Below are 114,773 nucleotides of genomic sequence, written 5' to 3'. Positions count from 1 at the left end.
CGTCCGCAAGGATGGCACCCGCTTCTGGGCCCATGTCGTCATCGATCCGATTCTCAACCCGGCAACCGGCCGCGTGCTGGGTTACGCCAAGGTCACGCGCGATTTGACCGAGCGCAGGGAGGCGGATCAGGCGTTGCGGCGCAGCGAGGAGCGTTTCCGCCTGCTGGTCCAGGGCGTCACCGACTACGCGATCTACATGATCGATCGCGATGGCGTGGTCACGAACTGGAATGCCGGAGCGCAGCGGATCAAGGGCTATTGCCCTGATGAGATCGTCGGTCGGCATTTCTCGTTGTTCTATCGCCCGGAGGATCGGGCCAATGGCGAGCCCGAGCGCGCCTTGCAGACGGCGATCGACAAGGGCAGTTTCGAGAAGGAGGGCTGGCGCCTGCGCAAGAACGGCGAAGCGTTCTGGGCGCATGTCGTGATGGATCCGATTCGAGACGATGCCGGCGAGATCATCGGCTTTGCCAAGATCACCCGCGACCTGACCGACCGCCGCAAGGTCGAGGCCGAGCTCGATGCTGCGAGGGAGGCATTGTTCCAGGCGCAGAAGATCGAGGCGCTCGGCCAACTCACCGGCGGCGTGGCGCATGATTTCAACAATCTGCTCACCGCCGTCATGGGCAGCCTCGAGCTGGTCCGCCGCCAGATCGGCGATGAGCGCCAGCTCAATCTGATCGACAATGCGATCAAGGGGGCGAGCCGGGGCATCTCCCTGACGCAGCGCATGCTCTCCTTCGCCCGCAAGCAGGAGCTGGCGCTCCAGCCGGTCGCGGTCGAGGTGCTTGTCGCCGAGATGGGCGATCTCCTGCAGCGCTCGCTGGGGCCGTTGATCGGGATCGAGACGGATTTTCCCGCCGATCTCGCCATGGCCGCGGCCGATCCCAACCAGCTCGAAACCGCGGTGCTCAATCTCGCCGTCAATGCGCGCGACGCCATGCCGGAAGGCGGCGTGCTGCGGGTCGGGGCCAGGAACGAGACCGTCGCCCGAGGCCATCGGAGCGGCTTGCCGGATGGCGACTATATCCGGCTCTTGGTTGCCGACACCGGCAGCGGCATGGATGCAAAGACGCTCGCCCACGCGACCGAGCCCTTCTTCACCACCAAGGGCGTCGGCAAGGGCACGGGGCTCGGCCTCTCGATGGTGCACGGCATGGCCGAGCAGCTTGGCGGCCGTTTGCAGCTGCACAGCTGCCCGGGAGACGGGACGACTGTGGAGATCTGGCTGCCGGTCGCTGCCGCGTCCGCAACGGCCGAGTCTGTGCAATTGCCTGTCGAGGCGAAAACGGAGACCGTCATGGCGCCACGTCCGCTCACCGTGCTCGCGGTCGATGACGATGCGCTCGTACTGATGAATACGACGGCGCTGCTCGAGGATCTCGGCCACAAGGTGATCGAGGCCAGCTCGGCCCGCGAGGCGTTGACGATCCTGGCAGGTGGCGAAGAGATCGACCTGCTGATCACCGACCATGCCATGCCGCAGATGACCGGTGCGCAATTGATCGCCGAGGTCGGAGAGCGCTGGCCGGCCCTGCCGGTCATTCTCGCAACCGGCTATGCCGATCTGCCGGCGGGAGGTGGAGCCGGCGTGCTGCGGCTGAACAAGCCGTTCTGGCAGGCCGATCTGGAGAAGACGGTTGCGGCGGCGATGGCGCGGCGCGCAACGGCGGCCGCAGCAGCCTGAGGAGCTGCTACCGGGTCCGATCGGTTCGCTTGGGCGGCGCGGCTGCCGAGCCACGCTCGACCAGCCGGGTCGGCAGCACGAGATCGGGAGGGGCACCGCCGCCCGAGAGCTGTTCGATCAGCAGCTTCATCGCCGCCTGGCCGATCTCGCGGCGTGGCTGGTGGATGGTGGTGAGCTGCGGCTCGACCGCCTCGGCCAGCACGATGTCGTCGAAGCCAACGACAGAGACATCGTCTGGGACGTTGCGGCCGCGGGCGCGCAGCTCGCCCATCGCGCCGACCGCCATCTGGTCGCTGGCGGCGAAGATGGCGGTGTAATCGACGCCTCTTGCATCGAGCGTGCGGATCGCGGCGCGGCCGGCGGCGAGGCCGAAATCGCCCTCGACGACGAGGTCCGGGTCGGCCGGAATGCCGGCATCGGCGAGGCCGGCGAGATAGCCGTCGCGGCGGTCGAGGCTCATCGGATCCGGCATAGGTCCGGCGATATGGGCGATGCGGCGATGGCCGAGCCTGGCGAGATGGGCAACTGCGGCGCGTGCCGCAGCGTGGTTGTCGACCTTGACCGTTGGCAGATTGAGCCCAGGCAGCATCTCCAGCGCGACGACGATGGGCGGCAGGCGGCTGCGCTTGGCGAGGGCCTCGGGGAAGCGGCCGACCATCAGGATCAGCCCGTCGGCATGGCGCTCCCTGACCATGTCGACATAGCGCAGGATGCGCTCGTCATCGTCGCGGGCATCGCCCATCAGCACCTTGTAGCCGGCATCGATCGCCGCCTCTTCGACGCCCTTGTAGATCTCGAGATAGAACGGGTTGCTGATGTCGCGCACCAGCAGGATCACGGTGCGCGTTGCCTGGAGGCGGAGATTGCGCGCCTGTGCATTGGGAATGAAACCGATCGCCTTGACCGCGTCGAGCACGCGCTCGCGGGTCCGCGCCTTGACCTTATCCGGCTGGGCCAAAGCGCGCGACACCGTCGCGGTCGAGACGCCGGCGAGGCGGGCGACTTCGGCGATGGTCGGAGCGGCTGTGGGTACGTCTTGCAAGGCCAATGATCTGGAAAGTCGGCAGCGAATCGGCGGGACGCCCATCATGCCGCAATCACTGCCGGTAGGGCAGGGGTGGCGCCCGCATCACGCGGGCGCCCGAGGTTGTCGTTACTTTGCCGAGCTACTTGCCGCCCCAGCGGGCCGGATAGTTCGTCATCTGCTCGCAGCCGCAGAGCGCATAGTGCAGCGGCGGCATCTTGTCGTTGACGAACTTGTCGAGGTTCTCGGCCGTGATCGCCGGCTGTGGCAGCTTCCAGGTCGGGCCAACGACCGGCTCGCCCTTGAGGATGCGGATCGCCGCGATCACCGGTGTGCGCCACTGATAGGTCGGGTAGGTCGGCGCGATCGCAGTGAGCTTGTTCTTCTTCCACTTCTGTAGGAAGTCCTGCTGGTCCTCGCCATTGATCACCGGATAGGGCTTGCCGGCATCCTCGAAGGCCTCGAGCGCCGCGACCGCGGTCGCCCCGGCATCCATCCAGACGCCGTCGATCTTGCCGAAGCGATTGATGTAGTCCTCGACGATCGCCTTGGTCTTGGCGTTGTCGCCATTGGTGAATTCGGCGCCGACGACCTTGATGCCCTTCTCCTTGAAGATGCGCTCGGCCGCCGCCCAGCGGTTCTCCAGCACGTCGACGCCCGGCAGGATGCGCAAAGCCAGCACCGCGCCGCCGGCCGGGATCTTCTCGGCGATGAAGCTCGCGCCCTGGATGCCGAAGCCGTAGCCGCCGATCGGGTTGATGAAGGTGACCGGCGCCTTGCTGTCGACGCCGCGGTCGAAGACCACGACCGGCAGCTTCTTGGCGGCCGCCTCGACTGCGGGCGTCAGCGCCGCCGTGGTGTTCGGCGAGACGATCAGCGCGTCGCACTGGCCGCTGTTGACGAAGGCGTTGATGTCCGAGATCTGCTTGTCGTCCTTGCCCTCGGCATCGGCATGGGTGAACGAGGCGATGTCGGCCTTGTTGGCGTCGACCTCGGCCTGCATGTTGGTGAAGCCGACGACGCGCCAGGGATTGTTCACGCCGGCATTGGAGAAGCAGAGCTTGTAGGGGCCGGGCTTCTTGTACTTGGCGGTATCGACCTTCTCGCCGCCGAGATTCTGCTCCCAGGGCTTGCCGTCGGGACCTTGCGGGGCGACCGTGAGCAGGCCCTTCTGGCGCTCGAACTCGGCGGGATCGTTGAAGTTCTGGGCGATGGCGCCCGTCGACAGTGCCGCCAGCAGCGCCGCCAAACCGATCTGCGTCTTCATGTTCACCTCCCTCTGTCACGCCGCCTTGCCGGCGGCCTCTGGCGGAGCGCGTGGGATCACGCGCTTCCGAAAACTCTCAGTCTCAGGCGCGCCGCATACGCCAGGCGCTCGACGCCACCGCGGCGATCAGGATCAGGCCCTGCACGGTCTCGCGCAGTGGCTGCGGCAGGCCCATCAGGTTGAGCAGGGTGAACAGCGCGAACAGGCTGAGCGCGCCGGCGACCGCGCCGGTCACGCTGGCACGCCCGCCAAGCAATTGTGCGCCGCCGATGACGCAGGCGGCGATCGCCTGCAGTTCCAGCCCCTGCCCGACAGCGGTCGAGACGCCGGCGAAGCCACCGAGCAGGATGCCCGCAGTCACCGCCGACAGCGCCGAGATCACGAACACCAGCACCCGCGTCGCGCCGACCGGCACGCCCGAGAGCTCGGCGGCGCGCGGATTGTCGCCGACCGCCAGCACATGCCGGCCGAAGACGGTTGCGTGCAGCAGCCAGGCGGCGAGGGCGACGAAGACGATGAGGATGATCACCGAGAGCGGCATGATCCCGGTCAGCGGGACGTCGCGATAGACGAGGCGTCCGAGCGCCCGGAAGTTCTCCGGCAGATAGCCGCGCGGCGCTCCGCCAGACCACATCAGCGCCGCGCCGTTGAGCGAGAGCAGCATGCCGAGCGTCGTGATGATCGATGGCACCTTGAGCAGGGTGACGACGAGCCCGTTCACCAGCCCGACGCCGAGGCCGATCAGATAGAGCACGCCGATCGTCCACCAGGTATTGTCGGGATTGCCGCCTGCCAGCATCGAGCCGCCGAGCACGCTCAGCGTCACCAGCGAGCCCATCGACAGGTCGAAGCCGCCGCCGGCGATGACGAAGAGCTGGCCGCAGGCGAGGATGATCAGCGGCGCGGCCCGGCGCAGGAAATTGAGGAAGCCCTCGACCTCGAAATAGCTCGGCTGCAGCACCGCGATCGTGCCGTAGAGCGCGAGGAAGACGGCGACGCCGACATTGATGCCACGCGCGAAGCGCAGCGCGGTCGACGGTCCGGACTGGGCGGCTGCGGCGCTCATGCGACATGCCCCTTGCTGCGCACCGCATAGACGGCGACCGCAAGGATGACGATGGCGCCGCGCAGCACCTGCTTCGGAAAGGCGTCGATGCCGGTCATGTTGAAGACGGCATCGAGCGTGGCGAACAGGAAGACCCCGGCCAGCGTGCCCCAGACGCCGCCGCGTCCGCCGGCGAGCAAGGTGCCGCCGATCACCACGACGGCGATCGATTCAAGATCATAGACGCCGTCGCGGCCGACCCAGGGCGCTCCGGCGCGCAAACGGCTGGCGAGGTAGAGCCCGGTCAGACCGGCCATCAGCGAGCACAGCATATGCGCGCCGATCATCACGCGCTCGGTGCGAATGCCGGCGAGGCGGGCGCCGTCACGGTTGCCGCCGGTGGCATAGAGATGGGCGCCGAAGCGCGTGCGGCTCAGCAGCAGCCAGATTGCGAAGGCGAGCACGAACAGCAGCAGCACCGACCAGGGCAACGGCCCGATCCGGCCATAGGCGAAGGCCTGGAAGGCTGCCGGAACCGAGCCGGCGAAATTGCTGAAGCTGGCCGAGAGCAGGCCTTGCAGGATCAGCCCGACCCCGAGCGTCGCGATCAGCGGATTGACGTCGAGCCGCGCGATGATCAGCCCATTGATCAGGCCGACCGCAGCCGACAGCGCCAGCACCGCCAGCACAGCCGGGGCGATCATCGCCGGCTCGCCCTTCATGATGAAGGAGGCGAGCACGGCGGAGACGCTGATCAGGTTGGCGACCGAGAGGTCGATCGAGCCGACCAGGATGGTCAGCGTCTGCCCGAGCGCGACGATGCCGAGGCCGACCATGCGCTGAGTCAGGCCGACAAAACCCTCGCCGGTGAGATAGGCGTGCTGGCCAGTCGCGAGCGCCGTCGCGACATAGAGCGCCAGCGAGCTGGCAAAGAGCAGCGGCGCAATCGGCCATTCGCGCGCCGGGCGGGCAGCGGCGATGTCAGCGCTGGCGCTCATGCTGCGGCCTCTGCATGGCCGGTGCCGAGCGCAAGGTGCATGACGTCTTCTTCGCTCGCGCCGCGCTTCAGCTCGCCAGCGATGCGGCCCTCGTGCATGACGAGGATGCGATCGCTGACGCCGATGATCTCCGGCAGGTCGGAGGAGATCATCAGGATGGCGCGGCCACGATCGGCGAGGCCGCGCATGAGCTGATAGATCGCCGCCTTGGCGGCGACGTCGATGCCGCGGGTCGGCTCGAGGAAAATCAGCACCTTGGGATTGCGGGCCAGCCAGCGGCCGATCACGACCTTCTGCTGGTTACCGCCGGAAAGTTCGCGGATCTCCTGCGCGAAGCCGGCCGCCCTGACATCGACCTCGGTCAGTTGCCGGTCGGCGGCGGCGCGCGCCATCTCGCCGGATCCAGGCGGCAGCAGGCGGCGCGCAAAGGCGCGCAGGGTCATCAGGACATTGTCGCGCAGGGATTGCTGCGGCGCGATGCCTTCCTTCTTGCGGTCGTCGGAGAGGAAGCCGATCCAGGCGGTGATCGCGGCGCGCGGCGATGAGATCACCCCATCCCGCCCATCGATAGTCATGCGGCCGCGCGTAAAGGGCTCGTCACCGAAGATGGCCCGTCCGAGCGCACCCTTGCCCGAGCCCTCGAGCCCGGCGACACCGACGATCTCGCCGGCGCGCAGATCGAGCGCGATGTCGGAGAGGATGGCGTTGCCGGCGTCCTGTATCGACAGGACGACGGGGCCAAGCTTTGCCGGGTCACCCGGTGGCGGGAAGAAATCGGCGAGGTCGCGCCCGACCATCAGCCGAACGATCATCGCTGGCGTCAGCGCCGAGGCGGGGCGCGTCGCGACGAGCTTGCCGTCCTTCAGCACGGTGATGCGGTCGGCGATCGCCTTCAATTCGGCCATGCGGTGGGAGATGTAGAGGATCGCAGCGCCCTCGCGCTTGAGCGTCCCGACCAGTTCCAGAAGTCGGCCGGCATCGCGCTCGTCGAGTGCCGCGGTCGGCTCGTCCATGACGATGATCTGTGAATCGAGCGCCAGCGCCTTGGCGATTTCGACCAGTTGCTGCTCGGCGATCGAGAGCGATTTCACCGGAGCGCCCGGATGCAGCCTGGCACCGACACGCTCCAGCAGCTTGCGCGCGCCCTCCTGCATCGCGGCGCGGTCGAGCAGGCCGCTGCGGGTCGGCTCCAGGCCGAGGAAGATGTTGTCGGCGACGCTGCGCTCGGGCAGCAAGCTGAGTTCCTGATGGATGATGCTGATCCCGGCCCGGCGCGCCTCGACCGGGTGCCGGAACGCGACAGGCTGGCCGCCGAGCAGTATCTCGCCTTCATCGGGGCGATAGACGCCGCCCAGCACCTTCATCAACGTCGATTTGCCGGCACCGTTTTCGCCGCAGATGGCGTGGACCTCGCCGGCCTGGCAATCGAGGCTGACATCGTCGAGCGCTCGCACGCCGGTGAAGCTCTTGCCGATGCCGCGCATCGAAAGGACCGGCGTGCTCGCGCTCATGCCGCACCTGCCTGCGCCCAGCCGCGCCGGATGAAATCGTGACTCTCGGTGAGCAGCGTGTCGAGATCGGGGAAGAGGTCGCGCCAGACGCGCGTTGCCGCGGCGAGCGAGGGCAGCGCCCGGCCAAAGGCCTCGACCGTCAGCCAGCCATCATAGCCGGTGGCGCGGATTGCACGGAACGTCTCGCTCCAGGGCACATGGCCGCGCCCGACGATGCCGCGATCGTTCTCCGAGAGATGGATGTGGTTGATCTCGGGAGCGTAGCGCGCGTAGGCGCCGACCGGATCGCGTTCCTCGATGTTGGCGTGGAAGGTGTCGTACATGTAGCCGAAGTTCGGATGCGCGATCTTCGCCTTCAGCGCGCTCGCAGCCTCCATCGTGTTCAGCGCGTAGCATTCGAAGCGGTTGATCGCCTCCAGCGAAAGCGCGATCCCGGCCTCGCCGGCATCGTCCGCCATGGCGTGCAGTGCCTCGGCGAGATGAGCGAGCTCGTCCTCGCGCGGCCCTTCGCCGGTGAAGACGCCGACCGGCGAGTGATAGGGGCCGGCGATGACGCTGGCGCCGAGCGCCGCGGCGCAGTCGACTGCCCAGCGATGCCGTTCGCGAGCCTTCTGGCGGATGGCCGGATCGGGCGAGAGCGGGTTGCTGTCCTCGGCGACGATGGTGACGATGGTGCGCGCAAGGCCGATCGCATCGAGCCGGCGGCCGAGCCGTTCGTAATGGCCGACATCGCCCTCGAACACGGGAATCTCGACGCCATCATAGCCGATCTCGCGGATGCGCTCGCACAAGGGCAGATGCGCCTCGTCGATGAAGCCGCCGACCGTCAACAGGTTGAAGCCGATCTGGACCATGGCTGAGCTTACGCGTGCTGATCAGCGCAGCCGCAGCGCGGTCGCGCCGCCGGAGAATGCCGATGAATCGACGGTGCCGATGTGCATGATCGGTGCTCCTCCCAAGAATGGCTCATTCTGCGGAGCCGCTTCGAAAGTGATTATGTAATCGATTGCAAAACTGTCAATCGGCTGTTTGCGACGCTCCGTTCCTACCAAAGGTCGTGACCTGGCCGTAGCTCGACGCATTATCCTTGGGCGTTGCCGTTTCGGCGGCGCCGGCGGTTCGAAACCCATCGATCGACCCGACTGTCGCCAGGCCATGTCGGCTCGGGCATCGTCGAAGCGCGCGCCAGCGGGAGGTTGGATGGCGGAACGGAATTCTCCCATCCCGGCCATCGCTCGCAGGCGCTTCCGCCTCCGGTTGCCGGCATCTTTGAAAAGACATTTCATTGACCCTGCCAGTTTTCGCAGGAAGAATGCCAGTATCGAGCGCCGATAACCGCGCCCGGTCGCGGGATTTGCTGGAGCAGCTTGCGCCGCGTCAACAATGCTAAAAGCACCACGATGAAATCGTGGGCTCCGAATGCGGAGACGCGGTGATGAAATCACGTAATGCCTTGGATCCTGAGCGATCGGGCGGCCAGCCGCGATGTTCCTGATCCTTCGTTCTGCGGTCTGACCGCCGAGTTCGTCATTCCCTAGCAGCGTCCGCGTCCCGGTTCGCCCGGCCTGAGCGTCGTCTCCTGACGACGCGCGCCTCGCTGCGTCCTCCCGCCAGCCGAGGCCTGCATGACCGTCGTCTCGCTCGTCACTCCAGCATCCGCCTCCCGCTCGTTCGGCCGCGCCGCGTCGGCGCAAGCCGAGGCACCGAACTTCCGATCGGCGCTGCGCCATCTCGCCGGCGGCGTCAGCGTGATCACGGCCGGGCAGGGAGTCGATCGTACCGGCCTCACTGTCACCTCGCTGTCCTCGCTCTCGGCCGAGCCGCCGACGGTGATGTTCGGGCTCAATCTGAGCTCGTCGAGCTTTCCGGTGCTCGCCCGCCATCGCAGCTTCGGCGTCAACTTCCTCAACGCGACGCAGAAGCAGATCGCCGACCGCTTCGCCGGCCGTGCCGGCGAGAAGGGCGAGGCGCGTTATGCCGGGGCGAACTGGACGCAAGGCGTCACCGGTGCGCCGCTGCTCGAAGGCGCTTTGGCTGCGCTCGACTGCGAGGTCGAGGAGCTGATCGAGCGGCATTCGCACGCCATCGTCATCGGCCGGGTGCGCGAGGTCCGGCTCGGCGGCGACGATGCGGCACTCGTCTATTGGCGCGGCGATTACGAACGCCTCGGCTGGATGGCCGAGGAGGCGCGCACGGCCTGCGGCCTGCGCGGCATCTGACCCTGGCGAGAAACCTCATGGCCTATTCCCTCAGCCTGCTCGACAAGAGCCCGATCCTCGACGGCGAGAGCGCTGTCGATGCCCTGCAGCGCACGATCGCTCTGGCGCAGGCGGCCGAGCGACTGGGCTATCGCCGCTTCTGGCTCGCCGAGCATCACGGCTTTCCCGGCCTCGCCAGCTCGGCGCCTGAAATCGTGGTGGCGCATCTGGTCGCTCGCACCCGCCGCATCCGCATCGGTTCCGGCGGCGTGCTCTTGCAGCACTACAGCCCCTACAAGGTTGCCGAGACCTTCAACCTGCTCGCGGCGCTGGCGCCGGACCGGATCGATCTCGGCATCGGCAAGGCGCCGGGCGGCCTGCCGCTCTCGACCCGGGCGCTGCGGGTCCAGCACGATCCCAAGGGCGCCCGCTCCTTCGACGTGCTGCTGGCGGAGCTCGACGGCTTCCTTTCGGGTTCGCTCGATGCGGGTGATCCGCTTGCCGGCGCGCAGGCCCTGCCGAAGCCGCCTGCGCCAGTGGAGCGCTTCCTGCTCGGCGCCAGCCCGGACAGCGCCCGGCTCGCCGCCGAGCGCGGCTGGCGCTTCGTCTTCGCCGGCCAGCTCAACGGCGATCCGAAGGCGATCGAAGCCAGTCTCGATGCCCATTCAAAGGCCGGAGCCAAGCAGCCACCGCTGTTCGGCCTCGCTGCCCTCGCTGCCGCGACGGCCGAGGAGGCGAGGGCGCTGACCGACCCGCTGCGCGTCGTCAGGCTGACGCTCGACACCGGCCAGAGCGTCAATCTCGGCAGCGAGGAACAGGCCGCCGAATTCGCGCGCCAGGCCGGCGCTGCCTCCTACACCACCGAGATCCGCCGTCCGAGCATCCTCGCCGGAACCGCCGAAGACATTCGGCGCGAGCTCAATGCGCTCTCCGCCCGCTTCGGCATCACCGAATTTGTCATCGACACGCCGGCTGCGGCGACTGCCCAGCGCCTCGCCTCGATCACGCTGCTCGCTGGCGATGCGCCGGCGCTCGCTGCTTGAGCCGACAGGAGACTTCCATGAGCAAGACCCGTCTCACCTTCGGCCTGATGCTGCAGGGCCCCGGCAGCCACATGAATGCCTGGCGCCATCCGAGCAATCCGGCCGATGCCAGCGTCAATCTCGACTTCTTCATCCGCAACGCCCGCAAGGCCGAGGAAAACGGCATCGCCTTCGCCTTCGTCGCCGATGGGCTCTACATCAACGAGAAGTCGATCCCGCATTTCCTCAACCGCTTCGAGCCGCTGACCATCCTCTCGGCGCTGGCGACGGCGACGAATAAGCTTGGCCTCGTCGGCACGGTCTCGACCTCCTACAGCGACCCCTTCACCATCGCCCGCCCGAGATCAGGTCGAGCGAGGCGAATTGGCGGGCGGGCGGGCTGGAATGCGGTGACCTCGCCGCTGGAAGGCTCGGGCCGCAACTATGGCCGTCCGCATCCCGAGCACTCGCTGCGCTACGAGATCGCGCATGAATATCTCGACATCGCCAAGGGCCTCTGGGATTCCTGGGACGACGACGCCTTCGTCCGCGACCGCAAGGCCGGCCGCTTCTTCGATCGCGAGAAGCTGCACACGCTCGGCTACAAGGGCCGCTTCTTCCAGGTCGAGGGTCCGCTCAACATCCAGCGCTCGCCACAGGGCCAGCCGGTGCTGTTCCAGGCCGGGGCTTCCGATGCCGGCATCGGCCTCGCCGGCCGCCATGCCGATGCGGTCTTCGCCAACCACGTCTCGCTGGAGGAGGGCCAGGCCTTCTACCGCAGCATCAAGACCAGTGCGATCGCGCAGGGGCGGCTCGCCGACGACGTCAAGATCTTCCCGAGCGCCGGGCCGATCGTCGGGCGCACCCGCAAGGAGGCCGAGGACAAGTACCAGGCGATCCGCGATCTCGTCTCGATCGACGAGGCGCTCGCCTATCTCGGCCGCTATTTCGACCATCACGACTTCAGCGCCTATCCGCTCGATGCGCCCTTCCCGGAGCTCGGCGATATCGGCAAGAACAGCTTCCGCTCGACCACCGATCGGATCAAGCGCACCGCCGCCCTGAAGCGCCAGACCCTGCGCGAGGCGGCACTGGAGGCGGCGACACCGCGCGCTGACCTGATCGGCTCCACCAAGGAGATCGCCGATATCATGATCGAGCGCGTCGAGAAGCAGGCGGCGGACGGCTTCATCCTCGGCTTCCCGGTGATCGGCCAGGGCCTGGATGATTTCGTCGAGCTGGTCATCCCGGAGCTGGAGGCGCGCGGCGTCTACGACCGCAACCTGCCGGGGGAGACGCTGCGCGACCATCTCGGCCTGCCGCGCCGCGAGAGCCGCTATGCGCGTCCAGCTCCTTCATCCGTGCCGCGCAAGGCCGGCTGAAAGCTCCGCAGAACCCGTTTTCAGAACCCAGCGATCCGAGAGGCTGTCCCATGTCCGACCAGTTCCTCTACACCACCCCGCTCGATCCGCTCGCGCAGCCTTTGGTCGAGCAGCTCACCTGGGAGTACGCCACCCGCTACGGCAGCTATTTCGGCGAGCCGCCCGGCGCCGAGATGAGCCGTTATCCGGCTTCGCTGTTCGCGCCGCCCGAAGGCAATTTCGTCCTGCTGTTGCGTGATGGCCGCGCCATCGCCGGCGGTGCCTTCAAGCGCTATGACGCGCAGACCGCCGAGCTGAAGCGGATGTGGACCGACAGCGCCTTCCGTCGCCAGGGCCTGGCCCGCCGCGTCGTCGAGGAGCTGGAGGCGCAGGCTGCGCGCCAGGGCTATGGCAAGATCTTCCTGACCACGGGCTTTCGCCAGCCCGAGGCGAGGGACCTCTACCTCAGCACCGGCTACACGCCGCTTTTCGACCCCGCTGTCGATCCGGAGGTCTACAAGAAGCTCGCCTTCGAGAAGGATCTTGCTGTCGCGGCCTACACGCTGCGGCCGCCGGCCGAGCAATTGCCTGCCAGCGCGGCCTGATCGCGCCGCTTACCCCAGCAAACAGAAAACGAGTCCCAGCCATGAGCCTCGCCAGCGATTTCGCGGGCCTGCCGACGCGCGCCGATAGCACTCCGCCGACCCGCGATTTCAGCCGCTACCGTATCGTGCCGGCACGTTATCCGGCCCGCGCGATCGGCACAGCCTTCGCGGTCGTCGTCATCTTCGCGGTCGCGAATTCGGTCCTTTCCAACCCGCGCTGGGGCTGGGACGTCTTCGCCGAATGGTTCTTCTCCGAGCCGGTGCTGGCGGGCCTGGCGCGCACGCTGCTACTGACCCTGTTCGGCACGGTGCTGGGCTTCTTGCTGGGCACCGGCCTTGCCCTGGCGCGCGTCTCGGGTTCGCCACTGCTGGCCTCGCTGTCCTGGGCCTATGTCTGGCTGTTCCGCTCGATCCCGCTGATCGTGCTGCTGCTGATCCTCAACAATCTCGGCTATCTCTACTCGACGGTCTGGCTCGGCATTCCCTTCACCGAGATCACCTTCGCGAGCTGGTCGACGACGCAGCTGATCACGCCGTTCTTCGCGGCGGTGCTCGGGCTCACCCTGCATGCCGGCGCCTTCTCCTCGGAGATCGTGCGCGGCGGCATCCTCTCGGTCGACCAGGGCCAGCACGAGGCTGCGGCCGCGCTCGGCCTGCCGCGACGACGCCAGTTCTCGCGGATCGTGCTGCCGCAGGCGATGCGTACCATCCTGCCCAACGGCTTCAACGAGATCATCCTGCTGGCGAAGGGCACGTCCCAAGTCTACATCCTGGCGCTGCCGGAGCTGTTCTACACCATCCAGATCATCTACCGGCGCAATCTCGAGGTGATCCCGCTCCTGATGGTGGCGACGGTTTGGTACCTCGTCATCCTCAGCGTGCTGTCCTTCGTCCAGCACCATATCGAGCGCTATTACTCGCGTGGCGCGCTGCGCAATCCGCCGCCCTCGCTGATCGGGTTGGTGCTGGCACGCTTCAGCCGCTCACGTGACGCCGCCGCGGCGCGCCGTACCGAGGCCGCGCTGGCACAGACGGGTTCGTCCGCCGCAGTCGCTCCTTCGCTGGCGAGCTTGTCGCCTCGTGCCGGCGGCGAGATCCGCATCAGCAACATCTCGAAGAGCTTCGGTCCGCTCAAGGTGCTCGACGATGTCAGCCTGGCGCTGCGGCCGGGCAGCGTCACCGCGATCATAGGTCAATCCGGCTCGGGCAAGTCGACGCTGCTGCGCTCGATCAACCATCTCGAGCGCGTCGACGAGGGCTTCATCGCCATCGACGGCGAGCTGATCGGCTACCGCCAGGACGGCGACACGCTCTACGAGCTCAAGGAGCGCGAGATCCTGAAGCGCCGCGTCGATGTCGGCATGGTCTTCCAGAGCTTCAACCTGTTCCCGCATCTCACCGCGATCGAGAACGTCATCGAAGCCCCGCTTTCGGTGCGCGGTGTCAGCCGCGAGCAGGCTCTGGCCGAGGCGCGCGAGCTGCTCGCCCGCGTCGGCCTTGCCGACAAGGTCGACGCCTATCCGCGCCAGCTCTCCGGCGGCCAGCAGCAGCGCGTCGCCATCGCCCGGGCGCTCGCTTTGAAGCCCAAAGTGCTGCTCTTCGACGAACCGACCTCGGCGCTCGACCCCGAGCTCGTCAACGAGGTGCTCGACGTGATCAAGGAGCTCGCCCGCTCCGGCACGACGCTTGTGATCGTCACCCACGAGATCGGCTTTGCCCGCGAGGTCGCCGACGAGGTCGTCTTCATGGAAGCCGGCCGCATCCTCGAAGTCGGTCCGCCGGCCCGCGTCCTCGCCGAGCCCGACCATCCCCGCACCCGCGAATTCCTCGCCAAGGTCCTCTGAATCTCGTTTCCAAGGAGCCAAGTCATGATCACCAGACGCAATGCGCTCTCCCTTCTTGGCGCCGCCTCGGCTGGCGCGCTGCTCCCCTCGCTCGGCTTCGCCCAGCAGGCGATCGATCTTTCGCCCGAGCAGCCCGGCCGGCCGCGGGCGCAGCGCGACGCCGCCGCGATCAAGCTGATCGGCAAGGACGCCAAGTTCGTGAAGGAGGGCGTCTTCACTGTCGCCAACGCTACCGGCCGGTTGCCCTTCGCTGGTTATGCGAGCGACACCAAGAGCATCGTCGGCTCCGAGCCCGATATCGCTCAGCTCGTCGCCGATGCGCTCGGCCGCAAGCTCGAGATCGTCCCGGTCTCCTGGGCCGACTGGCCGCTCGGCGTCGCCTCCGGCAAATACGATGCGGCGATCTCCAACATCACGGTCACCGAGCAGCGCAAGGAGAAGTTCGACTTCTCGACCTACCGCAAGGACCTGCTCGGCTTCTATGTGAAGAAGGACAACGAGATCCAGATCCGCGAGCCGCGCGACATCGCCGGCCTCAAGATCATCGTCGGCTCCGGCACCAATCAGGAGCAGATCCTGCTGCGCTGGAACGAGCAGAACGTGAAGGACGGGCTGAAGCCGGCCGAGGTCCAGTACTATGACGACGATGTCGTGCTCTATCTCGCGCTAGAGACCGGCCGCGCCGACGCCTATCTCGGCCCGAATGCGCTGCTCAGCTTCAAGGCGGCCCAGGAGAACAAGACCCGCCTCGCCGGCAATTTCTCCGGCGGCTGGCCGCTGCTGGCCGAGATCGCGGTGACGACCCGCAAGGGCGCCGGCCTTGCCGAGGCGATCGCCCACGCCGTCAACGCCCAGATCGGCAACGGCAACTACGCCAAGGCGCTCGGGCGCTGGAACCTCGCCGCCGAGGCGATCGAGCAGTCGCGCACCAACCCGCCCGGCCTGCCGGCGAAGTGAAGGCGGCGGGCGTCGTTGCGGTCTAGTCCATTAGAGAAGACGGAAGACAATGATGTTGCGAGCGCGTGCCATGCTGGCACTTCTCCTCGGTGGCTGGGCTGTCTTTGGCCAAACGCAGGATCGGGCTTTGGCCCAGGCGCCGTTCGATCTCGGGCCGGAACAGCCCGGCAGAGTCCGGGCCGAGAAGCAGCCGGAGGCGATCGCCGCCATCCCGAAGGGCTTCAAATTCGTGACACCCGGTGTGCTCACCGTGGCGGTCAGCCCTGGTAGGCCGCCGCTCGCGACCTATGCCACCGATGCCAGGACCGTGGTCGGCGCCGACGCCGATTTCGCCCAGCTGGTCGCCGACAGTCTCGGGCTCAAGCTCGACCTGCAGCCGATCGCCTGGGCCGACTGGCCGCTCGGGCTGGCGTCCGGCAAGTACGATGCGGTCATTTCCAATGTCGGCGTGACCGAGCAGCGCAAGGAGAAGTTCGACTTCTCGACCTATCGCAAGGGCCTGCATGGCTTCTTCGTCCGGGCCGACAGCAGGGTCACGCAGATCAGCGAGCCGAAGGATGCCGCCGGCCTCAAGATCAGCGTCGGCGGCGGCACCAATCAGGAGCGCATTCTGGTCGAATGGAGCAAGCAGAATGTCGCTGCGGGCCTGAAGCCGATCGAGCTGCAGCTCTTCGACGACGAGGCTGGCCGCCTCGTCGCGCTGCGCTCGGGCCGTGTCGACGTCATCGTCCAGCCGCATGCCCAGCTCGTCTTCATCGCGGCACGTGACAAGGATATCAGGCGCGTCGGCACGCTCAGCGCCGGCTGGCCGCTGAAGTCGGATGTCGCGATCACCACCCGCAAGGGCAGCGGCCTGGTCGATGCGCTGACCGTCGCCACCAACGGGCTGATCGCCAACGGCAAGTTCCGGGCATCGCTGGTGCGCTGGGGCCTGGAGGAGGAGGCGCTCGACCGCTCCGAGACCAACCCGCCCGGCCTGCCGAAATACTGAAGAAGCGCCATGTCCAAGCTCGCCATCCGGCACATCACCTTCCTGACTCCAGGCAATTACGACGACGCCGATCCGCGCGCCGGGCTGGAAGAGACGCTCGCGCTCTTCGAGCATGGCGAGGCGCTCGGCTTCGACAGCGCCTGGGTGCGCCAGCGCCATCTCGAACCCGGCGTCTCCTCTGCCGCGACCTTCCTCGCGGCCGCATCCCAGCGCACCAACCGGATCGGGCTCGGCACCGCCGTGATCCAGATCGGCTACGAGAACCCATTCCGGCTGGCCGAGGACCTGTCGCTGGTCGACGTGCTTTCCGGCGGGCGGCTCAATGTCGGCCTGAGCGCCGGCCCGCCGCCTTTCGGCAAGCTCCTGGGCGAGCGCTTCTTCGATGCCGATCCGGGGCTTTACGATTTCTCGCATGCCCGCGTCGCCCGCCTCGCCAGGAATCTCGATGGCGACTGGCTCGGCGATGCCGACAGCCGCATCACCTCAGCTGCCGGCGAGCATCGCCCGCGCCTGCGCCCCCATGCGCCGGGGCTGAGGCAGCGGCTCTGGTATGGCGGCGGCTCGCTGCGCTCGGCTCGCTGGGCCGGCGAGAGCGGCTTCCAGCTGCTCGTCGGCAATCTCAACACCGGTGAGGAGACCGACGATTTCTTTGTGGCGCAGCGCCGTCATATCGAGACGTTCCGCGCTCATTGGCGTGGCGAGGACGAGCCTAAGGTCGCGGTCGGCCGCGTGATCGTGCCGCTCGACAGCGCCGACGCAGCGACGCGCCAACGCTATCGCGACTATGCGCAAAGCCGGCATGCGCGCACGCTCGCGCCGCAAGGCGAGCGCCGGACGTTGTTCACGCCCGATCTCGTCGGCACGGCGGCCGAGATCGTCGACTGGCTCGCCGCTGATCCGGTCCTGCCGCTGGTCGATACGCTGCGGCTGGAGCTGCCTTACAACTTCTCGATCGTGGATTACCGCCAGATCATCGCCGACTTCGTCACGCTGATCGCGCCGGCCCTCGGCTGGCGTGGTGCGGAGCCAGCTGAGCGCCGCAAGGCCGTCGGGAAATAAGCACGAAAGCGGCGGGCGAGCCCGCCACTTCCGGCAATGGCTCAGCCCTGCTGGCCGGCCATCACCCGCTGCATACCGCTGAGCACGGCTTTCAGCGAGGCCATGACGATGTTCGGGTCGATGCCGACACCGTGCACGGCCCGCCCCTTCTCGTCCTGGAGCTGGACATAGCAGGCGGCGGTGGCATTGGCGCCGCGGCCGACTGCGTGCTCGTGATAGTCGAGGAAGGAGAATTCGACGCCATAGGTCGTCTTCAGCGCGTCGACGAAAGCATCGATCGGCCCGTTGCCGACCCCCTCGATCGTGCGGATCGCGCCGTCCTGCTTCAACTCCGCCGTCAGCGTGCGCGAGCCCTGCGCGCCCGGGAAGGTCTTGTGGGCGAGCAGTTCCAGCGGGGCGTCGCTCAGGAGGTAGGTCTTGCTGAACAGCGACCAGAGCACCGCGCTGGTCAGCTCCTTGCCCTCCTCGTCCATCTGCTCCTGCGCGATCTTGGAGAACGCGATCTGCAGCGGGCGGGGCAGGTCGAGGCCATGATCGGCCTGCAGGATATAGGCGATGCCGCCCTTGCCGGATTGCGAGTTGATCCGGATCACCGCCTCGTAGTCGCGGCCGACGTCCTTGGGGTCGATCGGCAGATAGGGCACCTGGAAGATCGGGTCGTTGCGCTTCTCCTGCGCGTCGAAGCCCTTCTTGATCGCGTCCTGATGCGAGCCGGAGAAGGCGGTGTAGACGAGCTCGCCGACGTAAGGGTGGCGCTCATGCACCGGCAGCTGCGTGCAGTATTCGGCGATGCTGCGGATCTCGTTGACGTCGCGCAGGTCGAGCTCGGGATCGATCCCTTGCGTGAACAGGTTCAGCGCCATGGTGACGATGTCGACATTGCCGGTGCGCTCGCCATTGCCGAACAGCGTGCCCTCGACGCGGTCTGCGCCGGCCATCAGCGCAAGCTCGGCGGCAGCCACAGCAGTGCCACGGTCATTGTGCGGATGGATCGAGAGCAGCACGCTGTCGCGATCGGAGATGTTGCGGCCGAACCATTCGAACTGGTCGGCATGGACGTTCGGCGTCGCCATCTCGACGGTCGCCGGCAGGTTGAGAATCAGCTTCTTCTGCGGCGTCGGCTGGATCACCGCCTTGACCGCCTCGCAGATCTCCAGGGCGTAGTCGAGTTCGGTGCCGGTGAAGCTCTCGGGCGAATATTCGAAGGTGAAGTTGGTCTCGGGCGCCTTGGCCGCCAGCGCCTTGATCTGGGCGGCCGCATCGGTCGCGATCTTGACGATGCCTTTGCGGTCGGAGCGGAAGACCACGTCGCGCTGCAGCGTCGAGGTCGAGTTGTAGAAGTGCAGGATGACGTTCTTGGCACCCTTCACCGCTTCGAAAGTGCGCTCGATCAGCTCGGAGCGGCACTGCGTCAGCACCTGGATCGCGACATCGTCGGGGATCGCGCCGCTCTCGATGATCGAGCGGACGAAGTCGAAATCAGTCTGCGATGCCGCGGGGAAGGCGACCTCGATCTCCTTGAATCCCAGTTTGACCAGCAGGTTGAACATGCGGTCCTTGCGATCGACGCCCATCGGCTCGATCAGCGCCTGGTTGCCGTCGCGCAGGTCGACGGAGCACCAGATCGGCGCCTTGGTCAGCACCTGCGACGGCCATTTGCGATCGGGCAGGTTGACCGGCGCATAGGCGCGGTATTTGGAAATCGGCATCGTGGTCATGGGACAACCCTTGCGAAGGATGCGGCGTCAGGCCAACTCGGGACCTTGTTGCGCCGTCATGCGATGGACAGGCCTTTGAACCCCAGCGCGCTCACGGCGCCGGGCGGCTAAGTCGCAGGGTCAGGCCCCGGATGGCGGACCGAAATCGCATGACCGGACCTAACCATCATGGCGGAGGAAGATCAACCTCGACGCTGCCGCCGATGTCCGCGGCCTCCGCCTCGAAGGCGAACTGTCATTCGTTTGTCGCGTAAGCATCCGCACAAGCTCGCCTTCGATCAACGAGCCCTCGTCGATGCTGCGTTTCCTGATCCTTCGCTTCCTGCGCGCGCTGCTGACGGTCGCGATCTGCGTCTCGGCGGTGTTCCTGGCGCTGCGCCTGGCCGGAGATCCAGCCGACATCATGCTTTCGATCGAGACGCCGCCGGATGTGCGCGCCCACTACCGCGAGCTCTGGGGGCTCGATCGGCCGCTGGCGGAACAGTATCTGCGCTATCTCGCCAGCGTGGCCCGGGGTGATTTCGGCCTCTCCTTCGCCGATGACCGGCCGGCCTTCGCCGCCGTCGTCGACGCGCTGCCGAAGACCTTCCTGCTCGGGGCCTGCGCGCTGCTGCTGGCTCTGCTGATCGGCATGCCGCTCGGCGTCCTGGCGGCGCTGCGCCACAACACTGCGGTCGACCGCTTCGCCATGGCGGTCGCCGTGCTCGGCTATGCGATTCCGATCTTCTTCCTCGGCATCCTGCTGATCCTGCTCTTTGCATTGAAGCTGCGCGTCCTTCCCTCGGCGGGATCCGAGACGCTCTGGCACTTGATTCTGCCGGTGGTGACGCTGGCCTTGCCGCTCGCCGGGCGCCTCGCCCGCTTCGCGCGTACCGCCACGCTCGAAGTGCTTGGCAAGCCATTCATCCGCGCGGCGCGTGCCCGCGGGGTGATGCCGCTCTCGGTCATCCTGCGCCACGCGCTGCCCAATGCCGCTGTGCCGCTCTTGATGTTCATCGGCATCGAGATCGGCCATATCCTCGCCGGCAGCGCCGTGGTCGAGACGATCTTCGCCTGGCCGGGCATCGGCCGGCTATTGGTCGATTCCGTCTCGTCGCGCGATCTCGCCGTGGTCCAGGCAGTGATCCTGACGGTCACCGTCGTCATGGTCACCGCCAACCTCCTGGTCGACATCCTGCACATCCTGCTCGATCCGCGCCTCGGCGGCTTCTCGCGCAGCCTGGGCAAGCCGGCATGAGCGCGAGCCTCGATCTTGGCGCCGCTCCGGCCTCCCGTCCGCGCGGACGGCGCATGTCGCCGGTGGTGAAGCTCTCGGCCGGCTTCCTGATTCTGGTCGTGCTCGTCGCGATCCTGGCCGACTGGCTGGCGCCGCTCCACTACACCACCCAGAATCTGCTGGCCCGGCTGAAGCCGCCGCTGACGCAGAGCGGCGGCACGACCTACTGGCTTGGCACCGACCAGCTCGGCCGCGATATCCTCAGCCGCATGATCTATGCGGTGCGGACCTCGATCCTGATCGCGGTGATGGGCACACTGATCGGGGCGGTGTTCGGCACGCTGCTCGGCTTCATCGCGGCACGGATGCGCGGCATCGTCGACCAGGCGATCATGATGCTGGTCGATGCGCAGGCGGCGATTCCGGCGCTGTTCCTGGCGCTGACAATGCTCGCTTTCTTCGGCAATAACATCGTGCTGTTCATCATCCTCGTCAGCATCGACGGCTGGGACCGCTATACCCGCCTCGCCCGCGGCCTCGTCGCCTCCGAGCAGGAGAGCGATTACGTCAACGCGGTCGAGGCGCTGGGTGCCAGCACGCCGCGCGTGATCCTGCGCCATCTCCTGCCTAATATCATCGCGGCGCTGGTGGTGCAGGCGACGCTCAACTTCCCCGGCACGATCCTGCTCGAGACCTCGCTCTCCTTCCTTGGCCTCGGCGTGCAGCCGCCCGGCACCTCGCTCGGCCTGATGCTCGGTGAAGGCAGGCGCTATCTTCTCAACGCTTGGTGGATCGCCGTCTTCCCCGGCCTGGTGATCTTCCTGACGACGCTGTCGATGAGCCTGTTCGGCGACTGGTTGCGCGACCGTTTCGACCCGACCAGCGAGCGGCATTGAGACCATGAGCTTCGCTATTCGCAGCATCGCCGGCCCGCTGCCGCTCGCCATCGCCCATCGAGGCGGGGCCCTGCTCGCGTCTGAAAACAGTGCCGAGGCCTTCGACAAGGCCAGGGCCATTGGCGCCGAGATGGTCGAGACCGACGTGCGGCTGAGCGCTGATGGCGCGCTGGTCTGCCTGCACGACGCGGATCTCAAGCGCATCGCCGGCGATCGGCGCCTCGTCGCAGAGATCGAGCTCGCGGAATTGCGGGCGATCCTGCCCGATTTGCTGACGCTGGACGAGGCGATCGCTGCCTCCGCGCCGCTGGGCTTGCTGCTCGATGTGAAGCTGACAGGCCCGGCCGTGCTGCCGCGTATACTCGATGTCGTCGCGGCGGCAGGGGCCAGTGAGCGCGTTCTGCTCGGCCTGCGCTCGCTCGACCTGATCGCGGCGGCGCGGGCCCTGCAGGCGGAGATCGCGATCCTCGCGCTGGTTCCGGACCCGCAGTCCTGCGGGCAGTCGAAGGCCCTTGGCGCAGACTGGTTCCGCTTCTGGCAGGGCGAAGCGACGACCGAACGGATTGTGGCCGCGCGCGGCCTTGGCCTGCGGACCGTGGTTATGGTCGGGCAGCCGCGTTCGGTCGCCGAGCCCGGCTATCCGCCCTTTCCGGTCGGGCGGATCGATGCGGAGGGGATCGGCCGCGTTCTCGCGCTCGCGCCCGATGCGGTGATGCTCGACGATCCCCGGCAGCTGCTCTCTACCCGCTCCGTCACGGCCCTGTCGTCAAGCTGAGGCATGGCAGCGCGATTGCGCGGCGGGCCGGATCAATACCGCTGCCGACCTCAATGCGAGACATGCCATGATCACCCTTTCGCGCCGCCGCTTCCTTGAAGGCGCCTCCGCTGCTTCGGCGCTGCTCGCCGCCCCGCAGACCTTCGCTGCCGGCGAGACGCGCCCGAACTTCACCGTCGCGGTCGCCGACCTGCCGGCGACGCTGGAGCCGGCGCGCGAGCTCTCCAATGTCGGCACGCGCGTCACCTATTCGATCTTCGACACGCTGATCCGGCGCGACTTCCTCGGCGCGGCCGATGGCGGCGGCTCCGAGCTGAAGCCGCATCTGGCGATCAAGTGGGAGCGCGTCTCGCCGCAGGAATTGGTCGTCACGCTGCGCCAGGGCGTCAAGTTTCACAATGGCGACGAGCTGACCTCGGAGGACGTCGCCTACACCTTCCGCGACGGCCGTCTCTGGGGCGACAAGGCCCAGATCCCCGGCGGCAAGCCCTATTTCGGCATCCTCGCCAGCGTCGAGCCGATCGACCGCTATAGCGTCCGCTTCCGCACCAAGGTCGCCGACGTGCTGCTGGAGCAGCGGCTGGCCTCCTGGTGCGCCTGGATCGTCAACAAGCGCGCCTATGAGGCGATGGGCTTCGAGGCCTATTCGCGCAAGCCGGTGGCGACCGGCCCCTATCGCGTCGTCTCGCATTCCGCCGCTGAAGCCACGGTGCTGGAAGCCTTCGACGATTATTTCATGGGCAAGCCGACCGCGAAGCACGTCACCTTCCGGCGCGTGCCGGAGCTGGCGGCACGCGTCGCCGGCCTCGTTGCCGGCGACTACGACCTGATCACCAATATCCCGCCCGACCAGATGAGTGTGGTCGGCGCCTACAAGGACATCGACGTGCGCTCCGTCGTGCTCGCGAACGTCCATGTCCTCGCCTATAACGAGCAGGACAAGGTGCTGGCCGACAAGCGGGTGAGGCAGGCGCTGAACTGCGCCATCGACCGGCAGAAGCTGGTCGACGCGCTCTGGCAGGGCACTGCGCGGGTGCCGGCGAGCCACAACTTCCCCGAATACGGCCAGATGTTCGTCGAGGGCCGCAAGCTCCCCTACGATCCGGCCAAGGCCAAGGCGCTGCTGCAGCAGGCCGGCTACAAGGGCGAGCCGATCGTCTACCGCACCATGGCGAACTACTACACCAATGCGCTGGAAGCGGCGCAGATCCTGGTCGAGCAGTGGAAGGCCGTCGGCATCAACGCTTCGCTGCAGGTCGTCGAGAACTCGACCCAGATGCGCGGCGCCGGTGCGCAGATCTTCAACTGGTCGAACTCGACGCGCCTGCCCGACCCGCTCGGCGCGATCTGGGTCGCCTGGGGGCCGGCCGGCGAGCACCAGATCTCGAAGTTCTGGACCTCGGCGGATGGCTTCAACAAGGCCGGCACGGCGCTGGAGGCGGAGGTCGATCCGGTGAAGCGCAAGGCGCTGTTCGCTGAGATGCTCGACATCTGGGAGGACGAGGCGCCGGCGACGATCCTCTACCAGCCGAGCGAGGCCTATGCGATCAAGAAGGCAATCGGCTGGCGGCCGACAACCTTCTATTTCATGGATCTGCGCCCGGACAACCTGTCCTTCGCCCGCAGCTGAGCAGGCGCGAACGCACAATGAAAAAGGGGCGGCTCAGCCGCCCCTTTTTCATTCGTTTCCTCGGATCAGTGCCCGCCGAGGATGAAACGGCGGCCGTCCTGCTCGGCGAACTCGACGTACTGGCTGAAGGCGCCGTGCCCGGTCGAAACGCGGCGGATGCGCGCTTCCTCCTGGGCCGGGCGGGTAAGGTCGCGGCCGACCATGCTCGGCGCCTTGGCCAGACCGGAGAGGCCGAGCACGGTCGGGCCGATGTCGATGATCCCGGCCGGCTCCTGCGAGACGCTGCCGACCTCGCCAGTGCCCGTGCCGATGATCAGCACGGTGTTGAGTTCGTGCGGGTTGATGCCGCCATGCATGCCGCCACCGAGCGGGACATCGCCCGGCGTCATCGCGCCGAGGCCGGGCAGACCGTACTGGTCGGTCTCCAGCGACGATTTCAGGATGAACATCAGGTCGGGCTGGCGCGCGGCATGGCCGGCGCCGATCAGGTCGAGCGACAGGGTGCCGGGAATGTCGCCCTCCTCGCCGCTGCCGCGCGCGAAGACGTGGCCGATCGTCGGCTGCTCCATCAGCCAGGCGGCGATGCGCTCGAGCTGGCTGCGCTCGCCGTTGCGCAGGCGGATCTCGCCGCTGATGCCGCCGGTCGCGAGGAAGGCGGCACCGTCGACAGCCTTGGTGTTGCTGAGGTCGAAGCCGGCCTGGCGCGCCGCGTCGAACAGCGGCTCGACCGCGCCGGTCGAGATCTGGCCGTGGTCGGAGGCTGCGATCACCGCGATGCGCTCGCCATCGGGCTGCGCCTCGACCCAGTCGAGGATGGCGCCGAAGGCGCGGTCCGCCTGCTGCAGGCCGGCCTTGGCCTCCGGCGAGCCGAGCCCGCGATAATGGAAGGTGGTGTCGGGTTCGTTGAACCAGATCAGCGCGACATCGGGCTTCAGCACCGGCAGGACATGCTCGACCATCAGCCGGCCACCATAGGCAAGCTCATCGAGGCGCGGCAGCTGGCGCTCCGGCAGCGGGCCGAGCTTGGCGATCGCGTCCTCGACCGCCTCCGGCGTCTGTGTTGCCTCGGGGCCAAGCATCGTGAAGGTCCAGTGCCCGTTGGCGCGGGCGCGCGGGTTGATGAAATGCGCTGAGCCGGCTGAGCCGGTATGGACGACAGCGAGCCGCTTGCCCGCCCGCGCCAGCACATCACCGAAGGTGTCGACCGCGATCAGCCGGCCGCCATGATGCGCTTCCGCCCGACGCAGCATGCCGATGTCGCTGGTGTCGAAGATGCGCTCGGGGATGGCGTCGGCAAGGTAGAAGGCGTTGCCGACGATCCCATGCACGCCGGGAGGTGCGCCAGTGGCGATCGCGCTGGTCGCGACACGGGTCACCGAGGGGAAGACGCTGCGCGCCTGGCGGAACCAGGTGCCGCGCGCGGCCAGCCGTAGGATGTTGGGCGTCAGCTCGGGCGTGACCAGATCGGGCCGCAGGCCATCGAAGACCGCGACGATGACGCGTGTGGCTGGGGAGCGATCATCTTGGGCCATGTCGGTATCCGGTCGGTCGATAGGGTCAGGCGGCTGCCGCTCTGGCGTCGGCAGCCACGGGTACCAGATGGCAGGCGGCGAGTCGCCCGTCGCTGGTGGGACGGAGCGCCGGCGCTTCCTCGCGGCAGCGGGCGATGGCGCGCGGACAGCGCGGATGGAAGGCGCAACCCGCCGGCCGGTCGACCGGATTGGGCGGGTCGCCGCGCAGGGTGATGCGCTCGGCCGTGCCGCGCTGGAGCGTCGGCACGGCCGAGACCAGCGCCTCGGTGTAGGGATGGGCCGGGGCATGGAACAGCGCCTCCGGCGGGCCCTGCTCGACGATCCCACCGAGATACATCACCGCGACCTCGTCGGCGATCTGCCGGACGACCTTCAGATCGTGGCTAATGAAGAGATAGGCCATGCCGAAGCGCGCCTGCAGGTCCTGCAGCAGGTTGATAACCTGGGCCGCGACCGAGACGTCGAGCGCCGAGATCGGCTCGTCGCAGACCAGCAGCTCCGGACCAAGGATCAGCGCCCGGGCGAGCACGACGCGCTGGCGCTGGCCGCCGGAGAGCTCATGCGGATAGCGCTCGAACAGGTCCGCCCTCAGGCCGACCGCCTCGAACAGCTCGAGCGCCTTTTGCCGTCGGGCTTCGGCGCCGGCTTCGAGCCCGTGGATGGCGAGCGGCTCGACGATCTGCTCGCCGACGGGCAGGCGCCGATCGAGCGCCGCGAGCGGGTCCTGATGCACCAGTTGCATCCGCCGGCGCAGGGCCCGCCAATGGCGATCGCGCGTCGCGCTGACCTCCTCGCCGGCGAATGTGATCCGCCCGCGCGTCGCTGGCAGCAGGCCGAGCACGAGCCGCGCGGTGGTCGACTTGCCGCAGCCGGATTCGCCGACCAGGCCGAGCGTCCTGCCGGCGGCCAGGGTGAAGCTGACGCCGTCTACTGCGTGGAGCATGAGCTTCTGCCCGGTCGCCGTCGCGACCGGATAGTGGCGGGCGAGATCGTCGACGCGCAGGAGCGGGGTCATGCGAAGGCTCCGGCCGGAGCCGGCGCATGCGCGTCCGGCATCAGCGCCGTCTCGGCGAGGCGCAGGCAGGCGGCGCGCTGGTCCTGTGCCGCCAGTACCAGCGCAGGCGTCTGTGTCCGGCACTCGTCGATCGCCAGCGAACAGCGCGGCGCGAAGGCGCAGCCCGGCGGCATCCGGTCGGGCGCGGGAACTGTGCCCGCGATCGGCGTCAACTGGCGGCGCGGCCCATCGAGGCTCGGCAGGGCGGCGAGCAGGCCGCGCGTATAGGGATGGCGCGGCCGGCCGAGCAGGTCCTGCGTCGCTGCGGTCTCGACGACGCGGCCGGCATACATCACCGCGACACGGTCGCAGAGATCGGCGACGACGCCGATATCGTGCGAGATCAGCACCAGCCCCATGCCGCTCTCGCGGCGGATGTCGCGGATCAGGTCGAGAATCTGCGCCTGGATCGTCGCGTCGAGCGCGGTGGTCGGCTCGTCGGCGATCAGGACCTCGGGCTCGCCGGCGAGCGCCAGCGCGATCATCACGCGCTGGTTCATGCCGCCCGAGAACTCATGCGGGTATTGCCGCAACCGCCGCGGCGCATCGGCGATGCCGACGCGATCGAGCAGGCGCAGGGCCTCGCGGTGGGCAGCATCGCCGCGCAATCCGCGGTGCAGGCGCAGCACCTCCGTGAGCTGGGTGCCGATGCGCTGGACCGGATTGAGCGAGCTGGTCGGGTCCTGGAAGATCAGCCCGATGCGCCCGCCGCGTATCCTTGCGAGCGCGCGTTCCGGCAGGCGGGTGATGTCCTCCCCGCCGAGCCGGACCGCGCCGGAGGTTACGACGCCACGACCGAGCAGGCGCAGCGCCGCGAGCCAGGTCACGCTCTTGCCGCAGCCGGATTCCCCGACGATGCCGAGCGCCTCGCCGGGAGCAAGCGACAGGTCGATGCCTCGTACGACCGGGACGGGGCCGTAGGCTCCAGGGAAAGCGACGGAAAAGCTATCCAGCGCCAGCAGCGGGGTTGTGCGTGCCTGCATGCCGGGCAGCAGTGCAGCCATGCCGGAGCGATCGCCTGTGGTCGGGAGCGTCATCGCAGCGGGATAGACGCGCTTCGATGACCGTGATGTGACGCGGTGGGAGCGATGAAGCCGGATCGGCGTCCGGCGAGGTTGGGCGCTGTCTGCAACGAGCAGTGGTGTGAAATGCACGACCGAGGATTATCGATGTGCAAATGGTGCAGGCGATGAAATTCTCGGGAGAGTAGCTCGCTGAACCGCCCAGTTTAGAAGACCTGCAATCTGATGGCGAAGTCTTGAGGCGGGAGGCAATTGAACTATGCTGCGCCGGTGAACGCCATTCAGACCTTTTCCGATCCTGAATCCTTGGTGGGCTTGCCGCTGTTCTCGCGGCAGCTGTCGCTGTCGGCCGGGACATTTCCGATTCCCGAAGGCGAGCGCATCACCGGGCCGATGCGCCGGGGCCTCAAGATCGCGGTCATGCTCGATGGGCGGCAATCTCTGGAAATCGACGACCAGCCGGCCGTCATGGTCCGCGGGCCGGCGCTGCTGGTCACCGCCAATGTCGGCGACCACGTCCAGCAGCGCACCGGTCTCAGCGGCGGCATGGTCCGCTGCGTGCTGATGCAGTTCGACCTCGATTTCGTCGAACGGGAATTCGCCGCGCCGATGCAGCAATTGTTCACGCTGGCGGGGGCAGGGGATGCCGGCATCTGGGTGCGCCCGGCCGATGCCGAGCTCTGCGCGCTCGCCCTCCAGATCGCGGAGTCGCCGGTGGCGGCGCCGCTGCGGCGGCTCTACCTCGCCGGCAAGGCGCTGGAGCTGACGGCGATGGCGCTCGACCGGATCGTCGGCCAGCCCCCCTTGCGGCCGGCGCGACTGCCCGCCCGGACGCGCGAGCAGGTTCATGCGGCCCGGGACATGCTCGTCGTCGCGATGCAGGAGCCACCGAGCCTGGCCGAGCTTGCCCGTGCGACGGGTCTCAATCCGACCAAGCTGACCGCTGCCTTCCGCGCCGAGTTTGGTGACAGTGTCTTCGGCTATCTGCAGGAGCAGCGGCTGCAGCAGGCCCATGCGCTGATCGCTCAAGGTGAGGCGAGCATCGCGGAAGCTGCCTTCCGTGTCGGTTATACACCGGCGCATTTCTCCAGCCTGTTCCGCAAGCGCTTCGGCATGCCGCCGAGCGCGCTGCGTTGAGGGACGCCTCGCGTTTCAGAGCTGGAAAGCCTCGAAACTGCAGCGAAAGAAATACTGCCGCGATCGAAAGCCGACAGCGTTGCCGGCCAAGCATGCTTCCTGAAAGAACCCTGCCAATGGGTCGCCAGGATGGCGAAGGGGCAAGAGTATCGGCATGACCAGGGTTTTCATCACGGGCAACCGCGCTGCCTTGGCGACCGGCGTCGCCTTCGGCGCGCTCATCGCAGCCTGGCCGAGCGCCGTGCTCGCGCAGAGCAGTGAAGCGGTCAACCTGGACACGATCGAGGTTCAGGGCGAGCGCGCCGGTGGGCCGGTCAATGGCTATGTCGCCCGCAGGAGCGCGTCTGCGACCAAGACCGACACGCCACTGATCGAGACGCCGCAATCGGTCACCGTCGTCACCCGCGACCAGATGGACGACCAGGGCGCGCAGAGCGTCAGCCAGGCGCTGCGCTATTCGGCGAGCGTGCTCGGCGAGACCCGCTTGTCGATGGGGCGCTATGACAGCGTCTTCATCCGCGGCTTCGGCGGCGCCGGCACCGGCGCCGGCTTCGTCAACAATCTCGACGGCCTGCGCCTGCTGCGCGGCTACAATTTCCTCGTGCCGAGCGTCGATCCCTGGGGTCTCGAGCGCGTCGAGGTGATCCGCGGCCCGGCCTCGGTCGTCTTCGGCCAGGTCAAGCCCGGCGGCCTGATCAACATGATCAGCAAGCGGCCGCGGGACGAAGCGCATGGCGAGGTCCAGGTCCAGTTCGGCAGCTTCGAGCGCAAGCAGCTCGCCTTCGACATCGGCGGACCGGTGACAGCCGACAAGACCGTGCTCTACCGCATCGTCGGGCTCGGTCGCGCCGCCGACACGCAGGTCGACTTCACCAAGGAAGAGCGCCTCTATATCGCTCCCTCGCTGACCTTCCGGCCGAATGCGGCGACCAGCCTGACGCTGCTGACCTCGTTCCAGCGCGACCCGGAAACCGGCTTCTATGGTTTCATGCCCTCGGTCGGCACCGTGCTGCCGAACCGCAACGGCCGCATCCGCAGCAATGTCTTCCCGGGGGAGCCGAACTATGAGGGCTATAGCCGCAACCACCTGACCGCCGGCTATGCCTTCGAGCACCGCTTCAACGACGTCTTCAGCGTCCGCCAGAACGTCCGCTACAGCGATCTCGACTCGCGCTTCCGGACGGTGGCGGCAGCCTCGCTGGGAGCCGACCAGCGCACTGTCATGCGCCGCGTCACCGCTTCGAACGAGAAGGCCAAGACCTTCGGTATCGACAACCAGCTCCAGGCCGATTTCCGCACCGGCCCGCTGACCCACAAGGTACTCTTCGGTGTCGACGGCTACTGGTCGGACGCCACGGCCTTCACCGGCGCCGGCGGCACGGTACAGACGCTCGACTTGTTCAGGCCGGTTTATGGTCGCACCCCATTCGCGGTGCCGGCCGTCCCCGGAACGAAGTACGAGTCGCAGCAATACGGCATCTACCTGCAGGACGAGATCAAGATCGACCGGTTGTCGGTCGTGCTCGGCGGCCGTTTCGATCGCGCCATGTCGCGCGCCCGCAACCTCACCAATGCCGCCCTGACCAAGCAGGACGACAACGCCAATACCGGCCGCGTCGCGGTCATGTACAATTTCGACAATGGCTTTGCGCCTTATGCGAGCTACTCGACATCGTTCGACCCGCAGACAGGGGCGACCTTTGCCGGAGCGGCGTTCAAGCCGACCGAGGGCGAGCAATACGAGGCCGGCTTCAAGTACCAGCCGCCCGGTTCCAGCGCCTTCCTGCAGGCGGCTGTCTATCAGCTGACTCAGACCAACGTCCCGACAACCGACACCAACAATCCCGGCTTCCAGGTCCAGACCGGCGAAGTCAGGGCGCGCGGCGTCGAGGTCGAGGCCAGGGCGACCGTCTTCGACAATCTCGATCTCGTTGCGGCGTATACCTATACCGATGCCGAGGTGACCAAGAGCACCGGCATCGATCTCGGCAAGCGGCCGACGGTTGTGCCGCGCCACATGGCTTCGCTCTGGGCGCATTACACCTTCAAGACCGGCCTGTTCTCAGGGCTCGGCCTTGGGGCCGGCGTGCGCTATGTCGGCAAGGGCGCCGGCGACCCCGGCAACACCTTCTTCACCGACGACTACGCGCTTGTCGATGCCGCGATCAGCTATGACCTCGGTGCCGCCAATGCCGCGATGAAGGGCTGGAAGGTGCAGGTCAACGCCCAGAACCTGTTCGACAAGGAATATGTCTCCGGCTGCTATGGCGCTGTGCAGTGCTCCTTCGGTCTACGCCGCACCGTGCTGGCGACCCTGTCCTATCGCTGGTGAGGACAGGCGAGATGCTGCGCCCGGAGCCGGTTGCATTTGCGGGGCATGGCCTCCCGGCTTCCCGGCCGGTCGTGCTGCCGCAGACGCACAGCCTTGGCTTCATCGCGCCTGGAGGAGCCGAGTACCGGCTCCTGGTGGCGGTCCCGTCCGGGTCGGCGCCGGCTGCGGGCTTTCCGGTCCTGATTGTCGTCGATGGCGATGCGCTGTTCCCGACGGCGCTGTCCGCGGCGCGGTTGCAGGGCGGTCGCCCCGAGGTGACCGGCGTCGGTCCGGCTGTGATCCTCGGCATAGGCTATCCTGGCGCGGCGCCCTTCGATGCCGAGCGGCGCCGGCGTGACCTCCTACGGACGGATGGCGGCGCCGACCGCTTTCTCGACCTGATCGAAGGCGCAATCCTGGCGCAGGTCGAACGACTCGTGCCGATCGACCGGGCGCGGCTGTCGCTGGCCGGCCATTCCTTCGGTGGGCTCTTCGCCCTCTACGCGCTGTTCGCGCGGCCCGGCCTGTTTCGCAGCCATGTCGCCGGCAGCCCGTCGATCTGGTGGGAGGAGCGCGCCATCCTCAAGACGCGCGAACGCTTCCTGAACTCGCCTGCAGCGGCACCGCTGCCGCGCCTGCTGATCACCGTCGGCGGCGACGAGCAGAACGGCGACGAGCAGCGTGATCCGCAGCGGGCGGCGCGCCTGCGCATGGCGCGGATGCTCGACAACGCCGCCGAGATGGCACAGGCGCTGACAGCGTCCGGGCGGGTTGCTTGCGAGCATGTCGTCTTCGCGGGCGAGAACCACATTTCGGTCCTTCCGGCCATGCTGTCGCGCGCGGTCGCTTTCACGCTCGGCGAAGGCATCGCTCAGAAAGATCTGCCATGACCGCCTTGCCGCTACAGTCCCTGATGCGGTTGCTGCTCGCTGCCGCCGCCTTGCTTTGCGTGCTGGCGCTGCCGGTCGGTGCCGAGCCCATCACTGTGACCGACCTGCTCGGGCGCAACGTGACCTTGCCGGCTCCGGCGAAGCGGATCGTGCTGGCGCAGGGGCGCCAGCTCAATGCACTCGGTCTCCTCCATCCCGATCCGATCAGCCTGCTGGCCGGCTGGGGCGCCGACCATCGCCGCCAGAACCCCGACGCCTATGCGCGCTATCACGCCAAATTCCCGGCGATCGAGAGCGTGCCGACCGTCGGCGATGGCGGGATGCAGGACGGCTTCTCCTTCGAGAAGGCGGTGTCGCTCTCGCCCGACCTCGTCATCCTCAGCAGCTCGCTTGCCGGCACGCGGCGCGGGCCGGGCGATCTCGTCGAGCGCTTCGAGGCCGCCGGCATCAAGGTTGCCGTCGTCGACTTCTACCTGCAGCCGATGCGCGACACGCTGCCGAGCCTGCGCATCCTCGGCAAGCTGATCGGCCGGGAGGAGCAGGCGGAAGCCTATATCCGCTTCTACGAGGAGCGCCGGCGCCTGATCGAGGATCGGCTGCGCGGGGCGGAGCGCCCCTCGGTGTTCATGCATGCCCATGCGGGTGGCTTCGATTGCTGCCAGACGCCGGGCAAGGGCACCTTCGACGATTTCATCACTGCCGCAGGCGGGCGCAACATCGCCGCTGCGATCCTGCCCGGTGCGACCGGGCAGATCAGCCTGGAGCAGCTCCTTGCCGCTGATCCTGCGATCTATGTCGCGACCGGCGGAACGCATCTGGCAAAGCTGAATGGCCTCGTCCTCGGACTCGGCGTCTCCCGCGAGACCGCGGCGCCGAGCTTTGCCGCGCTGCTGGGCAAGCCCGGCATCGCCGCGCTGGCGGCGGTGCGCAATCGCCGGGCCTATGGGCTCTGGCACCTGTTCAACGACACCCCGCTCCATATCGTCGCGATCGAGCGTCTGGCGACCTGGTTCCACCCCGAGCGCTTCGCCGATGTCGACCCACTGGCGACGCTGGACGAGATCTCCCGCCGCTTCTCGGCGATCCCGCTCGACGGCGCGCTCTGGATCGACGGCGCCGGCCCGGCCAAGCCCTGAAGTCAGGGCAGCGACAGGATACCTCCCATGACCATGCTTCGTGCGCAAACGCGTATCGCCTTGCCTGATCCCACTGCGGTGCTACGGCCCCTCTGCGAGCACCTGCTCGAGCATGCGGCTGAAGTAAGCGAGGCCGGCGGCGTGACGGTGATCAGCTTCGGCGCGAGCCGGGCGGAGCTGACGGCCGAGCCGGGCGCCCTGTCCGTCGTGATCGAGGCCGCCGATCTCGCGGCGCTGCAAGGCAACAAGTTCGCCATTGCGAGCCATGTCGTCGAGTTCGCGCCGACCGACCCCGCGCCCACAATCCTCTGGCGCGGTGACGGCACGGAGCCGATGCTGCCACCGGATTTCCGCGTGCTGAGCGTGACGGCTATCGAGCAATTGACGCCGCATATGCGCCGCATCCGCTTCCGCGGCGAGGATCTTGCCCGTTACGACTCGCTGGAGGCGCTGCATGTGCGCCTGTTCATCCCGCCGGCGGGCCTCGCCGAGCCGGTCTGGCCGATGATCGGCGTGGACGGGCTGTTGCAGGCGCCGCCCGAGGGGCAGCGGCCGGCGATCCGCAAATACACGATCCGCGAGATCGACGCCGCCGCCGGCACGCTCGCCATCGATTTCGTGCTGCATGACGATGCCGGTCCGGGCTCGGCCTTCGCCGCGCGCGTGCAGGTCGGTGACCGCGTCGGCATGGCCGGGCCGGGCGGGCGCGGGCTGAAGCAGGCGCAGCGCTACCTCTTCCTCGCCGACGAGACCGGCCTGCCGGCGCTCGCCCGCATGCTGGAGCATCTGCCAGCGGGCGCTTCGGGGCTCGCACTGGTCGAGATCGCCGACGCGGCCGAGCGTCAGTCTCTCGCGGTGCCGGAGGGAATCAACCTGCGCTGGCTCCAGCGCGACGGCGCGACGCCGGGCTCGACGAGCCTGCTGACGGACGCGCTGGCGACGCTGGAATGGCCGGCGGGCGAGGGCAGCCTCTATCTCTGGGCCGCCTGCGAGCATGCCGCCTTCCGCCAGATCCGCGCCGCGGCACGCCAATATCTGCGGCCGGAGATCGATGCGCATCTCGTCGTCAGCTACTGGCGCGCCGGCGCCTCGGAGGAACAGCACGCGGCGGAGAAGCGCAAGGCGGCCTAAGCGAAGCGGGCGGCCGCGAAGGGGGCGGGATCGCAGAACGGCATCTGCCCGGTCATCATCTCGGCCAAAAGCCGCCCGGTCGCGGGGCCGAGCGTGAAGCCGTGATGGGCATGGCCGAAGGCGAGCCAGAGGTCGCTATGCCGGGGCGCCGGCCCGATGATCGGCAGCATGTCCGGCAGGCAGGGCCGCGCGCCGCGCCAGGGCTCGGCATCGAGGCGCTCGCCGAGCGGCATGATCCGGCGGGCGACGCGCTCGGCCTGGTCGAGTTGCCAGGAATCGGAGGGTGCGTCGCGTGCCGCGAGCTCGATGCCGGTGGTCAGGCGGATGCCGCGCGTCATCGGGGTCAGTACGAAGCCGGCCTCGACATCGCAGAGCGGATGCCGCGGGGCAGCACCGTCCGTGGCTGCGTAATGCATGTGATAGCCGCGCTTGAAGCCGAGCGGAAAGCGATAGCCGAGCCGTTCGTAGAGATCGTTCGACCAGGGGCCCAGCGCGACGACGGCTTCGGGAGCGCGCCAATCCTCGCCGCCGGCCGATAGGCGCCAGCCCGTGCCGCCCTGCTGCAGGCCGGTTGCGTCGGCGCGTCGTAGTTCGCCGCCACGCGCGGTGAAAAGGGTGGCATAGGCGCGTGTCACCGCCCCGGGATCGCTGACGGTCTCAGGATCGCGCCAATGCACGGCGCCGGCGACGATGCCCGGTAGCAGGCCCGGCTCGCGCGCCCGCAGCGCGGCCTCGTCGAGGACATCATAGGTGAGACGGTAGGCCGCAAGCTCCCCTGCCGCATTGACTGCCTCTTGCAGGCCGCGGCGGCTGCGATAGAGCTCCATCCAGCCCTCGCCGCGCATCAGCGCCTCGGTGCCGGCGGCCTTGGTCCAGTGGCGATGCTCGTCGAGGCAGCGCTCGATCAGCGGCAGGATGGCCTGCCCTAGGCTGTCGAGCCGGCCGGGCGCCGAATTCCACCAATAGCGTGCCAGCCAGGGCGCCATCCGCAGCAGCGTCGCAGGTCGGTAGCGCACCGCGATCGAGCGATTCGAGGCGAAGGCGGCGAGCGTCGCGAGGCCACGCGGGAAGGCATAGGGAATGACCGAGGCGCGTTCGATCAGCCCGGCATTGCCATGGCTGGTCTCGGCCCCGGGCTCGCCACGGTCGACCAGCAGGACGGTGCGGCCGCGCTCCTGCAGATGCACGGCGATGCTGACGCCGACGATGCCGGCCCCGAGCACGATCACATCCGCCTGTCGTCCTGCCGTCGTCATCGCCCGGCCGCGCCCGTCTCCAGAGGCCCGAAACGAGCACGCCGGCACCGAGCCTCAATTCGGCGTGGTTTGCAAGACGATGACCGTCCTGGCGTTGCCCTGCTCAGGCCAGGTGCTTCAGGATTAATGCAGCCTGGTTCGCGGCCGTCGCGGGATGGGCGGATTCGATGGTCGCGCCGGTCAGGGTGCGCAGGGCTTCCACCGTCTCGGGCGTGAAGACGATGGTGCCGTCCGGCTCGATGCGCGCGATGCCGTCCCAGGGCAGCGAGGCCTCATTGGTAGCGATCGCCTGCGCCTCGCTCCAATGGGCGGGCAGGTCGAGCCGGATCCGGCCGGCCTCGACGGCGACTGGATAGCCGCCGACCAGGCCGAGCACGCCCGGCAGATGCGTGCGCACCGGCGACGCGCTGAGCAAAGCGCGCATCCCGTCGATCGCCGCCGAGGCGGTGATGCGGTTGAAATGCAGGTCGTAGGGGAAGGGGAACGGCTCGCGCAGCGCCGCGTGGCCCATCTCGGTATGATCCTGCCCGCCGACGGTCACGTCTAGGAGATAGGGCGGCAATTCGGCTGATGGTTGGGGTTGGAACACGCCGTATTCGAAGGCGTGCTGCGCGACGAGCCGGACCTCTACTTGCTTCGGGGATACACGGAGTTGGCGGCCGACCGAGACCTGGATCTTGGCGATCGGCTCGCGGACATTGCCGATGCCGCAATCGGGGCCGGGGCCCGTGCGCGCCAGGCTGGGATTGATCACATCAGGGAAGGAGGCGGCAATCCAGCGCGCGGCGAGGCCGGCATCGGCCATCCGTGCCCGGAAGATCGCCATCGGCGCGAGCTGGAGGCTGACATAGCCGCCGAACGGCACCTTTTCCGCGGGGGTTCCCGCTGAGCTGTCGAGGCCGCCGACCTTCCACCAGGGCAGCAGCGTCGGCGCGCAGAAGACGATGTCGGGGGCGAGGGCGCGCAAGGTCGCGGCACAAGAGGGTTCGTTGAAGTCGAGACCGATCGCCTCGAAGCGCGGGAAGAAACCGTCGATCCCGCAGCCGATCAGGGCATTGTTGATCCGAGCGCGGGCCTTCTCGACCGAGCGGCTCGCCACCACGATCCGGTCGAACAGGCCGCTGCGGCCGGCCGCTTCGAGCACATGGGTGCCGAGCTCGCCGAGCGAGACGATGAGAAGCGTGGCAGGCATGATCATCCCAGAATGTCGAGGATATCGGCGACAGTCTCGCCAAGCTCGGCCGAGGCGTAGCCGCCTTCCTGCACGATCGCGGTCGGCAGCTCCAAGCCGGCGATCAGCGCGGCCATTTGCCGGAAGCCGGCGTCGCTGACGGCGTGGCGTCCGTGAGGGTCGTGGATGGAGGCGTCGACGCCAAGCGAAAGCACCAGCGCCTGTGGCGCGAAGCGGCGGATGCCGGCGAGTGCGGTCGCCAGCGCATCAAGGAAGGGCCCGTCGCCCGAGCCGACGGGGAAGGGCACGTTCAGTGTCGCTCCCAGGCCTTCGCCCTCGCCGGCCTGGTCGGCATAGCCCCAGTAGAACGGGTAATACTGGTCGGGATCGCCATGGATCGAGGCGAAATAGACGTCGCCGCGGCCATAGAAGATCTCCTGCGTGCCGTTGCCGTGATGGACGTCGACATCGAGAATGGCGACGCGATCGAAGCTCCTACGCAGCTCTTGGGCGGCGATGGCGGCGTTGTTGAGATAGCAGAAGCCCATGGCACGATCGCTGCCGGCATGATGGCCGGGCGGGCGACAGAGCGCGTAGACGGAACGGGCGCCCTCGGCGACGAGCTGGGCGGCGGTCGTAGCGCCCTGTGCCGCAGCGCAGGCGGCCTGCCAGGTGCCGTCGGTGATCTCGCAGGCCATGTCGCCGGTGTACCAGCCGAGCTGGCCGACCGGGCCGGACGGGCGGCGCGCATCCGGGCCGCGCGGGTGGACGTTCGGCATGACGGCGGCCTCGGGGCCGGCGAAGGCGGACCAGCCGGAGCGCGCGCCCTGCAGGAACGAGACGAAGTCGGCGTCGTGTACGGCGAGGATTGGAGCGAGGCCGATCTCGCGCGGCTCGATCAATGAATGACTGTGCCGCACCAACGCATCGCGGATGAAAGTCGCCCGCTCGGCGGTCTCCGGGCTGGGCACAATCTCTCCGGAGCGGACGAAGCGCGTCTCGCGATGCGCCAGTTGCGTAGCCGACCAAACGACTTGCATCCGTTCTCTCTTTTTCTCCGGCGAAGCGCCTTGACAACGCAAATCGGCTTGTTTCCTATAGTGAACAAGTGAGCATAATAGAGAACATTGGTCAAGGCGCGCCGCCCACTGAAGGCGCACCGGCCGCAAGGCGAGGAAACGCTAGAAATGCTGCGGAATACGGCTTCGGGCCAGCTCTTCGAGCGGGCGATGAAGGTGCTTGTCGAGGGGGTCAGCTCGGCCTCGCGCGGGCCGACCAATTATGCGCCCTACCCGCCGTATATGCGCGGCGGTTCGGGCGCCCGCCTCCGCGATGTCGACGGCAATGAATACATCGACTGGATGATGTCCTTCGGCGCTTTGCCGCTCGGCCATGCTCATCCGGCGATCGTCGAGGCGGTGCAGCGCGAGGTCGTGCATGGCACCCATTTCGCCACGGCGCTCGAGGTCGAGGTCGAGGTCGCCGAGATGCTGGTCGACCTGCTGCCGCATGCCCAGAAGATCCGCTTCGCCAACACCGGCACCGAGGCCTGCATGGCGGCCTTCCGCCTGGCCCGCGGCCTGACCGGACGCTCGAAGATCCTGAAGTTCGAGGGCCATTACCATGGTTGGTACGACGCGGTGCTGCTCAACAGCAATCCGCAGCTGCCCACCTCGTTGGGGCATCCCAACGATCCGATCCGCATCCCCGACAGCTCGGGGCTGACGGCCGGCTCCTGGGCCGACACGCTGGTCGTGCCGTGGAACGACGAGGCGGCGCTGACCCGGGTGATGGAAGCCCATGGCCGCGACGTCGCCTGCATCGTCACCGAGGGCGTCATGACCAATATGGGCGTGATCCCGCCGAAGGAGGGCTATCTCCAGTTCATCCAGTCGATCTGCAAGGCATATGGCGCGCTGTTCTATCTCGACGAGACGGTGACCGGTTTCCGGCTCGGCGCCGGCGGCTGCGCCGAGCGCTACGGGCTCTCGCCGGATATCGTGACCTATGGCAAGGCGCTCGGCCAGGGTTTTCCGATCGCGGCGATCTGCGGCCCAGACCACATCATGGCCGGGCTCGAATGGGGCAAGATCCTGCATTACGGCAGCCATAACGCGCCGCGGCTCGGGCTCTACGCCACCAAGACGATGCTGGAGATCATGACCGCCGACAAGGCGGCCGGCTTCAAGCAATTGCAGGCCTGCGGCACGGCGATGGCGAGCGCGCTGCGCGAGGTCATCGGCGCCCAGAAGCGCCATCGCGCCATCGTCCAGAATGTTGGTTCGGTCTTCCAGATCTACTTCACCGACCGTGACGAGATCACCGACTACCGCGAGTTCTGCACGCATGTCGACCGGGCGAAGTTCAAGGCCTTCGCCAACGCCCTGATGCAGGAGGGCGTCTACATGTCGCCGGCCAACACGCTGCACAGCCTGAGCTCGCTCGCCCATGGCGAGGCCGAGGTCAAGGCGACCGCCGAGGCGGTGGCGCGCACACTTGCGACGCTCTGAGACGGAGCGGGCGATCAACGCCCGCCCAACTGCGCCAAACAATCAACAAGGGGAGGATGTCATGACTGATATCAGCAAGCGCGAGCTGCTCAAGGCCGGCGCCGCCGGCCTTGCGGCGGGGGAATTGTTCTTCGGGCTGAGCCCGCTGGCGACCGGCTCGATCACGGCGTTGGCGCAGACGCCCAAGCGCGGCGGCGTCGTGCGGGCGGTCGTCCATCCCGAGCCGTCGAGCCTGATGCTCGGCCTCGTCCAGAACACGCCGACGCAGATGGTCGCCGGCAGCATCTATGAGAGCCTGCTGAAATACGGCCACGACCTGAAGCCGATCCCGTCTTTGGCCGAGCGCTGGGAGATTTCCGAAGACGGCAAGGCCTATACCTTCCATCTCAAGCGCAACGTCACCTGGCATGACGGCAAGCCCTTCACCGCCGACGACGTCGTCTTCTCGACCGACGTCTTCCTGCGCGAGCTGCATCCGCGTTGGCGGCCGGTCGCGACCACCCATGTCGAGCGTATCGAGAAGCTCGACGACTTCACGGTGCGCTACCAGCTGAAGAACCCGTTCGGCCCGTTCATCCTGATGTTCGAACTGAGCACGACGCCGATCGTGCCCAAGCACCTCTATGCCGGCACCGACTACAAGACCAACCCGAACAACAACACGCCAATCGGCACCGGCCCGTTCAAGCTGGCGGAGTGGACGCGCGGCTCGCACATCAAGCTCACGCGCAACCCGGACTACCATGTCCAGGGCCTGCCCCATCTCGACGAGATCTACTGGCAGATCATCCCGGACGCCGCGGCCCGCGTCGTCGCCTACGAGACCGGCGCGGTCGACATCCTGACCGGCGGCACCGTCGAGAATTTCGACGTCGCCAAGCTCGCGAAGATGAAGAACACCACAGTCACCGGCAAGGGCTGGGAGATGATCGCGCCCCTGTCCTGGCTCTGGTTCAACCATCGCCAGGGCCTGATGGCGAAGAAGTCGTTCCGTCAGGCGGTGATGTACGGGATGGACCGGGAGTTCGCCAAGGACGTAATCTGGAACGGGCTGGCGCGCCTCGCCACCGGCCCGGTCAGCTCGAAGACCCGCTTCTACAGCGACAAGGTCGCGGCCTACGGTTTCGATCCGGCCAAGGCCAAGGCATTGCTGAAGGAGTCCGGCTATAAGGGCGAGCCGATCCGCCTGCTGGCGCTGCCCTATGGCGAGGCCTGGACGCGCTGGGCCGAGGCGGTGAAGCAGAACCTCACCGATATCGGCATGAATATCCAGCTGGTGACGACCGATGTCGCCGGCTACGGCCAGCGCCTCTCGGACTGGGATTTCGACCTCGCCTTCACCTGGCTGTCGCAGTTCGGCGATCCCGCCCTCGGCGTCGCGCGAACTTACGTCTCCAGCAACATCGCCAAGGGCTCGCCCTGGAACAATGTCGCCGGTTATTCCAATCCGGAGGTCGACCGGCTGTTCGCGGAAGCCGCTGCTGCCAATGGCGATGTCGCCCGGCAGGAGCTCTACACCAAGGTCCAGCAGATCCTGGTCGACGACCTGCCGGTCGCCTGGATGCTCGAGCTCGAGTTCCCGACGATCTATCGCAGCAATTTCAACAACCTGATCAAGACCGCGACCGGCATGAACGACGCCTTCCAGGACGCCTGGAAGGCCTGACATTGGACCGGCCGTCGGCGGGAAGGGGCATTCCCTTACCGCCGCGGGACCGCGGAGGGAACGCGTGACGTTCGCATTGTTGCTGCTTCGCAAGGCGTCGGGGGCGGCGGTCATCCTGATCGCCATCGCCACGCTGAACTTCTTCCTGCTGCGCCTAGCGCCGGGCGATCCCGCCCAGGTCATGGCCGGGGAGGCCGGCGCGGGCGATGCCGTCTTCCTGCAGCAATTGCGCGAGCGCTTCGGCCTCGACCGCTCGCTGGCCGAGCAGTTCTGGCTTTATCTCAAGGGCATGCTCAGCCTCGATCTCGGCTTCAGCTATCGCCAGCAGCGCCCGGTGCTCGACCTGATCCTGGAGCGCCTGCCGGCGACGCTGCTCCTGACCGGCACGGCGCTGATCATCTCGCTCGCCGCCGGCGTCACCCTCGGCGTCGTCGCGGCGCGCCGGGTCGGGCGCGCCTCCGACAGCGCGATCATGACGGGCTCGCTGGTCTTCTACGCCATGCCGCTGTTCTGGCTGGCGATCATCGCCCAGATCGTCTTCTCCAAATATCTGGGGTGGCTGCCCAATGTCGGCTACGAGAGCATGGGCGCGGGCCATACCGGCGCCCGGCGTGCGCTCGATATCGGCTGGCACCTGATCATGCCGGCGGCGACGCTCGGCCTGTTCTTCACCGCCGTCTATGCTCGGATGATGCGCTCCTCGATGATCGAGGTCTCGCGCTTCGACTACGTCAAGACCGCCCATGCCAAGGGCCTCGCACCCGGCGCGGTGGTGCGCCACCACATGGTCCCGAACGCGATCCTGCCGGTGGTGACGCTGGCGGGGCTGCAGGCCGGCCAGCTCGTCGGCGGCTCGCTCCTGGTCGAGACCGTCTTCGCCTGGCCGGGCATCGGGCGCCTGCTCTTCGACGCGCTGCTCCAGCGCGACTACCAGGTCCTGCTCGGCGTGTTCTTCACCTGTTCGGCCATGGTCATCCTGTTCAACATCCTGACGGACCTGATGTACCGGTTCGTCGATCCGCGCATCGAGGCGGTCTCGTGAACTCCTTCCTGCGAACCTTCGCGCGCAATCGCGGCGCGGTGATCGGGCTGTGCATCCTCATCGCCGTGGTTGCCGTCGCCGTCCTCGCCCCACTGCTCTATCCGGGGTCGCCCTGGCGGATGGTGCACCGGCCGTTCCTCGCGCCCTTCGCGCTCGATCGCGCCCCGCTCGGCTCCGATACGGTCGGCCGCGACATCCTCGCCGGGCTGGTGCATGGCAGTCGCGTCTCGCTGCTGATCGGCCTGGTCTCGACGCTGGTGGCGCTGCTCGTCGGCGTGCCGCTCGGCGCGATCTCCGGCTATTTCGGCGGCTGGGTCGATGCGGCGCTGATGCGGGTGACTGAGTTCTTCCAGACGATCCCGTCCTTCGCGCTCGCCATCGTCATCGTCTCGATCCTGCAGCCCTCGGTCGCCTCGATCGTGCTCGCGATTGCGATCGTGAGCTGGCCGCCGGTGGCGCGCCTCGTCCGCGGCGAGGTATTGAGCGTGCGCACACGCGACTATGTCCAGGCGGCGATCGTCACCGGCCAGCCGGTCCACAAGGTCATCCTGACCGAGGTGCTGCCCAATGTGGTCTCGCCGGTGATCGTGCTGGCCTCGCTGATGACGGCGACCGCGATCCTGCTGGAATCCTCGCTCTCCTTCCTCGGCCTCGGCGATCCCAATGTGATGAGCTGGGGCTACATGGTCGGCTCCGGCCGCAGCCGCGTGCTCGACCAGTGGTGGATCAGCTTCATCCCGGGCACGGCGATCTTCATCACGGTATTGGCGCTGAACCTGATCGGCGAGGGCCTCAACGACGCCTTCAACCCGAGCCTGCGCGGGAGGCGGACATGAGCGCGGTGCAGGCAAGCGAGCCCGTCCTCTCGATCCGCGACCTCTCCGTCGCCCTGCCGGGCGGGGGCGACCGGGCCCATGCCATCCGCGATGTCGGCTTCGAGGTCCGGCGCGGCGAGACGCTCTGCATCGTCGGCGAATCCGGCTCCGGCAAGTCGATGACTGCCCATGCCGTGATGGGATTGCTGCCGCAGGGGCTCAGCGTCGGCGCCGGCGAGATCAGGCTGGCCGGGCAGGCGCTGACCGCATGCTCCGACCGCGAATGGCGGGCGATCCGTGGCCGCTCGATCGGCATGATCTTCCAGGAGCCGATGACCTCGCTCAACCCGGTGCAGCGCATCGGCGAACAGATCGTCGAGGTCTTCAAGGCGCATGGCGTGCTGACCCCGGCGCAGCGGCGGGCCAAGGCGCTGGCCCTGCTCGCCGAAGTCGGCCTGCCAGAGCCCGAGCAGTTGCTGCGGGCCTTTCCGCACCAGCTCTCAGGCGGCCAGCGCCAGCGCGTGATGATCGCGATGGCGGTGGCGCTGGAACCGCATCTCCTGATCGCCGACGAGCCGACCACGGCGCTCGACGTCACCACGCAAGGCCAGATCCTCAAGCTGATCGCAAGGCTCCAGCGCGAGCGCGGGATGAGCGTCCTCCTGATCACCCATGATTTCGGCGTCGTCGCCGAGATCGCCGACCGGGTCGTGGTCATGCATCAGGGCCGCGTCGTCGAGAGCGGGGTGGCGGGCGGCGTCCTGGAGCGTCCCCAGCATGCCTACACCAAGGCGCTGCTGGCGTCGGTGCCCTCGCTGACGCCGCCGCCTGCTGCCACGCTTGAGGGGCAGCCGATCGCGCTCAGCGTCGAGGGTCTCAGCAAGACCTATGTCAGCCGGGCGAGCCTGTTCGGAGCCAAGCGCACGGTCGCGGCCGCCGACGAGGTCAGCTTCACGCTGCGCCGCGGCGAGACGCTCGGCATCATCGGGGAATCCGGCTCCGGCAAGTCGACCGTCGGCAAATGCCTGGTGCGGCTGCTGGCGGCGGATGCAGGCGCGATCCGGCTCGGCGAGGTCGATTTCCTGGCCCAGCGCGGCGAAGCCTTGCGGACCCTGCGCCGCAAGGTCCAGATGATCTTCCAGGACCCTTACGCCTCGCTCAATCCGCGCAAGAGCGTCGGCCGGATCATCACCGACGGGCCGATCGCCCATGGCGTTGCGCGCGTCGAGGCCGAGCGGCGCGCCGGCGAGTTGATGGAGCTCGTCGGGCTCGGCATCGACGCGCTGAAGCGCTATCCGCACGAATTCTCCGGCGGCCAACGCCAGCGCATCGGCATCGCCCGGGCGCTGGCGCTCGATCCCGACATCATCGTCGCAGACGAGGCGGTGTCGGCGCTCGACGTTTCCGTGCAGGCGCAGGTGCTGGCGCTCCTCGCTGATCTGAAGCGCAGGATGGCCCTGTCGCTGGTGTTCATCACCCATGACCTGCGCGTCGCGGCCCAGATCTGCGACCGGGTCGCGATCATGCAGCGCGGCAGGATCGTTGAAATCGGCCCGACTGCTGCGGTATTTGCGGCGCCGGAGCATGCCTACACGCGCGAGTTGCTCGCGGCCGTGCCGGGCGCGGTGTCACGAAGCGTGTACGCTACGGGCTCCGATGAAGCGAAAGGTCGTTGACGCATGCCGGATCTCGCGACACCGCCCGTGAATGCGCCGGACCTCGGATCAGCGCGTCCTCAGATGAGGATCGGGGCGCGGATCCGGGCCTCGCGCACCGAGCAGCGCCTGACGCTCGACGAGGTCAGCCGCCGCAGCGGCGTGTCGAAATCGGCGCTGTCGAAGATCGAGAACGGCCGGGCCTCGCCGACCTTCGAGATCCTGGAGCTGATCGCCGCCGGCCTCGGCGTCACGCTGGTCAGCCTGCTCTCCGAACAGGGCGCCGGCCAGCCGGGCCGCCTGACGACGACGCCGGCCGGGCAAGGACGGCGCAGCGAGGAAGCCAATTACATCCACGAATATCTCTGCACCGGGCTCAAGGACCGGCGCATGGTGCCGTTCGTGACCACGGTCAAGGCGCGCAGCGCCCACCAGTTCGAGAAACCGGCCTCGCACCGGGGCGAGGAATTCCTCTATGTGCTCTCGGGCGAGGTCGCCTTCGTCAGCGGCTCCTATGACGAGATCAGGCTGAAGCCGGGCGACAGCCTCTATTTCGACAGCCGGCTGACCCATCTCTGCTATACGACCGGCGATGTCGACGCGACCCTGCTCTGGGTCTGGTGCGAGACGGCCTGAGCTCAGGCCAGCTCGGCCGAGCTGACGACATGCATCCCGGGCTTGGCCGCGATGGCGGCCTCGATCATCGCGGCGGCGATGCACCCCGCCGGATTGATGCGCCAGGCGCGCGGCAGCACCGGGCCGAGGATGCCGAGCAGGGCGAGTGCGGCGCGTTCGGCCGGGCGGCTTTCCTGCCGCTCGCCGCCGATCAGGCCCGGCCTGACAAAGGTGAGCGAGGCGAAGTCGAGGCCAGCGAGGTCACGCTCCAGCTCGCCCTTTACCCGGTTGTAGAAGATGCGCGAGGCCGGATCGGCACCGAGCGCCGAGTTCAGGACGAAGACCGGCGTGCCGTGCCGGCTGGCGAGCCGGGCTACGTCGAGCTGATAATCGTGATCGACCCGCTGGAAGGCCTCCTGTGAGCCGGCCTTGCGGATGGTCGTGCCGAGCGCTGAGATCGCCGCATCGGCCGCCCACCATGGCGCATCCTCGGGCAGCGCCTCGAAATCGACTGTCGGCGCGAGCAGCTTCGGATGGGCCGGCAAGGCGCGGCGGGCTGGAGCGACCACGGCATCGATGCGCGGATCGACAAGCGCCTGTGCCAGCACATGGCCGCCGACCAGCCCCGTCGCACCCGCCAGCAGCAGCTTCATCGTGAACGGCCTCCCGCCAAATCGGACGCCAGATGTTGCAGATCGGGCTTGGCCGGTCGAGCCTCAGGCGACTGCAGTCGCCTCCGGCTTCAGTTCCTCGACCGACGGGATACGGCCCTCATACCACCACGCCGCGGCGGCGCGCGACATCGCCGCCCCGTCATGGCCGATGCCGGGCACGGTGATCAGCGACCAGTTGCAGGGCAGGCCGCACCTGGCCGCTTCGGCCTTGGCGAAGTCGAGCATGAAATGGGCGCGGGCATAGCGCATCGGCCCCTGCGCCAGCGCCTCGGCCTGCGCCGGCAGGTTAGGATCGCTGGTGACGATGTCCTGGTCGCCGGCGAAGATCACCATCGGCCAGGCGAGCCAGCGCGCGAGCTCCGCCTCGCCGAGGCCGAGCCCGCCTAGCCCTTCCGGAAAACGCCTTTCCAGCGTCGGCAGCGTGTACCAGCCGGAATTGGCGGCGAAGGCGGTCTCGAAGGGCGTCTCGGCCTGCGTCGCCAGCAGGCGGTGGACGAACTGGCCGCCGGCAGAGTGGCCGAACAATTTGACCTTGTCGCGCGCGGTGACGCCGGCCTGGCGCAAAGCCGCCAGCACGCGGGCCGGCACGGCGTAGAGCCAGTCGTCCTGGGCGGCGATGGCGCCGCCCTCACCGACGACGAGGCCGTTATTATAGCCCTCGGCCTTGGGGAAGTGCGCGTTGCCGAAGGTCGGCGCGACGATCAGCAGGTTGTGCGTCTCTGCGGCTTCGATCCAGAAGTCGCGGTAGTCGTCGCCATTGCGCAGCATGCCGTGCTGGACGAACACCACCTCGTCTTCGGGACGGTGCCGTGCCGGCCGGTAGAAGTTGATCTCGAACGGCCGCTCCGGGTGGCGCGCGTCGATGAAGGGCAGGGTGCTGCGGCCCTGCGGCGGATCGAGAGTAAGCGTCATGGTCATGCGGCTTTTTCTGTCGTGTGCAGGTGGCAGGCGGCGCTGCGGCCGGGCGTGATTTCTGTGAGCTCCGGGCGGACCTCGCGGCAGACCGCCATCGCGTGCTCGCAGCGCGGGTGGAACGGGCAGCCGGGGGGCGGGGCCAGCGGCGAGGGCAGTTCGCCCTTGAGCGGCTGGAAGCTGCTCTTGCGCCGTGCTGCCGATGGGATCGCCTTGATCAGGGCGGCGCTATAGGGATGCGCCGGCTCGGCGAAGATCGCGGTCGCGCTGCCGATCTCGACGATTCGGCCGAGATACATGATCGCGACGCGGTCGCTGATATGGCGGACGAGGCCGAGATCATGGCTGACGAAGAGATAGGTCAGCCCGTGCCGCTCGCGCACATCCATGAACAGGTTGATCACCTGCGCCTGGATCGAAACGTCGAGCGCCGAGACCGGCTCGTCGCAGACCAGGAAATCGGGCTTCACCGCTAGCGCCCGGGCGATGCCGATGCGCTGGCGCTGGCCGCCGGAGAACTGGTGCGGGTAGCGCTCGCGATAGGCCAGATCGAGCCCGACCTCGCTGAGCGCTTGATCAACCGCGCCGTCGAGCTCCGCCTTCGGCACGAGCTTGTGGACCGAAAGCGCCTCGCCGACGATGCGGCTCACCCGCATGCGCGGATCGAGCGAGGCGTAAGGGTCCTGGAAGATCATCTGCACCTTCAGCAGATAATCGAGCCGGTCCTTGCCCTTCAGTGCCGCGGCGGAGCGCCCCTTGTAGAAGACCTCGCCCTCGGTCGGCGGCAGGATGCCGGTGGCGATGCGTGCCAGGGTCGACTTACCGCAGCCGGATTCGCCGACGAGGCCGAGCACCTCGCCCTTGCGGACGCTGAGATCGATGCCGTCGACCGCCTTCAGGGTCGAAGGCGGTGCGTGCCGGCCGATCGCGGTCAGGATGCGCTCGGCGATATTGGCCTTGCCGCGGAAGTATTTGCGGACACCGCACAGCTCGAACAGGGTCTCGCTCATGCCGCCACCTGGTCGGGCACGGGGTTGTGGCAGCGCAAGGTCCGGCCGTCATGGGCCTGCGGTTGCGGATCGCTGTCGGCGCAGATCGGCAAAGCCCGCTCGCAGCGCGGCCGGAACGGGCAGCCGGAGGGGCGCGAGTCGATGCGCGGCGCCATGCCGTCGATCTGGTGCAGGCGCTCGCCCGGCTCGACCATGGTGGCCGAGGAGTTGAGCAGGCCGAGCGTGTAGGGATGGCGCGGCCGGTCGAGCACGGTCTCGACCTCGCCGATCTCGACGATGCGGCCGGCATACATCACCGCCACCCGGTCGGCGAGCTCGGCGACGACGGCGAGGTCGTGGGTGATCCAGATCACCGCGGCCCCAGTCTCGCGCGAGAGTTTTTGGACCTCGTAGAGGATCTGCGCCTGGATGGTGACGTCGAGCGCCGTGGTCGGCTCATCGGCGATGATCAGGTCCGGGTCGTTCAAGAGCGCGGTCGCGATCGCGACGCGCTGGCGCATGCCGCCGGAGAATTCGTGCGGGAACTGCTTCAGCCGGGTCTCGGGCGAGGAGATGCCGACCCGGGCCAGCGCCTTCGCCGCCTTGTCCAGCGCCTCCTGCCGGCTGCAGGCGCGATGCTCGAGGATCGCCTCGCTCATCTGCTCGCCGATGCTGAGCACCGGGTTCAGCGTCATCAGCGGGTCCTGGAAAATCATCGCGATCCGGTCGCCGCGCAGTTGCCGCAGGCGTTCCTGCGAGGCGGCGCGCAAATCGTTGCCGTCGAACAGCACCTCGCCCGCGACGACCTCGCCCGGCGGGTCGATCAACTGCACCAGCGAGAAGCCGGTCACCGACTTGCCCGAGCCGGACTCGCCGACGAGGCCGAGCACCTCGCCCTTGGCGACGCTGAAATCGACGCCGTCGACCGCCGGCCAGGCGCCATCCTGCGCATGAAACACGGTCTTGAGGCCGCGCACGGAAAGGAGAGGGGCGTCGCTCATGCGCGCACGTTGAAGCTGCGGCGCAGGCGATCGCCAACGAGATTGAGCGACATGATCAGGAGCACAAGCGCGATGCCGGGGAAGACGGCGATCCAGTATTCGCCGGAGAGCAGGAATTCGAAGCCGTTGGCGATGAGCAGGCCGAGAGAAGGCTGCGTCACCGGCACGCCGACGCCGAGGAAGGAGAGCGTCGCTTCCAGCGTGATCGCCGAGGCGATGCTGATCGAGGCGACAACGAGCACCGCGCCGACCGAATTCGGCAGGAGGTGCGCCAGCATGATGTGGCGGGTCGGCAGGCCGAAATTCACGGCCGCCTCGATATATTCCTTGCGCCGCTCGACCAGCGCCGCCGCCCGCATCAGCCGGGCGTACTGCGCCCATTGCACCAGGACGATGGCGAGGATGACCTTGTCGACGCCGCGCCCGATCGAGGCGAGCAGGACCAGCGCGACCAGGATCGAGGGGAAGCCGAGCATGAAGTCGACGATGCGCATGATCAGCGCGTCGACCACGCCGCCGAACTGCGCCGCGGCGAGCCCGGCGAGGATGCCGATCGAGAGCGCGCCGACGGTCGAGGCGAGGCCGACGAGCAGGCTGGTGCGCAGTCCGTAGAGAATGGCACTCAGCATGTCGCGCCCCTGTGCGTCGCTGCCAAGCCAGTAGGTGAAGCCGCCCATACCGCGCTCGCCCGGCGCCAGCCGGTTGTCCATGACGCTGAGCGAGCCAAGATCATGCGGGTTCTGCGGCGTGATGAACGGAGCCAGCAGAGCCAGCGCCACCATGATCCCCAGGAGGATCGCGGCGCCGCGCGTGGTCGGGCGGTTGCGCAGATGGCGCAGCACCTTCTCGCGAAGGGGTGTGTCGGCCTGCGCCGAGCCAGCGAGGCGGGAAGCGTCGAGGCTCATGCCTGCTCTCCGGCGAGCTTCACCCGCGGATCGAGCGCGGCATAGAGCACATCGACCAGGAAGTTGACGGTGACGAAGAGCAGCGTCGCCAGGAGGACGTAGGCGACGACCACAGGCCGGTCGAGCTGATAGACCGAGTCGATCAGGAGCTTGCCCATGCCCGGCCAGGCGAAGACGGTCTCGGTGATGGTCGAGAAGGCGACGAGGCTTCCGAACTCGACGCCGACCACGGTGACGACCGGAATCAGGATGTTGCGCAGGATGTGCCGGTTGACGATGCGCCTGGGGCGGACGCCCTTGGCGCGGGCGTATTTGACGTAGTCCTGCGTCATCGTCTCGGTGGTGCCGGCGGCGACGAGGCGCACGATCAGCGCGAGGTTCGGGATGGCGAGATTGAGTGCGGGCAAAGCGATGTGCTGCAGCCCGTCCAGCGTCAGCAGGCTGGTCTGGATGCCGAGGAGCGAGACCGTCTCGCCGCGCCCGGCGGTCGGCAGCCAGCCGAGCCAGACGGCGAAGAGCAGGATCAGCATCATGCCCTTCCAGAAGCTCGGCAGCGAGAAGCCGAGCACGGTGCCGGCCATGACGATGCGGGCGCGCCGGCTGTCGGGATTGAGCCCCGCCATCAGCCCAAGCGGGATGCCGGCGACGAGCGCCAGCGTCATCGCCAGCAGGACGAGTTCGAACGTTGCCGGCAGCCGCTGCAGGATCAGCTGCAGCGCCGGCACACCATGCACGAAGGAGCGGCCGAGATCGCCCTTCAGCGCATTGGCCATGAAGGTCAGGTATTGCTGCCAGACCGGCAAATCGAGCCCGAGGCGGCGGATCAGCGCCTCGCGCTCGGCCGCGCTGGCCGAGGGCGAGACCAGCAGCTCTACCGGGTCGCCAATGCCGTAGACGGCGAAGAAGACCACGACCGAGACCGCGAGCAGCACGAGCACGCTCTGGATCAGCCGCTGCAGGACATAGGCGGTCATGGCACCGAGCCTCGGGCGAGTGCTTGCCGGCTTACTTCGCCGGCTTCACCGACATGGCGAGCATGTACTGGTCGGCGCGGCCGGCGACCGCCAGCTCCGACTTGAAGGCCCAGATGCCGCTTTCGAAGTGGAGCGGGATGAAGGCGCCGTCGTCGAGGACGAGCTTCATCGCCTGCTGCAGCAGTTCGGCCCGCTTCTTGTCGTCGAGCTCGGAGACCGCGGCGCGGATCACCTTGTCGAATTCGTCGTTCTTGTAGCCGCCATAGTTCGAGCCGCCGAGGGTCTTGGCCTCGTTCGGGGTCGGCGGCCACTGGCGCAGGAAGGAGGCGGCCTCGCCGGTCGCCGAGCCCCAGCCGCCGATCGCGACGCTGAATTCCTTCTTGGCGCGGCGCGGGAAGTAGATCGCGCGCGTCATCGCGTCGACCTCGGCCTTGATGCCGATCTGGGTCAGATACTGCGCGACCGCCTGGGCGATCTGGCTGTCGTTGATGTAGCGGTCATTGGTCGAGGACAGCGTCAGCTGGAAGCCGTTGGGATAGCCGGCCTCGGCCAGCAGCTTCTTCGCTGCGGCGGGATCATAGGCGAGCTTGGGCGGGTTCGGCAGCGTGCCGAACATGCCGGTCGGCAGATACTGGTAGGCCGGCTCGGCGGCGCCATCCATGATGCGTTTGACGATCGCCTCGCGGTCGATGGCGAGCGACATCGCCTTGCGCACGCGGGCATCCTTCAGCGGGTTCTTGCCGTCGGGCGCCTTGACAAAGGGGCTCTCGTCGCGGGCGACGTCGAGCTGGAAATAGACGATGCGGGTCGAGGGCGTGATGACCGAGCCGAAGCGCTTGTCGCTCTTGATGCGGCCAAGGTCGCGCGCCGCCGGGTTCTCGATCACGTCGTAGTCGCCGGCGAGCAGGCCGGCGAGGCGCGGGCCGGCATTGGTCACCGGCAGGAAGCGCACGGTGGCCCAGGGCTGCTGGCCGCCCCAGTAGTCCGGGTTGCGCTCGAGCTCGATCGCCGAGCCGCGCACATAGGACTTCAGCTTGTACGGCCCAGTGCCGATCGCCATCGTGCCGTCGTTGAAGTTGCTGACCACGGGCCAGGGACCGGTGACGCCGCAATTCTTGGCGACATCGTAGCTGATCTCGCCATGCTGGACGATCGAGGCTGAGAGGATCGGCAGGCTGGAGAGCAAATTGGGCAGCAGCGGTTCCGGCACCTTGGTCTCGATCACCAGGGTGCTGGCGTCGGGTGTCTCGACCTTGGCGAAGTTGCTGGTGACGTCGGCAAAGGAGTCGGAGACCTTGGTCTCGTTCTTCAGCGTGCGGCAGAAGGTGAAGACCACGTCCTGCGCGCCGAACGGCTGGCTGTTGGTGAACTTGACGCCCTGGCGCAGCTTGAAGGTCCAGCGGTTCTTGCCGTCGTTCTCCCAGGAGGTGGCGAGGCCCGGCTTCAGCGCCTGGTTTTCGTCCTGCAGGACGAGATTGTCGAAGATGTGGGCCGCGAGTGCGTTGTTGGGCGTCAGTTCGTGGTAGTGCGGGTCGACGGCGGTCGGCTCGGAGGCCAGCGCGATGCGCAGGCTCTGTGCCATGGCCGGCGCGCTCAGCATGCTGGCGCCGAGCAGAATGGTGATGAGCGCGCGCTGATGCATCGGTCGGTCTCCGTTCCCGTAGCTGGTCGTTTTGACAGCTTTATTTTCACGCGGTAGCAAACATGAAAATGATCCGACGTCAATCAGCGGGAGAGCCATGTCACGCGCCCTGAAGCCGACGACGGATCTCGCCAATCGCATCGCCCAAGTCTATCCCTCGCTGAGCGACGGCCATCGCAAGGCGGCGGACTTCGTGCTGCAGAGTCCGCTCGATTCCGCGACGGTGACGATCGAGGGGCTGGCCGAGAAGAGCGGCACCTCGACCGCGACCGTGACCCGCTTCGTCCGGACGCTCGGCTACCGCAACTATGGCGACTTCCGCGCGGCGTTGTCGACGGCGCTCAAGGTCGCGCTCGGCCCGGTCGAGGGCCTCGCCGATGCCCGAGCCACGGCCGGCTCGGTCTTCGCCACCATGGCGACGACGCTGAAGGGCGAGGCGGCCAATCTCGACGAGGCGATCGCGACGCTGGAGGAGGCGACGGTCAACCGCGCCATCGCCCTGATGCTGAAGGCGCGCCGCATCTTCATCGTCGGCTCAGGCGCGAGCCATTATGTCGGAGCCTTCCTCGAGGATGGGCTGGCGCTCTATCTCGATGCCGAGGTCGTCTTCGCCTCCTCGCGCGGCGGGCCTGAGCGCGCCGTCCGCCACATGCTTTCGGCCGGGGCGCAGGACGTCGTCATCGCGATCTCGCTGCCGCGCTATTCGCGCGCCACGCTGGAGCTCGCCAAATTTGCCAAGAAGCGCGGCGCCATCCTGGTCGCCCTGACCGACAGCCCGTCATCGCCGCTGGTGCCGCTGGCGGACATGACGTTCTTCGCTCCCGCCCGCAACAGCTTCTTGCCGAATTCGCCGACTGCCGCTTTCGCCGTTGCCGATGCGCTGATCACGACGCTGGCGCGCGAGCGCCCCGATGCGGTCGAGGCACTGAAGGGCTTGAGCGAAAGCCTGCTCTGGACCTTCCACTATTAGGTCTCAGCTCGCGCTTCACCGCGCCGCACAACCGGTCCGAGCAACAATCCCATATACGCGCATGCAGTCTGCTTTTAGAATGATTCGGACAAACGAGATGTGCTCGTAAAAGACAGTGGGAGGTTCCGCGTGAAGGCGGATCTGTCGCGCAGAAGCTTCCTCAAGGCCGGCGCTGCCGGCATTGCCGTCAAGATTTCCCTGTTGCCCTCCGCGACGCAGGCGGAACTGATCGAGACGCCGCCGCGTCCAGGCGCCGATTGGCTGACTGCCCGTGGGAAGCCGAAATACCGGCTCGACGCCATCGCCAAGGTTACCGGCGGCAAGACCTTCACCCGCGACTATCGCGCCCGCGATCTCGACGGCTGGCCGAAGGAGCAGGCGCACGCCTTCATGCTGCATGCGACGCGGGTCGACCGCGTCTTCGACGGCGTCGACCTTGCCTTGCTCGGCGACGATCTCAAGCCGGACCGGCTGGTGCTGCAGGAGGACCTCGTCGCCGACGGCGTCGCGATGCCGGCGCCATGGCCGGGCTTCTATGGCGACGTCTTCTTCGTGCCGAAGGGCCAGACGGCGCGGCTGCTGGGCCAGCCCGTCGCGATGCTGATCTATCACGACTTCGCCCGCTATGACGCGGCCAAGCGCAAGCTGCGCTTCAACGACAAGGTCGTGCGCTATGGCGCCGAGGGCCCCTCGACCACGCCCGGCCCCTATGGCGCGGCGCGCTATGTCCGGATCGACGGCGGCAAGCCCGACGCCGAGGACCGTTATTCCGCGCTGAAGGACACGACGATCCGCGCCGGCTTCAAGGGCACGCAGCCGCAATGGCCTGCCGCCGGCGAAGGCGACGCGATGGCGCGCGGCATGGCGGCGGCGGCCGAGATCGAGCGCGAGATCGCCAATGCCGGCGACGACGTGCTGGTGTTGCGGCGCTCCTATTCGACCCAGTCAGCCGATGCCTCCGCCATGGAGGCCGACAACGGCAATGTCTGGTACGAGCGCGGGAGCGGCGTGCTGCATGCGCTGATCGCGACGCAGTCGCCGCACGAGGTCGCCGAGATGGCGGCTCATATGCTGGCGAAGTCGAAGTTCGCGCTCGGGAGCATCGACCTCAGGATCGGCTACACCGTCGGCTACGGCACCAAGGACCACGCGCTCTTCCCATTCTTCTGCGTGCTCGCCGGCCTCTATGGCGAGGGGCGCCCGGTCAGGCTCGCCAATGATCGCTACGAGCAGTTCCAGACCGCGCTGAAGCGCCATGCCTTCCAGATGGAGAAGGTGATGGTGATCGACCGCAAGACCGGTAAGTTCCGGGCGATGACCGGGCGCTATCAGAACGACGGCGGCGGGCGCGAGAACTTCTCTGTCTCGGTCGGCACGGTCGGCGCGACGGCGGCGCAGTCGATATACTATCTGCCGAAGAGCGATTTCTCGGCGGCGATCATGTCCTCGCGCGCGGTCGATGCGGGCTCGATGCGCGGCTACGGCACGCTGCAGACCATGGCGGCGACTGAAATGATGGTCGACGAGGCCGCTGAAGCGCTCGGCCTCGACCCGATGGAGTTCCGCCGGCGCAATGCGCTGAAGTCCGGCATGAAGAACTCGCAGGGCGCGATCCCCTCGGGAGCGCTGCGCCATGACGAGATCCTGGCGAAGGCGGAAAAGCACCCACTCTGGGCCGGCAGGCAAAAGCGCAAGGCCGAGTTCGAGGCCGCCAATCCCGGCAAGAAATACGGCGTCGGCTACGGCCATGTGCACAAGGACTACGGCACCGGCGCGGAGGCTGCACTCTGCGCGCTCGAACTCGATGCGAGCGGGCGGCTGAAGTTGTCGCATGTCGCGCATGAGATCGGTACTGGCGCCACGACCTCGCAGGCAGTGATGGCCGCCGCCATCCTCGGCAAGCAGCCCGACGAGACCGTGTTCGGCAAGGTGCGCTGGCCGCAAATGCCGCTGGAGACCACCGACGAACCCTATACGCTGTCGCAGGAAGAAGAAGACAAGCGGATGGCCAATCCGCGTTGGACGCCGAGCTTCACCTCGCCGATGAGCGCTTCCAACAGCGTCTACTATCTCGGCCACGCGACGCGCGAGGCGGCTCGCATTCTGGTTGATCTGACGATTTGGCCGGCGGCGCGCTCGCTCTGGTCGCGCGGCATCGGCGGCGGCCAGATGGCGCCGGAAGCGGTGCGCCGCGAGGATCTGCGTGTCGTCAACGGCAGGGTCACGGCCGCAGCGATGCAGCCACTGCCCTTCTCCGAGATCGCGGCCGAAGCGCATCGGCTCGGCCTGGTCACCGGCATCACCGTGCACAGCTTCAACCGCTGGCAGTGGGCGGAGGCGGAGTTCGACCTGCCGGGTGCCGGGCGGCGGCGCTTCGCCATCGACGCACTGGCGGTGAAGTACGGCGATGGCGCGCCAAGCGAGCGCAAGGCGCTGATGACGCAAGGTGGCTGGCATTTCGTCGAGCGCGCCGCGGTCTCCTACCCGCCGGCGCAGCGCAACAATGCCGGCGTCACCTATTACGCGCCGATGGCAACGCTGGCCGAGATCGTGGTCGACACCGGCAGCGGCGAGGTCAGCCTGCTCTCGCACCACTCGATCCTCGAATGCGGCAATCAGATCGTGCCGGAGCTGGTCTCCGGCCAGATCCAGGGCGGCCTCGCCATGGGCATCGGCCACGCCCTGAAGGAGTATCTGCCGCTCTATGAGGACGGGCCGGGCGACGGCACCTGGAACTGGAACCGCTACGAATTGCCGACCTCCGGGGATGTCGCGGTCTGGAAGCAGACGGCGGAGGTGCTGCCGCCGCTGTCCGATACCGATCCGCCGAAGGGCATGGCCGAGGTGGTGATGATCGCCGTCGTGCCGGCGATCGTGAACGGCGTCGCCCACGCGATCGGCAAGCGCTTCTACACCCTGCCGCTCACGCCCGAGAGAATCAGGGAGGCGCTGGCATGACGATCGCGACCAAGACGCTTTCCCTCACCATCAACGACAAGGCCGTCGGCCCGATCGACGTGCCCGAGACGATGATGATGCAGGACTTCCTCTACGAGTACCTCAACCTGACCGGCTCGCGCATGGGCTGCGGCCAGGGCATCTGCCATGCCTGCACCGTGGTGCTGAAGAAGGCGGATGGCTCGCTCGAGGAGATGCGGACCTGCATCACCGGCGCGCACTGGTTCGCCGGCCGTAAGGTCAGGACCATCGAGGGCCAGGCCAAGCGCGACGCCAATGGCGCGATCACCGAGCTCTCGCCGGTCCAGCAGGCCTTCATCGAGCATTTCTCCTTCCAGTGCGGCTATTGCACGCCCGGCTTCGTCACCGGCGCGACGGTGCTGCTCGACCAGTTGAAGCGCAACCCGGTCAAGCGCGAGGCGCTGGAGCAGGTGATCAGCGAGGCGCTCGACCGTCATATCTGCCGCTGCACCGGCTATGTCCGCTATTTCGAGGCGGTGCGCGATCTCGTCCTCAGGACTCCCGGCTTGGTGAAGGCGTAAGGCTGATGGCGAGGAAGCTGCTTCTGGCCGCCCTGGCGGTCGCTGTCGTCGGTGCGCTTGGGGCTGGAGCCGTCTTCCTCGGCCTGTTCGAGCGCAGCGTGGTCGCCAAGGAGATCGAGCAGCCGCTCTCGGCCGAGCAGATGAAGACGCTCGCCAAGCGCGGCGCCTATGTCGCCGTCGCGGCCGACTGCTATGCCTGCCACGTCGTCAAGGGCGGCGCGCCTTGGGCCGGCGGCCTGCCGTTCGAGACGCCGCTCGGGACGATCTTCTCGACCAATATCTCACCCGACAAGGAACACGGCATCGGCAACTGGACGCGTGCCGAGTTCCACCGTGCCGTGCGCGACGGCGTCGGCAAGCATGGCCATCTCTACCCGGCCATGCCCTATGCCTCCTATCGCAAGCTGACGGCTGATGATGTCGACGCGGTCTATGCCTTCCTGATGAGCCGCGAGCCGATGAAGGTGGCGAACCGCGCCAACCATATGCCGTTCCCGCTCAACATCCGGCAGGGGCTGACCTTCTGGAATCTGGTCAACCTCTCCTCCGACACCAAGACCGAGGTCGCCGGGCGCTCGGCGACGTGGAATCGTGGGCGCTACCTCACCGACGCGCTCGCCCATTGCGGCGAGTGCCATACGCCGCGCAACCTCGCCATGGGCATGAAGGAGAGCGCCTACCTCCAGGGCTCGGAGCTCGAAGGTGTGATCGCGCCGGATATCACCAAGGCCGGGTTGACCCGGATGGGCTTCGGTCCGCTGGTCTTCGCAGGCTTCATGAAGTCGGGCATTTCGGCGCAAGGCGCGATGACCAACCAGATGTTCGAGGTCGTCCACTTCTCGACCCAGTATTTCACGGCCGATGACCTTGCCGCGATGTCGGCCTATCTGTTCGATCTCGACAAGCTGCCGGAAAGCGCGGCCCCGCCGGCGCCGCCGAAGCCGGTTGCTGTCTCCGCCGAAGTCGCGACCTCGGCCCGCGCCAGCTATCTCGCCGTCTGCGCCAGCTGCCATGGCGTCGAGGGGCAGGGCATCCCGCATGTCGTGGTGCCGCTGGCGACCAATGCCTCTTTGCGGCTGGCCGATGCACGCAACCTCAACAAGGTCATCCTGACCGGCATCCCGGCCCAGCGCTTCCCCGGGCTGGAGCGCATGCAACCCATGCCGGGCTTCGCCGGCCAGCTCTCCGACCAGCAGGTTGCCGACCTCTCCAACTGGCTGCGCGCGAATTGGGGCGGGCAGCAGCCGAGCGTCACCCCCGACGAAGTCAAACGGCTGCGCTGAGCCGGAGGGCGCTGGCGCTGCCAGCGCCCTTTCACAATGTCCGCGCCAGGCGCGGATCGAGCATGTCGCGCAGGCCGTCGCCGATCAGGTTGATGAACAGCACGGTCGCTCCGAGGAACAGGCTCGGATAGAGCACGACCCAGAAAGCGAGCTGCACGACATTGCGCCCTTCCGAGATCACGCTGCCCCAGGTCGGCGTGGTCGGCGGAATGCCGAGGCCGAGGAAGCTGAGATAGGCTTCCGACAGGATCGCGGAGGCGCAGACGAAGCTCGCCTGCACGATCAGCGGCGCGATGGTGTTGGGCAGGACATGCCTGATCAGCAGGCCGGGGAAACGCACGCCGCTGAGACGCGCCGCCTCGATATAGGGCTGCTCGCGAATGCTGAGCACGACGGAGCGGACGAGGCGCACGACGCGCGGGACCTCGGGGATCGCGATCGCGATGACGACCGTGGTGACGCTGGGCTTGACGATGGCGACGAGCGCGACGGCGAGCAGGATGCCTGGGATCGCCATCATGCCGTCCATGATCCGCATCAGGACCGCATCCGCGATGCGGTTGAAGCCGGCGATCATGCCGATGGCGAGGCCGAGGCAGACCGACAAAGCGGCGACGCCGATGCCGACGGTGAGCGAGACCCGCCCGCCCCAGATGACGCGGCTGAAGACGTCGCGGCCGAACGGATCGGAGCCGAACAGCCAGGCATCGCTCGGCGGGCGCAGCCGCGCCGCCGGATTGATCGCGACCGGATCATGCGTTGCGATCAGTGGCGCGAACAGCGCGAGCAGGATGATCACCGCCAGCCCGATGCAGCCGAGGATGAAGAGAGGGTAGCGCCGGAGCCAGTAGGTCAAAGTCCGGCTGCGGGCGCTCTTGCGAGGGGCCTCGATGGCGATGCTCATGGACTCGTTCTCAATAGCGGATGCGCGGATCGAACAGCGAATAGGACAGGTCGATCAGGAGGTTGATCAGCACATAGAGTGCCGACAGCACGAGGATGACCCCCTGCAGGATCGGGAAGTCGCGGCGGATGATCGCGTCGATCATCAGGCGGCCGATGCCGGGGATGGCGAAGACGGTCTCGGTGACGACGATGCCGCCGAGCAGCGAGGAAAGCCCGATGCCGACCATGGTGACGATCGGCACGGCGGCATTCTTCAGCGCGTGCACGGCGAGGATGCGCGGGGTCGCCATGCCCTTGGCTCGCGCGGTGCGCATATAGTCCTGGTTCAGCACGTCGAGCACCGTCGCCCGCGTCATGCGCGTCAGCAGGGCGATGTAGATGAAGCTGACGGTCAGGCTCGGCAGCACGATATGCGGGAAGAATTTCGCCGGCCCGGCCGACATCGGCTGGTAGCCCCGGACCGGGAACCATTTCAGCTCGACCGAGAACTTGAAGATCAGCAGATAGCCGATCAGGAAGATCGGCATCGAGAAGGCGATGACCGCGAGCGTCATGATCAATTGATCGATCCAGCTGCCGGCCTTCCAGGCGGCGATCACGCCGAGCGGGATCGCGACGATCACCGCGAAGGTCATGATCGTCAGCCCGATGATCAGGGTCGGCTCGATCCGCTGCGCGATCAGTTGCGACACCGGCATCTGGTTGAACAGCGATGTCCCGAGATCGCCCTGCAGCACCTGCCAGAGCCAGCCGAGGAACTGCTCGGCGATCGGGCGTTCCAGGCCGAGCTGCTCGCGGATGCGGCGCAAATCCTCGGGCGTGGCGAGGTCGCCGCCGATCAGCGCTGCGGGATCGCCGGGCGTCAGATGCAGCAGCATGAAGACGATGACCGCGACGGTCGCCATCACCGGGATGGTCGCGAGCAGGCGCTTGAGGATATAGGCCAGCATCGGTGTTTTCCGTTCCTCAGGGCAGGCCATGTCCCGCGCCGCCGATCTTGCGGGCCGCCGGCGCGATGTGTGGCTGCTGGAGATGGGAGGCGGCGCACGCGGGAGGCGCGTGCCGCCGGCCGCTCACTTCTTGCTGACGTTCCAGAACAGCGGGATCGGCGAGTCGATCAGGCCCTCGACCGATTTGCGGTAGGCGGTGAGCTGCTTGTACTGGCCGGTCAGCCCGTAGATCGAGGCGGCGTAGGCCTCCTGCTGGATCTTGTCGGCGATCGCGCCCTGCTCGGCCTCCGGCGCCTTGAGGAAGGCGGCCCGCAGCGTCTCGATCGCCTCGTTCTTGGGCCAGCCGATCGAGGCCTTGCCGACGCCGCCGGCGCGCAGGGCGTTGTTGAGGAAGGGCACCGAATAGTTGGTGCTGTCGGCATATTGCGGGCCGATGTTCCAGCCGCCCTGCGCGATCGGCTCCTGCTTCAGCATCAGCGCGAAGATGGTGGCGCCGTCCGTCGCCCGGAGCTCGACATTCAGGCCGATCGCCTTGAGGTTGTCGAACAGCACGACGGTGACCGGATGCAGGATCGCGTCGTCGACGGCGTCGAGCAGCACGACCTTCTCGCCCTTGTAGCCCGAGGCCACGAGCGTCTTCTTCGCCTCGTCCAGGTTCTTCTTGAACAGCAGCTGGTCTGGCGCGAGGTCCCGGCCGAAACGGGTGCCGCAGAAATAGAAGCTGCGGCAGGGCTCCCAGCTGCGCTTGTCGTCGCTGAGGACGCGCAGATACTCGCCCTGCTCGATCGTCTGCAGCACGGCGCGCCGGACCTTCTCGTTGTCGAAGGGCGGATGGACATGGTTGAAGCGGATCATCGTCTGCATGCCGAAGGGATCGACGGCGCGGACGGTGATGTCCTTGTCGTTCTGCAGCGTCGGCAGCAGGTCGGAAGGCGGGTGCTCGAGCCAGTCGACCTCGCCGGCCAGCAGCGCGGCCGCGGCGGTGGCGCCGCTCGGGATGAACACCCACTCCATGCGCTCGACCTTGGCGATCTTGCCGCCGGACATGAAGTCGGAAGGCTCGGAGCGCGGCTTGTAGCCCTTGAACTTCTTGTAGACCGCCTTGTCGCCCGGCATCCATTCGTCGCGCGCGAACATGAACGGGCCTGAGCCGATGGTCTCCTTGATCTGCTCGAAGCCGCTGGTCTTGGCGATGCGCTCGGGCATCATGAACGGAACCGGCGAGCCGGTCTTGGCCAGCGCCGAGAGCACATGGCCGAACGGCTCCTTCAGGACGATCTCGAAGCTGTCCGCTCCGGTCGCCTTGATCTCGGCGGCGGCGGCGATCAGCGCCTGGCCGATCGAGTCACGCTGGCCCCAGCGCTTGATCGAGGCGACGCAGTCGGCGGCGGTGACGGGCGTGCCGTCATGCCAGGTCAGGCCCGGACGCAACTTGAAAGTATAGCGTAGCTTGTCGTCGGAGATCGTCCAAGTATCGACCATCTGTGGCTTGACCTGGAACTTCGAGTCGAAGGCGAACAGCGTGTCGTAGACGAGATAGCCGTGGTTGCGGCTGTTGTATTCCAGCGACCAGACCGGATCGATGACGCGCAGATCGGTCGCTGCGGCGAAGCGGAAGGTGTCCTTCTCCTGCGCGACGGCGAGCGTCGTCATGCTGGCCGCGACCACGACGCCCGCGGTGCGTATGGCACGCGCAAAACTTGTCCGGATGTTCATTGTATGAGCTCCTCACCTGAACGAGATCACGGGTCGCGCGCTCTGCGGCGTTTGATCGACCTGTGTCGGTGAGGAAGGCTCGATATAACGAGGATTGAGACCCTCGCTATCGCCAACCGCCTGATCTTTGAAGCCTGAGGCCATACCTCGGGAATGTCAAGCATTCTCCGATAGTTGCGACAATCCGGAGCCGACACCTTGCGGTAGAGTGAGCCGGCCTTCCACGGCCTCCAGTCCGCTGAAGGGATCATCGAGCAGATGATCGAATTCGGCGAACTCGACCGGATAGTGAAAGGAGGGCAACGCGGCGGCCAGATGCAGGCATTGGGCCGCGATCAGGCGGGGGCCATAGGCGGTCCCGACGCGGTAGGCGCGCCCCGCCGCCTCGCAGATCTGTGCGGCGATGAAGACCTTGCCGATCCCGCCGAGGACCGAGCTCTTCAGGTTGAAGCTGTCGCAGGCGCCTTCGGCGATCAGTGTGACGATGTCGCGCAGCGAGCGGATCGCTTCATCGGCCTCGATAGCGATCGGGCTGCGCTGCGAGACGAAGGCCAGGCCAGCAATGTCCGCGGCGGGAACCGGCTGCTCGACGAGGTCGACGCCATGACGGGCGATGCGCTCGATCATGCGCAAGCCGGCCTTCGGCGTGTAGCTCTGATTGGCATCGGCCGAGAGCCTGACAGCGGGGCCGACGCTCTCGCGCACCGCCCTGACGCGCGCCTCGGCGAGATCGGCATCGCCATCGACCTTCACCTTGAGGCAGCGATAGCCGAGCCCGGTGAGCCTGATGGCATCGGCGGCCATGCCCGGGGGATCCTTGAGCGGCAGGATGCGCTGGAGCTCGACGCTCTGACGCCGCGCGCCGCCGAACAGCACATGCAGCGGCACGCGTAGGGTCCGCGCTGCCAGCTCATGCAGCGCGCTGTCGATGCCGGCCTTGACCGCCTCGTGCCCGGACAGCGCCTTGTCGAGGCGATCTCGCGTTTCGGCATAGCGCAATGGATCGGCGCCGAGCAGAGCGGGGCGCAGCACCGCGATCGCGGCCTCCGATCCCGTGAGATCGTCGGCATAGAAGGCCATCGCCTCGACGTGCCCCTCGCCGGCGAGACCGGAAGCCGTGCGCAAGGTCGCGATCAGTCCGTCGAGGCGCGGGATGCCCCCGAGCGCGAAGCGCCAGGCCGGGTCCTGCTGCGGCTGGACGCAGCGCCTGACCTCGACGGCGACGATCCGGTCGATCTCCGTGGAAGGGCTATCCATGATCAGGGTGCTCCTGGCGGCTTACCTAGCCGAGAAAATTCAGGATCTCGCGGTTGTAGAGCTCCGGCACCTCCCACCAGGGCGAATGGCCGGAGCCCGGCAGGATGGCGAGGCGCGCGCTGGGGATTCGGCTGGCAATCAGGCGGGCATTGGCAGGCGGTGCGTAGAGATCGGCATCACCGGTCAAGACGAGGACGGGGAAGTCGAAGCGCTGCAGGTCGGCCCAGCGGACGCGGTTGGCGAAGCGCAGGGGAACGCGGTCGACACCGGAGCGCGCCAGCTTGGCGTTCCAGTGCGCGACACCTTCCGGGCATTGCGCCCGGTAGGACGGGCCGAGCTCGCGGAAATCATGCGGGAGCTGCTCGAACTCCGGCGGGAGCAGCCGCTGCAACATCGCCTGATAATCGTCGTCCACCAGCCCGACGATGCTGCTGGAGATGACGAAGCCGAGCAGGCGCTGCGGATAAGAGACCGCGAAATCGGTCGCGACCATGCCGCCGGCGGCGGTGCCGATCAGGTGAAAGCGCTCGAGTCCGAGCGTATCGACCAGCCGCAGCAGGTCGGTCGAGGCTGGTGTCGTCGTGGCCGGATCGCCATCGTCGGAACCGAAATGTCCACGCCGGGAATAGCCGATGACGCGGTAGCCGGCCTCCGCGAAGACCGGCCATTGCAGGTCCCAGCATTCGCCGCTGCCGGCTGAGGCATGCAGCAGCACGATGGCCGGGCCGTCGCCGCCCGTATCCCAGACCCATAGCCTCACGCCGCCGCCGACATCGACCAAGGCTTCGTGCCGCGAACGGCTCGGGGGCAGGGCGGCGTTCATCGGTTCAGTCCGCCTTGAAGGCGATGGCGTCGGCCTCGATCAGCCAGGCGGGATTGGCGAGGCCGCCGACCACGAAGGCCGTCGTCGCGGGCGGCTTGGCGGAGAAGTAACCGTTGCGGATGCCGGCATAGCCGATGATCTCCTCGGCGCTGCGGCAATAGGCGGTGATCTTGACGATGTCGTCGAAGCCCATGCTCGCCGAGGCGAGAACGGCGCCGATATTGTCCATCATCTGGCGGACCTGGTCGTCGAAGGCTTCGGGGATCGAGCCGTCTGGCCGGACACCGACCTGGCCAGCGATGAAAAGCTGGCGGCCGGGGCCTCGGGTCTCGACCCCATGCGAATAGAGGTTGCGGGCGGGTGGCGCGATCGAGGCCGGGTTGTGCTGGAGCGTGGTCATGGTCGTCTCTCGCAGATGGAAAGGAATGGGGTCAGGCGCCGACCTGACTGACGAACTTGGTCGAGAGGTAGGCTTCGAGCCCCTCCGTGCCGCCTTCGCTGCCGTAGCCGGAATCCTTGATTCCGCCGAACGGGGTCTCGGCCGCGGCGAGGCCGAAATGGTTGATCGAGACCATGCCGCTCTCGAGCCCATCGGCGAATTGCGCGGCGCGCCGGGTCGAGCGGGTGAAGGCGAAGGCGGCGAGGCCGAAGGGCAGCGCGTTGGAGCGCTCGATCGCCTCGTCGACCGAGCCGACTCGCACCAGTGCCGCCACCGGCCCGAAGGGTTCATCGCGCATGATCCTCGCGCTGTCGGGCACGTCGGACAGCACGGTCGGCTCGAAGAGGAAGCCCTCATTGCCGATCCGGTGGCCGCCGGTTTCGAGCCTGGCGCCGTGCTGGACGGCGTCGGCGACGAAGTCCTGCAGCGCATCGAGCCTGCGGGCGTTGGCGAGCGGGCCCATTTGCGTGCCCTCGGCCGCGCCGGGGCCGACCTTGACGGCCTTGGCAGCTTCCGTGAACGCGGCACGGAAGCCGTCATAGACGGCATCCTGCACATAAAAGCGCGTCGGCGAGGCGCAGACCTGGCCGGCATTGCGGAATTTCAGGCCGACGCCGAGCTTCACCACCGCATCGAGATCGACGTCGTCGCAGACGATGAAGGGGGCGTGGCCGCCGAGCTCCATGGTGGCGCGCTTCGCCTGCGCGCCCGCCAGAGCGCCGAGATGCTTGCCGACCGGCACCGAGCCGGTGAACGAGACCTTGCGGATCACCGGTGAGGCGATCAGCCGTTCGGAAATCTCCGCCGGCACGCCGAACAGGATGTTGAGCGCGCCCTCCGGCAGGCCGGCCTCCTGGAAGCATTTGGCGAGCTCGATGCAGGCCGAGGGGGCCTCTTCCGGCGGCTTGGCGATGATCGAGCAGCCGGCGGCCAAGGCTCCGGCGATCTTGCGGACGAGCTGGGCGAGCGGGAAATTCCAGGGGCTGAAGGCCGCGACCGGGCCGACCGGCTCCTTGACCACGATCTGGCGTGCGCCGGGAATGCGCGAGGGGATCACCCGGCCATAGGCGCGCCGGCCTTCCTCGGCATACCATTCGATATGCTCCGGCGCCGTGGCGGCTTCGCCGCGCGCCTCGGCCAGCGGTTTGCCCTGCTCGCGGGTCATATGCTGAGCCATCACCTCGGCGCGCTCGCGCACCAAAGCGGCGGCGCGATGCAGGATGCGCGCGCGTTCGAGCGCAGTCATGGCGCGCCAGGTGGCGAAGCCCCTGCGTGCAGCCTCCAGGGCGGCGTCGATATCGGCCGCCTCGGCGAAGCCGAGCTTGCCGATGACCGCGCCGGTGGCGGGATCAACGACGTCGCCGGTGCGGGACCCGGATGGTGCGCGCCAGCTGCCGGCGATGAGAAGGGGCTTGTCGAGCATGATCCGATGTCCTGCATTGAAAGTGCCTGGGCCGCTGTTGCGCGACCTGCGATTGGTCGAACGAGGCGTGCGGGCGCTATTCGAGCTTGACGCCGATCGAGGCGATCAGCGGTCCCCATTTCGCCCGCTCGGCCTTGATGAAGGCGACGAACTCGTCCGGGGAGGTCGGTGAGGAGATCGCTTCCTGGCTCTCGAACTGCCTGAGCAGCTCCTCCGAGCGCAGCGTCGCCAGGGCGGCGGCGTGGATCCTGCCGGAGACCTCGGCCGGCATCCCGGCCGGACCGACGAGCCCGTACCAGTTGTCGGAGACGACTTTTGGAAAGCCGACTTCGGCGGTGGTGGGAACATCCGGCAGGGCCTTGATCCGCTTCTCGGTGGTGACCGCCAGGGCATTGACGTTGCCGGCCTGAATCTGTGGCAGCAGGACCGGGATATCGGCCGTGACCATGTCGATATGGCCGGCGATCAGGTCGTTCACGGCCGGTGCCGCGCCGCGATAGGGCACGTGGGTGATGTCGACCCCCGCCTCCGCCTTGAACAGCTCGCTGGCGAGATGGGTGATGCTACCGAGCCCGGCCGAGCCGAAATTGACCTTGCCCGGGTTCTTCTTCGCGTAGGCGACGAGGTCGGCGAGGCTCTTCAGACCGAGCTTGGCGTTGGTGGTGATGACCTCGGGAACGCGCGACACCAAAGTGAGTGGCGTCAGGCTCGTTTCCCAATCGAACGGCATCTTCGGGACCATGAACGGCACGGTCGAGAGCGCGGCCGCGCCGGCAAGAGCGATCTGGTAGCCGTCCGGCGCGGCCTTGGCGATCGCGTCGATGGCCGGCAAGCCCGCGGCGCCGCCGGGGCGGTTGTCGATGACCACCTGCTGGCCAAGCCGGGCGCTCATGCCGCTGGCGAGCGCGCGGGCGAAGAGATCGGCAGGGCCGCCGGCGGCGAAGGTGACGATCAGGCGGATCGGCCTGATCGGATAGCCCTGCGCGCCAGCACTGCGCGGCGCCAGCATCGCTGCCCCGGCCGTCGCCATGAATCTGCGCCTGTCCATCTCGATCCTCCTCCCGTTTATGGTTTTTCCGGCTCTGGCGGCGCGGGTCGTCACGAAGGCTGCAAGGCGGGCTCGCGAATGGCTTGAGCTGCAGGGAGCCGCGCCAGCGTCGCCTGATATTCCCCGGCGATCCGCGCCACGAGCTCGCCGGCGGGGACGATGTCGTCGACCAGCCCGGCGCTCTGCCCGGCCTCGACCTTGCCGTCCTCGATGTCGCCGTCGAAGGCGGCGAGCTTCAGCGACGAGCGCTGGAACAGCTCGCGCCGTTCCTCGTCGGGACGCCCGGCGCGCTCGGCTGCCGCCATCGCCTCGGCGAAGCGGTTGCGCAGCACGCGGATCATGCCGAAGCCGCGCCCGACCACGATGGTGTCGGAGACGGCAGCCCCGACGACGCGGCGGCGATAATCGTCATGCAGGCGTGCCTCCGGCGTCGCCATGAAGCGGGTGCCGAGCTGCACGGCGTCGGCGCCAAGGGCAAGCGCCGCTGCGAGGCCGTGGCCATCGGCGATGCCGCCGCCCAGTACGATCGGCAGCTCGGGAACGGCCTTCGCCACAGCGCGGCAAATCACCAGCGTCGAGACCAGCTCTGGCGGCGGGTGGCCACCCGCCTCGCCGCCGACCACGACGAGGCCGTCGACGCCCTTGGCCGCCGCCTTGGCGGCATGGACCTCGGAGGCGACGACATGCAGGCAGAGCGTGCCGATCGCCTTGAAGCGATCGAGATAGCGGTCCGGCCCGCCCTGCGAGGCGATGATGACCGGGACGCGCTCGTCGACCAGCAGAGCGAGGATGTCGTCGACCTCCTTGCGGTAGAGCGGGACGTTGACGGCAAAGGGCCGGTCCGTCTCGGCACGCACATCGGCGATCGCCGCCTTGAGGTCGTCGCGCCGCATCGGCCCGGCGGCGATGACGCCGAGACCGCCCGCGCCGGATACCGCCGCCGGCAGCGCCGCGCAGGAGGAGGCCCAGCTCATCCCGGCCTGCACGATCGGCAGGTCAATGCCGACCAGCCGCGTGAAGCGTGTCTCGATGCGCAGGCTCTCGATACGCGTGTTCATGCCACCGCCTCGAGGCCGAAGAGCTGGCGCGCATGGGCGGCGAGCTTGTTCTTCTGGACCTTGGAGCTGGCGGTCATGCCGATCTGGTCGAAGCTCTCGACGATCTCGACATAGCGCGGCACCTTGAAGCCGGCGAGGTGCTCCTTGCTCCAGGCGATGATCTCGTCGGGTGCGAGCGAGGTGCCGCTCGCCAGGATCACGAAGGCGGCGGGCACCTCGATCAGGCGCTTGTCCGGCACGCCGACGACTTGCGCCTGCTGGATGCCGGGGTGGCGGTGCAGCACGTTCTCGATATCGGCCGAGGCGACGTTCTCGCCGCCGACCCGGATGATGTCCTTGGCTCGGCCGACGAAGGCAAGCCGGCCATCGGGCGAGAGGCGGCCGAGATCGCCGGTGCGCAGCCAACCGTCCTCGCTGAGGACCGCGCGGGTCTCCTCGGGCTTGGCGTAATAGCCCTGCATCACATTCCAGCCGCGCGCATAGATCTCGCCGACCTCGCCGGGACCGGGCTCGGGGCCGTCCTCGGTCGCCCGGATCTCGACCTCGACGCCGGGATGGATGCGCATCCAGCCGGCGATCCGGTCGGCGAGCGGGTCCCACCAGGCGGCGGTGCAGATGTTCGGCGAGGCTTCCGACTGGCCGTAGCAGACCGCCATTTCGATCGCGCCGAGCTGGCGTGCGATGCGCTCCATCACCGAGGGCGTCGCCGCCGCCCAGCCGCCACGCAGGGAGAGCTTGCGCTGGGGCAGATCGGGATGGTCGAGCAGCATCAGGAAGATGGTGTCGTTACCGGACATCAGCGTGCAGCGCTCTTCCTCCATCATGCGCAAGGCGTCGCCCGGCTCGTAGCGCTCGCAGCTGACGAGGCAGGCGAGATGCTGCAGCGAGGCGATCACGGCGAGCGTGCTGCCGGCGACGTGGAAGAAAGGGCGCGGGCTGAAATAGCGCTCGCCCGAGCGCAGGCCGAAGAAGCGGCCGGCGGAATAGGCATCCCACGTCATGTTGCGATGGGTCAGCACCGCCCCCTTCGGGAAGGAGGTGGTGCCGGAAGTGTACTGGATCAGCAGCGGGTCATCGGCTGTCGGAACGGGGGCCGGTATCGACTGGCCGGCGCCGGTGCTGAGGAAGCTTGCGAAGCTAGTTGCGCCTGCCGGAACGGCCTCACCGAGCACGATGACCCGGGTCAGCTTGGGCAGGGCCGTATCTGGCAGTTTTGTATCGACCGCCGGGCAGATCTGCCTGAGAATCTCGACGAAATCGATCTTGAGCAGCCGGTCGGTCATGAACAGCAGCGAGACGTCCGATTGGCGCAGGGTGTAGGCGATCTCCTCCGCCTTCAGCCTGGTGTTGACCGGCACGGTGACGGCGCCGAGCCGGGCGATGGCGTGGAACAGCACGATCCAGGGAATGCTGTTGCCGAGGCAGATGCCGACATGGTCACCCTTGCCGACGCCGTGGGCGGCGAGCGCGGCGGCGACCGTGTCCACCCGGGCGGCGAGGGCGGCATAGCTGATGCGCTCGCCATTGCAGACGACGGCCTCCTCCTGGCCGGCCAGACGCACGGCCCGCGCCAGGGCTTCCGGCAAAGTGTCGGCGCAGCCGAAGAAATCGGATGGCAGCTCGCTGGCGCTCATGAGTTCTTTCCCTGTGCGTCGCGTTCGGCGAAGGCCTCCAGGCCCTTGCGCCATTCGGTGTCGGCGAGCGCGCGCTCGATCGCGGCGAGCTCGATGCGGATGCCGGTGGCGAGATCGGTCTTCTCGCCGAGCTCGATCGACTGCTTGGCCAGGGTCAGCGCCAGCGCCGGCGCCTTGGCGATCTCAGCGAGCAGCTCGGCGACGGTCGTTTCGAGCGCGTCCGGCTTGACGATGCGGTTGACGAGGCCGGCGGCCAGCGCCTCTTCGACCGGCCAGCGCCGTGCGGTGAAGAGCAGCTCTTTGGCCAGCCTTTTGCCGACGACGCGCTGGAGGCGCTGCGTCGCACCGACCGTGCCCCAATGCGCTTCGGGGAAGGTGAAGCTGGTGCGCTCGGAGGCGATGATGAAGTCGCAGGCCATGGCGATCTCGCCGCCGGAGCCGACGATCGGCCCATCGACGACGCAGACCACGGCCTTGCTGGAGCGTTCGATCGCGTCATAGGCGGCGAAGGAGGCGAGCCGGCGTTGCCGCACCCAGATCTCGTCCTTGCCCTTGCGCTCCTTGAGGTCCGCCCCGGCGCAGAAGACCGGGCCGGCGCCATCGACACGGACGATGCGGATCGCCGGATCGGCCTCGATCGCCTCGAACACGGCCCGCAATTCGCGGCACATCGTCAGGTCGAGCGCATTGCGCGCCTCCGGGCGGTTCAGCGTCACCCGCAGGATCGGTCCGTCGGCGGCGACCGCCAGGCGCTCGAACGCCATTCCGGATAAGGGGCTCTGGCTCATGCGCCGATCTCCTTCAGGCCGAATTCGGCGGCGAGGGCAGCGTTGTCGGCGCCGTGCAGCGGTGGCGTGCCGAGGGAGGGAGCGTCATAGCCGGTGAAGCGCAGCGGGTTGCGCAATGCCGGGAAGGCGCCGGCCGTCGGATGCCGAAACTCCGCCACTATGCCGCGCGCCTGCACATGCGGATCAGCCAGCGCCTGCGCGACCGTGTTGACCTCGCCGGCGGGCACGCCGGCCGCTCGCAGGGCCTCGGCGACATCGGCGCGCTTGCGCCCGGCCAAGGCGTCGCGCATCGCCGCCATCACGCGCTCGCGCTGTTTCACCCGCTCGGCATTGCGGGCGAGCGCGGTGTCGGCGGCGAGTTCGTCGAGGCCGAGCACCGAGCAGATCGCCTGCCAGTGCTGGTCGCTGCCGCTGATATGCAGCCACTCGTCCCTGGCGCAGGCGAAGGCAGCGGAGGGAACGCGGCCGGGGTGCTCGGTGCCGGTGCGCTGTGGGTCCTCGCCGAGGGCGAAGAGGCGCGCCGCCGCGATGGTCAGCAGGCTGATCTGGGTGTCGAGCATCGAGAGATCGACATGGCAGCCCTTGCCGCTGCTGGCACGGCCGACCAGCCCGGTCAGGATGGCGACGGCATTCCAGAGCCCGGCCGTCAGGTCGGCCATTGGCACGCCGACCTTGGCGGGCGGGCCATCGGGATGGCCGGTCAGCGCCATCACGCCGCTCAATGCCTGGAAGATGGTGTCGTAGCCGACGCGGTCGCGATAGGGACCGCTCTGGCCGAAGCCGGTATTGGAGACGTAGACGAGCCCGGGCTTCTCCTTTGCGAGCTCGACATAGCCCAGCCCCATCTTGTCCATCTGGCCGGGCAGGAAGTTCTCGAGGACGACGTCGGCCTGGAGCGCGAGCGTTTTCGCCGCGGCGCGGCCAGCCGGCGTCTTCAGGTCGAGGACGATCGATTCCTTGCCGCGGTTGAAGGCGAAGAAATAGGCGCTTTCCTCGCCGACGCGCGGTTCCCATTGCCGGGATTCGTCGCCTGTGCCGGGCCGCTCTACCTTGATGACCCTCGCGCCCATCTCGGCCAGGATCATCGTCGCCATCGGCCCGGCGAGGACGCGCGAGAAGTCGACGATGGTGATGCCGTCGAGCGGTCTCATGCGCTGTCCCCGTCGCGGAAGCTGCGCATCAGCGCATTGATGTCGCGTCCGGCCGCCATCGCCGCCTCGAAGGGCAATTCGGCGACGCGGTAGAACAATCGCTTGGTCGCCTCCATCGCGACCGGCTTCACCTTGGCCCAACCCTCGGCGATGGCGATGGCTTCGGCCAGCACGTCTTCCGGCGCTACGACCTTGTTGACGAAGCCGAGCCGCAGCGCCTCCTCGGCGCCGACCATCCGGCCGGTGCTGACCAGTTCGAAGGCGAGCTTGCGGCCGACGGCGCGTTGCAGGCTCGTCATCACGATGGCTGGGACGATGCTGTGGCGCAGCTCGGGATAGCCGAACTTCAGGTCGCTGCCGGCGACGACCATGTCGCAGCCGATTGCAGTTCCGGCGCCGCCGCCGACCGCGACGCCCTGCACCGCGGCGACGATCGGCTTCGACAGGCCCGGCAGCAGCATATGCAGCCGCGTCGTCAGATCGGCGCGGGCGACCACGGCCTTCTGGTTGGCCGGGGTGAGGTCGGCGAATTCCTTGAGGTCGGCGCCGGCGCAGAAGCCGCGCCCGGCACCGGCCAGGACGACCGCCCGGATCGCCTCGTCCGCCTGCGCCGCAAGGAGCGCGTCGAAAAGCGCCTGTGTCAGCGCCGTGTCGAGGGCGTTGAGCTTGTCGGGCCGGTTCATCGTCAGGATGCGGACGGCGCCGCGGGTCTCGACGAGCAGCGGAGCAGGGGCTTGGGACATGCTTCCTCTTTCGGATCAGGCGACGAGGCCGAGCCCGGAGCGGGCGACCATCGAATGGAGCTGGCGACCGAGCACTTCCTCGCAGCGATGCGCGGTCTCGATCAGGGCGGTGAGGTTGAGTCCGGTCGAAACGCCCATCGCCTCGAGCATGTTGACGAGGTCCTCGGTCGCGACATTGCCGGTGAAGCCGCCGCCATAGACGAGCTGGGCCGGATGGCCGCCGATGCCGCCAAAGGCACTGTCGAAATTGCGGACGCCGGCCTCGTAAGCGGCGAAGCAATTGGCGAGGCCGGTGCCGCGGGTGTTGTGGAAATGCGCGATCAGCGTCAGCTCCGGCACGGCCGCGGCGACGGCCTGGAACAGGGCCTTGGCGGTGTGCGGCGTGGCGAGGCCGGTGGTGTCGCCGAGCGTGACGTGGCGGACTCCGAGCGCTGCGAACCTGGCGGCGTCGGCGATGACGGTCGCGGCATCGACCCGACCCTCGAACGGACAGCCGAAGGCGACCGAGATCGTGCCGATCAGGCGAAAACGGCCCTGCGCGGCGGCGACCATCGCCTCGACATTGGCCCATTGCCCAGCTCGCGAGCTCTTGAGATTGCGCTCGCTATGCGCCTCGGTCGCCGAGACCAGCAGGCTGATTTCATTTGGTCCGTAGCCGGCTTGCGAATCGGCGATGGCGCGGGCGACAGCGCGCGGATTGGGGCAGGTCGCCTTGTAGAAGACCCCGTCCTTGCGCCGGATGCCGGCGAGGACGTCGCTCGCGTCAGCGAAAGCCGGCACCACCTTGGGATTGGAATAGGAGGTCGCCTCGATCCGCTGGAAGCCGACGGCGGTGAAGGCGTCGATCAGCGCGATCTTCTGCTCGCTCGGCAGGAAGACAGGCTCATGCTGCAGCCCGTCGCGGGCAAAGCATTCGCAGATGACAACCGCATCGGTCATGGCGTCAGTCCAAAAAAAAACCGGCACACGGACGAGCGGGGTTTCCGCTCCTGCGTGTGCCGGTCCGATTTGCTGTGGTCCCGCTGCCTTGAAGGGCGTCGGGGCACAAATCTCCTAGCTGCTTTCAGGTCTATGCCCGTGGCCGGCGCGCCGTCAAGTGGCGAAATTTGGCGTGCTTATCGATGTACGAGCAGCCGCTTCCTCCTGCATCAGGGCATGGCGGATGCGCGCCAACCGGTTTGACAAGCACCGTGGCCGCAGGCATTTTCGACGCTGTCAGGCGATTGGCGATGGGCTGCTTCGACGGCTGCCCAGACAAGCGATCGAACCGGCTCTTCCCGAAAATTTTGCGCGGATGCGAGGCGGTTTTCGGCTGCCTTGAGCCGGCATGCGAGGTGCGCCATGATCGCCAATTCCAATCACGCCAGAGACATCGCCTACCAGCTCCATCCGCAGACGAATTTCTCGCTGCATGAGAAGATCGGCCCGACGATCATCTCCCGCGGCGAGGGTTTTCATGTCTATGACGATGCTGGCAACCGCTATCTCGAAGCCATGGCCGGCCTGTGGTGCGCGGCGCTCGGCTTCAGCGAGAACCGGCTGGCAGAAGCCGCAGCGAAGCAGTTCGCGGCGCTGCCCTATTACCAGAACTTCGCGCACCGGACCTCGGAGCCGGCGATCGCGCTGTCCGAGCGCCTGATCGAGATCGCGCCGGTGCCGATGTCGAAGGTGCTGTTCCAGAGCTCGGGCTCGGAAGCCAACGACACCGCGGTGAAGCTGGCCTGGTATTATTTCCACGCGATCGGCAAGCCGCAGAAGCGCAAGATCATCGCCCGCAAGCGCGCCTATCACGGCACCTCGATCGCCAGCGCCAGCCTGACCGGGCTGCCGCACATCCACCGCGACTTCAACCTGCCGCTGGACGGTTTCCTGCATGTCACCTGCCCGCATTTCTATCGGGAAGGCTTGCCGGGCGAGAGCGAGGAAGCCTTCGCCGACCGCCTCGCCAAGGAGATCGAGGATTTGATCCTGGCGGAAGGGCCGGAGACGGTCGCCGCCTTCTTCGCCGAGCCGGTGATGGGTACGGGCGGCTGCGTCGTGCCGCCGAAGGGCTATTACGAGAAGGTCCAGGCGATCCTGCGGAAATACGAGGTCCTCTTCGTCGTCGACGAGGTCATCACCGGCTTCGGGCGCACCGGCAATTGGTGGGGCACGCAGACCTACGACCTCAAGCCTGACATGATCAGCAGCGCCAAGGCGCTGACCGCGGCCTATCAGCCGCTCTCGGCCTTGCTGCTGTCGGAGCCGATCTACCAGGCGATGAAGGAGCAGGGCGACAAGATCGGCGTGTTCGGCCATGGCTACACCTATGGCGGCCACCCGATTGCCTGTGCGGTCGGCCTGGAGGCGCTGACGCTTTATGAGGAGCGCGGGCTGATCGCTGGCGCCCAGGTGCTGGGAGCCCAGCTGGAAGGGCGTCTCAAGGCCCTGCTCGACCATCCGCTGGTCGGCGAGGTCCGCGGCGTCGGCCTGATGTGGGGAATCGAGCTCGTCCGCTCCAAGGCGACGCGGCAGGCCTTCGATCCCTCGCTGAAGTTCGGCCTGGAGATCCAGCGTCTCGCCTTCGAGAACGGCCTGATCGTGCGGGCGCTCGGCGACACCCTGATCATGACGCCGCCGCTGATCATTACGCCCGAGGGTATCGACAACGCCGTCGACCGCTTCACCAAAGCGCTCGGCCTCGGCCTCGACCTGCTGGCGACGAAGGGCATCGCGCTGGACAAGGCCGCCTGAGGGCGGCCGCGCGGTCTTTCGGCGAACAGATCTTGCCGAAAGACCGCTATCTCTTTGTTTTTACGCAATTCCGGACGCAGAACCGCTCCACACTTCTGCTGGAATTGCTTTAGCTCAGCCGCGATTGTCGCGGATCTGGAAATAGCGCTGCACGGCGGCGCGCGTGGCGACGATCAGCGCCTCGCGCGACGGCGTGTGCACGGCCGTGGAGATCAGCCGCTCCAGCGGCGCCATGCCGTTGCTGACGTCGTAGCCGACGATCAAGCGCGAGTAGAACGAACGCGCCAGTTGCGTCACGAAGGTGGCGTCGACCGCCATGATGACGTTGGTCGCCGGGTCGATCTCGAGCACGACGCCGGCATGCTTGAACTCCTCGAACATGCTGGTGCCCTTGGGAGCGGCGGAGTAGCCGCTCACCAGAACGGTCTTGACGTCGGCCATGGCGATTCCCCGGTTCGTGCTTGCTTGGCCTGACGGCTCTCACACTCACCCACCAGCTGACAAGGGGTGAAACGACGTTCGCGACGGAGCGGTTGACAGGGACGAAATTCCGGCGCGTACTAAATGGGCTAGGTGATTTGTGCTGGAGCCGCCCTCCTCGTGACGGGCCTCCAGGGGAACAATTCGAACCGGCGCTTTTTCTCCGGGCCCGCAAGGGCTGGGGCGAAAGCGCCGGTTTTTTTCGTTCCGGTCACCTCGTGCAAAACAAAATCCGAGGGGTTGGACATGACCGACAGGACAGACAGCGCAAGGCGCCGGCAGATCGCCATGATCGTCGGCGCGGCGATTTCCGCGATGCTTCCGGCTGCTGCGAGCGCGCAGGAGAGCGTGACCGTCGCCGGCTATGGCGGCGCGATGCGCAAAGGCTTCGATGCGGCGCTGGTCAATCCCGCAGCCCAGCAGGTCGGCGTCAAGATCCGCAGCGAGACCCATGGCGACCTGCCCTCGATCCGGGTTCAGGTCCAGTCGGGCGCGCCGGCCTGGGACCTCGTCCATCTCGGCGGCGACGAATGCGCCCGCGGCGAGAGCGAGGGGTTGTTCGAGCCGCTCGATCTCTCAAAATTCGACGATGCTGCGATCCCGGCCACGGCGCGCGGCAAGAGCTGGGTCGCGACCAATTATTATTCCGTGGTCATGACCTGGCGCACCGACAAGGTGAAACAGCCGCCGAAGTCCTGGGCCGATTTCTGGGACGCCAAGGCGTTCCCGGGCCGCCGCGCCGTCCCCGGTCTCGCCCAGGAGACGCTGGAGATCGCGCTGCTCGCCGACGGGGTTGCCAAGGACAAGCTCTATCCGCTCGATGTCGAGCGCGCCATTGCCGCGATCAAGCGCCTCAAGCCGCAGATCGGCGTGTTCTGGACCACGGGCGCCCAGTCGACACAGCTGATCAAGGATGGCGAGGTCGACCTGATCGCGATCTATGGCAGCCGGGTCTCGCCGGTGATCGAGGACGGCAGTGCCGTCCAGTTCAGCTATGATCAGGGCCTGCTCGGCTATGGCTGCATCGCCGTCCCCAAGGGCGCCAAGAACGCCGCCAAGGCGAAGGCGCTCGCGCTGGCGATGGTCTCGCCGGAGATCCAGGCCAATATCATCGAGAAGATGGACAATTACGGCCCGGTGAACACCAAGGCCTATGAGGTTCGCAAGTTCACGCCGGAACAGCTCGCCAAGACCAATTCCTCGCCGCAGAACGCCAGCAAGCAGGTGCTGATCGACGCGGCCTGGTGGGCCAAGAACGGCGACAAGGCGGAAGAGGCCTTCAAGTCGGCGATCTTGCAATGAAGGTCCCGGTTTCGATCCGGGGGCTCTCGAAGAAGTTCGGGTCGTTCGAAGCCCTCAAGGACATCAATCTTGACATCGCGCCCGGCGAATTCGTCACGTTGCTCGGCCCGTCCGGCTCGGGCAAGACGACGCTGCTGCAGGTCCTTGCCGGCTTCGTCACCCCGACCAGCGGCAGCATCCTGGTCGCGGGCGAGGAGTTGCTGACGAGGCCGCCGCACCAGCGCGAGATCGGCCTGGTCTTCCAGAACTATGCGCTGTTCCCGCACATGAACGTGTTCGAGAACGTCGCCTATCCGCTGAAGCTCCGCCGCCTCTCGCGGAACGAGATCGAGACCAGGGTGCGCGGCGCCCTCGACATGGTCAGGTTGAGCCAGTTCATCGATCGCCCTGTCGACAAGCTCTCGGGCGGGCAGAAGCAGCGCGTCGCCCTGGCGCGGGCCATCATCTTCGAGCCGCGCATCCTGCTGATGGACGAATCGCTTTCGGCGCTCGACAAGAAACTGCGCGAGCAGATGCAGATCGAGCTGCGCCATCTGCATGAGCGCCTGCACACGACGACGGTGTTCGTGACGCATGACCAGCGCGAGGCGCTGACCATGTCGGACCGGATCGCGGTGATCAACAACGGCGCCCTGATCCAGTTCGACACGCCGCGCGCGATCTATGACCGGCCGAAGACGCGCTTCGTCGCCGATTTCGTGGGGGAGACGACCTTCCTGCCGGTCGAGCTCGGCAGCGGCGGCGCGAGCGTCTTCGGCACGCCCTTGCGCCTGCCCGATCATGCGGGAGCCGGTGGGGCAAACTCTCGCGAAAGCTGGCTAGCGCTAAGGCCGGAAAAGCTCGCGATCGGCCCAGTCGCCGGTCCGGAGGCAGAGGTCAACTCCTTCTCGGCCGTGGCGCGCGAGACGATCTTCCAGGGCGACAGCCTGCTGGTGATCGCCGGTTTCCCGGACGGCCAGAACATCGCTGTGCGAGTGGTGCCGCAGGAGGCCAATCGCGGCCTCGTGCCGACACCCGGCCAGCCGATCCACATCAACGTCCACCGCAATGACAGCATCCTGGTCAGCGGCGATGTCTGAGGTGCGATCCATGACCGGCATGGTCGCAGCGGCCGCGCCAGGCACCGCCGATGCGTCCTATTTCGCCCGCGCCGAGCGGCGCGAAGCCTGGTCCTTCGCGCTCCTCGCCGTGCCTGGGCTCATCGTCATCGGGCTCCTGCTGATCGTTCCGGTCGGCTGGCTCTTTGTCCTCTCCTTCATCGGCAAGGATGGCGGCGTCTCGCTCGAGAACTACGCAAGACTGGCGCAGCCGGTCTATGTCATCACCTTCGTGACGACTTTCCAGATCGCCGGCATCGTGACGCTCGGCTCGATCCTGCTCGGCTATCCCGTCGCCTATCTGCTCTCGCAGCTCAGTCCGCGGGCGGCGGCGATCTGCATGATCTTCGTGATCCTGCCATTCTGGACCTCAGTGCTGGTGCGCACCTATGCCTGGCTCGTGCTGCTGCAGCGACGAGGCCTGATCAACAGCTGGCTCGTTAGCCTCGGCATCATCAACGAGCCGATCCCGTTGGTGAACAATTTCATCGGCACGACGATTGGCATGCTGCACGTGCTGCTGCCCTTCATGATCCTGCCGCTCTATTCGAGCATGAAGACCATCGACACCGATTATCTCAAGGCGGCGTCGAGCTGCGGCGCCTCGCCGATGCGGGCCTTCTGGGACGTGTTCTTCCCGCTCAGCCGCCCCGGTCTGTTCGCCGGCACGGTGCTCGTCTTCATCCTGAGCCTCGGCTTCTACCTGACCCCGGCTCTGCTCGGCGGCGGGCGGGTCAGCATGTGGTCGATGCAGATCGCCACCAATGTCTCGACCTACAGCAACTGGGGCGCGGCGAGCGCGCTCGGCGTGCTGCTGCTCGTGGTTACAATCGCCATCCTCGCCGCGCTGAACAAGGTGTTCCGCGTCGACAAGCTCTATGGGGGCCGCTGATGCTGACCGCTGCCGCCAGTGCCACCCAGATCAGGCATTATCAGAGGCTCTGGCTCTACGGCCTGTGCGCGCTGATCTTCACCTTCCTGATCGTGCCCTGCGTGCTGATCGTGCCGATGTCGTTCTCGGCCTCGAACTATCTCGAGTTCCCGCCGCGAGCCTGGAGCCTGCGCTGGTATCGCGAGTTCTTCGACTCCGCCGAGTGGATGGATGCGCTCTGGCTCTCGCTCAGGGTCGCCGGGCTGACGACGCTGATCGCGACGCCGATCGGCACCGCGGCAGCCTATGGGCTCTCGCAGATGCCGGAGCGACTGACCAAGCCGCTGCGCCTGTCCTTCCTGCTGCCGATGATCGTGCCGAACATCCTGGTCGCGATCGGCGTCTTCTTCGTCTTCGCCAAGCTCGGACTCAACAACACGGTCACTGGCCTCGTGCTCGTCGGCATCATGCTGGCGCTGCCCTTCGTGCTGGTGACGGTGTCGAGCGGGCTGCAGTCCTTCGACGGCAATCTGGAGCGGGCGGCGCGCAGCCTCGGCGCGACCCGGTTGAACGCGTTCCTGACCGTGACCGTGCCGCAGATCAAGAGCTCGATCGCGGCCGGGGCGCTGTTCGCCTTCGTCGCTGCCTTCGACGAGGTGGTGATCGCCCTCTACATCTCCAGCGGCGAGAACTCGACCTTGCCGCGCCGGATGTTCGCCAACATCCGCGATCAGGTCGATCCGCTGGTGGCGGCGGTCTCCTCGGTGCTCGTCGTCGCCTCGATCGTGCTGCTGCTCATCGTCCAGATCGCGAAGCGGCCGGAAAAGGGAGCGGCGCGATGACTGCGAGATCCGTTTCGAAGCGTGACGACAGGGACGCGGCAGAGCTGGACTCGCTCTGCCAATACGCGATCCAGGGTGTGCACGAGGCCTCCTATCTGGAGTTCCTGCGCTTTGCGCCACTGGAGAAGTCAGGCGCTGAGATCAGGGCGACGCTGCATCCTGGCTGCGATCGGATGCGCCTGCCCGCCCATATCGAGGCGCGCGCCGGCTTCTATCTCGCGGATACGCTGACGGCGGTCTCGGCTTCGACCTGGCCGAGCGCTTTTGCCGGGGCACGAAACGTCATGGCCGGCGCCTTGCGCGTCGCGGCGGGCGAGCGGCAGGTCGTCACCCGCTGTTCTGGCGGCGGGCGCCACGCCTATGCCGGCCGGGCCGCGCATGGCTGCCATCTCAACCATGCGGCGATAGCGGCGTCCTATCTGCGCGAGAGCTTGCCGCGTGTCGCGGTGCTCAGCCTCGGCGAGCACCATGCGAGCGGGACCCAGTCGATCTTCCTGTCGCGTGCCGACGTGCTCTGCGTCTCGGTTCATGGCGACCCGGGCCAGCGCTATCCCTTCTACACCGGCTATGCCGACGAGCATGGCGGCGAGGATGCCGCCGGCGCCAATCTCAATCTCGTCCTCGGGGGCGAAGCCGATGAGAAGACCGTCGATGCCGCGCTCGCCGAAGCTTGCGAGGCGATCAGGCGCTTCTCGCCCGGTGCGGTCGTGGTCGACATCGAGGCGGGACTATCCGCGCCTTTCGACCGCCTGGCGATGTCGGGCCCTGCCGCCGCGGCGCGCAAGCTTTCCGGAGCCCTGGATTGTCCGGTCATGGTGATCGCATGTGAGACCAGCTAGCCGGCCGGACGCGCCCGATTAAGGCGCCTGGCCGAACCCGCCTTTTCATCAACGTCGCAAGGCATTTCGCGGTGTCCCTCCCGCAAGGATGGACACGAGGAAGCGGATGAACCGGCGCCGGCATGCGGACAGCCCGTCCGCGTGCGCGGCGCCGTTTTCACATGGGAACGAGAAACATGACGCAGTTTTCATCCGGCATGATGATGTCGCATTTCGCGTTCGCTGCCGCCGCGCTGATCGGCTCGGCGCAGATCGCCGCAGCGCAGGATTCCGTCACCTTCGCCGGGTTCGGCGGGCAGTATCAGGGCAGCGTCCGCAAGGCGCTGTTCGACCCGGCCGGCAAGAAGCTCGGCGTCCGCGTGCGCGAGGAGAGCCATAGCGGCCTCGCCAGCGTCAGGGTGCAGGTCCAGTCCGGCAAGCCGGGCTGGGACATAGTGCAATTGGGCGAGGCCGATTGCGCTCGCGGCCAGAACGAGGGGCTGTTCGAGCCGCTCGACTATTCGAAGATCGATACGGCTGGCATCGCGCCGCAGGCGCGGGGAACGGCCTATATCGGCAGCAACTACGTCTCGACCGTGCTGGCCTGGCAGAAGGACAAGTACAAGGACAAGCCGCCGCGCAACTGGAAGGATTTCTGGGACGCGAAGGCGTTTCCGGGCCGGCGGGCCATGCACATCTATCCGCAGGAGAGCATGGAGGTCGCCCTCCTCGCCGACGGCGTCGACAAGGACAAGCTCTATCCGCTCGACGCCGACCGGGCGCTGGCCTCGCTGGCGAAGCTGAAGCCTTCGATCGACGTGTTCTGGCAATCGGGCGCCCAGGCCTCGCAGCTGCTGAAGGATGGCGAGGTCGACATGATCGTGATCTGGGGCAGCCGGGTCGCCAGCGTGCTGGCCGATGGCGCACCGGTCGACTTCACTTATGACCAGGCCCTGCTCGGCTTCGGCTGCTTCGGCATTCCCAAAGGCGCCGCCAATGCCGCCGCCGCCCAGCGCATGATCGCGCAGATGGTCACGCCCGAGATCCAGGCCAACATCCCGGATGTGCTGCCCTATTACGGGCCGATCAACGAGCGCGCCTTCGGCGTGAAGCAGTTCTCAGCCGAAGCGCTGGCGAAGGCTAATTCCTCGCCGCAGAACAAGGATCGGCAGGCGCCGCTCCAGCCAGCCTGGTGGGCCGACAACATCGCCCGCGTGCAGGAGCGCTACCAGGCGCTGATCGCGAAGTGAGCCTTTGAGGACTGCCTGAGATGAAGACGATCTTCCATCCCGACCAGTACGGTCATCACGTGCGCACCCGGCTTTCGGGTGGCACACTCACCTCGGCGCTGGAAGTGCCGGACCGGGCGCGCGCCCTGCTCGCAGCGGCCGAAAGCTGTACCGAAGCCGTGGTCGCGCCGGGACCGGCCGACCTCGCGCTGATCCGGCGCGTTCATGATGCCGACTATCTCGCCTTCCTCGAAACCGGCTTCGCCGCCTGGAAGCAGCGCTTTCCGGCGAGCGAGGAACTGCGGCCGAGCCTGCATCCCAACGCCTATATGCGGCGGCTGCCGCAGGACCTGCTCGGACGGGCCGGCTACTACATCGCCGATGCGGCGAGCGTGCTGCTTGCCGACAGCTGGTCCGCGATCCTCGCCAGCGGTGCGACGGCAATCGATGCGACGACGCGGGTCCTGAACGGCGAGGGAGCGGCCTATGCGCTGTGCCGGCCGCCCGGGCATCACGCCTATCGCGACCAGGCCTGCGGCTACTGTTTCCTCAACAATACGGCGCTGGCGGCGACATTGGCGCGCGATCACGTCGAGCGCGTCACCATCCTCGATATTGACGTGCACCACGGCAATGGCACGCAGGCACTGTTCTATGATCGCGCCGACGTCCAGACCATCTCCGTCCATGCCGACCCGGCGACGGTCTATCCGTTCTATGCCGGCTATGCCGACGAGACCGGTGAAGGCGCCGGCGAGGGCTTCAACCTCAACCTTCCGGTTCCGGAGCGGGCGGACGATGAGGTCTATCTCGCTGCCGTCAGGCAGGCGGTCGAGCAGGCGAAGGCCTTTTCGCCCGACGTCCTGGTGATCGCGCTCGGGCTCGATCCCTCGGTGGCCGATCCCTTCGCCTGCACCGCCGTGACGACCGAGGGCTTCCGGCGCATGGGCGAGAGTCTGGCCAGCTTGCGGCGCCCGACCGTGATCATCCAGGAGGGCGGTTATCCCTCGCCGGTGCTGGGGACCAATCTCGCGGCCTTCCTGACCGGCTTCCAGGAGGCGATGGCGTGAGCGGGCTTGCTGCGCCCGCCCTGGATGATGCGCTGATGGCGTCGCTGCCGCAGCTCGCCGGCGACGAGCTGGCCGGGATGCTGCGCGAGCATTTCGGGATCAGCGGCTCGTTCACGCGGATCAGCGGCGAGCGCGATCTCAACCTCCATGTCCACGGTGCGGATGGCAGGGATTTCGTCTTCAAGATTTGCGGCGACTCCGATAGCGCGGAGGAACTCGCCTTCCAGAACGCGGCGCTCACCCATCTGGCACGGACCGATCCGGCCCTGCCGGTGCCGCGCGTGGTCGCGGCACGCGATGGCAGTACGATCGTTGCGCATGAGCGTGGCAACCAACGCTATCTGCTGCGCGTCCTGACCTATCTGCCGGGCGAGCCTGCGCTCGGCAGCACGTTCTCACGGGCCCAGCGCGTCGAGATCGGCATGCTGGCGGCGCGGCTTGATCGGGCGCTGGCCGATTTCGATCATCCCGGTGCGAACCGGGCCTTCATCTGGGACCTCGTCCATTTCGCCAGCCTGCGCGAAAAGATCGCCTTCCTCGATACCGACCAGCGCAAGGCTCTGGCGGGGCGCGTGCTCGACCGCTTCGCCGAGCGCGTCGCGCCGCTTCTGCCGGCGCTGCCCCGGCAGGTCATCCACAACGACCTCAACCAGAACAACCTGTTGCTGCGGCCGCAGGACGGTTCGGTCTCTGGCATCATCGATTTCGGCGACATGATCAGGACGATCCGCGTCGCCGAGGTCACGATCGCCGCCGCGCATCTGCTCTATCGTGAGGCCGATCCCACGAGCGCGATGGCGCAGGTGGTGAAGGGCTATGCCCGGGTCCTGCCGCTGGAGGCCAACGAGATCGCGGTGCTGCCGGCACTGATCCAGGCGCGGCTCGTGACCCGTGAGCTCATCGTCTCCTGGCGCCGCCAGGCCAATCCCGCCGCGACCACCTCCTATCGCGACGATGTCAGCCGCTTCGGCTGGGAAGCGCTCGCCCGCTGCGACACGCTGTCCCCGGCCGAACTCCACGCTCGCCTCGCCGAGGCCGCTGGCCTCGGCAATCATTGACGCTCTCCCCCGAAAGAAGCCCGCCATGTACGACACGCTGATGGAACGCCGCGCCCGCCTGCTCGGGCCGATGTACAAGCAATTCTACCAGGCCCCGTTCGCGCCGGTGCGCGGCGAGGGCGTCTGGGTGACCGATCAGGGCGGCAAGCGTTATCTCGACGCCTACAACAACGTCCCGCATGTCGGCCATTGTCATCCGCGCGTGGTCGAGGCGGCGAGCCGCCAGCTCGCGACCTTCAACTCCAACACCCGCTATCCCAGCGAGTTGATCGTCGACTATGCCGAGCGCCTGGCCGAGACCATGCCGGACCCGCTCAAGGTCTGCATGTTCGTCTGCTCGGGGACGGAGGCGAACGAGCTCGCCTGGCGGATCGCCGTGGCCAATTCCGGCGGCAGCGGCGCATTGATCACCCGCTCGGCCTTCCATGGCAATTCGACGATCATCGGCGCGCTCGATTCCTCGACGATTCCCACCGAGCGCCAGCAAAGCTGGGTCGCGACCGTGCCGGCGCCCGAGCATCGCGGCGTCGGCGACAAGACGCCGAAGCTGACGGCCTCGGACTATGCCGAGCAGTATCGCAGGGCGATCGCCGGCCTCGCCGAGCGCGGGCACCGGCCAGCGGCGCTCTTGGCCTGTCCGGTCTTCGCCAGCGACGGCCTCTACAGCCCGCCGGCCGGCTATCTCGACGAGGCGATCGCCGAGGTTCGCAAATCCGGCGCGCTGATCATCGCCGACGAGGTCCAGTCGGCGCTCGGGCGCACCGGCACGCATTTCTGGGGCTTCCAGCATGCCGGGATCACCCCGGATATCGTCACCATGGCGAAGCCTATGGGCAATGGCCTGCCGCTCGCCGTCGTCATCACCCGCCGCGAACTGGTCGAAGGCTTCCTCAGGACGGAGCGGTACTTCAACACCTTCGGCGGCAATCAGGTTGTCGCGGCCGCTGGCATCGCCGTGCTCGACGTGCTGCGCGACGAGGGCTTGCAGGAGAACGCGCTTGATGTCGGCGCCTATCTGCGCGGCCGACTCGCCGAGCTGATGGAGGCGGACGAGCGCATCGGCGATGTCCGCGGTACCGGCCTGTTCGTCGGAGTCGAGATCGTCAGGGATCGTGCGAGCCAGGCTGTGGCTCCGGAGATGGCGCGTGCGCTGATCGAGGGGCTGATGCAGCGCGGCGTCCTTGTCGGCATCACTGGCGGCGGCCGCAACCTGCTCAAGATCCGTCCGCCGATGGTCTTTTCGCGTGAGAATGCCGACCAATTGGTCGAGACTCTCAAGCAGACTCTGGTGGCGACGCCACGATAGCCGATCGACCCTCGTTTCCGAGGGTCGATAAAGCCACAGGGGCGAGCGTCGACGCGGGTTGACAGCATGTGTCGGAAATTGCTTAACATGATAATTAGATGATGGGAGCGTAACGCTTCCGGGCTCCCGTTCGGCAGGCTCCGAGGGGCCGGGCAGCACATGCCCGGCCTTGTCGGCCCATCGTCTTCGTCATTCATGAGGAAGCGATCCTTGACCGCGAAATTCGTTAGTTTTGCCCATGGCGGCGAGACACGTTACGGCCTTGTCGTCGGTGCAGGCGTCGTCGATCTGTCCGCCCGGTACGGGGTGCAATGGCCGACGCTGCAGCATGTCCTGGCCGACCGGGCTTTCGCGATCCTGGCGGAAAAGGGGGCGGCGCTGGCGCCCGATCTCCCGCTCGAAGGCCTCCGCTACGAGATTCCCTCGCTCGCTCCCGAGAAGATCATCTGCGTCGGCGTGAACTTCCCCGACCGCAATGCCGAGTACAAGGACGGGCAGGAGGCTCCGCCCAATCCCTCGCTGTTCCCGCGTTTCCTGCGCTCCTTCACCGCGCACGGGCAGCCGCTGATCCGGCCGCCGGAGAGCGTGCAGCTCGACTATGAAGGCGAGATCGCGATCGTGATCGGCAAGGCGGGGCGCCGCATCGCCGAGCGCGATGCCCTCGATCACATCGCGGCGCTGACCCTGTCGAACGAGGGGACGATCCGCGACTGGGTGCGCCACGCCAAGTTCAACGTCACCCAGGGCAAGAACTTCGATCGTTCCGGCTCGCTCGGGCCCTGGTTGGTACCCTTCACCGGAGAGGCTCAGATCGGCGACATCGCGCTGGAGACCCGGGTCAATGGCGAGCTGCGCCAGAGCGACCGGACCAGCCGCATGATCTTCTCGTTCCGGAAGATCATCAGCTACATCTCGACCTTCACCACGCTCGTCCCTGGCGACATCCTGATCACCGGCACGCCGACCGGCGCCGGCGCCCGCTTCGACCCGCCGATCTGGCTGAAGCCCGGCGACGTCGTCGAGGTCGAGGCCGAGGGGATCGGCCTGCTGCGCAACACCATCGCCGACGAGGCCTGAACGATGCTGTCCTCCGAAGAGATCTCTGCCGCCGCCCGCAGCCTCGATGATGCCGAGCGGACCCGCCAGCAGACCGGGTTGATGTCGCTGCGCTTTCCGCAGATGACCATGGACGACGCCTATGCGCTCCAGGGCGCCTGGGTCGAGCGCAAGCGCGCCGCCGGCCGCCGCGTCATCGGCTGGAAAATCGGGCTGACCTCGAAGGCCATGCAGTACGCGCTCAATATCGACACGCCCGATTCCGGCGTGCTGCTCGACGACATGCGCTTCGAGGATGGCTGCCGCATCCCGAAGGACCGCTTCATCCAGCCGCGTATCGAGGCCGAGATCGCCTTCGTCATGAAGGCCGGCCTGGCGGGGCCGGACGTCACCGTCTTCGACGTGCTGAACGCGACTGACTATGTCGTGCCGGCGCTCGAAATCCTCGACACCCGCATCCTGCGCGTCGATCCGCAGACCAGACAGGCCCGCACCATCGTCGACACCATCTCCGACAACGCCGCCAATGCCGGCATCGTCACCGGCGGGCGGGCGCTGCGCCCGGACCAGGTCGACCTGCGCTGGGTCGGGGCGATCGTGTCGCGCAATGGCGAGGTCGAGGAGACCGGCCTCGGCGCCGGGGTGCTGAACCATCCGGCGCGCGGCATCGCCTGGCTGGCGAACCGGCTCGCGGCCTATGGCGGGCGGATCGAGGCGGGGCAGATCGTGCTCGCCGGCTCCTTCATCCGCCCGGTCGAGGCCCGGCACGGCGACACCATCATCGGCGATTACGGCCCACTCGGGACGGTGAGCTGCTTCTTCGAGTGAGGCGCCCAGGCGGGCGCCGTTCCGGTCGGGCGCCGGAGGCGCGACCTTCTGTCCCGCCACGGTGCGTGCCAGATAATTAACTTGATAATTAACATGTTACGTGTTGTCTGACCGGCAGCGGGCGCAACGCTACGCGCCCGTCTCACGACAGGCATTGGGGAGGGCTGAATGCTCGGATATCTGCGCAATACAGGGGCACTGGCCGCGGGCTTCCTGATGCTCGCCGCGACGGCGGCCTCTGCCGAAAGCGGGACGACCCAGAAGGCGATCGCGGGACGCGGCGCCCTCAGCTGCGGCGTCTCTAGCGGCGTCCAGACCGGCATGAGCACGCTCGACAGCAATGCCAAATGGTCGGGCTTCGAGGTCGATTTCTGCCGTGCGGTCGCGGCGGCGACCCTTGGCGACGCCGACAAGATCAAGTTCGTGCCGCTCGAGATCAAGACGGCCTTCGCGACGCTGCAATCGGGCGGCATCGACCTGCTCGCCCGCACCGCGACGCACACCTTCATCCGCGACATCGAGCTCAACGTCGAATGGCCGGGCGTCTATCTCTATGACAGCCAGGGCTTCCTGGCGAAGAAGTCGCTGGGGGTGAAGAGCGCCAGGGAACTCGAAGGCGCCTCGATCTGCGTCTCGGCCGGCTCGAACTACGAGCTCAACCTCGCCGACTTCTTCCGCAAGAACAGCATGAAGTTCACGCCCGTCGCCGCGAACACCCGCGACCAGAACGAGAAGAACCTCGCCTCCGGCCGCTGCGACGTCTACGCCAATGTGCTGAGCGCGCTCGCCGGCGCGGTCTCCAAGCTCGGCAAGCCCGATGAGTGGGTCGTGCTGCCGGAGCTGATCTCGATGGAGCCGATCGGCCCGGTGGTGCGCAAGGACGACAGCCGCTTCCGCGACGTCGTCGCCTGGACGCTGAACGCCCTGATCGCCGCCGAGGAGCTCGGCATCACCCAGGCCAATGTCGAGCAGATGAAGGCGAGTTCGACCTCGCCGGAAGTGCAGCGCCTGCTCGGCGTGACCGGTGAATTCGGAGCCAAGCTCGGCCTCGACAACGCCTGGGCCCTCAACGCGATCAAGGCCGTCGGCAATTATGGCGAGATGTTCGAGCGCAATCTCGGCAGCGAGAGCCCGATCAAGCTGGAGCGCGGCCTGAACAACCTCTGGAACAACAAGGGCCTGATGTCCGCGCCGCTGCTGCGCTGACACACGACAGCCGAGGCCGGCATCGATCTGCCGGCCTCCCATTCCCATGAGTTGCCGACGCCAGGACCGATGACCTCTACGCCCGCCGCCATCCTGCCGATCAGACGCCCGCTCTTCGGACGCCGGCGCGTCATGGGCTGGCTCTATCAGGGGCTGCTGGTCGCGGCGCTCGCCGCCCTAGCCTTCGTCGCCGTCGGGAACCTGCAGGACAATCTCGCGGCGCGCGGCCTCAAGCTTGGCTTCGATTTCCTCTGGCGGGAAGCGGGCTTCGAGATCGCCTTCCATCTCATTCCTTATACGGCCAGCGACAATTACTGGCGCGTCTTCCTGATCGGCATCACCAACACCTTGCTGGTCACGGTGCTGGCGATCCTGTTCTCGACCGTGCTCGGCTTCGGCGTCGGCATCGCCCAGCTCTCCGGCAACTGGGCGATGTCCCGGGCGGCGCGGATCTATGTCGAGATCGTGCGCAACCTGCCGCAGCTGCTGCACATCCTGATCCTCTACAATGTCGCCCTGCGAGCGCTGCCGGCTCCGCGCGCCGCCGTGAATCTCGGCGACGCCGTCTATCTCTCCAATCGCGGTATCCTCGTCCCAGCCTTGACCACCGACCGTCCTGGCCTGCTCGCCATTGCGATTTTGGTCGCCGTGATCGCGGCGCTCGCGCTCTTCCGCAGCCTGACTGGTTATGCCGAACGCAGCGGCCGCGGCGTCAATGCCTGGCTGCCATCGCTGGCCGTGCTCCTCCTCGTGCCGGGCCTGGCCGTCGGCCTCAGCGGCGCCCAGCTCGGGGTCTCGCTGCCGCAGCTCAAGGGCTTCAACTTCGCCGGTGGCTGGGTGCTGGTGCCGGAATTGTCGGCGCTGGTGATCGCCATGGCGATCTACAACGCCGCCTTCATCGGCGAACTCGTCCGCGCGAGCATCGAATCCGTCAACACGGGCCAGCGCGAGGCGGCTGCGGCGATTGGCTTCGGCTGGTGGCAGACGCTGCGCTTCGTCGTCATCCCGCAGGCGACCCGCGTGCTGCTGCCGCCGCTGTCGAACCAGTATCTCAACATCCTCAAGGGCTCCTCGCTCGCGGTCGCGATCGGCTATCCCGATCTCGTCGGCGTCTTCACCGGGATCAGCATCAACCAGACCGGGCGGGCCATCGAGATCGTGACCATGACCATGGCGGTCTATCTCGCGATCAGCCTGCTGATCGGCGCGCTGATCAACCTGTTCAACCACATGACCAGGATCGTCGAGCGGTGACGGACGCAGCCACCCTTCCGGCCGGACGCGCCCGGCCTTCATCCAGGGGCACGAACGCTCCGCTCGGCCGCGTGTTGTCCTGGCTGCGCCGGCGCATCTTCGCCTCCTGGCGCGATGCCGTGCTGTCCTTCGCTGTGGCGGCGGTGCTTGGGGGCATCGCTTGGGCGATCGTACCCTGGGCTCTCTTTGACGCGACCTGGTCCGGCGCCAGCCGCGCCGACTGCACCGGCACGGGAGCCTGCTGGGCCTTCGTCACGGCCAAGGCCTCGCAATTCATCTACGGCTTCTATCCGCCGGCGGAGCGCTGGCGGGCCAACATCGCCTTCGCGCTGCTGGTCATCGGCCTTGCCTGGTTGATGGTGCCGCGCCTGCCGGGCAAGCGCCATGCCGCTGTCTTCATGATGGTCGGGTTGCCGCTTGCGACCTTCCTGCTGCTGCATGGCGGCTTCGGCGGCCTGGCGATCGTCCCGAGCGACCAATGGGGCGGGCTGCTGTTGACGCTGATCCTCGCGGTCTCCGGGATCACCTTCTCGCTGCCCTTCGGCGTGCTCTTCGCGCTCGGGCGGAGCAGCCGCATGCCGCTGATCCGCTGGTTCTGCATCGGCTTCATCGAGTTCTGTCGCGGCGTGCCGTTCCTGACCGTGCTGTTCATGGCGATCGTGATGCTGCCCTTCTTCCTGCCCTCGGGCACGAAGCCGGACCCGCTGGCGCTCGCGGTCGTCGGCATCATCTTCTACGAGGCCGCCTATATGGCCGAGGTGGTGCGCGGCGGCCTGCAGGCGCTGCCGAAGGGCCAGTACGAGGCGGCGATGGCGATCGGTTTCGGCTACTGGCGCACCATGCTGCACATCATCCTGCCGCAGGCGGTCCGCAAGGTCGTGCCTGGCGTGGTGAACACCACGATCTCGCTCCTGAAGAACACCACGCTCGTCATGGTGGTCGGGCTGTTCGACCTGCTCAACATCGTCTCGGCCGGCGTCTCGGACCCGCTTTGGGCGGGATCCCAGGCCGAGGGCTACTTCATCGTCGGCCTGGTCTTCTGGCTGATGAGCTTCGGCCTGTCCTGCTACAGCCGCGCCATCGAAGCCGGCTTCGCTCGCGCCGAGCGCTCCTGAACGCACCGGGTCATCACGCCATGGAAAACCCTCTCATCCGGCTCGCCGGCGTCAACAAATGGTACTCGCAGTTCCATGTGCTCAGGGACATCGATCTCGACGTGAAGCCCGGCGAGCGCATCGTCGTCTGCGGGCCCTCGGGCTCGGGAAAATCGACGATGATCCGCTGCATCAACGGCCTCGAAGCCTATGAGCAGGGCGTGATCACCGTCGCGGGCGAGCCTGTCGCGCAGGACGACGACAGGATCGAGGCGATCCGCCAGCGCGTCGGCATGGTCTTCCAGAACTTTAACCTGTTCCCGCATCTGTCGATCCTCGACAATCTGACGCTCGGGCCGATCAAGCTGAAGCGCGCGCCGCGCGCCGCCGCCGAGGCGCACGCCATGGAGCTGCTGGAGCGCGTCCATATCGGGCACCAGGCCCGCAAGTTCCCCAACCAGCTCTCCGGCGGCCAGCAGCAGCGCGTCGCGATCGCCCGCGCGCTGGCGATGGAACCGCAGGTGATGCTGTTCGACGAGCCGACCTCGGCGCTCGACCCGGAAATGGTCAAGGAGGTGCTCGACGTGATGATCGAGCTCGCCGGCACCGGCATGACCATGATCTGCGTCACGCATGAGATGGGCTTCGCCCGCGCCGTGGCCGACCGCGTCGTCTTCATGGCCGATGGCGCCATCGCCGAGATCGGCACGCCCGACAGCTTCTTCTCAGCGCCGCGCACCGAGCGCGCCCGCCAGTTCATCCAGCAGGTCATCCACTGACCGGCATTATGCCAACTCTGCCAAGCCCAGCCTCCCGGAGCTTCCTCCTGTGACGACGTCGCCCACCAGCCCCTATCCCTATCGCCTGCGCCTTCCCGGCCCGATCTCGATTCCCGAGCGCATCCGCCAGGCCACGGCCCGCCCGATCATCAACCATCGTGGCCCCGAGATGCGCGTGGTCCTCGAGGAGATCCAGCGCCTGATCCAGCCATTGTTCGGCACGACGGTGCCGGTGCTGACCTTCGGCGCCTCCGGAACGGGCGTGATGGAGGCGAGCCTCGTCAACGTGCTCGCTCCCGGCGAGAAGGTGCTGGCGCTGGCGCATGGCCAGTTCGGCGACCGCTACGCCCAGATCGCCCGCGCGCTCGGCGCCGAGGTCGACGTCATCGAAAGCGAATGGGGCTGGGCGCCGGATCCGGCGGTGGTCGCGGCCAAGCTGGAGACTGCGAACTACCGTGCGGTGATCACGGTCCACAATGAGAGCTCTACCGGCGCGGTGACCGACCTTGCCGCGATCGGTGCGCTGCTGCGCGATCGCGACACGCTCTTCCTCGTCGATTCCGTGAGCGGGCTTGCCGGCATGGAGTTGCGGCAGGACGAATGGGGCGTCGACATCATCGTCACCGGTTCGCAGAAGGCGTTGATGTGCCCGCCCGGCCTCGGCTTCGCCAGCGTCAGCGACAAGGCGCGCAAGGTGATCGAGCGCGACGATCGCTGCCCGCGCTTCTATCTCGACATGCGCAAGGCACTCGCCACCGTCGACAAGCACGAGACCGCCTTCACCTGCCCGGTCTCGCTGCTGTTCGGCATGCAGGAAGCCCTGAGGGCGATCCATGAGGAGGGGCTGGAGCAGGTCTTCGCGCGCCACAAGCGGCTCTCGGATGCCTTGCGCGCCGGCTGCGTCGCGCTCGGCCTGCCGGCTTTCGGCGATCCCGCAGCGGCTTCGCGCACCGTTGTCGTCGCCTCCGTGCCCGAGCCGCTCACCGGCGGGGCGATCGTCAAGCACATGTACGAGACCTACAACACCGTCATCGCCGGCGCCCGCAACAAGCTGAGTGGCCGGGTCGTCCGGATCGGCACGATGGGGCAGATCAGCGAGGCCGACATCCTGACCGACCTGCACTATCTCGAACTGAGCCTGACGGCCCTCGGCCACAAGGTTCCGTCTCCCGGCTGCGGCGTCACGGCCGCCATCGCCTCCCTGCGCTGAAGACCACGGAAACGCCGCCATGCCTCACATCTGGGTCGAATATTCCAGCAATCTCGAAGCCAGCGTCGATGTCCCCGTCCTGCTCAAGACGGTACAGGATGCGTTCATCGGCGACGGGACGGTGTTCCCCTTCGCCGGAGCCCGCACGCGCGGCGTCCCGGTCGCCAACTACCTGATCGTCGACGGCCATCCCGACAACGCCTTCGTGCATGTGCTGCTGCGCATCGCCAAGGGGCGGTCGGAGGAGGAGAAGAAGGTGGCGGCCGCCCGCGTCTTCGAGGCGGCGAAGGCACTGCTCGCGCCCGTCTCGGCCGCCCGCCCGCTCGGCCTCTCCGTGCAGATGGAAGAGGCCGACGAGGCGCTGAATTTCAAGACCAGCAATTATCGCGAGTATTTGAAGCGGCGCGGCATTCCGGAGAAGGTGGTAGCCTGAGGCAGAAGCGGCGCCGCCGCGATGCCGGGCTCGCGCCGCTTCGGCTCGGGAGTTTCCATGTCTGGACCAATGCAAGGCAAGCCCCGATCGATGCCGCACGACTCCGACACGGCCGCAGCCCGCATCCGCATCCGGCATTTCTCGAAATCGCTGCCGATGTCGCTGCTCAGGGCGCGCGAGGCGGTGATGCGCCATTTCCGGGCGAGCCTTAGGCGCTTCGGCATCACCGAGCAGCAATGGCGCGTGCTGCGGGCGCTGACCTCGGGCGAGAGCTTCGAAGTGACCGAGCTGGCCGAGGCGACCTTCCTGCTGCCACCCAGCCTATCGCGCATCCTGAAAGACCTCGACGAGCGCGGCCTCATCCTGCGCCGGACGTCGAAATCGGACCTGCGGCGCGGCATCGTCTCGATCTCGCCCCAGGGGCTCGCGCTGATCGAGCAGGCGGGCACCGAATCTGAAGTGATCTACCGCGAGATCACCGGGCGCTATGGCAGCGAGCGCCTCGCCGAACTGCAGAGTTTGCTCCGGCAGCTGGAAGAATGCCTGGACGGGCCGGAGATCGCCGGCTGAGCGCCGTTCGCCCGTCGCGCATGGCAGGGTTGCCTGCCACGACGGCCTTCTGCCGCCCGGAGGGTTTGACAACCCCGCCGCTTTTCATGTGACAATCGGACAGGCAAGCCGCTCTGCCCTCTGCAGCGGGATCGCTCGTCGATCGGCCCAACATCCCATCGTGGTGCCTCGTCATGAACATGCGCGCAGCTCCTGCCGAGCTTTCCTCGGCATCGTTCGGAATCGGCCAGCCGGTGCCACGCAAGGAGGACCCGATCCTGGTGCGTGGCGAGGGGCGCTACACCGACGATCTGTCGCTGGAGGGACAGCTCTACGCCGCCTTCGTCCGCAGCCCGCATGCGCATGGCCTGCTCAACGGCATCGACACCTCGGCCGCCAAGGCGATGAAAGGCGTGGTGGCGATCTATACGGCCGCCGATCTGGAAGGGCAGGGCTATGGCCCGCTGCGATGCCAGATCGACTTGCCCAATCGCGACGGGACGCCGATCCGCAAGCCGGTCCGCATGGCGCTGGCGGCCGGCAAGGTCCGCTTCGCCGGCGATCCCGTAGCTGTCGTCGTCGCCCGCACGGCGGTGCAGGCACGGGACGCCGCCGAGGCGGTCGGGCTCGACATCGATATCCTGCCCGCCGTTACCTCTGGGGAGGAGGCGCTCGCCCCCGGCGCGCCGCTTCTCTATGACGAGGTGCCGGGCAATCTCGTCCTCGATTACCAGTCCGGCGATGCGCAGAAGGTCGCCGCCGCCTTCGCCGGGGCGGCCCATGTCGCCCGGCTGCGGATCGTCAACAACCGCGTCGTGGTCAACCCGATCGAGCCGCGCTCGGCGATCGCGAGCTATGATCGCAAGGCCGGCCGCTACACGCTGCACGCGCCGAGCCAGGGCGTCTTCGGCCTGCGCAACAACCTCGCCGCGGCGATGGGCGTCCCGGCTACGAAGATGCGGCTGGTCACCGGCCATGTCGGCGGCTCCTTCGGCATGAAGGCCTCGGTCTTCCCCGAGCATGTCGCGCTGCTGCACGCGGCGCGCCTGCTGAAGAAGCCGGTGAAATGGACCGACCAGCGCTCGGAGAGCTTCGTCGCCGACCATCACGGCCGCGACATGGTGTTCGAGGCTGAGCTCGCGCTCGATGCGCGCGGCCGCTTCCTGGCGACGCGCTTCACCGGCATCGGCAATATGGGCGGTTATCTCTCGCCGGTCGGGCCGATGATGGCGAGCTTGAATATCGGTAAGAACAGCGTCGGCATGTACCGCACGCCGCTGGTCGAGGTTCTCGCGAAATGCGCCGTGACCAATACCCCGCCGATCGGCGCCTATCGCGGTGCCGGGCGGCCCGAGGGCAATTATTTCATGGAGCGGCTGATCGACACCGCCGCCCGCGAGATGGGGATTGACAGCGCCGAGCTCCGGCGGCGCAACCTGGTCAAGCTTGGGCAGCTGCCTTGGACGACGCCGATCGGCACCGTCTATGACAGCGGCGATTTCCCGGCCCTGTTCGCGCAGGCGCTCGAAGCCGCCGATTGGAAGGGCTATGCGGCGCGGCAGCGGCAGAGCCGCAAGGCCGGCAAGCTACGTGGTCGCGGTATCGGCTGCTATCTTGAAGTGACCGCACCGCCGACCAATGAGATGGGCGGCCTGCATTTCGAGCCCGATGGCAGCGTCACCATCGTTACCGGGACGCTCGATTACGGGCAGGGCCACTGGACGCCTTTCGCCCAGATCCTGTCGAGCCAGCTCGGCGTTCCCTTCGACAGTATCCGCCTGTTCCAGGGCGACAGCGACCGCCTGATCGCCGGCGGCGGCACCGGCGGTTCGAAATCGGTGATGGCGAGCGGCTCGGCGATCATCGAGGCGAGCGAACTCGTCATCGAGAAGGGCAAGCTGCTCGCCGCTCACGTCCTGGAGGCCGCCGCTGCCGACATCGAATTCGCGGCCGGCCAGTTCCGGATCGCGGGAACCGACCGCGCCATCGGCATCATGCAGCTCGCCGAGACCCTGCGGACGGGTGCGCCCCTGCCTTCCGACCTGCCCCAGAGCCTCGACGTCGACCATGTCTTCAAGGCGGCGCCCTCGGCCTATCCCAATGGCTGCCACATCGCCGAGGTCGAGATCGACCCTGAGACGGGGCAGGTCGAGATCGCCAGCTACGTCATGGTCAACGATTTCGGCACCGTGGTGAACCCCCTGATCGTCGAGGGGCAATTGCATGGCGGCGTCGTCCAGGGGATCGGCCAGGCGCTCTACGAGATGACCGTCTATGACGAGGCCGGCCAGCTCATGACCGGTTCCTTCATGGACTATGCGATGCCGCGCGCGGCGGACGTGCCGTTCTTCTCCTTCGCCAGCCGGGGCGTCCCGACCGCGACCAACCGGGTCGGCGCCAAGGGCTGCGGCGAGGCTGGCTGCGCGGGCTCGCTGCCCTCGGTGATGAATGCGGTGGTCGATGCGCTCGCGCCGCATGGCGTGCGCCATCTCGACATGCCGGCGACACCCCTCGCGATCTGGAAGAGCATCCACGCGCGGAGCTGAGGCGGCGTCGCCTCAGCTCATATTGTCGCGCAGGAAGATCTCGATGCGGATGCGTTCCTGGTCGAGCAGGATCGGCTCGCCGGTGACCTCCGCCATCATCAGGCGCGCGGCCGAGCGCGCCTCGTGGCCGGGGTCCTGGTTGATCACGGCCGCGACAGTGCCCGACAAAAGGCCGCGCCGCGTCGCCTCGGTCAGCTCATGCGCGATGAAGACGAGCGGCCGGCCGGCGGTTTCCAGCGCCGCGACGATGCCTTCGTTGCCGGCGCCGATATTGTAGAGCCCGATCAGGTCAGGATGCGACGCGAGGAGATCGGCCACCGCCGCCTTGTTGCGCTCGCTCTGGTCGCGCCCCTCCAGCACCGGCAGCAGGTTGAGGCCGGGATAGTCGCCGGAGAGCACCTGCTGGAAGCCGTAGAGCCGCTCGACATGGTCGCGTAGCGACATCGAGCCGAGGATGACGCCGACCTTGCCGCTGCGGCCGCCGAGGAAACGGCCCATCAGCGAGGCGCTGGTGCGCCCCGCCGCCGGATTGTCGATGCCGACATAATGGGCGCGGCGGGAGGTCGGAGCGTCCGAGACCAGCGTCACCACGGCAACGCCGCGCGCGACGAGGTCGTCGATAGCGGCGCGGACCTTGGGATGGTCGAGCGCCACCGTGGCGACGCCATGGAAATGGTCGGCCAGGCCGGCAAGCCCGCTCGCCAGCGCCTCGGAATCAAAGACGTCGAGCTGCAGGATGTCGACGAAGGCGTTCTGCGGTTCGAGCCAATCCGAGATCCGGCGCACCTGCTGCATCAGCCCGGCCATGAAGGCGTTGGTGCTGGAGGGCAGGATGAAGGCGAAGCGGAAGGACTGGCCGCGCGCCAGCCGGGCCGCGGCCGGGTTGGCCCGGTAGTCGAGCTTGGCGATCGCGCGCCTGACGCTTTCGACGGTCTTGGCCCGGACCCCGTCGCGCTGGTTCACGACCCGGTCGGCCGTAGCGAGCGAGACCCCGGCCTCGCGCGCCACGTCTTCCAGCGTCGCTCTCCTGATCTGGATCCGGCTTCGATCCACCGCGTCCTCCACGACCTCTCCTCGCATCTGCGCTACGGGGTCGGCTTCCAGCCTTACCGGCAGCGCAGGCCTTGCATTTCCGGGGGGCTCAAGTCCAGCCGTTCAGGCGAACCCGGCCACCAGGTATCAGCGTGCGGCCCAAAGCAGCCCGCGCGTCATGATCGTGCGGATCTCGGGCACGTCGAGCTCATAGGCGCGGTGGCCGAGTGAGGAATAGAACACCCGCCCCTTGCCGTAACGCTTGCGCCAGACCACCGGCATCACCACCCCGTCGATCCAGGGCGCGTGCTCGCCGGTGAAGGTCGTGGTCGCCAGCACCTCATTGGCCGGGTCGACATGCATGTAATACTGCTCCGAGCGGTGCTCGAAGCTGGCGATGCCCTGCATCAGCGGATCATCGGGCCGTGTGATGTCGACGGTGTAGTCGATGATGCCGCCGGGGTGGGCCACCCACTGGCCGCCACACATGAACTGGTAGTCGACCGCGTCGCGGAAGGCGTCGCCCATGCCGCCATGATGGCCGGCGAGGCCGACGCCGCCGGCAATCGCCTCGCACAGGGCAGCGGCCTCCGGCTTCTCGATCTTCGACATCGTGTAGATCGGCACGATCAGCGAGTAGTCGCGGATCGCAGGATCGAGGAAGACGGAGGTCGCGGTCTCGACGCGCACGTCGAAACCCTCCGCCTTCAGCCAGCCCCGGATCATCGAGCTGCAGAGGTCGGGGTCATGGCCGCTCCAGCCGCCCCAGACGATCAGCGCAGTCCTTGTCATGTCGATCCCCATTCAATCCAGAGTGCCGGTGGGCAGGCCAGGCGGCAGCATGGCCGGTCGCTCGACCGTGGTTGCAAGCGTGACGCGCCGTCCTTCGTCGGAGGCGGTCTGGAAGGCTTCCATCGCTTCGAGCACATGCAGCGCGAGCGCACCGCTGGCCCGGTGCGGCCGGCCGGAGATCAGGCCCGCCGCCATGTCGGCGACCCCGATCGAGCGGAATTCGCCCTCGCTGTTGCCGTGGCTGAGCGCTTGCGCCTCCCAGTCCCCGCCGGCCTTGGCGACCAGGACCTCGCCGCCGAAGCGGTTCGGATCGGGCACGGACAGGCTGCCCTCCGAGCCGTAGATCTCGATCGGGCTGTGGCGGTGCTTGGGCACGTCGAAGCTCATCGTGATCGAGACGACCGCGCCGGAGACGAATTCGAGCACGCCGGTGACATGGGTCGCGACCTCGACCGGGATCAGCGTGCCGTTCATCGGCTGGCTGGTGACGAGGCGCTCGGCCTTGGGCCGCGTCGCGAAACCGACGACGGAGGCGATCGGCCCCAGCAGGTTGACGAGGTCGGTGATGTAGTAGGGGCCCATGTCGAGCATCGGGCCGCCGCCACGCAGATAGTAGAAGCCCGGCGCCGGGTGCCAGCGCTCATGGCCGGGGCAGCCGAAGAAGGCGTTGCCGGCGACGGCCTTGCCGATGGCGCCGTCGTCGATGAGCTTGCGGGCGGTCTGGTGGCCGCCGCCGAGGAAGGTATCGGGTGCCGAGCCGACACGCAGGCCCTTTTCCTGCGCGAGGTCCATCACCTTGCGGGCTTCGGCGACGTTGACGCCGAGCGGCTTCTCGGAATGGACGTGCTTGCCGGCTCGCAGCGCCGCGAGGCTGACATCGGTATGGGCCAGCGGCACGGTCAGGTTGACGATGATCTCAACATCGTCGCGCTTGAGGAGCTGGTCGACCCGCATCGCCGGCACGCCGAACTCGGCGCCGCGCGCTTCTGCTGGGGCGGTGCGCATGTCGGCGACGGCACGCAGCTCGATGGTCGAGAACTGCTGCATCGCCGTCATGTATTTCGTCGAGATGTTGCCGCATCCGATGATGCCGACGCCGATCTTTCGCATGGAACGCTCCTTGATAGCCGGATGCTCAGCCCTTCACCGCGCCGGCGGTCAGGCCGGCGACGATGTGCTTCTGGGCGAAGAGGAAGAGGATGATGGTGGGCAGGATGGTGAGGGTGATGAAGGCGAGGATCAGGTGCCACTCGGTCGAGTATTCGCCCTGGTAGACCATGATGCCGAGCGGCCAAGGATAGAGGCGGTCGCTATTCAGCATCACCAGCGGGATCAGATAGGCGTTCCAGCTGTGCACGAAGGTGATGGTGCCGACCGTTGCCAGGATCGGCCGCGACAGCGGCAAGGTCACGTAGCGGAAGAATTTCGGATAGGAGCAGCCGTCGACGAGCGCGGCCTCCAAGAGCTCGGTCGGCAGATCCTTGAAGAAGCGCCGCAGCAGGAGGATGCTCATCGCCAGCGCGAAGGCGACCTGGGGCAGGACGACGCCGAGATGGCTGTCGAGCAGGCCGAGATCACGGACCTTGATGAATATCGGCAGGATCGCGGTGGCGGCCGGGAAGAGCAGGCCCATCGTCAGATAGTTCAGCAGCATGTCGCGGCCGAAGAAGTGCAGATGGGCGAAGACGAAGGCGGCCATGGAGGCGCAGATCAGCGTCAGCACCACGGTCAGCGTGGCGATGACGAAGGAGTTGCTGAGCAGCTGCCAATAGCGCTTCGAGAGCAGGATATCGGCGTAGTTGCTCCACTCCCAGACGCTGGGCAGGCCGAACGGGTTGACGCGCAGTTCGCCGAGCGACTTGAAGCCGCCGAGGACCGTCGCGACCAGCGGCGTCATCACGAACAGGACGACGGCGAGGAGATAGAGCGCCTTGCCGACCGCGGCGGGGCTGAAACCGTCGTCGCTGAAGGCGGCGGTGGAGGTCGGCTCACTCATCACGCATGATCCAACGCTTGTAGGTGAAGGCGAACACCACGCAGATCAGGAACAGGATGACGCCGACGGCGCTGCCGAAGCCGACGCGCATGCGCGTGATCCCGAAGGTGTAGAGAAAGCTCACCATGGTGTGGGAGGAGTCCGACGGCCCGCCGCGCGTCAGCGGCATCACCAAGTCGAAGAGCTGCAGCGAGCCGACGATGGCGAAGAAGACCGAGAGGCGGATGGTCGGCGCCAGAGAGGGGATGACGACATAGCGCAGGCTCTGCCAGCGGCTGGCGCCGTCGATCCTGGCCGCCTCCAGCATGGAGCGGTCGATGGTCTGCAGCGCCGCGATGAACAGCATCATGTGGAAGCCGAAATACTTCCACACCACGACGATGAGGATGGCGGCGAAGGCGGTCTGCGGGCTGGCTAGGAGATGCGGCGCCTCTGCCCCGAAGCCCTTGTAGATCGCCGCCAGCAGGCCGTAATCGCCATCATAGACGAAGCTGAAGATCAGGCCGGTGGCGATCTCCGCCAGGATATAGGGCAGGAAGAACACCATCCGCAGCGCCACCGCGCCGCGGAAGCGGTCGGCCAGGATGATCGCGAGCGAGAGCGCCAGCGGCAGCTGGATCACCAGCGAGACGACGATGATCAGCAGGTTGTTCTTGAAGGCGGTGCCGAAGGCGCGGTTGTCGAAGACGAAGCGGTAGTTGTCGAGGCCGATCCAGTTGGTCGGCCTGCCGAAGCCGTTCCAGTTGAAGCCGGAATACCAGGCGGCCTCGCCGACCGGCAGCACCACGAACAGCGTGAACAGCAGCAGCGCCGGCGGCAGGAAGAGCAGGATGGTCGAGAGCTTGCCGATATCGGCACCTCTGCGCCCGGCGTAGGCAGCCATGATCACCTCGCGCGATGATGAGCGGGCAGGAGGGGGCGGCCGGCGGGACGTGCCCGCCGCTCGATGCTTGGGTCGGCTGGGGATGCGTGTCGCGCCCCCGGCTCGTCGCTTCTCGTCAGTTGCCCTGGCGGAAGGCGTCCTGGATCGCCTTGGCCGCCTGTTTCGGCGTCATGGTGCCGGCGGCGATCTCGGTGGTCGCGTCGTTGACGACGCGACCGACGGAGGGCCCGAGATCCTGGTCGTAGAAGTTCTGGTGATAGCTGGAGTTGGCGATGTTCTGGGCGATGTTGCGCATGAAGGCGCTGCCGAGCCCGGCCTCCGCGCCCTTGTAGACCGGCACGACGAAGTTGCCGGCAGCGAGGCGCTTCTGCGGTTCGGCGCTGACGAAGTATTTCAGGAAGGCGACCGCTTCCTTCGGTGCGCCCTTGGTGACGAGCCAGCCATTGATGCCGCCCAGCGTGTCGCTCGGCAGGCCCTTGCCGCCGGGGACGGTCGGGAAGTTGATCCAGGCGAGCTTGTCGTCGGGCACGCCGGTCTTGTCGACCGCGAAGACCTTCTGGGTGTGGTAGAAGCTGGAGATGGCGAGCAGCATCGCCGCCTTGCCGTCGCCGAAATGGCCGATCGCCTGCTGGCTCTTGAAGCCGAGGAAGCCGTTCTGGAAGGGCTGGAGATCGACGAGCTGCTTGAAGAGCTCGCCCGACTTCTGGAAGGTCTCGCCCTCGAAGCCGCCATCCTGCCCCTTCAGCGCCGCCTGCATCGCCGCCTTGCCGCCGAGGCGCACGGCCAGATTGGTCCAGTAGAAGTGGACCGGCCATTTGTCGGCGCCCCCGACCGCGAGTGGCGTGACGCCGGCGGCCTTGAGCTTCTTCACCGCGTCGAGCAGGTCGTCATAGGTCGCGATCTTGCCGGCATCGATGCCGGCCTTCGCCAGCAGGTCCTTGTTGGCCATGAAGCCGACCTGCGAGACGCCATAGGGCACGCCGTAGATCTTGCCGTCGACCGTGAAGGCGTCGACCGCGCTCGCGGAGAGATTGTCCTTGTAGCCCTGCATGGCCGCGGTGATGTCCTCGAGGACGCCGGCCTCGACCTGCGACTTCAGCACGCCTCCAGCCCAGCTGAAGATGATGTGCGGCCGGTCCCTGGATTGCAGCAGCGTCGGTGCCTTGGCCTTGTAGGCCTCGTTCTCGAGATACTGCATCTCGACCTTCACGCCGGGATTCTTCGCCTCGAACTCGCGCGCGACCTCGTCCCAGATCTTCACCACGACCGGGTTGGCCTCGATGTGCAGCCATTTGACCGTGGTCTGGGCGACGGCCGCGCCTGCGCTGAAGGCGAGGGCAACGGCGCCGACAAACAGGCCTTTGAAACGAGCCATGAGGGTCCTCCCGGGTTTCGGCCGCTGACGGGCCGTTGACGGCTCGAACCGTAACCTCAGAATTTGAGGTGCGCAACTCAAATTCTGATGCTAGTCAAATCCGGACGCCGTAGCTTATGCGTGGCGATGACGAGGGAGGCGGTCTTGGCGGGTGCGATTTATCCGGATCTCGAGGGCAAGGTAGCGCTGGTCACGGGCGGTGGCTCGGGGATCGGCGAGGCGATCGTGCGTGCCTTTGTCCGGCAAGGCGCGAAGGTCGGCTTCATCGACCTGAAGGAGGCGGAGTCCCACGCCATCGCGGCCGAGCTCGCCGCCGGCGGGGGAAACGTGCATTTCGAGCGCGCCGACCTGACCGACATCACGGCGCTGCGCCAGGCGATCGCCGCGATCCGCGCGGCGCTCGGACCGGTCGACATCCTCATCAACAACGCCGCGCACGACCAGCGCCATGATGCGCTCGAAGTCACACCCGAATTCTGGGACGAACGCATGGCGGTGAACCTGAAGCACCAGTTCTTTGCCGCGCAGGCGGTGCTGCCCGACATGATCGCGCGGAAGGGCGGCGCGATCGTCAATTTCGGCTCAACCTCCTGGATGATCGGCCAGGGCGGCATGCCGGCTTATACGGCGGCGAAATCGGCCGTGCTCGGGCTGACGCGCTCGCTGGCGCGCGATTTCGGCGAGCACAATATCCGCGTCAACGCGATCGCGCCGGGCTGGATCATGACGCAACGCCAGATCGATCTGTGGCTGACGCCGGAGAGCGAGGCCGAGCTGATGCGCCGCCAATGCCTGAAGCGCCGGCTGGTGCCCGAGGACATCGCCCGCGCGACCCTGTTCTTCGCCTCGGAGGAAGCAGGCGCCTGCACCAACCAGCATTATGTCGTCGACGGCGGCTGGGTCTGACGCCTGCGCCACCCGCGACAAAGCGGTCGGCCCGGCCTGCCTTGAAAGAGGGCGGGTCGCCGTCCAATATCCTTACCTTGGCGGCTGGCCGCCCTGACAACACGAGACCGGGTGAGGAAACGGCATGTCGGATGCCCTGCGCATCGCGCACGGAGCTTTCGGCCGGGTGGCGCTGCTCGACATGGATCGCAGCCTCGTCCGGCACGCGCACCCGCATTGCCATGTCCTGCTCAAGGTCGACGGCGACGACACGCAGTTTCTGGTCGGGGACCATGTCGCCCCGCTGACCGACGATCTCGCAGTGCTGGTCAATGCTTGGGAGACGCATGCCTATGTCCACGATCCCTCGCGCAAGAACGCTCTGATCCTGGCGCTCTATATCGAACCGGACTGGCTGCGCAGCTTCCGGCCGAACTGGGCGGCGAGCGGCTCGCCCGGATTCTTCGAGCACTCGGCCGGCGAAGTCAGCGCCCATATCCGCCAGACCGCGCTCGATCTCGCCGCCGAGATGGTGCACGAACCCGGCGCCAGTCGTCGGCAGGAGGAGCTGCTCTCGGAACTGATGATCGCGGTGATCGAGCGCTTCACGCCCTGGCGCTCGATCGGTGCCTCCTTGCGCGAGATCGCGCGTTCGAGCGCGGTCGACTTCCGGGTGCGCCGGGCGATTTCGCTGATGCGCTCCGACCCGGCCGCGCCGCTCTCGATCGAGCGGCTGGCGAGCGAGGCCGGCCTGTCACGGGCGCATTTCTTCCGGATGTTCGAGACTTCGACCGGCGTGACGCCGCATGTCTTCCTCAATGTGCTGAAGGTCGAGCTTGCGGTCGGCGCCGTCGTCGATGGCGACGAGAGCTTCAGCGCGATCGGCGACCGGCTCGGCTTCAGCGCGCCCGCCCACTTCACCCGCTTCTTCCGCGACCATTGCTCGGTGGCGCCGAGCGAGTTCCGCAACGTGGCGCGCCTCGGCCGATAGTGGTCTGATCGGGCCGATCCTTCGAATTTGAGACTATTCGGTAAGTCGCGAGACTGGGCGGGATCGAACCCAGCCGGCTGATGACCGAACCTTCCCATGAGGCGCCTCCGTAAGAGCGCCTCATGGGAGCCGAACGCTGGTGAAGGCTGAAACCATTTCGTGGACGGGTCAGTCCGTGGAGCGCGTCGAGGACGCCGCCCTGCTGACCGGTCGCGGGCGCTTTATCGATGATCTCGGCACCAGGCCGGGCACGCTGCACGCCGCGATCCTGCGCTCGCCGCACGCCCATGCCGACATCCTCTCGATCGAGATCGCAGCCGCCGCCACGCTGCCGGGCGTGGTGGCGATCGTCACCGGCCGCGACCTTGCCAAGCTGACCACGCCGATGGTCGCCGGGCTGAAGATCGCCGCCGAGAACTGGCCGATGGCCGTCGAGCGCGTGCGTTATGTCGGCGAACCGGTCGCGATCGCGGTGGCTGAGAACCGCTATCTCGCCGAGGATGCGCTCGACGCGATCGAGGTAACCTACCGGCCGCTGAAGGCGGTCGTCGATCCCGTCGCCAGCATGAGCGAGAGCGCGCCCGTCCTGCACGAGAAGGCCGGCGCGAACCTCGTCAGCGACCGGCGCTTCCGCTATGGCGAGCCTGCAGCGGCCTTCACTGCTGCCGCCCGCATTGTCTCGGTCAGCATCGCCTATCCGCGCAATACCGGCTCGCCGATGGAGACCTTCGGCGTCGTCGCCGAGTACGATCCGCATGAGGACGTCTACGACATCCTCGCCAATTTCCAGGGCCCGTTCAGCATCCACACCGTGCTGGCGCGCGCGCTGAAGGTGCCCGGCAATCGCCTGCGTTTACGGATGCCGCCAGACTCCGGCGGCAGCTTCGGCGTCAAGCAGGGCGTCGCGCCCTATGCCGTCCTGATCGGGGTCGCCGCGCGGATCGCCGGGCGGCCGGTGAAATGGATCGAGGACCGGCTCGAGCATCTCGGTGCGGCGGTGGCGGCGACCAACCGCGTCACCACGCTCAAGGCGGCCGTCTCCAGCGAGGGGCGGATCAGCGCGCTCGACTGGGACCAGATCGAGGATTGCGGCGCCTATCCGCGCGCCCCGGAGCCCGCGACGCTCTACCGGATGCACGGCAACATGACCGGCGCCTACGACATTCGGCATGTCGCGATGCGCAACCGCGTCGTCCTGACCAACAAGGCGCCGACCGGGCTGGTGCGTGGCTTCGGCGGCCCGCAGGTCTATTTCGCGCTGGAGCGGCTGATGCAGCGCATCGCCGTCGAATTGCGGCTCGATCCGCTCGACGTCATCCGCCGGAACCTGATCCCGGCCGGCGCCTTTCCCTATCGCACCGCGACCGGCGCGCTCTACGATTCCGGCAACTACCAGACGGCGGTCGAGCAGGCCGTTGCCGGCCGCCTCGCCGAGCTCGAACAGCGCCGCGACGCAGCGCGCGCCGCCGGCAGGCGCTACGGCATCGGCTTTGCCGCGGTGGTCGAGCCCAGCGTCTCCAATATGGGCTACATCACCACCGTGCTGACCGCCGAGGAGCGGCGCAAGGCCGGCCCGAAGAACGGCGCGCAGGCGACGGCGACTGTCTCGATCGATCCGGTCGGCTCGGTCAGCGTCCATGTCGCCTCGACGCCGCAGGGCCAGGGCCATCGCACAGTGCTGGCGCAGGTCGTCGCCGACATCTTCGGCCTGCCGCATCGCGACATCAGGGTCGTCGCCGATCTCGACACCGGCAAGGACGCCTGGTCGATCGCCTCCGGCAACTATTCCAGCCGCTTTGCCGCGGCGGTGGCCGGCGCCGCCCATCTCGCCGCGACCCGCCTGCGCGACAAGCTCGCCTTGATCGCTGCGGACCAGCTCAAGGCCGAGCCCGGGCAGATCGGCTTTGCCGGCGGCGCGGTCTTCGCCAAGGGAAATCCGGACAAGACCATCCCGTTCGGCCGGATCGCGGCGCTCTGCCATTGGTCGCCGGCGCTGTTGCCCGATGGCGTCGACCAGACGATCCGCGAGACCGCCTTCTGGACGCCGCCGCAGCTCACTGCGCCGAGCGAGGGCGACGAGATCAACTCCTCGCTCTGCCATGGCTTCATCTTCGACATGGCCGGCGTCGAGGTCGATCCGAGCAGCGGCAAGGTCCGGATCGACCGCTACGTCACCATGCATGATTGCGGCACCGTGCTGCATCCCGGCATGGTCGAGGGCCAGATCCGCGGAGGCTTCGCCCAGGCTCTCGGCGCGACCTTCTACGAGGAGCTCGCCTATGCCGAGGACGGCGCCTTCCTGACCGGCACCTTCGCCGACTACCTGCTGCCGACCGCGACCGAGACGCCGGATATCGAGATCCTGCACATCGAGACGCCCTCGCCCTTCACGCCGCTCGGCACCAAGGGTGTCGGCGAGGGCAATTGCATGTCGACGCCGGCCTGCCTGGCAAATGCGGTCGCTGATGCGCTCGGGGTCTCCGACATCGCCCTGCCGCTGACACCCGCCAGGCTTGCGGCACTCGCCGCCGAACCCGAACCGACCCGGCCGGCGACGAGCCGCGCCGCAGCGCCTGCCGCCAGGCCGGGCGACCGCAGCCTGCGCGGCGAAGGCGAGGCCAGGGTTCGCGCCGCGCCCGAGGCGATCTGGGCGATGCTGCTCGACGTCGACACGCTGGCCTCGATCATTCCCGGCTGCCATGGCGTGCAGAAGCTCTCCGAGACGCATTTCAAGGCCGACGTCACCCTCGGTGTCGGCCCGGTGAAGGGACGCTACAAGGCCGAAATCAGGCTCGAAGACCTCGATGAGCCCCAGGCCGCGACATTGACCGGCTCGCTCTCCGGTGCGCTCGGCACCGGTGGCGGCTTCGGCCGCGTGACGCTGACGCCGGACGGCAAAGGTGGCACCGTGATCGCCTATGCCTATGAGGCAGCGGTCGGCGGCAAGGTCGCGGCGATCGGCGGGCGCCTGCTCGACGGTGCGGCCAAGGCGATCATCGGCCAGTTCTTCGCGGCGCTGGCGCGCAAGGCGTCGCCGGGCAGACCCGGCCTGCTCGCCCGCCTGTTCGGGAGGCGCGCATGAAGCCCGCGCCCTTCGACTATCTGCGCGCCGGCAGCCTCGACGAGGCGCTGGCGGCGCTCGCCGAGCATGGCTCCGAGGCGCGCATCATCGCCGGCGGCCAGTCGCTATTGCCGATGCTGAACATGCGCCTCGCCAAGCCCGCTCTGCTCGTCGACATCATGGGCGTCGCCGGGCTCGGTGAGGTCCGGCGCGAGGGCGGGATGATCGTGGTGCCGGGCGGCGTTCGGCAGGCGGCGCTGTTGCAGCGGCCCGGCTTGGCGAGCGAACAGCCGCTGCTGGCTGCCGCCTTGCCTTGGCTCGGTCACTACCAGACCCGGGCGCGCGGAACGGTCTGCGGCTCGGCCGCGCATGCCGATCCCAGCGCCGAAATCCCGCTCTGCCTGGTCGCGCTCGATGGTGAGATCCGCCTGCGCTCGCGCCGCAAGCGCCGGGTGCTCAAGGCGGCCGACTTCTTCTCCGGCATGATGGTGACGCAGAAGGCCGATGACGAGCTGATCGAGGCCGTGGCCTTTCCGGCTGCCCGGCCCGGCACCAGCTATGCCTTCGAGGAGGTGGCGCGCCGGCATGGCGACTTCGCCATCGTCGGCTGTGCGGCGATGGTCGAGGCCGGGCAGATTCATCTCGCGGTCGCCGGTGTCGCCGACAAGCCTGAGCGCCGGAGCTGGCCGCGCCTGGAGGGTTCCGCGCTCGACGACGCGCTCAACGCCTTCGCCTGGGAGCTCGACGCCCGCGAGGACCTGCACGCCAGCGCCAGGCTGCGCCGCGACCTCGTCCGCACGCTCGGCCGCCGCACGATCGAGGAGGCCGGCAGATGCCTCGCCTGAGCGCCGCCACCCGCCACCGCGTCGGCTTCACGCTGAACGGCAAGCCCGTCGCGGTCGAGGCCGAGCCACGCCTGCTCGCGACCGACGCGCTGCGTTACGGCCTCGGCGCGACCGGCACCCATGTCGGCTGCGAGCACGGCGTCTGCGGCGCCTGCACCATCCTGATCGACGGGGCGCCGGCCCGCGCCTGCCTGACGCTCGCCGTCCAGCTCGAAGGCCGGGAGGTTACCACGGTCGAGGGCTTGGCGCCGGCGCAGGATCGCCTTTCGGTGCTGCAGGCCGCCTTCCGGCGTCACCACGCATTGCAGTGCGGCTTCTGCACCGCCGGCATCCTGATTTCGCTCGACGCCTTCCTGCGCGAGCAGCCGGAGCCGAGTGAGCGGGAGCTGCGCGAGGTTGTCGGCGGGCATCTCTGCCGCTGCACCGGCTACACCCCGATCATCGCCGCCGCGCGCGAGGCCGCTGCCCTGCTGCGCCAGGCATCTCAGTCCACCGCCGCGGAAACCCTCGATGTTTGACCTCGGGACCAGCTTCACCGCCAGCGTGGCCCGCACTCCCGACGCACTCGCCATCGTCGATGGCGAGGTCCGCCTGAGCTATGCGCAATGGCTGGCGCGGATCTCCTCGCTCGTCGCCGCCTTCGACGGCATCGGGCTCAAGCCCGGCGACCATTTCGTCACCATCATGCAGAACCGCTGGGAAGCGGCGAGCCTGCACTGGGCCTGCCAGTTCGCCGGGCTGATCATGACGCCGATCAACTGGCGGGCGAAGCCGGACGAGATCGATTTCGTGCTGGAGAATGCCGGCGCCAGGGCGATCGCCTTCGAGGCCGTCTCCGCCGCCGCCATGGCCGAGAGCGCGCTCGCCGCAAACCTGCCGCGGATCGCGGTCGGCAGCGATGCCGGCCCTGCAGACTTCAGCTTCGGCGAGATGATCGCCAAGGAGGCGCCGACCGCGACGCCTCGCGCTTCGGCCGAAGACTGGTCGCTGATGCTCTACACCTCCGGCACCACGGCCAAGCCGAAGGGTGTGCCGCGGCGGCACCGGGCCGAGCGCATGGCCGCGCTCGCCCATGTCGCGCAGAACCTCTACGGCAGCGGCGAATGCACGCTCGGCGTGATGCCGTTCTATCACACGATGGGAGTGCGCTCGCTGCTGGCGATGTCGCTGATCGGCGGCACGTTCGTCTGCCTGCCGCGCTTCGATGCGGCACGGGCGCTGGAGCTGATCGAGGCCGAGCGCGTCAGCAATCTCTATCTCGTGCCGACGCTCTACCACGACGTTGTTCACCACCAGCGCTTTGCCGGGAGCGACGTCTCCTCGGTTCGCAAGCTCGGCTTCGCCGGTGCGCCGATGACCGACGGGCTGCTCGGTAAACTGACCGAGGCGTTCAAGCCCGAGCTGTTCGTCAATCATTACGGCTCGTCGGAGATCTATACCTTCACCATCGACCAGAACGCCGCGGCGAAGCCGGGCTGCGCCGGCAAGGCCGGGCTCAACCAGCTCATCCGCGTGGTCCGGCTTGGCGCGGCTTCGGCTGCTGAGCTGGCCCGACCCGGCGAGGAGGGCGAGATCGTCGCGCTCGCCGCCAGCGACGAGGCCTTCGAGGGTTATTGGCGCCGGCCGGAGGCCGACGCCAAGTCGCTGCGCGACGGTTGGTACTTCACCGGCGACACCGGTTATTTCGACGAGGACGGCGATCTCTTTGTCACCGGCCGCGTCGACGACATGATCATCACCGGCGGCGAGAACGTCTCGCCGGTCGACATCGAGAGCTGTCTGTCGCTGCACCCGGCCGTGTCGGAAGTCGCCGTGGTCGGCCTGCCGGACGAGCGCTGGGGCAAGATCGTCGTCGCCTTCGTACAGCGTGCCTCGGCTGTGACGGCCGAGGCACTCGACCGGCACTGCAAGATCTCCGGCCTCGCCAATTTCAAGCGCCCGCGCCGCTACGAGTTCGTCAAGGCGATCCCGAAATCGCCGGTCGGCAAGCTGCTGCGCCGCCAGCTCGTTGCCGGCGACTACGAGCCCGAGCGACCCGATCTCGCCGCCGAATGATCCCAACCCTGCAATCGAGAGCTACAGCCATGAACGCAGTCACCCCGATCCACGCCAGCCTCACCGGTCTCGACGGTTTCCGCGTCGAGATCGATCCCGCCCGCGAACGCGCCGACATCATCCTCGACCGGCCGCCGATGAACACGGTGGCGATGGCCCAGCGCGATCAGCTGCGCAAGGTGTTCGAGGCGCTCGACGAAGACGATCGCGTGCGCATCATCGTGCTGCGCGCGGTGGGCGAGCACTTCTCCTCCGGCGGCTATATCAAGGGCTTCCTGGAGGCTTCGCCGGAGCATGTCTCCAAGCTCGCCTGGAACATCGCCGCCCCGGCGCGCTGCTCCAAGCCGGTGATCGTCGCCAACCGCGGCTACACCTTCGGCGTCGGCTTCGAGATCTCGCTCGCCTGCGATTTCCGCATCGTCTCGGAGACCTGCCAATACGCCCTGCCGGAGCAGAAGCTCGGGCAGATCCCCGGCTCGGGCGGCTCGGCCCGCCTGCAGAAGATCGTCGGCATCACCCGGACCAAGGACATCGTGATGCGCTCCAAGCGTATCTCGGGCAAGCAGGCGCTCGACTGGGGCATCGCCACCGAATGCGTGCCGGATGGCGAGCTCGAGGCTGCGACCGACCGGCTCGTCGACGAATTGCGCTCCTTCTCGCCGATCGCCCAGCGCACCGCCAAGAAGCTGCTCAACGATACCGAGGATTCGACGCTGGCGATCGCGATCGAGCTGGAAGGGCATTGCTACAGCCGCCTGCGCCAGTCCGACGATTTCCGCGAGGGCGTCGAGGCCTTCCACGCCAAGCGCGCACCGAAGTTCACCGGCCGCTGAGCCGGCAAATGACCTGCGCGGGCGTGGCTCGCGCAGGTCCACTGAACCGACATCGCAGAACAACAACCAGAACCGAGGGAACGACCATGAAGACGACCGGATATCTCGCAGCCGTCGCCGGGCTGCTCGCTGCAACGGCGCTCACCGGCGGTGCGCTCGCCCAGAGCGGCCCGATCAAGATCGGCGTCGTCACGCCGCTGTCGGGCACCTATACCCCGATCGGCCAGCAGGTCCGCTGGGGCCTGGAGCTCGCCGCCAAGGAGATCAATGCCGCAGGCGGCATCGCCGGCCGCCAGGTCAGCCTGGTCTTCGAGGACGAGGAGGCCAACCCCGCCGTCGCCGTGCAGAAGGCCGAGAAGCTGTTCCAGGTCGAGAAGGTCGACTTCCTCACCGGCACGGTCAATTCCGGCTCGACGCTCGCCGTCGCGCAACTGGCCGAGCGCAATGCCAAGCTCGCGGCGACGACCGTCTCCTTCGCCGACTCGATCACCACCGACAAATGCTCGCCGAACATGTTCCGCGTCAACGCGCGCGCCGAGCAGCAATCGGTCGCGCTCGCCGCCTGGCTCGCCAAGGAGAAGCCGAAGGCCAAGGTCTATTATCTCGGCCCCGACTATGAGATGGGCCGCTCGACCGTCGCCGCTTTCAAGAGCAGCGCCGAGAAATCGGGCGCGCCGACCGGCGGCGAGGTGTTCGCGCCGCTCGATTCCAAGGACTACACCCAGTATTTCGGCCAGATCCGCGCTTCGCGGCCGCAGGTGCTCTATACCTCAGTCGCCGGCAACGACACGGTCAGGCTGCTGACCCAGCTGCAGGATTTCGGCCTGCTCACCAACCTGCAGGTCGTCGGCGCCTCCGGCACCGTGACCTCGCAGAACATCGGTGCGATCGGCCAGGCGGCCGAGGGCTTCGCCACAGGCGTCGGCTATTCCCCGCAGATCGACACGCCCGAGAACAAGGCCTTCGTCACGGCCTTCCGTGCGGCGAACAAGGCCGATCCCGACCTTTACGGCGCCGACAGCTACGGCCTGCTCTTCGCTTACAAGGCGGCCGTCGAGAAGGCGGGCTCGACCGAGACCGACAAGGTGCGCGACGCCTTGCGCGGCTTGAGCTGGCAGACGCCGCAGGGCGCCAAGACCATCCGCACCGGCGACCACCAGGCGATGCAGCCGATGTATGTGGTGCGCGTCGCTAAGGGCAAGTTCGACATCATCGACAAGGTCGATGCCGACAAGGCGATCGGCCCCGACGCCTGCACCCGGTTCTGAGGGAACTCGCGAACCTCGACCTGTCCTCTCCCCCCTTGTGGGGGAGAGCTAGAGAGGGGGTAGTCAGCCGTGAGGCTGCGGAGACCGGGCGCTCTCGACGCCGGTCAGGCGCAACCTTCAAGGCCACCACCCTCGATATCCCCTCCCCAACCCTCCCCCACAAGGGGGGAGGGAGTGCGCTCTCACCGCGGAAAACCGCTCATGAATGCCCTCGACTACCTCCAATTCGTGCTGGCGCCGCAGGTCGTCAACGGGCTCGCGCTCGGGGTCGCCGTGGTGCTGGTCGCCCTCGGGCTGACGATCATCTTCGGCATGCTCGACGTCATCAACATGAGCCATGGCGAGTTCTACGCCATCGGCGCCTATGCCGCTCTCGCTCTGGGCGCAGCCGGGATCAGTTTCTGGTTCCTGCTCGTGCTGGTGCCGGTCCTGATGGTTCCGCTCGGCATGGCGGCCGAGCGCCTGCTGATCCGGCCGGTCTTCGACAGCCGGGATCGGCACGTCACCACGCTGCTCGTCACCTTCGGCCTCGCGCTCGTGGTCGAGGACCTGCTCAAGGTCGCCTTCGGCCCCAACACCCAGCGGCCGCCGACGCCGATCCCGGGCGCGACCGAGCTCGCCGGCATCATCGTGCCGAACTACCGGCTCTTCCTGATCGTGGTCGGCGCGGCGATCGTCAGCGGCGTCGCCTATGTCGTCTATCGCACCCGTCTCGGCGCGATGGTGCGGGCCGCCGCCTTCGACCGCAACATGGCGGCTTCGCTCGGCGTGCCGGTGGCGCTGGTCTATGCCGGCACATTTGCCTTCGGTGTCGCGCTCGCCGGTCTCGCCGGCGTCCTGCTCGCGCCGGTCTACTCGGTGTTCCCAACCATGGGGCGTGACTTCATCCTGCTCGCCTTCACCGTCGTCATCGTCGGCGGCATGGGCTCGATCTGGGGCGCCGTCGTCGCCGGCCTGCTCCTGACGCAGGTTCAGGCGTTGGCCAGCCTGGTGATCTCGCCGGTCTGGACCGATCCGATCGTGTTCGGGACCATGGTCGCCTTCCTCGTTTTCCGCCCGCAGGGCCTGTTCGGGAGGCTCGGCCATGCGTGACCGGCTGACTTTGTCGATGCGCGCGAGCCATCTGCTCGCTCTGGTTTTCGTTGCGACCGCGCTCGCGCTCGCCGCGATCGGCGCCGCCAGCGGCGATACCTTCTATCTTCGCCTCGGCACGGAGGCGCTGATCTTCGCCGGGCTGGCGCTCTCGGTCGACCTGCTGCTCGGCTATTCCGGCGCGCTCTCGCTCGGTCAAGCGCTCTATTTCGGCATCGGCGCCTATGTCTCGGCGCTGACCCTGCTGAAGGTGCCGTCCTTCTGGCTCGCCATGGCGGCGGCGGGCGGGACGACGCTCCTCGCCTCGATCCTCGGCGGGCTGATCGCCAACCGGGTGCGCGGCGTCTATTTCGCGCTGATCACCTTCGGCCTGGCGCAGGTCGTCGCCAAGGTCGTCTACAACACGCGCGAGCTCGGCGCTTCCGACGGCATGATCGGCATTCCCGTCATCGAGATCGGCTTCGGCCCGGTTTCGGTCTCGGCCGGCAACCCGGTCGGCTTCTTCCTGATCGTGCTCGCGATCATCATGGGGCTGTACGGGCTCACCGCCTATCTGCTCGACACGCCGTTCGGGCGGGTGCTGACCGCGCTCAAGGCGAATGAGAAGCGTGTGCCCTTCCTCGGCTATTCGGTCTGGCGGGCGCGGATGTTCTCTTATGTCTTGGCCGGGCTGATCGCCGGACTTTCGGGCGCGCTCTACCCGATGCTGCGCGGCTTCGTCTCGCCGGAACTGATGTTCTTCGCGACGTCCGGCAATGCGGTGATCTCGGTCATCCTCGGCGGCGTCGGCACGCTGATCGGCGCGATCTACGGCTCGGTCCTGCTCGTCCTGCTGAAGTCGATCACCGGCAGCTGGACCGAGCACCATCTCATCGTGATCGGCCTGATCTTCATGGTCTGCGTGATGTTCCTGCCCAAGGGGCTCGTCGGCTTCATCCGGCCGCGCATCGAGGAGCGCCTGCTCGCCGGCGCGCAAAAGCCGGCCGCGCCGTCCTTCGCTCCAGCCCAGCTCGAAACGGGGAGTGCCAAGCCATGACCGGTCCCGTCCTCGACATCCGCGATCTCGGCATCGCCTTCGGCGGCCTCAAGGCAGTCGACAGGGTCAGCTTCAGTGCAGAACGCAACCGGATCACCACGGTCATCGGGCCGAACGGTGCCGGCAAGTCGACGCTGTTCAACCTGATCAGCGGTGCGCTGAAGCCGAGGTCCGGCCAGCTCCTGATCGACGGCGTCGACATGACCGGCGCCTCGCCGTCGCGGACCAAGGCGGCCGGGCTGTCGCGCTCGTTCCAGATCACCAACCTGTTCTTCGAGCTGACGGTGGCGGAGAATCTGCGCATGGCCGCGCAGGTGCTGGAGCCCAACGCCCGCGCCTTCCTGCCGATTGGCCGCTCGACCCGGGCGCTCGCCAAGACCGGCGAGATGCTCGAGCGCTTCCAGCTCGGCCATAAGCGCGACGAGCTCGCCGGCGATCTCTCGCATGGCGACCAGCGCCGACTCGAGATCGCCGTGTGCCTCGCTTCCGAGCCGAAGATCCTGCTGCTCGACGAGCCGACGCAGGGCATGAGCCATGCCGACACGGCCGACACCGCCAAGCTGGTGCGCGAGCTCAGCCGCGACGTCAGCGTGCTCCTGATCGAGCACGATATCGGGCTCGTCATGGACCTCTCGGACCATGTCGTCGTCATGCATCAGGGCCGCAAGCTTGCCGAGGGGCCGCCCGCTGTGGTGCGGGCCGACCCGGCCGTGCAGGCCGCCTATTTCGGACATCACTGACATGCTCGCGATCAACGGACTGCACAGCCATTACGGCCTGAGCCATGTCATCCAGGGCATCGACCTCTCGGCCGCGCCCGGCGAGGTGATCGGCATCTTCGGCCGCAACGGCGTCGGCAAGACGACGCTGCTCAAGACCATCGCCGGCTGGGTCAGACCGAGCGAAGGCGCGATCACACTCGGTGGGCAACCGCTGAACGGTCTCTCACCCGACCGGATCTGCCTCTCCGGCGTCGGGCTGGTGCCCGAGGACCGGCGCATCTTTCCCGGCCTCACAGTGGAGGAGAACCTGCAGCTTGGGCTGCTGCAGGTGCGCGGCCGCGCAGCCAAGGCGGAGCGCGCCGCCATCGACCAGATCTACGACCGCTTTCCCCGCCTCGGCGAGCGTCGCCGCCAGCTCGGGACCACGCTCTCCGGTGGCGAGCAGCAGATGCTCGCCATGGCGCGCGTGCTGGTCGGCGAGCCCAGGCTGGTGCTGGTCGACGAACCCAGCGAGGGGCTGGCGCCGATGATCGTCGCCGAGGTCTTCGCCATCGTGCGCGAATTGCGCGAGCGCGGCTGCATCGTGCTCCTCGTCGAGCAGAACGTGCACGAG

101 protein-coding genes (2 of these 101 running past the window's edge) are annotated in these 114,773 nt (G+C 67.5%); 60 read left to right on the top strand and 41 right to left on the bottom strand.

Going from position 1 to position 114,773, the window contains the following annotated elements:
* Positions 1–1,687: the 3' portion of a PAS domain S-box protein gene (locus tag GV161_RS08685; RefSeq protein ID WP_280179053.1), read on the top strand. 248 nt of this gene lie to the left of the window's left edge; the window shows 1,687 of its 1,935 coding nt (coding positions 249–1,935); its start codon lies beyond the left edge, outside the window; its stop codon occupies positions 1,685–1,687.
* Positions 1,688–1,694: 7 nt separating this feature from the next.
* Here the strand turns inward: GV161_RS08685 and GV161_RS08680 are convergent, their stop codons facing one another.
* The 6 genes from GV161_RS08680 to GV161_RS08655 all read right to left on the bottom strand — a co-directional run bounded on the left by GV161_RS08680 (position 1,695) and on the right by GV161_RS08655 (position 8,386).
* Positions 1,695–2,729, bottom strand: coding sequence for a LacI family DNA-binding transcriptional regulator (locus GV161_RS08680; protein WP_244624123.1), 1,035 nt, complete (start codon positions 2,727–2,729; stop codon positions 1,695–1,697).
* Between the two features lie 124 nt (positions 2,730–2,853).
* Positions 2,854–3,978, bottom strand: a complete 1,125-nt coding sequence (locus tag GV161_RS08675) for a substrate-binding domain-containing protein (protein ID WP_152015090.1) — start codon at positions 3,976–3,978, stop codon at positions 2,854–2,856.
* Positions 3,979–4,060: 82 nt separating this feature from the next.
* Positions 4,061–5,044, bottom strand: a complete 984-nt coding sequence (locus GV161_RS08670) for an ABC transporter permease (protein WP_152015091.1) — start codon at positions 5,042–5,044, stop codon at positions 4,061–4,063.
* Complete coding sequence (locus GV161_RS08665; protein ID WP_152015092.1) at positions 5,041–6,021, bottom strand: ABC transporter permease; 981 nt, start codon at positions 6,019–6,021, stop codon at positions 5,041–5,043. The genes GV161_RS08670 and GV161_RS08665 overlap by 4 nt, the downstream gene beginning before the upstream one ends.
* Positions 6,018–7,532: a sugar ABC transporter ATP-binding protein gene (locus tag GV161_RS08660; protein ID WP_152015093.1), complete on the bottom strand. Its 1,515-nt coding sequence runs from the start codon at positions 7,530–7,532 to the stop codon at positions 6,018–6,020. Before GV161_RS08660 ends, GV161_RS08665 begins: the two co-directional genes overlap by 4 nt.
* The gene (locus tag GV161_RS08655) at positions 7,529–8,386 is read right to left on the bottom strand and encodes a sugar phosphate isomerase/epimerase (RefSeq protein WP_152015094.1); all 858 of its coding nucleotides are present in this window, start codon (positions 8,384–8,386) and stop codon (positions 7,529–7,531) included. Before GV161_RS08655 ends, GV161_RS08660 begins: the two co-directional genes overlap by 4 nt.
* A gap of 771 nt (positions 8,387–9,157) precedes the next feature.
* On the opposite strand from GV161_RS08655, the gene GV161_RS08650 reads away from it, so the two are divergent.
* The 8 genes from GV161_RS08650 to GV161_RS08615 are packed head-to-tail and all read left to right on the top strand — an operon-like array spanning position 9,158 to position 17,569.
* Positions 9,158–9,751, top strand: a complete 594-nt coding sequence (locus tag GV161_RS08650; RefSeq protein ID WP_152015095.1) for a flavin reductase family protein — start codon at positions 9,158–9,160, stop codon at positions 9,749–9,751.
* 17 nt (positions 9,752–9,768) lie between these two features.
* On the top strand, positions 9,769–10,773 hold the full coding sequence (locus tag GV161_RS08645; protein ID WP_152015096.1) for an MsnO8 family LLM class oxidoreductase: 1,005 nt from the start codon (positions 9,769–9,771) through the stop codon (positions 10,771–10,773).
* 17 nt (positions 10,774–10,790) lie between these two features.
* Positions 10,791–12,134 carry an LLM class flavin-dependent oxidoreductase gene (locus GV161_RS08640; RefSeq protein ID WP_152015097.1) on the top strand — a complete coding sequence of 448 codons (1,344 nt, stop codon included), beginning with the start codon at positions 10,791–10,793 and terminating at the stop codon, positions 12,132–12,134.
* 50 nt (positions 12,135–12,184) lie between these two features.
* Positions 12,185–12,718 (top strand): GNAT family N-acetyltransferase, encoded by a 534-nt coding sequence (locus GV161_RS08635; RefSeq protein ID WP_152015098.1) that lies wholly within the window; start codon positions 12,185–12,187, stop codon positions 12,716–12,718.
* A gap of 41 nt (positions 12,719–12,759) precedes the next feature.
* A complete protein-coding gene (locus GV161_RS31320; protein WP_152015099.1) occupies positions 12,760–14,562 on the top strand; it encodes an amino acid ABC transporter permease/ATP-binding protein in 1,803 nt (600 codons plus the stop codon).
* Positions 14,563–14,586: 24 nt separating this feature from the next.
* Positions 14,587–15,519, top strand: coding sequence for an ABC transporter substrate-binding protein (locus tag GV161_RS08625; RefSeq protein ID WP_152015100.1), 933 nt, complete (start codon positions 14,587–14,589; stop codon positions 15,517–15,519).
* 52 nt (positions 15,520–15,571) lie between these two features.
* Positions 15,572–16,510 carry an ABC transporter substrate-binding protein gene (locus GV161_RS08620; RefSeq protein ID WP_193219553.1) on the top strand — a complete coding sequence of 313 codons (939 nt, stop codon included), beginning with the start codon at positions 15,572–15,574 and terminating at the stop codon, positions 16,508–16,510.
* 9 nt (positions 16,511–16,519) lie between these two features.
* Positions 16,520–17,569, top strand: a complete 1,050-nt coding sequence (locus GV161_RS08615; protein ID WP_152015102.1) for an LLM class flavin-dependent oxidoreductase — start codon at positions 16,520–16,522, stop codon at positions 17,567–17,569.
* A gap of 41 nt (positions 17,570–17,610) precedes the next feature.
* Here the strand turns inward: GV161_RS08615 and leuA are convergent, their stop codons facing one another.
* Complete coding sequence (leuA, locus tag GV161_RS08610; RefSeq protein WP_201303082.1) at positions 17,611–19,278, bottom strand: 2-isopropylmalate synthase; 1,668 nt, start codon at positions 19,276–19,278, stop codon at positions 17,611–17,613.
* Between the two features lie 304 nt (positions 19,279–19,582).
* Between leuA and GV161_RS08605 the strand changes: the two genes are divergently transcribed.
* The 4 genes from GV161_RS08605 (at position 19,583) to GV161_RS08590 (ending at position 23,804) form a co-directional block, all read left to right on the top strand.
* Positions 19,583–20,524: an ABC transporter permease gene (locus tag GV161_RS08605; protein WP_152015104.1), complete on the top strand. Its 942-nt coding sequence runs from the start codon at positions 19,583–19,585 to the stop codon at positions 20,522–20,524.
* On the top strand, positions 20,521–21,399 hold the full coding sequence (locus GV161_RS08600) for an ABC transporter permease (protein WP_152015105.1): 879 nt from the start codon (positions 20,521–20,523) through the stop codon (positions 21,397–21,399). The genes GV161_RS08605 and GV161_RS08600 overlap by 4 nt, the downstream gene beginning before the upstream one ends.
* A 4-nt stretch (positions 21,400–21,403) precedes the next feature.
* Positions 21,404–22,174, top strand: coding sequence for a glycerophosphodiester phosphodiesterase family protein (locus GV161_RS08595; RefSeq protein ID WP_152015106.1), 771 nt, complete (start codon positions 21,404–21,406; stop codon positions 22,172–22,174).
* A 67-nt stretch (positions 22,175–22,241) separates the two neighbouring features.
* Positions 22,242–23,804, top strand: coding sequence for an ABC transporter substrate-binding protein (locus tag GV161_RS08590; protein ID WP_152015107.1), 1,563 nt, complete (start codon positions 22,242–22,244; stop codon positions 23,802–23,804).
* A gap of 65 nt (positions 23,805–23,869) precedes the next feature.
* On the opposite strand, the gene GV161_RS08585 is transcribed toward GV161_RS08590, so the two are convergent.
* The 3 genes from GV161_RS08585 to GV161_RS08575 are packed head-to-tail and all read right to left on the bottom strand — an operon-like array spanning position 23,870 to position 27,394.
* The gene (locus GV161_RS08585) at positions 23,870–25,336 is read right to left on the bottom strand and encodes an alkaline phosphatase family protein (RefSeq protein WP_152015108.1); all 1,467 of its coding nucleotides are present in this window, start codon (positions 25,334–25,336) and stop codon (positions 23,870–23,872) included.
* 25 nt (positions 25,337–25,361) lie between these two features.
* The gene (locus GV161_RS08580; RefSeq protein ID WP_152015109.1) at positions 25,362–26,351 is read right to left on the bottom strand and encodes an oligopeptide/dipeptide ABC transporter ATP-binding protein; all 990 of its coding nucleotides are present in this window, start codon (positions 26,349–26,351) and stop codon (positions 25,362–25,364) included.
* On the bottom strand, positions 26,348–27,394 hold the full coding sequence (locus GV161_RS08575; RefSeq protein WP_244624124.1) for an ABC transporter ATP-binding protein: 1,047 nt from the start codon (positions 27,392–27,394) through the stop codon (positions 26,348–26,350). The genes GV161_RS08580 and GV161_RS08575 overlap by 4 nt, the downstream gene beginning before the upstream one ends.
* 270 nt (positions 27,395–27,664) lie before the next feature.
* Between GV161_RS08575 and GV161_RS08570 the strand changes: the two genes are divergently transcribed.
* From GV161_RS08570 to GV161_RS08550, 5 genes are all read left to right on the top strand, one after another.
* The gene (locus tag GV161_RS08570) at positions 27,665–28,549 is read left to right on the top strand and encodes an AraC family transcriptional regulator (protein ID WP_152015110.1); all 885 of its coding nucleotides are present in this window, start codon (positions 27,665–27,667) and stop codon (positions 28,547–28,549) included.
* 154 nt (positions 28,550–28,703) lie between these two features.
* A complete protein-coding gene (locus GV161_RS08565) occupies positions 28,704–30,881 on the top strand; it encodes a TonB-dependent siderophore receptor (protein ID WP_152015111.1) in 2,178 nt (725 codons plus the stop codon).
* An 11-nt stretch (positions 30,882–30,892) separates the two neighbouring features.
* Positions 30,893–31,750 (top strand): alpha/beta hydrolase-fold protein, encoded by an 858-nt coding sequence (locus GV161_RS08560; RefSeq protein ID WP_152015112.1) that lies wholly within the window; start codon positions 30,893–30,895, stop codon positions 31,748–31,750.
* Positions 31,747–32,886, top strand: a complete 1,140-nt coding sequence (locus tag GV161_RS08555) for an ABC transporter substrate-binding protein (RefSeq protein WP_152015113.1) — start codon at positions 31,747–31,749, stop codon at positions 32,884–32,886. The genes GV161_RS08560 and GV161_RS08555 overlap by 4 nt, the downstream gene beginning before the upstream one ends.
* Before the next feature lie 27 nt (positions 32,887–32,913).
* The gene (locus GV161_RS08550) at positions 32,914–34,017 is read left to right on the top strand and encodes a siderophore-interacting protein (RefSeq protein ID WP_152015114.1); all 1,104 of its coding nucleotides are present in this window, start codon (positions 32,914–32,916) and stop codon (positions 34,015–34,017) included.
* Here the strand turns inward: GV161_RS08550 and GV161_RS08545 are convergent.
* The 3 genes from GV161_RS08545 to GV161_RS08535 all read right to left on the bottom strand — a co-directional run bounded on the left by GV161_RS08545 (position 34,014) and on the right by GV161_RS08535 (position 37,484).
* Positions 34,014–35,273, bottom strand: a complete 1,260-nt coding sequence (locus GV161_RS08545) for an FAD-dependent oxidoreductase (protein WP_152015115.1) — start codon at positions 35,271–35,273, stop codon at positions 34,014–34,016. The genes GV161_RS08550 and GV161_RS08545 overlap by 4 nt on opposite strands.
* Positions 35,274–35,376: 103 nt before the next feature.
* Positions 35,377–36,465 (bottom strand): hypothetical protein, encoded by a 1,089-nt coding sequence (locus GV161_RS08540; protein ID WP_152015116.1) that lies wholly within the window; start codon positions 36,463–36,465, stop codon positions 35,377–35,379.
* Between the two features lie 2 nt (positions 36,466–36,467).
* A complete protein-coding gene (locus GV161_RS08535) occupies positions 36,468–37,484 on the bottom strand; it encodes a histone deacetylase family protein (protein WP_152015117.1) in 1,017 nt (338 codons plus the stop codon).
* A gap of 147 nt (positions 37,485–37,631) precedes the next feature.
* Between GV161_RS08535 and GV161_RS08530 the strand changes: the two genes are divergently transcribed.
* From GV161_RS08530 to GV161_RS08505, 6 genes are all read left to right on the top strand, one after another.
* Complete coding sequence (locus GV161_RS08530) at positions 37,632–38,954, top strand: aspartate aminotransferase family protein (RefSeq protein ID WP_152015118.1); 1,323 nt, start codon at positions 37,632–37,634, stop codon at positions 38,952–38,954.
* Positions 38,955–39,015: 61 nt separating this feature from the next.
* Positions 39,016–40,620, top strand: a complete 1,605-nt coding sequence (locus GV161_RS08525; protein ID WP_152015119.1) for an ABC transporter substrate-binding protein — start codon at positions 39,016–39,018, stop codon at positions 40,618–40,620.
* Positions 40,621–40,684: 64 nt separating this feature from the next.
* A complete protein-coding gene (locus tag GV161_RS08520; RefSeq protein ID WP_244624125.1) occupies positions 40,685–41,662 on the top strand; it encodes an ABC transporter permease in 978 nt (325 codons plus the stop codon).
* Positions 41,659–42,498, top strand: a complete 840-nt coding sequence (locus tag GV161_RS08515; protein ID WP_152015120.1) for an ABC transporter permease — start codon at positions 41,659–41,661, stop codon at positions 42,496–42,498. The genes GV161_RS08520 and GV161_RS08515 overlap by 4 nt, the downstream gene beginning before the upstream one ends.
* Positions 42,495–44,153 carry an ABC transporter ATP-binding protein gene (locus tag GV161_RS08510; RefSeq protein WP_152015121.1) on the top strand — a complete coding sequence of 553 codons (1,659 nt, stop codon included), beginning with the start codon at positions 42,495–42,497 and terminating at the stop codon, positions 44,151–44,153. Before GV161_RS08515 ends, GV161_RS08510 begins: the two co-directional genes overlap by 4 nt.
* Before the next feature lie 63 nt (positions 44,154–44,216).
* The gene (locus GV161_RS08505) at positions 44,217–44,768 is read left to right on the top strand and encodes an XRE family transcriptional regulator (protein ID WP_159650195.1); all 552 of its coding nucleotides are present in this window, start codon (positions 44,217–44,219) and stop codon (positions 44,766–44,768) included.
* A gap of 2 nt (positions 44,769–44,770) precedes the next feature.
* Here GV161_RS08505 and GV161_RS08500 read toward each other — a convergent pair whose 3' ends face one another.
* The 7 genes from GV161_RS08500 to GV161_RS08470 form a co-directional block, all read right to left on the bottom strand.
* Positions 44,771–45,400, bottom strand: coding sequence for an NAD-dependent dehydratase (locus GV161_RS08500; RefSeq protein ID WP_152015123.1), 630 nt, complete (start codon positions 45,398–45,400; stop codon positions 44,771–44,773).
* Between the two features lie 63 nt (positions 45,401–45,463).
* The gene (locus GV161_RS08495; protein WP_152015124.1) at positions 45,464–46,339 is read right to left on the bottom strand and encodes an alpha/beta hydrolase; all 876 of its coding nucleotides are present in this window, start codon (positions 46,337–46,339) and stop codon (positions 45,464–45,466) included.
* Entirely contained in the window at positions 46,336–47,343 is a 1,008-nt protein-coding gene (locus tag GV161_RS08490; RefSeq protein WP_152015125.1) for an ABC transporter ATP-binding protein, read from the bottom strand. The genes GV161_RS08495 and GV161_RS08490 overlap by 4 nt, the downstream gene beginning before the upstream one ends.
* Entirely contained in the window at positions 47,340–48,323 is a 984-nt protein-coding gene (locus GV161_RS08485) for an ABC transporter ATP-binding protein (RefSeq protein ID WP_152015126.1), read from the bottom strand. The genes GV161_RS08490 and GV161_RS08485 overlap by 4 nt, the downstream gene beginning before the upstream one ends.
* Positions 48,320–49,228, bottom strand: coding sequence for an ABC transporter permease (locus tag GV161_RS08480; protein WP_152015127.1), 909 nt, complete (start codon positions 49,226–49,228; stop codon positions 48,320–48,322). Before GV161_RS08480 ends, GV161_RS08485 begins: the two co-directional genes overlap by 4 nt.
* Entirely contained in the window at positions 49,225–50,202 is a 978-nt protein-coding gene (locus GV161_RS08475) for an ABC transporter permease (RefSeq protein ID WP_152015128.1), read from the bottom strand. The genes GV161_RS08480 and GV161_RS08475 overlap by 4 nt, the downstream gene beginning before the upstream one ends.
* A gap of 31 nt (positions 50,203–50,233) precedes the next feature.
* Positions 50,234–51,844 (bottom strand): ABC transporter substrate-binding protein, encoded by a 1,611-nt coding sequence (locus tag GV161_RS08470; protein ID WP_152015129.1) that lies wholly within the window; start codon positions 51,842–51,844, stop codon positions 50,234–50,236.
* A 97-nt stretch (positions 51,845–51,941) separates the two neighbouring features.
* On the opposite strand from GV161_RS08470, the gene GV161_RS08465 reads away from it, so the two are divergent.
* From GV161_RS08465 to GV161_RS08450, 4 genes are all read left to right on the top strand, one after another.
* Positions 51,942–52,814, top strand: a complete 873-nt coding sequence (locus tag GV161_RS08465; RefSeq protein ID WP_152015130.1) for a MurR/RpiR family transcriptional regulator — start codon at positions 51,942–51,944, stop codon at positions 52,812–52,814.
* Between the two features lie 129 nt (positions 52,815–52,943).
* Positions 52,944–55,772, top strand: coding sequence for a molybdopterin cofactor-binding domain-containing protein (locus tag GV161_RS08460; RefSeq protein WP_152015131.1), 2,829 nt, complete (start codon positions 52,944–52,946; stop codon positions 55,770–55,772).
* Positions 55,769–56,314, top strand: a complete 546-nt coding sequence (locus tag GV161_RS08455; RefSeq protein ID WP_152015132.1) for a (2Fe-2S)-binding protein — start codon at positions 55,769–55,771, stop codon at positions 56,312–56,314. The genes GV161_RS08460 and GV161_RS08455 overlap by 4 nt, the downstream gene beginning before the upstream one ends.
* Before the next feature lie 5 nt (positions 56,315–56,319).
* A complete protein-coding gene (locus GV161_RS08450; protein ID WP_152015133.1) occupies positions 56,320–57,597 on the top strand; it encodes a cytochrome c in 1,278 nt (425 codons plus the stop codon).
* 31 nt (positions 57,598–57,628) lie between these two features.
* On the opposite strand, the gene GV161_RS08445 is transcribed toward GV161_RS08450, so the two are convergent.
* The 14 genes from GV161_RS08445 to GV161_RS08380 all read right to left on the bottom strand — a co-directional run bounded on the left by GV161_RS08445 (position 57,629) and on the right by GV161_RS08380 (position 72,472).
* Positions 57,629–58,501 (bottom strand): ABC transporter permease, encoded by an 873-nt coding sequence (locus GV161_RS08445; protein WP_152015134.1) that lies wholly within the window; start codon positions 58,499–58,501, stop codon positions 57,629–57,631.
* Positions 58,502–58,511: 10 nt separating this feature from the next.
* The gene (locus tag GV161_RS08440) at positions 58,512–59,453 is read right to left on the bottom strand and encodes an ABC transporter permease (protein WP_152015135.1); all 942 of its coding nucleotides are present in this window, start codon (positions 59,451–59,453) and stop codon (positions 58,512–58,514) included.
* Between the two features lie 123 nt (positions 59,454–59,576).
* Positions 59,577–61,169: an ABC transporter substrate-binding protein gene (locus GV161_RS08435; protein WP_152015136.1), complete on the bottom strand. Its 1,593-nt coding sequence runs from the start codon at positions 61,167–61,169 to the stop codon at positions 59,577–59,579.
* A gap of 156 nt (positions 61,170–61,325) precedes the next feature.
* A complete protein-coding gene (locus GV161_RS08430; protein ID WP_152015137.1) occupies positions 61,326–62,426 on the bottom strand; it encodes an enolase C-terminal domain-like protein in 1,101 nt (366 codons plus the stop codon).
* Positions 62,427–62,451: 25 nt separating this feature from the next.
* Positions 62,452–63,249: an alpha/beta hydrolase gene (locus tag GV161_RS08425; RefSeq protein ID WP_152015138.1), complete on the bottom strand. Its 798-nt coding sequence runs from the start codon at positions 63,247–63,249 to the stop codon at positions 62,452–62,454.
* 4 nt (positions 63,250–63,253) lie between these two features.
* Positions 63,254–63,649, bottom strand: a complete 396-nt coding sequence (locus GV161_RS08420) for a RidA family protein (RefSeq protein ID WP_152015139.1) — start codon at positions 63,647–63,649, stop codon at positions 63,254–63,256.
* A gap of 31 nt (positions 63,650–63,680) precedes the next feature.
* Positions 63,681–65,114, bottom strand: a complete 1,434-nt coding sequence (locus GV161_RS08415; protein ID WP_152015140.1) for an NAD-dependent succinate-semialdehyde dehydrogenase — start codon at positions 65,112–65,114, stop codon at positions 63,681–63,683.
* Positions 65,115–65,187: 73 nt separating this feature from the next.
* Complete coding sequence (locus GV161_RS08410) at positions 65,188–66,159, bottom strand: tripartite tricarboxylate transporter substrate binding protein (protein ID WP_152015141.1); 972 nt, start codon at positions 66,157–66,159, stop codon at positions 65,188–65,190.
* Positions 66,160–66,209: 50 nt separating this feature from the next.
* Complete coding sequence (locus tag GV161_RS08405; protein WP_152015142.1) at positions 66,210–67,217, bottom strand: nitronate monooxygenase family protein; 1,008 nt, start codon at positions 67,215–67,217, stop codon at positions 66,210–66,212.
* Positions 67,214–68,851: an AMP-binding protein gene (locus GV161_RS08400; protein ID WP_152015143.1), complete on the bottom strand. Its 1,638-nt coding sequence runs from the start codon at positions 68,849–68,851 to the stop codon at positions 67,214–67,216. Before GV161_RS08400 ends, GV161_RS08405 begins: the two co-directional genes overlap by 4 nt.
* A complete protein-coding gene (locus tag GV161_RS08395; protein ID WP_244624126.1) occupies positions 68,848–69,639 on the bottom strand; it encodes an enoyl-CoA hydratase/isomerase family protein in 792 nt (263 codons plus the stop codon). Before GV161_RS08395 ends, GV161_RS08400 begins: the two co-directional genes overlap by 4 nt.
* Positions 69,636–70,790: a CoA transferase gene (locus GV161_RS08390; RefSeq protein WP_152015144.1), complete on the bottom strand. Its 1,155-nt coding sequence runs from the start codon at positions 70,788–70,790 to the stop codon at positions 69,636–69,638. The genes GV161_RS08395 and GV161_RS08390 overlap by 4 nt, the downstream gene beginning before the upstream one ends.
* Positions 70,787–71,533: an enoyl-CoA hydratase/isomerase family protein gene (locus GV161_RS08385; RefSeq protein ID WP_152015145.1), complete on the bottom strand. Its 747-nt coding sequence runs from the start codon at positions 71,531–71,533 to the stop codon at positions 70,787–70,789. Before GV161_RS08385 ends, GV161_RS08390 begins: the two co-directional genes overlap by 4 nt.
* A 15-nt stretch (positions 71,534–71,548) precedes the next feature.
* Positions 71,549–72,472 carry a hydroxymethylglutaryl-CoA lyase gene (locus GV161_RS08380; RefSeq protein ID WP_152015146.1) on the bottom strand — a complete coding sequence of 308 codons (924 nt, stop codon included), beginning with the start codon at positions 72,470–72,472 and terminating at the stop codon, positions 71,549–71,551.
* 402 nt (positions 72,473–72,874) lie between these two features.
* Here GV161_RS08380 and GV161_RS08375 point away from each other — a divergent pair, with 402 nt between their 5' ends.
* Positions 72,875–74,266: an aminotransferase gene (locus tag GV161_RS08375; protein WP_152015147.1), complete on the top strand. Its 1,392-nt coding sequence runs from the start codon at positions 72,875–72,877 to the stop codon at positions 74,264–74,266.
* Positions 74,267–74,380: 114 nt separating this feature from the next.
* Here the strand turns inward: GV161_RS08375 and GV161_RS08370 are convergent, their stop codons facing one another.
* Positions 74,381–74,707: a DUF3870 domain-containing protein gene (locus GV161_RS08370; RefSeq protein WP_152015148.1), complete on the bottom strand. Its 327-nt coding sequence runs from the start codon at positions 74,705–74,707 to the stop codon at positions 74,381–74,383.
* Positions 74,708–74,992: 285 nt separating this feature from the next.
* Here GV161_RS08370 and GV161_RS08365 point away from each other — a divergent pair, with 285 nt between their 5' ends.
* The 19 genes from GV161_RS08365 to GV161_RS08275 all read left to right on the top strand — a co-directional run bounded on the left by GV161_RS08365 (position 74,993) and on the right by GV161_RS08275 (position 95,294).
* Positions 74,993–76,048, top strand: coding sequence for an ABC transporter substrate-binding protein (locus GV161_RS08365; protein WP_152015149.1), 1,056 nt, complete (start codon positions 74,993–74,995; stop codon positions 76,046–76,048).
* Positions 76,045–77,127: an ABC transporter ATP-binding protein gene (locus GV161_RS08360; RefSeq protein WP_152015150.1), complete on the top strand. Its 1,083-nt coding sequence runs from the start codon at positions 76,045–76,047 to the stop codon at positions 77,125–77,127. The genes GV161_RS08365 and GV161_RS08360 overlap by 4 nt, the downstream gene beginning before the upstream one ends.
* A gap of 10 nt (positions 77,128–77,137) precedes the next feature.
* Positions 77,138–78,037, top strand: coding sequence for an ABC transporter permease (locus GV161_RS08355; protein WP_152015151.1), 900 nt, complete (start codon positions 77,138–77,140; stop codon positions 78,035–78,037).
* A complete protein-coding gene (locus tag GV161_RS08350; protein WP_152015152.1) occupies positions 78,037–78,858 on the top strand; it encodes an ABC transporter permease in 822 nt (273 codons plus the stop codon). The genes GV161_RS08355 and GV161_RS08350 overlap by 1 nt, the downstream gene beginning before the upstream one ends.
* Positions 78,855–79,697, top strand: a complete 843-nt coding sequence (locus GV161_RS08345; protein ID WP_152015153.1) for a hypothetical protein — start codon at positions 78,855–78,857, stop codon at positions 79,695–79,697. The genes GV161_RS08350 and GV161_RS08345 overlap by 4 nt, the downstream gene beginning before the upstream one ends.
* A gap of 176 nt (positions 79,698–79,873) precedes the next feature.
* Positions 79,874–80,926: an ABC transporter substrate-binding protein gene (locus GV161_RS08340; protein ID WP_159650194.1), complete on the top strand. Its 1,053-nt coding sequence runs from the start codon at positions 79,874–79,876 to the stop codon at positions 80,924–80,926.
* A 20-nt stretch (positions 80,927–80,946) separates the two neighbouring features.
* Positions 80,947–81,975 (top strand): histone deacetylase family protein, encoded by a 1,029-nt coding sequence (locus GV161_RS08335; RefSeq protein WP_152015155.1) that lies wholly within the window; start codon positions 80,947–80,949, stop codon positions 81,973–81,975.
* A complete protein-coding gene (locus tag GV161_RS08330) occupies positions 81,972–83,033 on the top strand; it encodes a phosphotransferase (protein ID WP_152015156.1) in 1,062 nt (353 codons plus the stop codon). Before GV161_RS08335 ends, GV161_RS08330 begins: the two co-directional genes overlap by 4 nt.
* 25 nt (positions 83,034–83,058) lie before the next feature.
* Positions 83,059–84,339 carry an aminotransferase class III-fold pyridoxal phosphate-dependent enzyme gene (locus tag GV161_RS08325; RefSeq protein WP_244624127.1) on the top strand — a complete coding sequence of 427 codons (1,281 nt, stop codon included), beginning with the start codon at positions 83,059–83,061 and terminating at the stop codon, positions 84,337–84,339.
* A 210-nt stretch (positions 84,340–84,549) separates the two neighbouring features.
* The gene (locus GV161_RS08320; protein ID WP_244624128.1) at positions 84,550–85,416 is read left to right on the top strand and encodes a fumarylacetoacetate hydrolase family protein; all 867 of its coding nucleotides are present in this window, start codon (positions 84,550–84,552) and stop codon (positions 85,414–85,416) included.
* A 3-nt stretch (positions 85,417–85,419) separates the two neighbouring features.
* Positions 85,420–86,223 (top strand): 2-oxo-hept-4-ene-1,7-dioate hydratase, encoded by an 804-nt coding sequence (gene hpaH, locus GV161_RS08315; protein ID WP_152015158.1) that lies wholly within the window; start codon positions 85,420–85,422, stop codon positions 86,221–86,223.
* Between the two features lie 168 nt (positions 86,224–86,391).
* The gene (locus GV161_RS08310) at positions 86,392–87,429 is read left to right on the top strand and encodes an amino acid ABC transporter substrate-binding protein (protein WP_152015159.1); all 1,038 of its coding nucleotides are present in this window, start codon (positions 86,392–86,394) and stop codon (positions 87,427–87,429) included.
* Between the two features lie 69 nt (positions 87,430–87,498).
* Positions 87,499–88,683, top strand: a complete 1,185-nt coding sequence (locus GV161_RS08305) for an ABC transporter permease subunit (RefSeq protein ID WP_152015160.1) — start codon at positions 87,499–87,501, stop codon at positions 88,681–88,683.
* Positions 88,680–89,798: an amino acid ABC transporter permease gene (locus GV161_RS08300; protein ID WP_152015161.1), complete on the top strand. Its 1,119-nt coding sequence runs from the start codon at positions 88,680–88,682 to the stop codon at positions 89,796–89,798. The genes GV161_RS08305 and GV161_RS08300 overlap by 4 nt, the downstream gene beginning before the upstream one ends.
* Before the next feature lie 20 nt (positions 89,799–89,818).
* Complete coding sequence (locus GV161_RS08295) at positions 89,819–90,556, top strand: amino acid ABC transporter ATP-binding protein (RefSeq protein WP_152015162.1); 738 nt, start codon at positions 89,819–89,821, stop codon at positions 90,554–90,556.
* 49 nt (positions 90,557–90,605) lie between these two features.
* On the top strand, positions 90,606–91,766 hold the full coding sequence (locus GV161_RS08290) for an alanine--glyoxylate aminotransferase family protein (protein ID WP_159650193.1): 1,161 nt from the start codon (positions 90,606–90,608) through the stop codon (positions 91,764–91,766).
* A gap of 19 nt (positions 91,767–91,785) precedes the next feature.
* Complete coding sequence (locus GV161_RS08285) at positions 91,786–92,199, top strand: 5-carboxymethyl-2-hydroxymuconate Delta-isomerase (RefSeq protein ID WP_152015164.1); 414 nt, start codon at positions 91,786–91,788, stop codon at positions 92,197–92,199.
* A 90-nt stretch (positions 92,200–92,289) separates the two neighbouring features.
* Positions 92,290–92,769 (top strand): homoprotocatechuate degradation operon regulator HpaR, encoded by a 480-nt coding sequence (gene hpaR / locus GV161_RS08280; protein ID WP_244624129.1) that lies wholly within the window; start codon positions 92,290–92,292, stop codon positions 92,767–92,769.
* Positions 92,770–92,942: 173 nt separating this feature from the next.
* Entirely contained in the window at positions 92,943–95,294 is a 2,352-nt protein-coding gene (locus GV161_RS08275; protein ID WP_201302999.1) for a xanthine dehydrogenase family protein molybdopterin-binding subunit, read from the top strand.
* A gap of 12 nt (positions 95,295–95,306) precedes the next feature.
* Here the strand turns inward: GV161_RS08275 and GV161_RS08270 are convergent, their stop codons facing one another.
* The 6 genes from GV161_RS08270 to GV161_RS08245 all read right to left on the bottom strand — a co-directional run bounded on the left by GV161_RS08270 (position 95,307) and on the right by GV161_RS08245 (position 101,372).
* Complete coding sequence (locus GV161_RS08270; RefSeq protein ID WP_244624130.1) at positions 95,307–96,347, bottom strand: LacI family DNA-binding transcriptional regulator; 1,041 nt, start codon at positions 96,345–96,347, stop codon at positions 95,307–95,309.
* A gap of 126 nt (positions 96,348–96,473) precedes the next feature.
* Positions 96,474–97,118, bottom strand: a complete 645-nt coding sequence (locus GV161_RS08265) for a ThuA domain-containing protein (protein WP_152015166.1) — start codon at positions 97,116–97,118, stop codon at positions 96,474–96,476.
* 12 nt (positions 97,119–97,130) lie between these two features.
* Positions 97,131–98,228, bottom strand: a complete 1,098-nt coding sequence (locus tag GV161_RS08260) for a Gfo/Idh/MocA family oxidoreductase (protein ID WP_152015167.1) — start codon at positions 98,226–98,228, stop codon at positions 97,131–97,133.
* A gap of 25 nt (positions 98,229–98,253) precedes the next feature.
* Positions 98,254–99,114, bottom strand: coding sequence for a carbohydrate ABC transporter permease (locus tag GV161_RS08255; RefSeq protein WP_152015168.1), 861 nt, complete (start codon positions 99,112–99,114; stop codon positions 98,254–98,256).
* Positions 99,107–99,997: a sugar ABC transporter permease gene (locus GV161_RS08250; protein WP_152015169.1), complete on the bottom strand. Its 891-nt coding sequence runs from the start codon at positions 99,995–99,997 to the stop codon at positions 99,107–99,109. The genes GV161_RS08255 and GV161_RS08250 overlap by 8 nt, the downstream gene beginning before the upstream one ends.
* Positions 99,998–100,112: 115 nt before the next feature.
* Positions 100,113–101,372, bottom strand: a complete 1,260-nt coding sequence (locus GV161_RS08245) for an extracellular solute-binding protein (protein WP_152015170.1) — start codon at positions 101,370–101,372, stop codon at positions 100,113–100,115.
* A 126-nt stretch (positions 101,373–101,498) separates the two neighbouring features.
* Between GV161_RS08245 and GV161_RS08240 the strand changes: the two genes are divergently transcribed.
* From GV161_RS08240 to GV161_RS08185, 12 genes are all read left to right on the top strand, one after another.
* Positions 101,499–102,278 carry an SDR family oxidoreductase gene (locus GV161_RS08240; RefSeq protein ID WP_152016202.1) on the top strand — a complete coding sequence of 260 codons (780 nt, stop codon included), beginning with the start codon at positions 101,499–101,501 and terminating at the stop codon, positions 102,276–102,278.
* Positions 102,279–102,402: 124 nt separating this feature from the next.
* The gene (locus GV161_RS08235; RefSeq protein WP_152015171.1) at positions 102,403–103,248 is read left to right on the top strand and encodes an AraC family transcriptional regulator; all 846 of its coding nucleotides are present in this window, start codon (positions 102,403–102,405) and stop codon (positions 103,246–103,248) included.
* A 139-nt stretch (positions 103,249–103,387) separates the two neighbouring features.
* Positions 103,388–106,330: a molybdopterin cofactor-binding domain-containing protein gene (locus GV161_RS08230; RefSeq protein WP_152015172.1), complete on the top strand. Its 2,943-nt coding sequence runs from the start codon at positions 103,388–103,390 to the stop codon at positions 106,328–106,330.
* Positions 106,327–107,154: an FAD binding domain-containing protein gene (locus tag GV161_RS08225; RefSeq protein ID WP_152015173.1), complete on the top strand. Its 828-nt coding sequence runs from the start codon at positions 106,327–106,329 to the stop codon at positions 107,152–107,154. Before GV161_RS08230 ends, GV161_RS08225 begins: the two co-directional genes overlap by 4 nt.
* The gene (locus GV161_RS08220) at positions 107,142–107,672 is read left to right on the top strand and encodes a (2Fe-2S)-binding protein (RefSeq protein WP_152015174.1); all 531 of its coding nucleotides are present in this window, start codon (positions 107,142–107,144) and stop codon (positions 107,670–107,672) included. The genes GV161_RS08225 and GV161_RS08220 overlap by 13 nt, the downstream gene beginning before the upstream one ends.
* Entirely contained in the window at positions 107,665–109,209 is a 1,545-nt protein-coding gene (locus tag GV161_RS08215) for an AMP-binding protein (RefSeq protein WP_152015175.1), read from the top strand. The genes GV161_RS08220 and GV161_RS08215 overlap by 8 nt, the downstream gene beginning before the upstream one ends.
* A 29-nt stretch (positions 109,210–109,238) precedes the next feature.
* On the top strand, positions 109,239–110,042 hold the full coding sequence (locus GV161_RS08210) for an enoyl-CoA hydratase-related protein (RefSeq protein WP_152015176.1): 804 nt from the start codon (positions 109,239–109,241) through the stop codon (positions 110,040–110,042).
* Positions 110,043–110,128: 86 nt separating this feature from the next.
* On the top strand, positions 110,129–111,310 hold the full coding sequence (locus tag GV161_RS08205; protein WP_152015177.1) for an ABC transporter substrate-binding protein: 1,182 nt from the start codon (positions 110,129–110,131) through the stop codon (positions 111,308–111,310).
* Positions 111,311–111,511: 201 nt separating this feature from the next.
* On the top strand, positions 111,512–112,402 hold the full coding sequence (locus GV161_RS08200) for a branched-chain amino acid ABC transporter permease (protein WP_152015178.1): 891 nt from the start codon (positions 111,512–111,514) through the stop codon (positions 112,400–112,402).
* Positions 112,395–113,438, top strand: a complete 1,044-nt coding sequence (locus GV161_RS08195; RefSeq protein WP_152015179.1) for a branched-chain amino acid ABC transporter permease — start codon at positions 112,395–112,397, stop codon at positions 113,436–113,438. Before GV161_RS08200 ends, GV161_RS08195 begins: the two co-directional genes overlap by 8 nt.
* Positions 113,435–114,178, top strand: coding sequence for an ABC transporter ATP-binding protein (locus GV161_RS08190; RefSeq protein ID WP_152015180.1), 744 nt, complete (start codon positions 113,435–113,437; stop codon positions 114,176–114,178). The genes GV161_RS08195 and GV161_RS08190 overlap by 4 nt, the downstream gene beginning before the upstream one ends.
* A 1-nt stretch (position 114,179) precedes the next feature.
* Positions 114,180–114,773 carry the 5' portion of an ABC transporter ATP-binding protein gene (locus tag GV161_RS08185; protein ID WP_152015181.1) on the top strand. It continues 114 nt past the right edge of the window, so 594 of the gene's 708 nt are visible here — the first part of the coding sequence; its start codon is at positions 114,180–114,182; the stop codon falls past the right edge of the window.

The sequence above is a fragment of the Bosea sp. 29B genome (assembly GCF_902506165.1).
In the GTDB taxonomy this organism is placed as follows: Bacteria; Pseudomonadota; Alphaproteobacteria; order Rhizobiales; family Beijerinckiaceae; genus Allobosea.
The sequence above is the reverse complement of the archived record's forward strand: the minus strand, read 5'-3'. Positions and strand labels throughout refer to the sequence as shown.

Bases quoted from the DNA above. Each gene is read 5' to 3' on its own strand.
- GV161_RS08665 (WP_152015092.1), bottom strand. From the start codon at position 6,021: ATGAGCGCCAGCGCTGACATCGCCGCTGCCCGCCCGGCGCGCGAATGG.
- GV161_RS08560 (WP_152015112.1), top strand. From the start codon at position 30,893: ATGCTGCGCCCGGAGCCGGTTGCATTTGCGGGGCATGGCCTCCCGGCT.
- GV161_RS08675 (WP_152015090.1), bottom strand. From the start codon at position 3,978: ATGAAGACGCAGATCGGTTTGGCGGCGCTGCTGGCGGCACTGTCGACG.
- GV161_RS08260 (WP_152015167.1), bottom strand. From the start codon at position 98,228: ATGCGAAAGATCGGCGTCGGCATCATCGGATGCGGCAACATCTCGACG.
- GV161_RS08495 (WP_152015124.1), bottom strand. From the start codon at position 46,339: ATGACCATGACGCTTACTCTCGATCCGCCGCAGGGCCGCAGCACCCTG.
- hpaR (WP_244624129.1), top strand. From the start codon at position 92,290: ATGCCGCACGACTCCGACACGGCCGCAGCCCGCATCCGCATCCGGCAT.
- GV161_RS08540 (WP_152015116.1), bottom strand. From the start codon at position 36,465: ATGCCTGCCACGCTTCTCATCGTCTCGCTCGGCGAGCTCGGCACCCAT.
- GV161_RS08245 (WP_152015170.1), bottom strand. From the start codon at position 101,372: ATGGCTCGTTTCAAAGGCCTGTTTGTCGGCGCCGTTGCCCTCGCCTTC.
- GV161_RS08450 (WP_152015133.1), top strand. From the start codon at position 56,320: ATGGCGAGGAAGCTGCTTCTGGCCGCCCTGGCGGTCGCTGTCGTCGGT.
- GV161_RS08505 (WP_159650195.1), top strand. From the start codon at position 44,217: ATGAGGATCGGGGCGCGGATCCGGGCCTCGCGCACCGAGCAGCGCCTG.
- GV161_RS08355 (WP_152015151.1), top strand. From the start codon at position 77,138: ATGACCGGCATGGTCGCAGCGGCCGCGCCAGGCACCGCCGATGCGTCC.
- GV161_RS08220 (WP_152015174.1), top strand. From the start codon at position 107,142: ATGCCTCGCCTGAGCGCCGCCACCCGCCACCGCGTCGGCTTCACGCTG.
- GV161_RS08640 (WP_152015097.1), top strand. From the start codon at position 10,791: ATGAGCAAGACCCGTCTCACCTTCGGCCTGATGCTGCAGGGCCCCGGC.
- GV161_RS08530 (WP_152015118.1), top strand. From the start codon at position 37,632: ATGCTGCGGAATACGGCTTCGGGCCAGCTCTTCGAGCGGGCGATGAAG.
- GV161_RS08465 (WP_152015130.1), top strand. From the start codon at position 51,942: ATGTCACGCGCCCTGAAGCCGACGACGGATCTCGCCAATCGCATCGCC.
- GV161_RS08240 (WP_152016202.1), top strand. From the start codon at position 101,499: ATGACGAGGGAGGCGGTCTTGGCGGGTGCGATTTATCCGGATCTCGAG.
- GV161_RS31320 (WP_152015099.1), top strand. From the start codon at position 12,760: ATGAGCCTCGCCAGCGATTTCGCGGGCCTGCCGACGCGCGCCGATAGC.
- GV161_RS08600 (WP_152015105.1), top strand. From the start codon at position 20,521: ATGAGCGCGAGCCTCGATCTTGGCGCCGCTCCGGCCTCCCGTCCGCGC.
- hpaH (WP_152015158.1), top strand. From the start codon at position 85,420: ATGCTGTCCTCCGAAGAGATCTCTGCCGCCGCCCGCAGCCTCGATGAT.
- GV161_RS08255 (WP_152015168.1), bottom strand. From the start codon at position 99,114: ATGAGTGAGCCGACCTCCACCGCCGCCTTCAGCGACGACGGTTTCAGC.
- GV161_RS08410 (WP_152015141.1), bottom strand. From the start codon at position 66,159: ATGGACAGGCGCAGATTCATGGCGACGGCCGGGGCAGCGATGCTGGCG.
- GV161_RS08645 (WP_152015096.1), top strand. From the start codon at position 9,769: ATGGCCTATTCCCTCAGCCTGCTCGACAAGAGCCCGATCCTCGACGGC.
- GV161_RS08490 (WP_152015125.1), bottom strand. From the start codon at position 47,343: ATGAGCGAGACCCTGTTCGAGCTGTGCGGTGTCCGCAAATACTTCCGC.
- GV161_RS08195 (WP_152015179.1), top strand. From the start codon at position 112,395: ATGCGTGACCGGCTGACTTTGTCGATGCGCGCGAGCCATCTGCTCGCT.
- GV161_RS08435 (WP_152015136.1), bottom strand. From the start codon at position 61,169: ATGAACATCCGGACAAGTTTTGCGCGTGCCATACGCACCGCGGGCGTC.
- GV161_RS08625 (WP_152015100.1), top strand. From the start codon at position 14,587: ATGATCACCAGACGCAATGCGCTCTCCCTTCTTGGCGCCGCCTCGGCT.
- GV161_RS08265 (WP_152015166.1), bottom strand. From the start codon at position 97,118: ATGACAAGGACTGCGCTGATCGTCTGGGGCGGCTGGAGCGGCCATGAC.
- GV161_RS08405 (WP_152015142.1), bottom strand. From the start codon at position 67,217: ATGAACACGCGTATCGAGAGCCTGCGCATCGAGACACGCTTCACGCGG.
- GV161_RS08660 (WP_152015093.1), bottom strand. From the start codon at position 7,532: ATGAGCGCGAGCACGCCGGTCCTTTCGATGCGCGGCATCGGCAAGAGC.
- GV161_RS08650 (WP_152015095.1), top strand. From the start codon at position 9,158: ATGACCGTCGTCTCGCTCGTCACTCCAGCATCCGCCTCCCGCTCGTTC.
- GV161_RS08480 (WP_152015127.1), bottom strand. From the start codon at position 49,228: ATGAGCCTCGACGCTTCCCGCCTCGCTGGCTCGGCGCAGGCCGACACA.
- GV161_RS08200 (WP_152015178.1), top strand. From the start codon at position 111,512: ATGAATGCCCTCGACTACCTCCAATTCGTGCTGGCGCCGCAGGTCGTC.
- GV161_RS08580 (WP_152015109.1), bottom strand. From the start codon at position 26,351: ATGACCCCGCTCCTGCGCGTCGACGATCTCGCCCGCCACTATCCGGTC.
- GV161_RS08455 (WP_152015132.1), top strand. From the start codon at position 55,769: ATGACGATCGCGACCAAGACGCTTTCCCTCACCATCAACGACAAGGCC.
- GV161_RS08250 (WP_152015169.1), bottom strand. From the start codon at position 99,997: ATGGCTGCCTACGCCGGGCGCAGAGGTGCCGATATCGGCAAGCTCTCG.
- GV161_RS08510 (WP_152015121.1), top strand. From the start codon at position 42,495: ATGAGCGCGGTGCAGGCAAGCGAGCCCGTCCTCTCGATCCGCGACCTC.
- GV161_RS08325 (WP_244624127.1), top strand. From the start codon at position 83,059: ATGTACGACACGCTGATGGAACGCCGCGCCCGCCTGCTCGGGCCGATG.
- GV161_RS08635 (WP_152015098.1), top strand. From the start codon at position 12,185: ATGTCCGACCAGTTCCTCTACACCACCCCGCTCGATCCGCTCGCGCAG.
- GV161_RS08420 (WP_152015139.1), bottom strand. From the start codon at position 63,649: ATGACCACGCTCCAGCACAACCCGGCCTCGATCGCGCCACCCGCCCGC.
- GV161_RS08525 (WP_152015119.1), top strand. From the start codon at position 39,016: ATGACTGATATCAGCAAGCGCGAGCTGCTCAAGGCCGGCGCCGCCGGC.
- GV161_RS08390 (WP_152015144.1), bottom strand. From the start codon at position 70,790: ATGAGACCGCTCGACGGCATCACCATCGTCGACTTCTCGCGCGTCCTC.
- GV161_RS08395 (WP_244624126.1), bottom strand. From the start codon at position 69,639: ATGAGCCAGAGCCCCTTATCCGGAATGGCGTTCGAGCGCCTGGCGGTC.
- GV161_RS08310 (WP_152015159.1), top strand. From the start codon at position 86,392: ATGCTCGGATATCTGCGCAATACAGGGGCACTGGCCGCGGGCTTCCTG.
- GV161_RS08335 (WP_152015155.1), top strand. From the start codon at position 80,947: ATGAAGACGATCTTCCATCCCGACCAGTACGGTCATCACGTGCGCACC.
- GV161_RS08670 (WP_152015091.1), bottom strand. From the start codon at position 5,044: ATGAGCGCCGCAGCCGCCCAGTCCGGACCGTCGACCGCGCTGCGCTTC.
- GV161_RS08235 (WP_152015171.1), top strand. From the start codon at position 102,403: ATGTCGGATGCCCTGCGCATCGCGCACGGAGCTTTCGGCCGGGTGGCG.
- GV161_RS08550 (WP_152015114.1), top strand. From the start codon at position 32,914: ATGACCATGCTTCGTGCGCAAACGCGTATCGCCTTGCCTGATCCCACT.
- GV161_RS08225 (WP_152015173.1), top strand. From the start codon at position 106,327: ATGAAGCCCGCGCCCTTCGACTATCTGCGCGCCGGCAGCCTCGACGAG.
- GV161_RS08535 (WP_152015117.1), bottom strand. From the start codon at position 37,484: ATGCAAGTCGTTTGGTCGGCTACGCAACTGGCGCATCGCGAGACGCGC.
- GV161_RS08545 (WP_152015115.1), bottom strand. From the start codon at position 35,273: ATGACGACGGCAGGACGACAGGCGGATGTGATCGTGCTCGGGGCCGGC.
- GV161_RS08470 (WP_152015129.1), bottom strand. From the start codon at position 51,844: ATGCATCAGCGCGCGCTCATCACCATTCTGCTCGGCGCCAGCATGCTG.
- GV161_RS08500 (WP_152015123.1), bottom strand. From the start codon at position 45,400: ATGAAGCTGCTGCTGGCGGGTGCGACGGGGCTGGTCGGCGGCCATGTG.
- GV161_RS08555 (WP_152015113.1), top strand. From the start codon at position 31,747: ATGACCGCCTTGCCGCTACAGTCCCTGATGCGGTTGCTGCTCGCTGCC.
- GV161_RS08440 (WP_152015135.1), bottom strand. From the start codon at position 59,453: ATGCTGGCCTATATCCTCAAGCGCCTGCTCGCGACCATCCCGGTGATG.
- GV161_RS08215 (WP_152015175.1), top strand. From the start codon at position 107,665: ATGTTTGACCTCGGGACCAGCTTCACCGCCAGCGTGGCCCGCACTCCC.
- leuA (WP_201303082.1), bottom strand. From the start codon at position 19,278: ATGCCGATTTCCAAATACCGCGCCTATGCGCCGGTCAACCTGCCCGAT.
- GV161_RS08305 (WP_152015160.1), top strand. From the start codon at position 87,499: ATGACCTCTACGCCCGCCGCCATCCTGCCGATCAGACGCCCGCTCTTC.
- GV161_RS08375 (WP_152015147.1), top strand. From the start codon at position 72,875: ATGATCGCCAATTCCAATCACGCCAGAGACATCGCCTACCAGCTCCAT.
- GV161_RS08615 (WP_152015102.1), top strand. From the start codon at position 16,520: ATGTCCAAGCTCGCCATCCGGCACATCACCTTCCTGACTCCAGGCAAT.
- GV161_RS08210 (WP_152015176.1), top strand. From the start codon at position 109,239: ATGAACGCAGTCACCCCGATCCACGCCAGCCTCACCGGTCTCGACGGT.
- GV161_RS08620 (WP_193219553.1), top strand. From the start codon at position 15,572: ATGTTGCGAGCGCGTGCCATGCTGGCACTTCTCCTCGGTGGCTGGGCT.
- GV161_RS08595 (WP_152015106.1), top strand. From the start codon at position 21,404: ATGAGCTTCGCTATTCGCAGCATCGCCGGCCCGCTGCCGCTCGCCATC.
- GV161_RS08370 (WP_152015148.1), bottom strand. From the start codon at position 74,707: ATGGCCGACGTCAAGACCGTTCTGGTGAGCGGCTACTCCGCCGCTCCC.
- GV161_RS08190 (WP_152015180.1), top strand. From the start codon at position 113,435: ATGACCGGTCCCGTCCTCGACATCCGCGATCTCGGCATCGCCTTCGGC.
- GV161_RS08345 (WP_152015153.1), top strand. From the start codon at position 78,855: ATGACTGCGAGATCCGTTTCGAAGCGTGACGACAGGGACGCGGCAGAG.
- GV161_RS08445 (WP_152015134.1), bottom strand. From the start codon at position 58,501: ATGAGCATCGCCATCGAGGCCCCTCGCAAGAGCGCCCGCAGCCGGACT.
- GV161_RS08485 (WP_152015126.1), bottom strand. From the start codon at position 48,323: ATGAGCGACGCCCCTCTCCTTTCCGTGCGCGGCCTCAAGACCGTGTTT.
- GV161_RS08590 (WP_152015107.1), top strand. From the start codon at position 22,242: ATGATCACCCTTTCGCGCCGCCGCTTCCTTGAAGGCGCCTCCGCTGCT.
- GV161_RS08295 (WP_152015162.1), top strand. From the start codon at position 89,819: ATGGAAAACCCTCTCATCCGGCTCGCCGGCGTCAACAAATGGTACTCG.
- GV161_RS08380 (WP_152015146.1), bottom strand. From the start codon at position 72,472: ATGACCGATGCGGTTGTCATCTGCGAATGCTTTGCCCGCGACGGGCTG.
- GV161_RS08360 (WP_152015150.1), top strand. From the start codon at position 76,045: ATGAAGGTCCCGGTTTCGATCCGGGGGCTCTCGAAGAAGTTCGGGTCG.
- GV161_RS08475 (WP_152015128.1), bottom strand. From the start codon at position 50,202: ATGACCGCCTATGTCCTGCAGCGGCTGATCCAGAGCGTGCTCGTGCTG.
- GV161_RS08385 (WP_152015145.1), bottom strand. From the start codon at position 71,533: ATGTCCCAAGCCCCTGCTCCGCTGCTCGTCGAGACCCGCGGCGCCGTC.
- GV161_RS08605 (WP_152015104.1), top strand. From the start codon at position 19,583: ATGCTGCGTTTCCTGATCCTTCGCTTCCTGCGCGCGCTGCTGACGGTC.
- GV161_RS08285 (WP_152015164.1), top strand. From the start codon at position 91,786: ATGCCTCACATCTGGGTCGAATATTCCAGCAATCTCGAAGCCAGCGTC.
- GV161_RS08350 (WP_152015152.1), top strand. From the start codon at position 78,037: ATGCTGACCGCTGCCGCCAGTGCCACCCAGATCAGGCATTATCAGAGG.
- GV161_RS08400 (WP_152015143.1), bottom strand. From the start codon at position 68,851: ATGAGCGCCAGCGAGCTGCCATCCGATTTCTTCGGCTGCGCCGACACT.
- GV161_RS08575 (WP_244624124.1), bottom strand. From the start codon at position 27,394: ATGGCTGCACTGCTGCCCGGCATGCAGGCACGCACAACCCCGCTGCTG.
- GV161_RS08430 (WP_152015137.1), bottom strand. From the start codon at position 62,426: ATGGATAGCCCTTCCACGGAGATCGACCGGATCGTCGCCGTCGAGGTC.
- GV161_RS08565 (WP_152015111.1), top strand. From the start codon at position 28,704: ATGACCAGGGTTTTCATCACGGGCAACCGCGCTGCCTTGGCGACCGGC.
- GV161_RS08275 (WP_201302999.1), top strand. From the start codon at position 92,943: ATGAACATGCGCGCAGCTCCTGCCGAGCTTTCCTCGGCATCGTTCGGA.
- GV161_RS08655 (WP_152015094.1), bottom strand. From the start codon at position 8,386: ATGGTCCAGATCGGCTTCAACCTGTTGACGGTCGGCGGCTTCATCGAC.
- GV161_RS08365 (WP_152015149.1), top strand. From the start codon at position 74,993: ATGACCGACAGGACAGACAGCGCAAGGCGCCGGCAGATCGCCATGATC.
- GV161_RS08585 (WP_152015108.1), bottom strand. From the start codon at position 25,336: ATGGCCCAAGATGATCGCTCCCCAGCCACACGCGTCATCGTCGCGGTC.
- GV161_RS08205 (WP_152015177.1), top strand. From the start codon at position 110,129: ATGAAGACGACCGGATATCTCGCAGCCGTCGCCGGGCTGCTCGCTGCA.
- GV161_RS08425 (WP_152015138.1), bottom strand. From the start codon at position 63,249: ATGAACGCCGCCCTGCCCCCGAGCCGTTCGCGGCACGAAGCCTTGGTC.
- GV161_RS08340 (WP_159650194.1), top strand. From the start codon at position 79,874: ATGACGCAGTTTTCATCCGGCATGATGATGTCGCATTTCGCGTTCGCT.